Annotated in this window: 91 protein-coding genes, 10 tRNA genes, 3 pseudogenes and 2 riboswitches (1 of these 106 running past the window's edge); of the genes and pseudogenes, 52 read left to right on the forward strand and 52 right to left on the reverse strand. The window is 60.0% G+C overall.

The genetic code is table 11. The features are described from left to right. The coding region (locus tag P353_RS29840; protein WP_232776317.1) for a hypothetical protein at nt 1-236 on the forward strand (236 nt) is incomplete at its 5' end. 26 nt (nt 237-262) lie between these two features. On the opposite strand, the gene P353_RS06750 is transcribed toward P353_RS29840, so the two are convergent. Continuing rightward, a complete protein-coding gene (locus tag P353_RS06750) occupies nt 263-739 on the reverse strand; it encodes an Lrp/AsnC ligand binding domain-containing protein (protein WP_034367116.1) in 477 nt (158 codons plus the stop codon). 115 nt (nt 740-854) lie between these two features. Here P353_RS06750 and putA point away from each other — a divergent pair, with 115 nt between their 5' ends. Together putA and P353_RS29475 are read left to right on the forward strand one after the other, a co-directional pair. Next, nucleotides 855-4,703, forward strand: a complete 3,849-nt coding sequence (putA, locus tag P353_RS06755) for a trifunctional transcriptional regulator/proline dehydrogenase/L-glutamate gamma-semialdehyde dehydrogenase (protein ID WP_034367119.1) — start codon at nt 855-857, stop codon at nt 4,701-4,703. 21 nt (nt 4,704-4,724) lie between these two features. Further along, a complete protein-coding gene (locus P353_RS29475; RefSeq protein WP_034367121.1) occupies nt 4,725-4,934 on the forward strand; it encodes a hypothetical protein in 210 nt (69 codons plus the stop codon). A 3-nt stretch (nt 4,935-4,937) separates the two neighbouring features. On the opposite strand, the gene P353_RS06765 is transcribed toward P353_RS29475, so the two are convergent. The 9 genes from P353_RS06765 to P353_RS06805 form a co-directional block, all read right to left on the reverse strand. Next, a complete protein-coding gene (locus P353_RS06765) occupies nt 4,938-5,153 on the reverse strand; it encodes a TOBE domain-containing protein (protein WP_034367122.1) in 216 nt (71 codons plus the stop codon). A gap of 359 nt (nt 5,154-5,512) precedes the next feature. After that, entirely contained in the window at nt 5,513-6,445 is a 933-nt protein-coding gene (locus P353_RS06770; protein ID WP_034367125.1) for a CysB family HTH-type transcriptional regulator, read from the reverse strand. A gap of 69 nt (nt 6,446-6,514) precedes the next feature. Next, the gene (locus P353_RS06775; RefSeq protein WP_034367128.1) at nt 6,515-7,525 is read right to left on the reverse strand and encodes an ATP-binding cassette domain-containing protein; all 1,011 of its coding nucleotides are present in this window, start codon (nt 7,523-7,525) and stop codon (nt 6,515-6,517) included. A gap of 143 nt (nt 7,526-7,668) precedes the next feature. Continuing rightward, entirely contained in the window at nt 7,669-8,511 is an 843-nt protein-coding gene (gene ssuC / locus P353_RS06780; protein WP_034367131.1) for an aliphatic sulfonate ABC transporter permease SsuC, read from the reverse strand. A 10-nt stretch (nt 8,512-8,521) separates the two neighbouring features. Then, nucleotides 8,522-9,730, reverse strand: a complete 1,209-nt coding sequence (gene ssuD, locus P353_RS06785; protein ID WP_034367134.1) for an FMNH2-dependent alkanesulfonate monooxygenase — start codon at nt 9,728-9,730, stop codon at nt 8,522-8,524. 23 nt (nt 9,731-9,753) lie between these two features. Further along, entirely contained in the window at nt 9,754-10,836 is a 1,083-nt protein-coding gene (locus P353_RS06790) for a sulfonate ABC transporter substrate-binding protein (protein ID WP_034367137.1), read from the reverse strand. A 20-nt stretch (nt 10,837-10,856) separates the two neighbouring features. Continuing rightward, on the reverse strand, nt 10,857-11,879 hold the full coding sequence (locus tag P353_RS06795) for a sulfonate ABC transporter substrate-binding protein (RefSeq protein WP_052084760.1): 1,023 nt from the start codon (nt 11,877-11,879) through the stop codon (nt 10,857-10,859). A 221-nt stretch (nt 11,880-12,100) separates the two neighbouring features. Then, nucleotides 12,101-12,697 (reverse strand): NADPH-dependent FMN reductase, encoded by a 597-nt coding sequence (ssuE, locus tag P353_RS06800; protein WP_034367139.1) that lies wholly within the window; start codon nt 12,695-12,697, stop codon nt 12,101-12,103. A 68-nt stretch (nt 12,698-12,765) separates the two neighbouring features. Next, nucleotides 12,766-13,797 (reverse strand): sulfate ABC transporter substrate-binding protein, encoded by a 1,032-nt coding sequence (locus P353_RS06805; RefSeq protein ID WP_034367141.1) that lies wholly within the window; start codon nt 13,795-13,797, stop codon nt 12,766-12,768. Nucleotides 13,798-13,940: 143 nt separating this feature from the next. Between P353_RS06805 and P353_RS06810 the strand changes: the two genes are divergently transcribed. Next, nucleotides 13,941-14,216, forward strand: coding sequence for an oxidative damage protection protein (locus P353_RS06810; protein ID WP_003053502.1), 276 nt, complete (start codon nt 13,941-13,943; stop codon nt 14,214-14,216). A gap of 379 nt (nt 14,217-14,595) precedes the next feature. After that, nucleotides 14,596-15,759, forward strand: a complete 1,164-nt coding sequence (locus P353_RS06815) for a GGDEF domain-containing protein (protein ID WP_034367143.1) — start codon at nt 14,596-14,598, stop codon at nt 15,757-15,759. 175 nt (nt 15,760-15,934) lie between these two features. Here the strand turns inward: P353_RS06815 and P353_RS29060 are convergent, their stop codons facing one another. Then, nucleotides 15,935-16,492: a hypothetical protein gene (locus P353_RS29060; protein WP_157839532.1), complete on the reverse strand. Its 558-nt coding sequence runs from the start codon at nt 16,490-16,492 to the stop codon at nt 15,935-15,937. Between the two features lie 139 nt (nt 16,493-16,631). Further along, nucleotides 16,632-16,832, reverse strand: a complete 201-nt coding sequence (locus P353_RS06820) for a hypothetical protein (protein ID WP_034367145.1) — start codon at nt 16,830-16,832, stop codon at nt 16,632-16,634. Between the two features lie 174 nt (nt 16,833-17,006). On the opposite strand from P353_RS06820, the gene P353_RS06825 reads away from it, so the two are divergent. Next, nucleotides 17,007-17,441, forward strand: coding sequence for a hypothetical protein (locus P353_RS06825; protein WP_034367148.1), 435 nt, complete (start codon nt 17,007-17,009; stop codon nt 17,439-17,441). Nucleotides 17,442-17,570: 129 nt separating this feature from the next. On the opposite strand, the gene P353_RS29065 is transcribed toward P353_RS06825, so the two are convergent. Together P353_RS29065 and P353_RS06830 are read right to left on the reverse strand one after the other, a co-directional pair. After that, nucleotides 17,571-17,978, reverse strand: a complete 408-nt coding sequence (locus P353_RS29065) for a hypothetical protein (RefSeq protein WP_157839533.1) — start codon at nt 17,976-17,978, stop codon at nt 17,571-17,573. 397 nt (nt 17,979-18,375) lie between these two features. Continuing rightward, nucleotides 18,376-18,765, reverse strand: coding sequence for a MerR family transcriptional regulator (locus tag P353_RS06830; protein ID WP_012839044.1), 390 nt, complete (start codon nt 18,763-18,765; stop codon nt 18,376-18,378). Between the two features lie 73 nt (nt 18,766-18,838). Here P353_RS06830 and P353_RS06835 point away from each other — a divergent pair, with 73 nt between their 5' ends. Beyond that, nucleotides 18,839-19,918 (forward strand): SDR family oxidoreductase, encoded by a 1,080-nt coding sequence (locus P353_RS06835; protein WP_034367151.1) that lies wholly within the window; start codon nt 18,839-18,841, stop codon nt 19,916-19,918. A gap of 274 nt (nt 19,919-20,192) precedes the next feature. On the opposite strand, the gene P353_RS06840 is transcribed toward P353_RS06835, so the two are convergent. Continuing rightward, entirely contained in the window at nt 20,193-20,585 is a 393-nt protein-coding gene (locus P353_RS06840; RefSeq protein WP_034367154.1) for a Fur family transcriptional regulator, read from the reverse strand. 68 nt (nt 20,586-20,653) lie between these two features. Beyond that, nucleotides 20,654-21,823, reverse strand: a complete 1,170-nt coding sequence (locus P353_RS06845) for a DUF1624 domain-containing protein (protein ID WP_080750461.1) — start codon at nt 21,821-21,823, stop codon at nt 20,654-20,656. 118 nt (nt 21,824-21,941) lie between these two features. Between P353_RS06845 and P353_RS06850 the strand changes: the two genes are divergently transcribed. Next, complete coding sequence (locus P353_RS06850; RefSeq protein ID WP_052084761.1) at nt 21,942-23,306, forward strand: OprD family outer membrane porin; 1,365 nt, start codon at nt 21,942-21,944, stop codon at nt 23,304-23,306. A 251-nt stretch (nt 23,307-23,557) separates the two neighbouring features. Here P353_RS06850 and P353_RS06855 read toward each other — a convergent pair whose 3' ends face one another. Beyond that, nucleotides 23,558-24,055, reverse strand: a complete 498-nt coding sequence (locus P353_RS06855; protein WP_034367160.1) for a hypothetical protein — start codon at nt 24,053-24,055, stop codon at nt 23,558-23,560. An 86-nt stretch (nt 24,056-24,141) separates the two neighbouring features. Here P353_RS06855 and P353_RS29480 point away from each other — a divergent pair, with 86 nt between their 5' ends. Continuing rightward, nucleotides 24,142-24,552 carry a hypothetical protein gene (locus tag P353_RS29480; RefSeq protein ID WP_198529033.1) on the forward strand — a complete coding sequence of 137 codons (411 nt, stop codon included), beginning with the start codon at nt 24,142-24,144 and terminating at the stop codon, nt 24,550-24,552. Nucleotides 24,553-24,888: 336 nt separating this feature from the next. On the opposite strand, the gene P353_RS06865 is transcribed toward P353_RS29480, so the two are convergent. The 7 genes from P353_RS06865 to P353_RS06895 form a co-directional block, all read right to left on the reverse strand. Further along, entirely contained in the window at nt 24,889-30,792 is a 5,904-nt protein-coding gene (locus P353_RS06865) for a pilus assembly protein (RefSeq protein WP_034367166.1), read from the reverse strand. Nucleotides 30,793-30,915: 123 nt separating this feature from the next. Further along, a complete protein-coding gene (locus tag P353_RS06870) occupies nt 30,916-31,482 on the reverse strand; it encodes a pilus assembly PilX family protein (RefSeq protein WP_157839534.1) in 567 nt (188 codons plus the stop codon). Nucleotides 31,483-31,487: 5 nt separating this feature from the next. After that, nucleotides 31,488-32,630 (reverse strand): PilW family protein, encoded by a 1,143-nt coding sequence (locus P353_RS06875; protein WP_080750463.1) that lies wholly within the window; start codon nt 32,628-32,630, stop codon nt 31,488-31,490. A 3-nt stretch (nt 32,631-32,633) separates the two neighbouring features. Further along, complete coding sequence (locus P353_RS06880; protein ID WP_034367175.1) at nt 32,634-33,149, reverse strand: hypothetical protein; 516 nt, start codon at nt 33,147-33,149, stop codon at nt 32,634-32,636. Beyond that, nucleotides 33,143-33,709 carry a GspH/FimT family pseudopilin gene (locus tag P353_RS06885; RefSeq protein WP_034367178.1) on the reverse strand — a complete coding sequence of 189 codons (567 nt, stop codon included), beginning with the start codon at nt 33,707-33,709 and terminating at the stop codon, nt 33,143-33,145. The genes P353_RS06880 and P353_RS06885 overlap by 7 nt, the downstream gene beginning before the upstream one ends. Beyond that, nucleotides 33,709-34,125 (reverse strand): type IV pilin protein, encoded by a 417-nt coding sequence (locus P353_RS06890; RefSeq protein WP_052084762.1) that lies wholly within the window; start codon nt 34,123-34,125, stop codon nt 33,709-33,711. The genes P353_RS06885 and P353_RS06890 overlap by 1 nt, the downstream gene beginning before the upstream one ends. Before the next feature lie 247 nt (nt 34,126-34,372). After that, entirely contained in the window at nt 34,373-34,627 is a 255-nt protein-coding gene (locus P353_RS06895) for a hypothetical protein (RefSeq protein WP_157839535.1), read from the reverse strand. 592 nt (nt 34,628-35,219) lie between these two features. Here P353_RS06895 and P353_RS27460 point away from each other — a divergent pair. After that, the gene (locus P353_RS27460) at nt 35,220-36,200 is read left to right on the forward strand and encodes a helix-turn-helix domain-containing protein (protein WP_080750464.1); all 981 of its coding nucleotides are present in this window, start codon (nt 35,220-35,222) and stop codon (nt 36,198-36,200) included. Nucleotides 36,201-36,629: 429 nt separating this feature from the next. On the opposite strand, the gene P353_RS06910 is transcribed toward P353_RS27460, so the two are convergent. Next, on the reverse strand, nt 36,630-37,112 hold the full coding sequence (locus tag P353_RS06910; protein WP_034367187.1) for a GreA/GreB family elongation factor: 483 nt from the start codon (nt 37,110-37,112) through the stop codon (nt 36,630-36,632). A 285-nt stretch (nt 37,113-37,397) separates the two neighbouring features. Here P353_RS06910 and P353_RS06915 point away from each other — a divergent pair, with 285 nt between their 5' ends. Beyond that, entirely contained in the window at nt 37,398-38,372 is a 975-nt protein-coding gene (locus tag P353_RS06915) for a Bug family tripartite tricarboxylate transporter substrate binding protein (protein ID WP_034367190.1), read from the forward strand. Here the strand turns inward: P353_RS06915 and P353_RS06920 are convergent. From P353_RS06920 to P353_RS06930, 3 genes are all read right to left on the reverse strand, one after another. Continuing rightward, on the reverse strand, nt 38,365-38,844 hold the full coding sequence (locus P353_RS06920; protein ID WP_034367193.1) for a TonB-dependent receptor plug domain-containing protein: 480 nt from the start codon (nt 38,842-38,844) through the stop codon (nt 38,365-38,367). The genes P353_RS06915 and P353_RS06920 overlap by 8 nt on opposite strands. Before the next feature lie 310 nt (nt 38,845-39,154). After that, on the reverse strand, nt 39,155-43,189 hold the full coding sequence (locus P353_RS06925; RefSeq protein ID WP_034367196.1) for a helix-turn-helix domain-containing protein: 4,035 nt from the start codon (nt 43,187-43,189) through the stop codon (nt 39,155-39,157). A 445-nt stretch (nt 43,190-43,634) separates the two neighbouring features. Next, a complete protein-coding gene (locus P353_RS06930) occupies nt 43,635-45,035 on the reverse strand; it encodes a PLP-dependent aminotransferase family protein (RefSeq protein ID WP_034367198.1) in 1,401 nt (466 codons plus the stop codon). Nucleotides 45,036-45,206: 171 nt separating this feature from the next. Here P353_RS06930 and P353_RS06935 point away from each other — a divergent pair, with 171 nt between their 5' ends. The 4 genes from P353_RS06935 (at nt 45,207) to P353_RS06950 (ending at nt 49,330) form a co-directional block, all read left to right on the forward strand. Then, nucleotides 45,207-46,496: a hydroxymethylglutaryl-CoA reductase, degradative gene (locus P353_RS06935; protein ID WP_034367199.1), complete on the forward strand. Its 1,290-nt coding sequence runs from the start codon at nt 45,207-45,209 to the stop codon at nt 46,494-46,496. 82 nt (nt 46,497-46,578) lie between these two features. Further along, nucleotides 46,579-47,022 carry a hypothetical protein gene (locus P353_RS06940; protein WP_003066592.1) on the forward strand — a complete coding sequence of 148 codons (444 nt, stop codon included), beginning with the start codon at nt 46,579-46,581 and terminating at the stop codon, nt 47,020-47,022. A 17-nt stretch (nt 47,023-47,039) separates the two neighbouring features. Next, entirely contained in the window at nt 47,040-48,422 is a 1,383-nt protein-coding gene (locus P353_RS06945) for a tripartite tricarboxylate transporter permease (protein WP_034367201.1), read from the forward strand. 14 nt (nt 48,423-48,436) lie between these two features. Then, on the forward strand, nt 48,437-49,330 hold the full coding sequence (locus tag P353_RS06950; RefSeq protein ID WP_034367204.1) for a hydroxymethylglutaryl-CoA lyase: 894 nt from the start codon (nt 48,437-48,439) through the stop codon (nt 49,328-49,330). Between the two features lie 255 nt (nt 49,331-49,585). Here P353_RS06950 and P353_RS06955 read toward each other — a convergent pair whose 3' ends face one another. The 6 genes from P353_RS06955 to P353_RS06980 all read right to left on the reverse strand — a co-directional run bounded on the left by P353_RS06955 (nt 49,586) and on the right by P353_RS06980 (nt 56,483). Continuing rightward, nucleotides 49,586-50,035 (reverse strand): GNAT family N-acetyltransferase, encoded by a 450-nt coding sequence (locus P353_RS06955; RefSeq protein WP_034367207.1) that lies wholly within the window; start codon nt 50,033-50,035, stop codon nt 49,586-49,588. A 188-nt stretch (nt 50,036-50,223) separates the two neighbouring features. After that, the gene (locus P353_RS06960) at nt 50,224-50,727 is read right to left on the reverse strand and encodes a DUF4198 domain-containing protein (protein WP_232776322.1); all 504 of its coding nucleotides are present in this window, start codon (nt 50,725-50,727) and stop codon (nt 50,224-50,226) included. A gap of 379 nt (nt 50,728-51,106) precedes the next feature. Further along, entirely contained in the window at nt 51,107-53,521 is a 2,415-nt protein-coding gene (locus P353_RS06965; RefSeq protein ID WP_034367213.1) for a TonB-dependent siderophore receptor, read from the reverse strand. Between the two features lie 129 nt (nt 53,522-53,650). Beyond that, entirely contained in the window at nt 53,651-54,811 is a 1,161-nt protein-coding gene (locus tag P353_RS06970) for a FecR family protein (RefSeq protein ID WP_034367216.1), read from the reverse strand. An 81-nt stretch (nt 54,812-54,892) separates the two neighbouring features. Continuing rightward, the gene (locus P353_RS06975) at nt 54,893-55,390 is read right to left on the reverse strand and encodes an RNA polymerase sigma factor (RefSeq protein ID WP_034367389.1); all 498 of its coding nucleotides are present in this window, start codon (nt 55,388-55,390) and stop codon (nt 54,893-54,895) included. 322 nt (nt 55,391-55,712) lie between these two features. Then, entirely contained in the window at nt 55,713-56,483 is a 771-nt protein-coding gene (locus P353_RS06980; RefSeq protein WP_034367219.1) for an AraC family transcriptional regulator, read from the reverse strand. A 20-nt stretch (nt 56,484-56,503) separates the two neighbouring features. Here P353_RS06980 and P353_RS06985 point away from each other — a divergent pair, with 20 nt between their 5' ends. Then, complete coding sequence (locus tag P353_RS06985; protein ID WP_034367222.1) at nt 56,504-57,412, forward strand: sulfite exporter TauE/SafE family protein; 909 nt, start codon at nt 56,504-56,506, stop codon at nt 57,410-57,412. Nucleotides 57,413-57,636: 224 nt separating this feature from the next. Here P353_RS06985 and fabF read toward each other — a convergent pair whose 3' ends face one another. Next, nucleotides 57,637-58,905 (reverse strand): beta-ketoacyl-ACP synthase II, encoded by a 1,269-nt coding sequence (fabF, locus tag P353_RS06990; protein ID WP_080750466.1) that lies wholly within the window; start codon nt 58,903-58,905, stop codon nt 57,637-57,639. A 97-nt stretch (nt 58,906-59,002) separates the two neighbouring features. Here fabF and P353_RS06995 point away from each other — a divergent pair, with 97 nt between their 5' ends. Next, nucleotides 59,003-59,584 (forward strand): TetR/AcrR family transcriptional regulator, encoded by a 582-nt coding sequence (locus P353_RS06995; RefSeq protein WP_034367228.1) that lies wholly within the window; start codon nt 59,003-59,005, stop codon nt 59,582-59,584. Between the two features lie 88 nt (nt 59,585-59,672). Next, nucleotides 59,673-59,833 (forward strand): annotated as a pseudogene (locus P353_RS29485) (IS5/IS1182 family transposase); the annotation flags it as partial. A 25-nt stretch (nt 59,834-59,858) separates the two neighbouring features. Here the strand turns inward: P353_RS29485 and P353_RS29850 are convergent. The 4 genes and pseudogenes from P353_RS29850 to P353_RS07010 form a co-directional block, all read right to left on the reverse strand. Further along, a pseudogene (locus P353_RS29850) lies at nt 59,859-59,984 on the reverse strand (IS3 family transposase); the annotation flags it as partial. 35 nt (nt 59,985-60,019) lie between these two features. After that, nucleotides 60,020-61,600, reverse strand: coding sequence for an esterase-like activity of phytase family protein (locus P353_RS07000; RefSeq protein ID WP_034367231.1), 1,581 nt, complete (start codon nt 61,598-61,600; stop codon nt 60,020-60,022). Nucleotides 61,601-61,708: 108 nt separating this feature from the next. Beyond that, entirely contained in the window at nt 61,709-62,809 is a 1,101-nt protein-coding gene (locus P353_RS07005) for a porin (RefSeq protein WP_034367392.1), read from the reverse strand. A 439-nt stretch (nt 62,810-63,248) separates the two neighbouring features. Beyond that, complete coding sequence (locus tag P353_RS07010; RefSeq protein ID WP_034367395.1) at nt 63,249-64,475, reverse strand: FAD-dependent monooxygenase; 1,227 nt, start codon at nt 64,473-64,475, stop codon at nt 63,249-63,251. 140 nt (nt 64,476-64,615) lie between these two features. Between P353_RS07010 and P353_RS07015 the strand changes: the two genes are divergently transcribed. After that, nucleotides 64,616-65,557 (forward strand): LysR family transcriptional regulator, encoded by a 942-nt coding sequence (locus tag P353_RS07015; protein ID WP_034367234.1) that lies wholly within the window; start codon nt 64,616-64,618, stop codon nt 65,555-65,557. Nucleotides 65,558-65,828: 271 nt separating this feature from the next. Here P353_RS07015 and P353_RS07020 read toward each other — a convergent pair whose 3' ends face one another. From P353_RS07020 to P353_RS07030, 3 genes are all read right to left on the reverse strand, one after another. Continuing rightward, nucleotides 65,829-66,239 carry a VOC family protein gene (locus P353_RS07020; protein ID WP_034367237.1) on the reverse strand — a complete coding sequence of 137 codons (411 nt, stop codon included), beginning with the start codon at nt 66,237-66,239 and terminating at the stop codon, nt 65,829-65,831. An 883-nt stretch (nt 66,240-67,122) separates the two neighbouring features. After that, a complete protein-coding gene (locus tag P353_RS07025) occupies nt 67,123-67,470 on the reverse strand; it encodes a PRC-barrel domain-containing protein (protein WP_034367239.1) in 348 nt (115 codons plus the stop codon). Nucleotides 67,471-67,528: 58 nt separating this feature from the next. Continuing rightward, the gene (locus P353_RS07030) at nt 67,529-67,825 is read right to left on the reverse strand and encodes a DUF883 family protein (RefSeq protein ID WP_034367398.1); all 297 of its coding nucleotides are present in this window, start codon (nt 67,823-67,825) and stop codon (nt 67,529-67,531) included. A gap of 354 nt (nt 67,826-68,179) precedes the next feature. On the opposite strand from P353_RS07030, the gene P353_RS07035 reads away from it, so the two are divergent. The 3 genes from P353_RS07035 (at nt 68,180) to P353_RS30305 (ending at nt 69,680) form a co-directional block, all read left to right on the forward strand. After that, on the forward strand, nt 68,180-68,431 hold the full coding sequence (locus P353_RS07035; RefSeq protein WP_034367242.1) for a hypothetical protein: 252 nt from the start codon (nt 68,180-68,182) through the stop codon (nt 68,429-68,431). Between the two features lie 42 nt (nt 68,432-68,473). After that, nucleotides 68,474-69,313: an alpha/beta fold hydrolase gene (locus P353_RS07040; RefSeq protein ID WP_034367245.1), complete on the forward strand. Its 840-nt coding sequence runs from the start codon at nt 68,474-68,476 to the stop codon at nt 69,311-69,313. 223 nt (nt 69,314-69,536) lie between these two features. Then, entirely contained in the window at nt 69,537-69,680 is a 144-nt protein-coding gene (locus tag P353_RS30305) for a four-helix bundle copper-binding protein (RefSeq protein ID WP_420093377.1), read from the forward strand. Between the two features lie 169 nt (nt 69,681-69,849). Here P353_RS30305 and P353_RS07045 read toward each other — a convergent pair whose 3' ends face one another. The 3 genes from P353_RS07045 to P353_RS07055 form a co-directional block, all read right to left on the reverse strand. Then, the gene (locus tag P353_RS07045) at nt 69,850-70,041 is read right to left on the reverse strand and encodes a hypothetical protein (RefSeq protein WP_034367249.1); all 192 of its coding nucleotides are present in this window, start codon (nt 70,039-70,041) and stop codon (nt 69,850-69,852) included. A gap of 316 nt (nt 70,042-70,357) precedes the next feature. Then, nucleotides 70,358-70,606, reverse strand: a complete 249-nt coding sequence (locus tag P353_RS29070) for a hypothetical protein (protein ID WP_157839537.1) — start codon at nt 70,604-70,606, stop codon at nt 70,358-70,360. 523 nt (nt 70,607-71,129) lie between these two features. Continuing rightward, nucleotides 71,130-71,696, reverse strand: a complete 567-nt coding sequence (locus P353_RS07055; RefSeq protein WP_034367252.1) for a hypothetical protein — start codon at nt 71,694-71,696, stop codon at nt 71,130-71,132. 434 nt (nt 71,697-72,130) lie between these two features. Between P353_RS07055 and P353_RS07060 the strand changes: the two genes are divergently transcribed. Then, nucleotides 72,131-72,682: a ferritin-like domain-containing protein gene (locus P353_RS07060; RefSeq protein ID WP_034367254.1), complete on the forward strand. Its 552-nt coding sequence runs from the start codon at nt 72,131-72,133 to the stop codon at nt 72,680-72,682. Nucleotides 72,683-72,995: 313 nt separating this feature from the next. Here P353_RS07060 and P353_RS07065 read toward each other — a convergent pair whose 3' ends face one another. Both P353_RS07065 and P353_RS27900 read right to left on the reverse strand, forming a co-directional pair. Continuing rightward, nucleotides 72,996-73,370, reverse strand: coding sequence for an Imm1 family immunity protein (locus tag P353_RS07065; protein WP_034367258.1), 375 nt, complete (start codon nt 73,368-73,370; stop codon nt 72,996-72,998). A gap of 222 nt (nt 73,371-73,592) precedes the next feature. Further along, nucleotides 73,593-74,071 (reverse strand): annotated as a pseudogene (locus P353_RS27900) (transposase); the annotation flags it as partial. Nucleotides 74,072-74,688: 617 nt separating this feature from the next. On the opposite strand from P353_RS27900, the gene P353_RS07075 reads away from it, so the two are divergent. The 7 genes from P353_RS07075 (at nt 74,689) to mnmC (ending at nt 94,937) form a co-directional block, all read left to right on the forward strand. Further along, nucleotides 74,689-85,833: a VCBS domain-containing protein gene (locus P353_RS07075; RefSeq protein WP_198529034.1), complete on the forward strand. Its 11,145-nt coding sequence runs from the start codon at nt 74,689-74,691 to the stop codon at nt 85,831-85,833. Between the two features lie 38 nt (nt 85,834-85,871). Further along, nucleotides 85,872-87,407, forward strand: a complete 1,536-nt coding sequence (locus tag P353_RS07080; RefSeq protein WP_034367261.1) for a TolC family protein — start codon at nt 85,872-85,874, stop codon at nt 87,405-87,407. Then, nucleotides 87,388-88,149, forward strand: coding sequence for an efflux RND transporter periplasmic adaptor subunit (locus tag P353_RS07085; protein WP_034367263.1), 762 nt, complete (start codon nt 87,388-87,390; stop codon nt 88,147-88,149). Before P353_RS07080 ends, P353_RS07085 begins: the two co-directional genes overlap by 20 nt. Next, nucleotides 88,136-89,482 carry an efflux RND transporter periplasmic adaptor subunit gene (locus P353_RS07090; protein ID WP_034367265.1) on the forward strand — a complete coding sequence of 449 codons (1,347 nt, stop codon included), beginning with the start codon at nt 88,136-88,138 and terminating at the stop codon, nt 89,480-89,482. Before P353_RS07085 ends, P353_RS07090 begins: the two co-directional genes overlap by 14 nt. Continuing rightward, the gene (locus tag P353_RS07095; protein WP_034367404.1) at nt 89,482-91,575 is read left to right on the forward strand and encodes an HlyD family efflux transporter periplasmic adaptor subunit; all 2,094 of its coding nucleotides are present in this window, start codon (nt 89,482-89,484) and stop codon (nt 91,573-91,575) included. The genes P353_RS07090 and P353_RS07095 overlap by 1 nt, the downstream gene beginning before the upstream one ends. A 305-nt stretch (nt 91,576-91,880) precedes the next feature. Beyond that, nucleotides 91,881-91,973: riboswitch (glycine riboswitch) on the forward strand. A gap of 13 nt (nt 91,974-91,986) precedes the next feature. Next, a riboswitch (glycine riboswitch) is annotated at nt 91,987-92,106 on the forward strand. A 52-nt stretch (nt 92,107-92,158) separates the two neighbouring features. Continuing rightward, nucleotides 92,159-92,824 carry a trimeric intracellular cation channel family protein gene (locus P353_RS07100; RefSeq protein WP_003069687.1) on the forward strand — a complete coding sequence of 222 codons (666 nt, stop codon included), beginning with the start codon at nt 92,159-92,161 and terminating at the stop codon, nt 92,822-92,824. A gap of 163 nt (nt 92,825-92,987) precedes the next feature. Beyond that, nucleotides 92,988-94,937, forward strand: a complete 1,950-nt coding sequence (gene mnmC, locus P353_RS07105; RefSeq protein ID WP_080750467.1) for an FAD-dependent 5-carboxymethylaminomethyl-2-thiouridine(34) oxidoreductase MnmC — start codon at nt 92,988-92,990, stop codon at nt 94,935-94,937. Between the two features lie 77 nt (nt 94,938-95,014). Here the strand turns inward: mnmC and P353_RS07110 are convergent, their stop codons facing one another. Further along, nucleotides 95,015-96,334: a hemolysin family protein gene (locus P353_RS07110; RefSeq protein WP_034367269.1), complete on the reverse strand. Its 1,320-nt coding sequence runs from the start codon at nt 96,332-96,334 to the stop codon at nt 95,015-95,017. Nucleotides 96,335-96,619: 285 nt separating this feature from the next. Here P353_RS07110 and P353_RS07115 point away from each other — a divergent pair, with 285 nt between their 5' ends. The 7 genes from P353_RS07115 to P353_RS07145 all read left to right on the forward strand — a co-directional run bounded on the left by P353_RS07115 (nt 96,620) and on the right by P353_RS07145 (nt 103,666). Next, the gene (locus P353_RS07115; RefSeq protein WP_034367271.1) at nt 96,620-98,404 is read left to right on the forward strand and encodes a nitrite/sulfite reductase; all 1,785 of its coding nucleotides are present in this window, start codon (nt 96,620-96,622) and stop codon (nt 98,402-98,404) included. Between the two features lie 24 nt (nt 98,405-98,428). Beyond that, nucleotides 98,429-98,815 (forward strand): DUF934 domain-containing protein, encoded by a 387-nt coding sequence (locus P353_RS07120; RefSeq protein WP_034367273.1) that lies wholly within the window; start codon nt 98,429-98,431, stop codon nt 98,813-98,815. Continuing rightward, nucleotides 98,812-99,459 (forward strand): phosphoadenosine phosphosulfate reductase family protein, encoded by a 648-nt coding sequence (locus tag P353_RS07125; protein WP_034367276.1) that lies wholly within the window; start codon nt 98,812-98,814, stop codon nt 99,457-99,459. Before P353_RS07120 ends, P353_RS07125 begins: the two co-directional genes overlap by 4 nt. Before the next feature lie 188 nt (nt 99,460-99,647). Next, a complete protein-coding gene (gene cysD / locus P353_RS07130) occupies nt 99,648-100,580 on the forward strand; it encodes a sulfate adenylyltransferase subunit CysD (RefSeq protein ID WP_003080167.1) in 933 nt (310 codons plus the stop codon). Nucleotides 100,581-100,713: 133 nt separating this feature from the next. Next, nucleotides 100,714-102,087, forward strand: coding sequence for a sulfate adenylyltransferase subunit 1 (locus P353_RS07135; RefSeq protein ID WP_034367278.1), 1,374 nt, complete (start codon nt 100,714-100,716; stop codon nt 102,085-102,087). Nucleotides 102,088-102,232: 145 nt separating this feature from the next. Beyond that, nucleotides 102,233-102,562, forward strand: coding sequence for a ferredoxin FdxA (fdxA, locus tag P353_RS07140; RefSeq protein ID WP_003053491.1), 330 nt, complete (start codon nt 102,233-102,235; stop codon nt 102,560-102,562). A gap of 36 nt (nt 102,563-102,598) precedes the next feature. Beyond that, nucleotides 102,599-103,666, forward strand: a complete 1,068-nt coding sequence (locus P353_RS07145; protein ID WP_052084767.1) for an NAD(P)/FAD-dependent oxidoreductase — start codon at nt 102,599-102,601, stop codon at nt 103,664-103,666. A gap of 136 nt (nt 103,667-103,802) precedes the next feature. On the opposite strand, the gene P353_RS07150 is transcribed toward P353_RS07145, so the two are convergent. Together P353_RS07150 and def are read right to left on the reverse strand one after the other, a co-directional pair. Further along, nucleotides 103,803-105,293 (reverse strand): nucleobase:cation symporter-2 family protein, encoded by a 1,491-nt coding sequence (locus P353_RS07150; protein WP_003069706.1) that lies wholly within the window; start codon nt 105,291-105,293, stop codon nt 103,803-103,805. Nucleotides 105,294-105,823: 530 nt separating this feature from the next. Then, entirely contained in the window at nt 105,824-106,363 is a 540-nt protein-coding gene (gene def / locus P353_RS07155; RefSeq protein WP_034367283.1) for a peptide deformylase, read from the reverse strand. Between the two features lie 181 nt (nt 106,364-106,544). Here def and P353_RS07160 point away from each other — a divergent pair. The 10 genes from P353_RS07160 (at nt 106,545) to P353_RS07205 (ending at nt 107,719) form a co-directional block, all read left to right on the forward strand. Continuing rightward, nucleotides 106,545-106,620 (forward strand) — tRNA-Asn (locus tag P353_RS07160). A gap of 45 nt (nt 106,621-106,665) precedes the next feature. Beyond that, nucleotides 106,666-106,741: transfer RNA gene (locus tag P353_RS07165), tRNA-Asn, on the forward strand. 47 nt (nt 106,742-106,788) lie between these two features. Beyond that, nucleotides 106,789-106,864, forward strand: a tRNA-Asn gene (locus tag P353_RS07170). A gap of 45 nt (nt 106,865-106,909) precedes the next feature. Continuing rightward, nucleotides 106,910-106,985: transfer RNA gene (locus tag P353_RS07175), tRNA-Asn, on the forward strand. 45 nt (nt 106,986-107,030) lie between these two features. Beyond that, a tRNA-Asn gene (locus tag P353_RS07180) sits at nt 107,031-107,106 on the forward strand. A gap of 45 nt (nt 107,107-107,151) precedes the next feature. Further along, nucleotides 107,152-107,227 (forward strand) — tRNA-Asn (locus P353_RS07185). Between the two features lie 47 nt (nt 107,228-107,274). After that, a tRNA-Asn gene (locus tag P353_RS07190) sits at nt 107,275-107,350 on the forward strand. 47 nt (nt 107,351-107,397) lie between these two features. Further along, nucleotides 107,398-107,473: transfer RNA gene (locus tag P353_RS07195), tRNA-Asn, on the forward strand. Nucleotides 107,474-107,520: 47 nt separating this feature from the next. Further along, nucleotides 107,521-107,596: transfer RNA gene (locus P353_RS07200), tRNA-Asn, on the forward strand. 47 nt (nt 107,597-107,643) lie between these two features. Continuing rightward, nucleotides 107,644-107,719, forward strand: a tRNA-Asn gene (locus P353_RS07205). 45 nt (nt 107,720-107,764) lie between these two features. Here P353_RS07205 and P353_RS07210 read toward each other — a convergent pair. Both P353_RS07210 and P353_RS07215 read right to left on the reverse strand, forming a co-directional pair. Further along, nucleotides 107,765-108,079, reverse strand: coding sequence for a hypothetical protein (locus tag P353_RS07210; RefSeq protein ID WP_003080190.1), 315 nt, complete (start codon nt 108,077-108,079; stop codon nt 107,765-107,767). A 573-nt stretch (nt 108,080-108,652) separates the two neighbouring features. Further along, nucleotides 108,653-109,939, reverse strand: a complete 1,287-nt coding sequence (locus P353_RS07215; RefSeq protein ID WP_034367287.1) for a TIGR03862 family flavoprotein — start codon at nt 109,937-109,939, stop codon at nt 108,653-108,655. Between the two features lie 213 nt (nt 109,940-110,152). Here P353_RS07215 and trxA point away from each other — a divergent pair, with 213 nt between their 5' ends. The 5 genes from trxA to rbbA form a co-directional block, all read left to right on the forward strand. After that, complete coding sequence (gene trxA / locus P353_RS07220) at nt 110,153-110,482, forward strand: thioredoxin TrxA (protein WP_003053480.1); 330 nt, start codon at nt 110,153-110,155, stop codon at nt 110,480-110,482. Between the two features lie 284 nt (nt 110,483-110,766). Then, a complete protein-coding gene (gene rho, locus P353_RS07225) occupies nt 110,767-112,029 on the forward strand; it encodes a transcription termination factor Rho (protein WP_003053478.1) in 1,263 nt (420 codons plus the stop codon). Nucleotides 112,030-112,259: 230 nt separating this feature from the next. Next, nucleotides 112,260-113,702: an efflux transporter outer membrane subunit gene (locus P353_RS07230; protein WP_034367407.1), complete on the forward strand. Its 1,443-nt coding sequence runs from the start codon at nt 112,260-112,262 to the stop codon at nt 113,700-113,702. 11 nt (nt 113,703-113,713) lie between these two features. Then, nucleotides 113,714-114,793: an HlyD family secretion protein gene (locus tag P353_RS07235; RefSeq protein WP_034362613.1), complete on the forward strand. Its 1,080-nt coding sequence runs from the start codon at nt 113,714-113,716 to the stop codon at nt 114,791-114,793. A 20-nt stretch (nt 114,794-114,813) separates the two neighbouring features. Beyond that, a protein-coding gene (gene rbbA / locus P353_RS07240) for a ribosome-associated ATPase/putative transporter RbbA (RefSeq protein ID WP_034367410.1) crosses the window boundary here: on the forward strand, nt 114,814-115,343 show its start. Its footprint extends 2,260 nt past the window's final position; the window shows 530 of its 2,790 coding nt (coding positions 1-530); the start codon lies at nt 114,814-114,816; its stop codon lies off the right edge, out of view.

Genomic DNA, 115,343 nt, shown 5'->3' on the forward strand with positions numbered 1-115,343 from the left:
TCGCGTGCTCATCAAAGCTGTACTCCCGCTGGGTCACTGGTGCATTGACTCTCATAGATGCCGCTTTTTGGTCATTAATCGAGAAAAACTGCACAGCTTGTGCCGCAGCCTGCGTCGCGCTTGCGCTGCGGCAACCACCTCTGTGTGTATCAATTATTTACATATTTTTTGCGACCCACCCATTCCAGAAAAAGCAGTTGTTGCTAGCCCGCGTCAACGCAGATACAGAGTCCTGATCCCTTCATTCAGACGCGCTTTTCTCCTACAAAGGCAGCCGCGCATCGTCCTTGATCTCTTCCATCACCGCATAGGTTCTGGTCTCGCGTACGCCCGGAAGCTGCCAAAGCACACGGCCCGCGAAGTCACGGTAGGCCGCCATATCGGCCATACGGGTCTTGAGCAGATAGTCAAACCCTCCTGCCACCATATGGCACTCCATGATGGCCGGGTAAGCCAGCACAGCGGCCTTGAATTCGTCAAACACATGGGGCGTGGTGCGGTCCAGCAGCACCTCGACGAACACCGTCATGCCCACACCCAGCTTCTGCGGGTTCAGCCGCGCTTCGTAGCCCAGGATGTAGCCATCGCGCGTAAGCCGGGCCACGCGGGCCTGTACGGCTGTGGGCGACAGCGCCACCTGCTCTGCCAGGCGCAGATTGGAGATGCGCCCATCGGTTTGCAGAATTGCCAGTATTTTTCGATCAATCCTGTCGATATCCACTTCCGAAGCATCCATCATTGGTGAATTCCTCTTTTTAATTCACCAAATATAGTGATTCATTTTTCGACAAACCAGCAATGATTTTCCCTATGTAGACAGCTGCGCCCGGGCCGCATGCAATGCAGCTGTGAACATGGTGAAGGCCGCGCACCCGCTCGCGTCCAGGCTCTACGACACCTGCACAGACATGCCGACTTTCACTGCGCTGCCAGATTCCAGCCGCCCTGCCGATGAACTGCGTCAAGCCATCAGTTGCGCCACCCGCATGGCCGAGCCCGATGCCGTGGCCCGGCTGCTGCCTGCAGCCACACTGCCGCCCGCCCAGGCTGCCCAGGTCGCTGCCCATGCGCAAAAGCTGGTCGAGCAACTGCGCGCCCAACCCGCCAGCGCTGGGCGCCAGGGGCTGGTGCAAGGTCTGTTGCAGGAGTTTTCGCTGTCCTCGCAGGAAGGCGTGGCGCTGATGTGCCTGGCCGAAGCCTTGCTGCGCATACCCGATGCCGCCACGCGCGACGCGCTGATCCGCGACAAGCTGCGCGGCGGCGACTGGCAGGCGCATCTGGGCAAGAGCCCCTCGCTCTTTGTCAATGCTGCCGCCTGGGGATTGGTGGTCACAGGAAAGCTGGTCGATACGCATAGCGAGTCAGGCCTGCTCGCGGCGCTCAAACGCATCACAGCCAGGGGCGGCGAGCCGCTGGTGCGCAAGGGCGTGGACATGGCCATGCGCCTGATGGGTGAGCAGTTTGTGATGGGCGAGACCATTTCCCTGGCTCTGGAGCGCGCTCGCGAGTTGCAGGCCAGAGGCTTTCGCTATTCCTACGACATGCTCGGCGAGGCCGCCCTCACCGCCGAGGACGCACAGCGCTACATGCAGTCCTATGTGAATGCGATTCATGCGATCGGCAAGCCCGCTGGCGGCAAGGGCGTCTATGAACGGCCGGGCATTTCCATCAAGCTCAGTGCCCTTCACCCGCGCTACAGCCGCGCGCAATGGCAGCGCGTGATGACCGAGCTGCTGCCGCGCGTGCTGCAACTGTGCGAGCTGGCACGCAGCTACGACATAGGGCTCAATATCGACGCCGAAGAAGCCGACCGCCTGGAGCTGTCGCTGGACCTGCTGGAACAATTGGCCCACGCCCCTGGCCTGGCCGGCTGGAACGGCCTGGGCTTTGTAATTCAGGCATACCAAAAACGCTGTCCCTATGTGATCGACTATCTGATCGACCTGGCCCGTCGCAGCGAGCGCCGTCTGATGGTGCGCCTGGTCAAAGGCGCCTACTGGGACAGCGAAATCAAGCGCGCCCAGATCGACGGTCTGAGCGACTACCCGGTCTACACCCGCAAGCACCACACCGATGTGGCCTACATTGCCTGCGCTCGCAAGCTGCTGGCCGCCCCCAGCGCCATCTATCCGCAATTCGCCACGCATAACGCCCAGACCGTGGCCAGCATCGAATCATTGGCCGGTGCCCAGCCCTACAGCGCTGGACGTTATGAGTTTCAATGCCTGCACGGCATGGGCGAGCAGCTCTACATGCATGTGGTCGAGGCCGAGGACAAGGCCGCGCGCCGCCCCTGCCGCATCTATGCTCCCGTGGGTACGCACGAGACACTGCTGGCCTATCTGGTGCGCCGCCTGCTGGAAAACGGAGCCAACAGCTCATTCGTGCACCGCATCGCCAACCCCGACTGGCCCATCTCTGATTTGATAGCAGCCCCTGCAGACCAAACCTGGGCTGAGGGCCAATCGTATCCCCAAACCCGAGCCGGGGTGGAGACACTTCTTGCGGCCGATGACATAGGCCTGCCCCACCCGCGCATAGTGCTGCCGCGCGAGCTGCTGGGTGAACAGCGCCGCAACTCCTCAGGTCTGGACCTGAGCGATGACGGTGTGCTGAGCACTCTGTCTCAAGCGCTTGCACAAAGCCGGCCCGCACAACTTCGCCAGGGTATCCATGCCGTGCATGCCGCCGGCGCCATCGGCACAGCCATAACCAACCCGGCCAGCCATCAGGAGCTGCTGGGCTATGTCAGCGATGCCGGGCCCGTGCAGATTCAGCAGGCGCTGCAGGCGGCCGCACAGGCCCAGCCCGCCTGGCAGGCGAGCCCGGCCGAGCTGCGTGCCAATCTGCTGCAGACCGCTGCCGAGCTCTTTGAAACGCAGATGCAGCCGCTGATGAGCCTGCTGATGCGCGAAGCCGGCAAGACAGCGTCCAATGCCGTGTCCGAAGTCCGCGAGGCCGTGGACTTTCTGCACTATTACGCGGCTCAGATTCGGCGGCAGGCCGATGCGGATCTGCTCGCCCCCGGCATAGGCCCTGTGGTCTGCATCAGCCCCTGGAATTTCCCACTGGCCATCTTCACCGGCCAGGTCGCAGCCGCCCTGGGCGCCGGCAATGTGGTGCTGGCCAAGCCCGCCGAGCAGACCCCGCTGATCGCTCTTGAAGCCGTGCGCCTGCTGCATCAGGCCGGCATTGCGCCAGACGTTCTGCAATTGCTGCCCGGCCGGGGCGAGACCGTGGGTGCCGCGCTGGTGGCCGATGCGCGCGTGGCAGGCGTGCTGTTCACCGGCTCCACCGAGGTGGCGCGACTGCTGGCGCTGCAGACCGCCGCCAGGCTGCGCCCCGACGGCCAGCCCGTGGTGCTGGTGGCCGAGACCGGCGGTCAGAACGCCATGCTGGTGGACTCATCCGCCCTGGTCGAGCAAGCCGTGCAGGACATTGCTGCATCCGCCTTTGACAGCGCGGGCCAGCGCTGCTCGGCTCTGCGCCTGCTGTGCGTGCAAAGCGACTGCGCCGACCGGCTGCTGGCCATGCTGCGCGGTGCCATGCAAGAGCTGCATTGCGGCAACCCGGCCGAGCTGGCCACCGATGTGGGGCCCGTGATCGATGCCGATGCCAAGGCTGGTATCGAGCGGCATATCGCCAGGCTCAGGGCTCTGGGTCTGCGCATCCATCAATCGCCGCTAAGCCCGGAAACTGCCGCACAGGGGCATTTTGTGGCTCCCACGCTGATCGAGCTGCCCGACCTGCATCAGCTCAAGCGCGAAGTCTTCGGCCCCGTACTCCATGTACTGCGCTATCAAAGGCGCGAGTTGCCGCAGTTGCTGGAGCGCATCAACGCGCTGGGCTACGGCCTGACCATGGGATTGCACACGCGCATCGACGAAACCGTTCAGCAGGTCGCCCAGGCGGCACATGTAGGCAATCTGTATGTGAATCGCAATATGGTGGGGGCCGTTGTCGGTGTTCAGCCCTTTGGCGGCGAGGGGCTGTCGGGCACCGGCCCCAAGGCCGGCGGCCCCCTGTATCTGCCGCGCCTGCAGCAGACACCCGGCTCGCCCCTGCGCTTGCTCAGTCTGCTGCTGCATCAATCCGGAGAGGCACAGGCCAATGCCACGCCTGTCACGGCAGCAGCGGCGACCGCCTTGCGGCAGCTGGGCCACTGGGCCAGGCAGCACGGTGAGGCCATCGTCAGCCACGATTGCGAGCGCCTGCAATCGGCCCTGCCCGATCTGCATGCCGTGCGCCTGCTGCCCGGACCCACAGGCGAGCGCAACCTCTACCAGTTGCTTGGCAAGCCGCTCACACTGTGCCTGGCGCAGGAAAGAACCATGCTGCTGCAGCAACTGGCTGCCGTACTGGCCTGCGGCTCGCGAGCACTGTTGGCACCCGGACCGCTAGGCACCGAAGTTCACGGCAAGCTGCCAGAGCCACTGCGCCGCCATGTGCTGCTGTTGCCTGCCGGGCTGAGCATCGAGGAAATTGCGGAAACCGAGGCCATGGATTCAGCACTGCTGGAATGCGACGACCCTCAATTTCTACGCTGGGCGCAGGCCTTGGCAAGGCGCCCCGGCCCGTTGATACTGCCCACACGCTGTGTGGCAGGCCAGCCCGTTCGACTGGAGCGGCTCTGGCATGAGCGAGCTCTGTCGTACAACACGGCAGCAGCGGGCGGCAATGCGGCATTGATGACGCTGGAATAGCCAAACATCCCCTGAGGCGCTATGCGCCCGATACTCGCCACGCCCCTCAGAACCGCCAACACTACCCGGCAAACTGCAGGTTTGCTATTGAGACTAGGCGCGAAGCCGCAGACAGTACAAAAGTACGGCAAAGCAAAGCAACAACGTATCAAGGGGGGTATCAGCGCGTCCCAAAAAGAAAGCACCCAGCGCAAGCAGTACCTGCGCTGGGTGCTCTTTGAAAGTAAATGAGATTTACAGCTTGGCGATGGACACCTCTGTGGACTTGACCAGAGCTACAACCTCCGAGCCCACCGCCAAACCCAGATCATTGACCGAGCGCGTGGTGATCACCGAAGTGACGATGCCCCAAGGCGTTTCCACATCCACTTCTGAGACCACATCACCGCGGATGATTTCCTTGATCTTGCCCTTGAACTGATTGCGTACGTTGATGGCTTGAATGGACATACAAATTTCTCCTGAGAAGTCATGAAAGGTTCTGAAAAACAGTGTTTGCTGCACTGCATGAAAACGATTCTGAAACCTTCTCCAAAAAACTCAAAAGAATAAAAACAAAAATTTTTATGCCAAAAACATCTTATGAAAACCAGCATCCATACAGCGGCAGCAGCCTGCGCGGCCAGACATCGAGCAGCAGCCCAATAGCAGCCCGATCGTGCGGATGACAAAGACGCCCATCACCACGATATGGCTGCGCAAAAAAGCGCGAGACATTGAGCAACACCTGTGCCGGCCCCTGCTGCATATTCGCCCCGTGCAGCGCAATACCAGGGGCTTGAAGCTCTTTCAGAAAGTCGCGTTGAAACTCAGTCTTCAACAGATTGCAGTGCCGCACGCACCACCTCGGGCGTCAGCGTAGGCACAAAGCTCTCAATGAAGGCATAGGCATAGCCACGCAGCCAGGCATCGCGGCGCAGGGCCAGGCGCGTGAGATTGACCTCAAACAGGTGGCGAGCATCGATAGCACGCAGATGGCGGTCGCGCTCGGCATCGAAGGCGATGGAGGCAATGATGCCCACGCCCATGCCCAACTCCGCATAGGTCTTGATTACATCGGCATCCATGGCGGTAAGCACCACATCAGGCACCAGCCCGGTCGCCGCAAACGCCTTGTCGATATGGGCACGCCCCGTGTAACCCTGCTCGTAGGTAATGATGGGGTGGCGCGCCAGCGCTTGCAGCGTCAGTGCTCCTTCTGTATCGAGCAGTTCATGGCCGGGCGGCACGACCACGCTGTGCGACCAGCGGTAGCAAGGCAGAGTCACCAGATTCTCATAACTGCCCAGCGCCTCGGTGGCCACGCCGATATCGGCCTCGCCCGAGAGCAGCATCTCGGCCACCTGGCGTGGCGAGCCCTGATGCAGATGCAGCGAAACCTGGGGGTAGAGCCTGCGGAAATCACGCACCACCTGGGGCAAGGCATAGCGTGCCTGGGAATGCGTGGCAGCAATCGACAGACCGCCGCGCTCGCTGGCGTGAAAGTCCTCGCCCGCGCGACGCAGATTGTCGGCTTCGAGCAGCATGCGCTCGACAATAGGCAGCAAGGCCGTGCCGGGCGGCGTCAGCCCCGTCAGGCGCTTGCCGGCGCGCACGAATATATCGATGCCCAACTCCTCCTCGAGCTCGCGAATCTGCCGGCTCACGCCGGGCTGCGAGGTGTGGAGCATGGCCGCCACTTCGGTCAGATTGAAGCCACGCCTTGCGGTTTCACGAACCGAACGCAGTTGCTGAAAATTCATATCTTGATGGCAGGCGGCACAGCTTGTGGCTGCGCCAGCCGCCTGTTTCTCTTTGTTGTCGTTGGATGCTCAGATCGCCCAGCGCAGGCCCGTAGCCGGCACGCCAGGCCAACTCGGCAACCCGGTTGCCTGTTCTGACTCGGGCTTTTGCAGCACGCGATCCAGAATGCGTGTCTCCAGCGCAGCAAAGCGGGCATCGCCATGCACACGCGGGCGCGGCAAATCGATGCGCTCGTCGAGCGCAATGCGCCCATCCTCGATCAGCACCACGCGATCGGCCAGAGCCACGGCTTCCTGCACATCGTGAGTGACCAGCAAGGCCGTGAAGCCGTGGCTGAGCCACAGCCCTTCGATGAGGCGGTGCATCTCAATGCGCGTGAGCGCATCGAGAGCGCCCAGAGGTTCGTCGAGCAGCAGCAGCCGCGGCTGGTGAACCAGGGCACGGGCCAGGGCTACGCGCTGGCGCTGGCCGCCAGACAGCCGCGCCGGCCATTCATTTTCGCGGTCAGCCAGCCCGACCTGCGCCAGCACCTTGCGGCCGCGCTCGCGTGCCGAATCGGGCAGACCCAGAATCACGTTGTCCAGCACCCGCTTCCAGGGCAGCAGACGCGCGTCCTGGAACATGATGCGCGTATCCCTGCTCTGGCGGCGCTGCTCGCGCGCATCGCCCCCATCGATCAGCAGTTGCCCCGCACTGGCCTCTTCCAGCCCTGCCACAAGGCGCAGCAAGGTGGACTTGCCGCAGCCGCTGCGCCCAACGATGGCGATGAACTCGCCGGGCTGAACATCGAGCTGCACCTGTTTGAGCACTTCACGCCCGCCATAGCGCTTGGTCAGCTGCCGCGTCTGCAGATTCACCCCCTGCGCGCCCTCGGCCTGCTCCTTCTGCTGCGCGTCCGGGCGCTGGTCGCTGCCCTTTTTTTCCTCTTTCGCATCCTCGGCCCTGTGCCACAGCTGGCCGCTAGCCTGCAAGGCCTCGGCCTCGTCCCAGGATGCCTCCCATGCCACCAGCGGCTGACGCGCATTCAAGGCACCGGCACTCACCAGCGACTGCGTCAAACGATTCCACAAACTGCTCATCGCAAGCTCCTCTCATTCTTTCCACCAAGCCCCAAAAAGCGCACTACCCAGGCCAGAGACATCCAGCAAGAGCCGTCTCGCAGCGAGGATGTCGTCCCCCTCCCGAAGAGAGAGGGGGAAGCCGAGCAGCGGCTCAGGGGGAGTCACCCCTGATACCCCGGATGCCAGCGCAACCACCAGCGCTCGAGCGAACGGGCAAACACATCGGCCAGCTTGCCCAGGATTGCGTAGAGCAAGATGCCCACCAGCACCACATCGGTCTGCAGGAATTCACGCGCATTCATGGTCAGGTAGCCGATGCCTGCCTGGGCCGAGATGGTCTCGGCCACGATCAAAATCACCCACATCAGCCCCAGCGAAAAACGCAAGCCCACCAGGATGGAAGACAACGCTCCCGGCAAGACGATGTCGCGATACAGCTGCCAGCGCGTGAGGCCATAGCTGCGGCCCATCTCGATCAGACCTGGGTCCACGTTGCGAATGCCGTGAAAGGTGTTCAGATAGATGGGAAAGAACACCGAGACGCTGATCAGAAACAGCTTGGCCGATTCGTCGATACCGAACCACAGAATGACCAGCGGAATCAGCGCCAGCGCAGGGATGTTGCGCACCATCTGGATCGTGGAATCGAGCAGCGTCTCGGCCCAGCGCAGCGAGCCTGTGAGCAGACCCAGCAGCAAGCCCAGGCTGCCGCCAATGGCCAGCCCCGCCAGCGCACGCCCGGCACTGACCTTGACATGGGTCCATAGCTCGCCCGACTCTGCCAAAGCCCAGGCTGCACGCAACACATCCAGCGGTGCGGGCAGCACCCGTGTGGACAGCCAGCCATAGGCCGATGCGGCCTGCCAGACTGCGATCAGTGCGAGCGGCAACAGCCAGGGAAGCAGCCGCAAAGCGAACTGACGCGCCAGCAACTCCAGGCGCGGCACCGGCGGGCTTGCAGGCTGAGCAGCAGATTGCAACGTCAGCGTTTGAACATCACTCATACACTCTCCTTCAGCTTTGCGACACTCGGACCTGCTCACGCTCTGGAGCAGCGGCTGCCGAAGCAGCGGCTCGCGGCGAGTACAGATTGGCCACGGTTTCTCCAAACGGGCCGCCGGGATTGCCGCCACCCAGCTTTTCCTGCACGTTGACCGGCAACAGCGGGAAGACCAGTTCGGCAAAGCGATAGGCTTCCTCGAGATGCGGGTAGCCCGAGAGCACAAAGGTGTCGATGCCCAGATCGGCATATTCCTTGATGCGATCGGCCACGGTCTGGGCGCTGCCCACCAGGGCCGTGCCCGCACCGCCACGCACCAGACCCACGCCGGCCCATAGATTGGGGCTTATCTCCAGGTCCTTGCGGCTGCGCTTGGTGCCGCCCGCATGCAGCTGGGCCATGCGGCGCTGGCCTTCGGAGTCCATGCGCGCAAACGCAGCCTGTGCCTGTACCACGGTCTCGTCCTTGAGGCGGCTGATCAATCGCTCGGCGTCGGCCCAGGCTTCTTCATCGGTCTCGCGCACAATCACATGCAGGCGGATACCGAACTTGACCTTGCGGCCACGGCGCTCGGCCTTCTCGCGCACATCGGCAATCTTTTTGGCGACTTCGGCCGGTGGTTCACCCCAGGTCAGATAGGCATCGACCTGCTCTGCCGCCAGCTCATGGGCGGCAGGCGAAGAGCCGCCGAAATACACGGGTGGATAAGGTTTTTGCAGTGGCGGGAACAGCAGCTTGGCACCCTTGACCTGCAGATGCCGACCTTCGAAATCCAGCGACTTTCCCTCATGACTGCGCGCCAGAATCTCGCGCCAGATCTCGATGAACTCGGCCGATTGTTCATAGCGTGTCGCATGATCGAGAAACACGCCATCGCCCTCCAGCTCGGCCTGATCGCCGCCGGTGACCAGATTGATCAGCAGCCGCCCGCCGGAAAGCCGGTCAAAGCTGGCTGCCATGCGCGCAGCCAGGCTGGGCTGATGCAGACCGGGGCGCACGGCCACCAGGAACTTCAGGCGCTTGGTGACGGGCAACAGGCTGGACGCCACTACCCAGGGGTCTTCGCAGGAGCGGCCCGTGGGAATCAGCACGCCTTCATAACCCAGGCTGTCGGCCGCCACGGCCACCTGCTTGACATAGTCATGGCTCAGCTGGCGTGCGCCTTCGCTGCTGCCCAGGTAGCGGGCATCACCATGGGTGGGAATGAACCAGAACACTTGCATGACGCAATCTCCTTGAGCCTGACTTAGAACCTGGATGCCACGGCGGGCGTGATGGATGATGCGGCAGGGCTTGCCTGGCCATGGCCGGCGTATTCCGCCGCTGTGGGCTGCCAGACGATGTCGGCCACCTTCACCTGGCGTGGAATCACGCCCAGACGAAAAAAGGTATCGGCCACGCGCTGCTGCTCGAGCACGATGGCGGGATTGAGCAGCGTGGTCGGCGAGCTGGGCCTGCGGCCGATAAAGCGGCTGACCACATTCGCATCCAGCCCGCTGAAAGCGGCCAGCAGTTGCACGGCCTCCTTGCGCGAGGTCTGCACCAGCTGATCGGCGCGCGTGAGCTCGTCGAACAAGGCCTTGATGAGCTGGGGATGGTGCTCGACCAGGCCGCGCGAGGCCAGATAGAAAGAGTTGTTGCCCGACAGCCCTTCACCGCTGGCCAGCACGCGCGCTCGGATGCTCAGCTCGGTGGCGGCATAGAACGGGTCCCAGATGGCCCAGGCATCGACGCTTGCGCGCTCGAAAGCGGCACGCGCATCGGCCGGGGCCAGATACACAGGCTGAATGTCGGCCCAGGCGACACCTGCCTTGTCCAGCGCACGCACCAGCAGGTAATGGGCGCTTGAGCCTTTTTGCAGCGCCACGCGCCTGCCTTTGAGGTCGGCCAGGCTCTTCAGCGGAGAATCGGCGAGTACCAGAATGGCCGAGCTTTCAGGCTTGGGCGGCTCAGCCCCTACATAGCGCAGATCCTTGCCCGCAGCCTGGGCAAACACAGGGGGCGAATCGCCGGTCAGGCCAAAGTCCAGGCTTCCGGCCGCCAGCGCCTCCAGCAGCTGCGGCCCGGCTGGAAACTCCAGCCAGCTGATCTTGGTGCCCGGAAAGCGCTTTTCCAGAACGCCATGCTGCTTGAGCACGACCAGATTGACGGCCGACTTCTGATAGCCGATGCGCAACTGGGCCGGAGCTGCAACAGCCGGCACAGGCTGGGCCAGTGCATCGTTGGCGTAATGCGCGGCAAGGGTCCAGCTGAAGGCCGTAGTGCCCAGCAGTTGCAGAGCCTGGCGACGTCCGCGATGGAAACGGGGTGGAGGGGATGCAGAACTCATGGCAATGACCTTTTCATGAATCAGCGGCTGGCCAGCAAGTCCACGGGCGCGGCATGCAGCAAATTGAGCTTCTTGGGGATCAGCTTGAGATCGAAGAAGGTGTCGGCAATTTTTTGCTGCTCACCCAGGATTTCGGCATTCACGGCCTTGGTGCCGAACTCGGCGCGGCTCAGGTACAGCTCGGTCACGGCGGTGTCCAGGCCCAGGATCTGCGACAGCTCTGCCGCTGCTGCGCTCTTGTTCTTGCTGGCCCAGGCATCGATGGCGGCGATTTCCTCGATCGCGATGCGCAGCACATCGGCATTGCGGCTCGCATAGTCACGCGAGGTGAAGTAGTAGGCGCGGTTGTTGACCACGCCCTTGGCATCGGCCAGCAGGCGTGCATCCAGAGCCTTCTGGGCCGAGGCCAGGAACGGGTCCCAGATCACCCAGGCATCGACCGAGCCCTTCTCGAACGCGGCACGCGCATCGGCAGGAGCCAGAAAGACCGACTGCACATCGCCGTACTTGAGGCCATGCTTTTCCAGCAGCTTGACCAGGAAGTAATGGACGTTGGAGCCCTTGTTGTAGGCAATGCGCTTGCCCTTGAGATCGGCCACACTGCGGATAGCCGAGCCCTTGGGCACGATCACCGCTTCCAGACCGGGGCGCGCCACCGTGGCACCCGCATAGACCAGGGGCGCACCGGCGGCCTGGGCAAAGATGGGCGGAGCCTCGCCCACATCGCCAAAGTCAATCGAGCCGACATTGAGCGCCTCCAGCTGCACAGGGCCGGCATTGAACTCGACCCAGCGCACTGCCACGCCCAGCGGGGTCAGGCGCTTTTCCAGCGTGCCGCGATTCTTGAGAATCGACAGCCAGCCTTTTTGATGGCCCACACGCAGCACTCGCTGCCCGCCTGCCGTGCCATTGCCCTGCTGCGCATGCAGTCCACCCGAGGCCAGGGCCAGCGCCGAGGCGGCCGTACCCGCCAGCCACTGACGGCGTGTGGTGTTCAGCAATTGCGACGAAATGACGGCAGAAGTGTTGTTGCGATCGGTCATGAGAAATCAATCCTCGGAGCTTGCAGTCCACACACTTCAGGCGCACCTTCGGCCTGATTTCAGGCGCAACTCGGCCTTTGCAGTGCGGGGACTGCTATCAAAAACAGAGACATGGAGAAATGGGCGCCGCCCCATCAGAGAGGCAGAAAGCAAGGGCCGCCCCGCAGCGATGCTGCCGTCCCCTCGGGGGTAGCTGCGTCGCGGCTCAGGGGGGCGTTAGTTCAAACGCTACATCGCACGTCGGCAAACGCAATGCTTTCAAAGTCATTGGCTGCGGCCCATTGGGCACTGCGGCGCAGATCGGTGGCCAGCAGCTGGGCTGCATCCTCGACGCGCTCGGCGATCTCGGGGGCCAGGCCATAGCCGCCTTCAGGCAGCAGAGGCACACCCTGGTCGGTGGCATAAATGCCCGGCAGTATGTGGCGTGCGCCAAGCGACTGCAGCACGGGGCGTAGCGCATAGTCCAGCGCCAGCATATGGTGAGGGCTACCGCCAGTGGCCAGGGGCAGTACCAGCTTTCCCTTGAGCGCCGTCTGCGGCAGCACATCGAGAAAGACCTTGAGCAGGCCGCTATAGGCCGCCTTGTAAACGGGTGTGGCCACCACCACCGCGTCGGCCTGGGCCACTCTATCGGTCACGGCACGAATCTCGGGGTGATCGAAGCGGGCATGCAACAGGGCCGTGGGTTCCAGCTGGTTGAGCTGCAGCACGGGCTCGGTGCTCAGGCCCTGTGCCTGCAGGCGAGCGGCCACGGCATTGAGCAGGGCACTGGAGCGCGAGGGCTGCGAGGGACTACCGGCAATCAGCAAAATCGACATGGCTTGGCTCTATCTTTTAGTTATTGCAAAGACAGGAGCACTCATCGTGCCCCCGTCTTGCGTTTCACTTATTTCTTGGTATAGATCTGATCGAAGCTGCCGCCGTCGGCAAAGTGAGCCTTGTCTGCTGCTGCCCAGCCGCCAAAGGCCTTGTCGATGGTGAACAGCTCCAGCTTGGGGAACTGGCCGGCAAACTCGGCTGCCACCTTGGTATCGGTCGGACGGTAGAAGTTCTTGCCAGCAATGCGCTGGGCCTCCTCGGAGTACAGATACTTCAGATAGGCCTCGGCCACGGTACGCGTACCCTTTTTATCGACCACCTTGTCGACCACGGCCACCGAAGGCTCGGCCAGGATGGACAGCGAAGGCGCGACGATCTGGAACTTCTCGGGGCCGAACTCCTTGAGTGCCAGATAGGCTTCGTTCTCCCAGGCCAGCAACACATCGCCCAGGCCGCGCTGCACAAAGGTCACGGTGGAGCCGCGCGCGCCGGTGTCCAGCACGGGCACGTTCTTGTAGAGCCTGGTGATGAAATCCTTGGCCTGTGCATCGCCGCCGTACTTGCGCTTGGCAAATTCCCAGGCTGCCAGATAGTTCCAGCGTGCACCGCCCGAGGTCTTGGGGTTGGGCGTGATCACCTGGATGCCGGGCTTGACCAGATCGTCCCAATCCTTGATGCCCTTGGGGTTGCCCTTCTTGACCAGGAACACGATGGTGGAGCTGTAGGGCGCGCTGTTGTGCGGCAGGCGCTTTTGCCAGTCGGCCTTGACATTGCCGTTCTTGACCAGGGCGTCGATATCGCCTGCAAGGGCCAGCGTGGCCACGTCGGCCTCAATGCCGTCGATGATGGAGCGCGCCTGCTTGCCCGAGCCACCATGCGACTGCTTGATGGTCACATCCTGGTTCTGCGTCGCCTTCCAGTGCTTGGCAAACGCCTGGTTGTAGTTCACATACAGCTCGCGTGTGGGGTCGTAGGAAACGTTGAGCAGCTGCACACCGGTTTGTGCAAAAGCGGGCAATGTGGGCAGAGCCGAGAGGGTCAAGCCAGCAATCAGACCGGCAGCCAGAGGAAACTTGATAAAGTTGCGACGATTTTTCATTGGACTGTGTTCTTGGAGTGAATGGTTAACGGGCTTCTGCCCCGTTGCTGTGCATTCTTGAGCCGCATTCTTAAAACTCAAACTACTAAGATTTCAGTTTGTTATTACCCAAACATCTGAAATCAACCAAGAGGACCCTACACATGGCACGTACCGTTCACTGCATCAAGCTTGGTCAAGACGCTGAAGGCCTGGATTTCCCTCCTGCCCCGGGCGAACTGGGCAAGCGTATCTATGAAAGCGTGAGCAAGCAGGCCTGGGCCGACTGGCTCAAGCACCAGACCATGCTGATCAATGAAAACCGTCTGAACCTGGCCGACGCCCGCGCCCGCCAGTATCTGGCTCGCCAGATGGAAAACCATTTCTTTGGCGGCGGTGCCGATGCTGCAGCCGGCTATGTGCCCCCCAGCGCCGAGTAAGTTCTTCTGACTCGCACACCAAGCCCCGTGGCCCTGCCCCGGGGCTTTTTTATGTGTGAATTCGCAGCAGTAACAACGAGATTGCACGACTGGTCAGCATGCGGCCGGTCAACGAAGACGGCCCGCTGATCGCGGCGGAAACGGCGTCGGACATCCCCTCCTTATGCCCGGCTTCATCCGTTAATTCCTCCCGGCGACCCAGCCCACAAGAGATGCTTGAAAATCCGCATCCTGAGACAATTCGCCTCGCGTGTGGCCCGTTCCATTTCAATGCCACGGCCCCGACCGTCGCCACCGAGCGGCTGATTGGCTCCCGCGCTTTGCCCCTGGCCGGACGGCTCTCGCGCGGAGCCCACCCGCGCTGACACATCCATCGTCCATGGTTCTCGATCCCTTCACCCTGCTCGTCCTCTCCGCGGCCATGGCCGCCGCCTCGGCGCTGTACCTGGCTGCAGAATGGAGCAGCGTGCGCGAACGCTCGCTGCTGCTCTGGAGCGCGGGGTTCACGATCATCGCCATGGGCAGCGGGCTGGCCCTGCTGCGCTCCAGCGGCTATGTACTGTTCGGCATCTGGTTCCCGAACGGCTTGCTGATCGCCGCCCACTGGCTGTTCCTGGCAGGCGTTGCCGGATTCACGCGCACCCGGCTGCCGCGCGCCTGGTGGCTGCTGGCCGCCGTCTGGCTGGCGATGCTGTTTCTGCCCGACGGGCCCTTGTGGTCCAAGACGATGCTGGGCATCCAGTCGCTGATGATTGCCGTCATCACCTTGCGCGCCGGCCTGCTGCTGCGCCCGCATGGCGCAGCGCTGAGTGTGGGCGCGGCGCAGCTGCGCTTCGTTCTGCTGGCACACGGCCTGTTCTACCTGGCCAAGGCCGGTTCGGCCGTGGCACCGGACGCCTTCGTCAACCTGGCCAGTTTCCGAGGCGCGGTGATCCTGGTCTCGCTGGTGGAAGGCGTGATGGCGATCATGCTGCTCGCGATGTCCATGACCGGCACCGAGCGCCATCGCCGTGAAGAGCGTATCGCGCAGATCGCCGCCCGCGACCCACTGACCGCCCTGGACAACCGCCGAGCGCTCTATCTGCGCGCACCTGAGCTGCTGCGGCAGGCCTCGCCGACCAGCCCTGGTGCCCTGCTGCTGATCGACATTGACCACTTCAAGCAGGTCAACGACCTGCACGGCCACGATGCAGGCGACCGCCTGCTGGTGACCCTGAGCGACCTCATCCGCGGCTCGCTGCCCCACGGCGCGCTGGCAGCACGACTGGGCGGGGACGAATTCGTGATTCTGCTGCGCAGTGTCTCCGCCGCCGCCGCGCAGGCGCTGGGGCAAAACCTGCGCGAGTCGTTCGCGCAGCAAGCGCGCGCCATGTTCGCAACGCCGGAGCCAGTGTCCCTGAGCATCGGTGCGACCTTGTTCGACCAGCCCGAGACCGAGCTGTCACATTGGCTCAAGCGGGCCGACGAAGCCCTCTACGCATCGAAGCGCAAGGGACGGGACCGGATGGAACTCGCCCCGCTTCCGCCAGGGCGGACGCAATGATGATCCTCTAGCCTCGACTGGAGCCAGTGCGGCAGCCCGGATGTACTTCACCTTCGGCGGTGCCCTGACCCCATGGTCGTTACCGTGATGCGCCCGAAGCGGATGCCCCTCAGAGGCTCAGGTATGTCTGCTTCTGGCAGGTTGCGGCTGTCGCCATTCGACCCAAAGCGGTCTGTCAGTTGGCGGGCCGAAGATCAATAAATTGAAATCCGAGGGGGTTTGAAGCTACGACTGCCGTGGCGATCTCCCCCTGCTTAGCAATTCGCCAAATTTTTTCTGAAACACAAGGGCTTATTTCCACTTGCGGGGTAGAAGCGATTAGCTTTAGTCGATAGCGGCAACCTTTACCTTCGTGCGGTGGGTACACGAATTGCACAGTTGTTTGAGTCTCATGCGAAGCAACAACGAACTGAAGGATTGCTGCAGCGATGCCGAAGGTGGCCATCCATCCTGCGATGAAAGTCACCATTGCACCCAGAAGCACAAAAAAGGTCCGTCGAGTTGGGCCAAAACGATTGAATGGAGCATCTGGGTTTGCATCACGAAAGAGTGCATAGGCACTCACAAAGGACACAAAAATCCCAGCGATCACTGCGGCTTGATGCGTAGAGTCACTTGGCAGGAAATTTCGGCGGTTAAGCCCAGCCCATATTCCAATACAAATGATTGCCAGTAGGAAGGCCGTGAACTGTTTTGCTCGTCGTGAATCCCCGCTTCGGAGTATCAAACCCATTCTGTCCCGCCCATAAAGTGATGACCAGATCACATTAGTCGTTCAGCAAATGATGCAGCATAACTTGCATCTTGCCTTTTCAAGCGGCTGCTCTTGGCCGATCTGCGACTGTCGCCGACCGCCCCTTAGGAGACAGTCGTTAGCGTGAAAAATAACGATAAAGTTTTGGTCCAACAAATAATGAGGCGGGACCGAAGACGATGAGCGAGAAAGCTAAAGAACCCGCGATGTTATGAAAATACTGATAGACGATGAAGATGATGATCAATTCAAGCGCTACGCAAAGTCCGAGCGTTAAGACCCCCTCCATTGTCAATAGCGCGGCAAAGAAGGATTTCATTTCTTCTCCTGTATGTCAGTCGGAACGACCATCAATTTTTGGTGCGAGTCGATCAGTGTGAACGACTACCATGTTTGGTTCACTTTTGAGCTTGGAGCTCAATCCCAACGAACACTTTTGACCGAAAGCACCGGCAGGACACGGCCCTGAGCAATCATTGAGGTTGGGTTCCGAATGGAGATAATTCTCAAATATGGAAGGACGCCGATCACTCAGACCTTAAAAATGAAAACATTTCTTCTTGCAATATCAACGGTTGCCTTCTTTGACGTTGCGCAAGCGATGTCTTTTTCAGTAGCAGTGCAAAAAATTCAGGTTTTTGAGCTTGCTAGGCATAGCTCGGCGTATTGCGAGAAGCAAGGTATGCCTACCAACCAATCCTATGTCAACTGGCTGACAAAAAGTGGAACTCATTTTTCGGAAGCGCTTTCAGCGGTTGAGAAGGAGGTGGGTAAGCAGGCCGTGTCAAAAGATGATCAGATCGTGGCCAGAGCGATCATCGTTAAAGAGATATCCAAGAGCGCGCAAGAGTACCTGTCAAAGAAAGGGGTTGACTGTGCGATGTTTGATTCAATCCTGCTGACGTATTCGCGCTTCCTGAAGCAATGAGCCTGTCAGATCAATAGCGGATTCAGCTTAGCTTCTAAAGCGATGCTTGGAAGTCTGCATCTGGCCGGGAGCACAGGCTCTGGACGACCCCGAGCCGACCTGCGCAGAGTTTGGACTCGCTGAACTCGTTCAGAGACCACTGAAGCCAACGACCCCCTTTGTCCAAACGACTTTCCCGTCAGCGTCTACTTCCCAGAAAACTTGGGCATGAGTGCGGTGCGCTAGAGAACCTTTTCCCTTTTGGTTGAAGGAGGCATAGCGGACGAGCGGGTCGGTATCACAGGCACCATGAAAGCTAAAGCCTTGCTTCAAAAGAAAGTTTGTCAGTGCTTCTTCGGTCGCCCCTGGAGGAAACGCTTCGAGCAGGCGCTGATTGAGTTCTGGTGAAATGGCCAGTTTGCGAATGCTTGAAACTTCTTCTGCCTTACGTGCAGGGCAAGCGGAAGAGTAACCACTGCCGGCACTAACCCCATGAAGAATGGCGGGAAGTTCCTCGTTTGCATTGGAACAGGCAGACACAATAAAGGCACCGGCCAAGAGTACAGCAGACTGAAGGCTCCTGGATGACGTCACGGTTAGGAAGCTAGAAGCCAGTTTGCACGTATCCATTAGATTGCATGCCTGTTTGACGCTGAATTTTCGGAGAACCTAATACTGCGGGCTAGAAGAAATTTCAGCAACACAAGATAGAAAGGATCCCGCTAACCCAACTCCGAAAGACTGCGAATGGCCGGACTGCGACAGTCACAGATCCCCCCATCGCAGCGCTTCGCGTGCTGTCGCCTCAGGTCTGCTTTGCAGACATTGCAGACCGAGAGGACTCACTAGCCGGCACTGAACCAGACAGGGTCTGGCCGCTACGCTCCAGAAAATACTTGAGCGGGGGCTTGAAACCGCAAGCCTGCGGCAGCTTCCATTCCTGGATACCGACAGCTCAGCTCGAAGCCTTGGCCAGTTGCTGCAGCTCAAGTTGCCTGGCAGCGCTGGCTTCGAGGTTTGCACGCTCTTCATCCAGATAGCGATAAATGCTTTTGAGGTCGGCGATTTTCTGCCTGATCTCCGCCATCTTCTTTTCAATGAGCTTGGCGCCGTCAGCACAATCGATCGTCTTGTTCCGCTGCGCATCCAGAATCTGCCCTATTTCCCCCAGCGAAAAACCCATGCTTTGCGCGCGCTGGATAAAGGTCAGATCCTGCAGAGTTTGCGCAGTGTAGACGCGATAGTTGTTGGTTCGTCGCGTCGGCGAGATCAGGCCGATTTGCTCGTAGTAACGCAAAGTATGGCGGCTGGCGCCGCTACGGGTCTCAAGTTCGCCGATTCTCATGAAAATACCGCTTGACTATAGAGTTAGGTCGACACTCTACATTTGATTTCTCACCCAACCAAGGAGCAGGAGAATGAGCGTGGAGTGCTTTGTCACGGGAGGGACCGGCTTCATCGGTCAACATTTGCTGGCGAACCTGAGTGCCAAAGGTCACACCGTCCGGGTGTTGATGCGCCACCCAGAGCGGCTGGCTGCACTGCGAGAGCAAGTCGACAATCTGGGAGGAATTGCCACCCGGGTATTTTCCGTTGCTGGCGACCTGGAGCGCGACAACCTCGGGCTGAGCCCTTCCGACCAAGCAGTGCTGAGGCAGGCCCGAGTCGTATTCCACCTGGGTGCCCATTTCGCTTGGGGGCTTTCATCGGAGCATTGTCGTGCGGTCAATGTAGAAGGGGCAAAGCGCGTGGCGCTGCTGGCGGCTGAGCAAAAGAGCCGCTTGGTGATGATCGGCGGCTACATGCTGAAAAATCATGAACATCTGCTGCGCATCGGAATTGACCCTCGTCATCCGGAGCGGACCAACTGGCCTGCCGTCTACCGGCACGTCGGTGCTTACGAGGCGAGCAAGCTGGAGGCGCACTTTGCGACTTTGCAGGTCATGTCCGCCAAGGGCGGGGAAGTTACCGTTGTCCACCCCGCGACGGTCTGTGGCCACAGCCGCACGGGGCATATCCTTGACGGTCAGCCTCTGGTGGCGCTGATACGCAACCTTGCGCAGGGAAAGCTGGCTGCAGTGCCCGGTACCGCCGAGCATTGGCTGCCACTGGTCACCGTGGATTACCTGGTTGAGTTGGTGGCAGCTTGTGCTTTTGATCCTGCCATGGCGGGCCAGGAACTGCTGGCGCTTGATGACCAAAGTCCCAACTTGCGGGAGCTCCTGGGACAGGTGGCACACCCCATGGGCCTGAAGCCTCCCAGGCATCACATTTCACTGCGATTGCTGAAGCTGCTGCTGAGTATTCCGCCCGTCGCACGGTTCTTGAATACAAGCGCTGAAGCCTTGGACTTTATCCAGACCACTCGCTTTGATACGGCAGCAGTCGAGCAATTTGCCAACAGGCATGGAATAGCCAAACCGGATATACGCCAGTCTTTGCAGCACACTGCAATGTTCGTCAACTCACATTGGGTAGCCAAGCACAGGGCTGCCTGACTTGCTCCTTGGGGCACCAAACAACATCAAGATCCGAGGTGGTCGTACAAAGCAGGACAGCGCGGTCTCGGACATGCCGCAGATGTGCGCTTGCCAATGTCCGCCAGTGTCTGCTGCACCGTTTCGACACACGCGAAAGCAGTCATCCAGATGATGTCGGACATGGCAGCAGATCGCATGGCTGGTCTGGGATGGAATCCGTATTCAGGGCTGACTGATCAACAAGTCGGCTAACGGCAATAGAGGTCATCCCCGCGACAAATTGGACGCGCACTCACGACAAGGTGGATGCGCACTCACGACAGCGGCCATAAAGCGTAATTTCATGGCTATCGACCACAAAACCAGATGGCGCCAAGCCCGCCAGGTTGCCGGGACAGGCATGTACATCGAAAACCCGCTGGCAGACGGTGCACTGGAAATGGTGATGGTGTCCGTGGTGAGCCACCTCATACATGGGCGTGCGCTCAGGCAAGTGGACCTCATGAAGAAAACCCTCTTCAGCCATCGCTTTGAGCGCCCGGTACACGGTCGCAATCCCCAGCCCAGGTAGCGCTGCCTGCGCCAGCTCCAGCACCTCCTGTGGCGCAAGCGGCCTGTCGGCCTTCGTCATGGCCTGCTCAATAGCCGCGCGCTGCTTCGTGGATCGTTGCTTGGAGGGGGTCATTGTGGCGAGGCTATGTCATGGAAGCGGGGGAGGCAATATTGTGCCCTGGCTCTCCCCTTGACCGCCCCCTACAGGTACTTGAGCCAGGTGATGTCGCGTCGACGCTGCTTGAGTGCAGCAAACCAGCGAACGACGGGATACAAGGTCACGGCCAGCAGCGCCGAAATCACCCATAGCCAAAGCAAACTGCTCAGCCCGAACAATTGCCCCTGGTTGGCCCCCCAGACCGCCATTGCGCTCAGGTACATGAACTTGAGCACGTACAGATGCAGCACATAAAAGAACATAGGCGCGGCCCCCAGCGTGGCCAGAAGCTGCAGCCAGCGGCTGCCTGCTGCTTTCTCGAACGCTCCCAGCAGCAGCAATCCGATGCCGAGCGTCAACAGCAGGAACAACAGTGAGGGCGGATACTTGGTGACATTGAACCAGGACATGACCGTCCGCAGCGTATCCGCACCGGCCAGCCAAGGTGCATCGCCATACAGGTTCAGCGTGCGCAGCAGCGCAAAGCCCAGCAGGCAGCTAACGCCTGCAACGAGCAAATGGTGCCGGCGCTGTGCCGGGTCACAGGCTTTGCCAAACCACGGTCCGATGCCGTAGCCCAGGGCGATCACACCAATCCAGGGAAGCAGGGGATAAGACGTGCGCAGTTGCAAACCCGCCAGCTCCAGCCAGCCACGGTCATGCAAGATTGCCCAGGGGATATGCATCACGTGATCCGCCGGGAAATGCACGCTATCGAACAGGTTGTGGCCTGCTACCAGCACCAGGCCCAATAGCAGCAAGGCCTTGCGTGGCAGCCACACCAGCACCGACAGGGCCAGCATGGAAAGACCAATGGCCCAGATCACTTGCAGGAAGATCTTGGTGGGGGGAAATTGGAAAGTCCAGGCGAAGTTGACTACCGTCACCTCCAGCAGCACCAAGAACAGGCCGCGCCGCCACAGGAAGCCTGACGCAGCACTCGCCTGACCCGCCTCGGCATGGCGGCTGGCATACAGATACGCCCCCAAGCCTGTCAGAAACACAAACACAGGCGCACACAAATGGGCCAGCATGCGCGGAAAGAACAGGCCGGGCGCAGTGTCTGCCACCACCATCGGGTCCGGTACTTGCAGATGCAGGTAAAAGGTTTCACGGACATGGTCGAGCAGCATGAACAGCATGACGAGACCACGCAGCGCATCGATCGATTGCAGACGGCCAGCACTCGCTAGCGAAGACGAAGAAGGTGACAAGCTGCTTGCTCTATTGATATTGAATTATCACTATCATATCAACTCTATGTTTACCCGCACATGTCTCCAGCTCTTGCCTTCCGGCAAGCAACCCATGGGTCCAAGAACGCAGGAGCACATGCACGCTGTCTTCCCTGAAAAACCTATCGAGACCTCCCGCCCCACCCTCTGCTCCCCTGCAATCGTCGCGGCCTTGTTCCTGGCCAGCGGTAAGGCCTTCGCCATTGGACAGGACGAAGCCAAAGGCTTTGCCGAGGGCAGTTCTCTCATCATGCGCAACCGCATGCTTTCAGAGCAGCTCGACTATCAAAATGGCAGCAGCTTTCGCGCCGCAAGTGGGCAAAGAGGCCAAACCCTTGCTCGCGAATCGGCCTACGGGCTAATGCTCAATTACGAATCAGGCTACACACGTGGCCTCGTTGGAGTGGGGCTTGATGCGCATGCCTATGGGGCCCTCAATCTAGGTACCGAAGCGAACCATGCACGCGCAACACCTCGCTACGTGGCCAGGAATGGACAAGAGATTGCCGATCGTTTTGGGCGCGCCGGCGCAGCGCTGAAAATCCGAATCTCAGCCACCGAACTGAAGGTGGGCGAGATGCGGAGCAGGTCCCCGCTCTTCAGTTCGTCCGATACTCGATTGCTGCCTGAAAGCAATCGAGGCTGGCAAGTCATCAGCACAGACATCCCTGCGCTCACACTGCAAGCCGGACGCTTTACCGGCTGGGCTGACCGCAACGCCCGCAAGAACGGTGCCGACCTGCTGGCCAACTACTCGGGCGTGACCAGCAGCTCCTTCAGCTTTATAGGCGGTACATGGCTCACACCCATCACCAACCTGACGCTCAGCAGCTACTACGGGCAATACGCGGACAACTGGAACACCGCTTATTTGGGAAGTTTCTACAAACTCCCCCTGCCAGATAAGCGTTCACTGTCGTTCAATCTGAATATCTATCGCAGCACCGATACCGGCAGGGCAAAGTCCGGCGTCATCGACACCACCACCTGGAGCTTGATGAGCAGCTACGCCATAGGTGCTCACAAATTCGGACTCGGCTACCAGAAGGTCCGCGGGAACAACCCGTTTGACTATGTGAATCGCGGCTCCATCTGGCTGGAAAATGCGATGCAGCTGTCCGACTTCAACGGTCCGCGCGAAGCCTCATGGCAACTCAGGTACGACGTGGACCTGAGCTCCATTGCAACCCCTGGATTGAGCGCGGGCGTGGCCTACACCAGAGGCTCCGGTATAGACAACAGCCGTCTCAACGCAGTGTATGCCAGCCGCCTCAGCTATTCGGCAGCCAACGGCAAACACTGGGAGCGAGACATTCAGGTTCGATACACGGTGCAACATGGGGCGGCAAAGAATCTGAGTTTGCAGTTGCGCTACGGAGTGCATCGAACGAATAAAGCGCAAGGTGAAGCCAATATGAATCAGCTTCGACTACAAGCGGAGCTTCCATTCAAGCTCCTGTAAACCTGAACGAACTGCCTGATTGGCAGCAATCAGTGATTCAATGCGGCCCCGTTCTCTTCCGATACCTGGCATGAAGCGGTCGACGGGGAAAGTTCACGGCCGACCGCTTTCAAGGGCAGGATTGAAATGGAGGTCCCGGCCACGAGCCGTCGCTGGAGGCAGGCGAAACTGACGCTCGGCGCAGGCATCGGATATCGGATATCGGATGGCGATGAGGAAGTACATGCAACCAAAGGGCGCGCAAGCGATCTTCATCCGAAATGAGAGAAGATGACCCACCCACGCTTGGGAATGACGATCAAGCCAGACTCATGCCCAGTTGCATAGAAGGAGCCTGGTTCTCTCAACGCCTCATTGATGCCGCGCTGCATTTCGGAGGGAATATCCGAGCACCCCTCGTTCATACCGGTCAGCCAGCCGTTTCGAACTATTTCGTCCTTCGGCTCAACGTAGGGTGTTTCCTTCCAGTCACTGTATTCACGCGCTTTATGCCGCCTGGCCTGCTTGGCATCTCTTAAGGCATCGAGCCCATTCGTGCGAATGCGTTCAAGCGAAAGCCCATCCATTTTGTAGATAGCTGCTCCGCAACCTTCTCTCAAGCCGCCGCTGTCCTCAATAAAAAGTAGTTCTTCAATCTCGATCGCCTCAGGCAGATAGCCTTCGTACCAGTAGCTGTTGAGGCCTGCGCAGCCTCGGGTTGCAAGGAGGAACGTAGCCACAATTGAAAGTGCCATCAAACTGAGCTTCATTGCGCCTCTCATATCGCCTTGGGGTAACCCTTCAGTCCAGCCGCCCCCCATTCTGCGGTCGGCTTACCCAGTCCGTCAGCCACTCTATGTCCGTATCCTTGTACTTGGCCGATCAGGCCAACCTCCAGACGCCTTGCCGCGAGATATCGCCGGTCACCTTCAATGACGACGGCTACTACTGGTTCCTTTACCGCTACTTTGAATCAGCAAACCTCGAACGCCACAAAGGCGAGCTGATTGATCTTTACGGTGGCGGTGTCATCGAAGGCTATCAACTGCATCGCCTTCGCACCGAGCTAGAGCAAGCAATGCAGGATGTCGCGCATAAGCCAGACTCCTGGCTGGTTCTCGTTGGCTGGCAGGGCGAGTGCGTTTCCGCCGAGACGGAGGACTGGCGCAAAGTCGAAAAGCTCGAAGTGCTTGACCTCATCACTTCGCTCCTCGCACTCATCTCGTCAAGCTCCCCTACGCGAAAGCTTGTCTGCGATGGCGACTGAAGCACCGAGCCTTCGCCCATCATGCCGTTGACGAACAGGCCCACGAGCGCTCCGGCCCGAAGCATGGCCACAGAATCCGACAGCTGAGAGTAGAGCACCGCCATGATGCCCGAGCCCATCAGGAAGATCGGGACGATCAGGCAGCTTGCGGCCTGTGCGGCCCACATCGAAGCCTTGCTCAGGCTCAGTCATCGGTGCGCATTTCGTGGATCGGTGGTGTTAGCCCCTCCAAGGAGGGCCTGCCCTCCCTGCTTTCATGCACCAATCCATCACAACCCATTGATTGGATTGGATTGAATTTCCAGAAAACGAGGTTTTGCAGAGGCCCCCTCATGCTTACTTCACCAGTTCACGCCAGCTAATGCGTCTACCCAGCGGCTTGGGTGCGCCATAGGGAATGTCAATGTCCAAAGGCTTGTCCCTGTTGCCCGTCGTCGATATGTGATCGGTTGCCTTGCCATCGCCTGTGATGGTGGTGGCATGTCCCGAGATCGTTGAGCCATCCACCATGGTCGAAACATCGCCCTTGCCATCCGGCCCTTGGGTCACGGCCTGACCAGTGTTGAAGTCCAGATAATTGATCCAGCCATAGCCCCCTGCCAGGCATACATCGGGTGAAGGCACGTTGCTGGCGATGACCAGGGTGGAGTTGGCCAGGCGCATGTCGAAATTCACGCGCTCGCCTGAGTCGGGCAAATCTACGTACCAGCCCTTGGCATCATCCTTGCAGTCAGTCGAATTGCCCAAGCACTTTATCGTGCGCGTGCGCTGGCCGCCCGCTCCAGTACTGGGCTCCAGCAGCATCTGATTGAGCCGGCTGCGCAGCGACTCCCCCGAAGTGCTATCCATGTTGTCATCGAAGCCATAGACGCTTTGCGTACTCTTGTCTGCAAGATCGGATGAACCATACAGCCTGCCGGTGCCCACCAGGATGCGCGGCCTCTCGGTTGCCGCAGAAGTGGGTACCAGTTCAATGCGCGTGGTAATGGGCTGGGGATTGCTGCTCTCGTCCACGAGTTGCACCACCTTCTTCGCGCCAATGGCTGAGCCGTCCTTTTTGAACTCGAAGCGCCAGATATTGCCTTCCAGATCGCCGCCGTACAGCAGCTGCGTAGTGTTGTCGATGGTTGGGTTGCGCACGTAGTTGTTGATCTCCCTCAGGCCGCTGCCTGCCGTGCCAATCGTGTGGATGATGCTGCCGTCGTTGGCATCAAGCACATAGAGATACCCCTTGTTGTCAATGTTGTTGTAACCCGAGGTCAGGAACACTGCCCAGCGGCCGTCTGGCAACTTGGACACCAGTGGCCGGCCAAAGCTATGGCCCATGGTGGAGATGGTCGTGCTGTTGACCTCCCACAGCGGCTTGGGGTCCTGCGGGTGGGTGATATCCAGCGCATAGTAGCCCTTGCCGCCCTTGTTGAATCCGCCCACCAGGATGGTTTTCCAGGTGCCGCCGGCCTGGATGTCGGCCATCACCGCAGAGCCGTCCACGAAGTAGCGATGACCGCCCTCATAACTGGTGCTGGCCAGCCTGGGCAGCTCTGGCATCACGGTCGTCGGCACAAAGGCCCAGGCCTCGCGTGCAGCGGTCTGCACCAGCTTGCGGCCTTCGGTGCCAGAAGCCGTCGGGTCCACCTCTGCATAGAAGGCATGCAGCATGCCATCGTTGCCGCCCACATACACCATCGGCGTGCGGCCGCGCTGGGCCAGCCGAAAGGCGCTATGGCCTGCATCCCGGTACTTGCGCAGTGGCTCCCCCACATACAGCGGCTGGGAGCCGATGATGTCCCCCAGCCTACTCTCGCGCGTACGATACAGCTTGCTATTGTGGTCCTTGGTGAAGCCTTCCTTGCTCTGGTCGCCACGGATGAAGTTCACCAGATTCTGGCCCAGAGCCTCCTGCTGTTGCGCTTGCGACATCTGGTCGTACTGTGCCAAGCGGCTCGAGGCATTGGTGCCACTGAAGTGGCTTTGCAGGCTGTCCAGCCCGCTCCATGTGAAAGGCTTTCGCGTCTTGCCGTCCATGAAATAAATGGTACGGGGGTCGTTGGCCTGATCACGGGCATCGAGCCTGGCACGTGCCGACCAACCATCAATCTGTGTGCGCTGGCCCGATTGCGGATCGATCCTGTAGGCCAGCAGATCGCCAGACCATCGGCCGGTCTTGTAAGTGGCGCCGTAGGCGTAGTTGCTGTCGGCATCGACCAGTGCAGAGGACACCGCCACGCCGGCGCCCGACCCCATGACGGCGCGGATGTCTGTAAACACCTCGCTCAGGCCGGCCTCAATGGCTTTGGGATCATTGGCACTGAAGTACAGGCCCCGGCCATTCACGGCGGTATGCCAGAAATCATCGATGGATTGCCGTTGCTCGTAGTTCGACGTGCCCTCAGTGGGCCAGATCGGCCAGGTCTTCTTGCCCGTGCGCAGGTCGGCGAAATCGCCCGCACCATTCTTGTAGTTCTTGTCGTACTTGAGCGTCCCCGAAACGCCCATGCCAATGACATAGGTGCTCATGTGCTGCCATGTAGCCTTGTCATCCTCCGCTCCGCTACCTGCGGGCTTCACCACATTGTCGCTGTCAGGGCGAAGGTCGGTTGCATAGTAGTACTGGGCCACGTCGGCCAGCGAGTTGGTGCTTCCTCCTTGGGCGTCTTGCATATTCAATTCTTCGCAGGGCAGCTTGCCACAGCCCGTGTGGGTTGCGGGAAGCTGTGTCCATGGCGGCGTTCCTGGCTGCGGCCGCCCGTTCGGGGGTTGCTCAAGCGGCTCCAGTGCAACCCATTCCTCAGGTGCATAGCATCTTGCAGGGGACTCCAGGTCACCGCTGAAGTCAATTCGCCTACCCGTCGACACTGTCCCCGTCTCGATCGTGCCGGTCATCGCCTTCTTGTCGGACCAATACCTGCCCTCGTAGATCTTCTTCCTGCCAAAAACTTTCTCGCAGGTCGCCGCAGGGCAATTGGCGGGTTTGTCGGCCACGATTTCGCTAGTGGGCTGGCCCACGCCTGCGCAGTCCGTCACCTTTTTCGTGCTCGCGTTGTAGCCTGGGACGCAGCCTTCACCTTGGAGCACTGCGACGGTGTGGGGGCCATCCTTGACACACTGGATTTCGACACCATTGCCAGCCGTACCCTTGCCGGCCTCGCAAGCCGCAAAGTCCGCTTCGGACTGCAAGTAGCTCAGTCCGCCCGCCCCTTCATCGACCTTGCTACAACTGCTGGTGGTCCAGCCATTGGCTTGCGTTGGATTCCCGCCCCCATCCAGCCCAAGCAGCGAAGATTCGCAGGAGCCGAAGGCCATGTCCGTGGTCTCGGAATTGCCTCTACAGCCTGAAACGCTCTTGAAACCTATCATTGATTCCGAGCAGGAAGGCACGGATCTGCCTGGCTCGGAGACACTGGTGCATATGGTCTGCGTCCAGTTATTGGTCGCCGAAGCCGCGCTGGAAGTGCACTGATTCGCTGCAACGTCAATCGGATCGGAGGCATCAACAGTGCACCAGCTGACAATACAGCCATTTTCTGCCGTGGCAGCCTGCGGCGTGCAGGTGCCTGGAGCCCTGGGGCCACCTGCCGGGGGCACAATGCCCTCCTTGCCTGGCGCTGGCTTGCACGATGGCGGGTCTGGGACTTCGCCTTTGTTTTTGCACTCGCGGCCGATCCAGCCATTGCTTGCCGAGGGAGCCTCAGCCCGACAGGTCTGCGCAGGCCGCCATTCACTGGCTCTTTGCTCGCAGCTCAGGCCCCCCGAAGCATCTGTCCGGCAGGAGTAGTAGCCCGGCGCAACCGGACCGCTCCAAGTGCTCGGCAAGGGCGTGCATTCATAGAAATATCCGTCCGCGTTGGCGCCGGGTTTGCAAGAGTTCGGAGGGACAGTCGCGACCGAAACAGGGTCCCCACGGCTGCCGCACTGGGTATTCATGCGCACCGATGTGTCAGCAATGGGACCCGGGGTACAGAATGCGGTCCACTGCTGGCCAGAAGACTTTGTGCATTCCGAATACAGGTTGTTGCTGGATGCATCCAGCACAGGGGTCGTCGTAATCTGGCAGCTATTGTCCGTGGCCGATCCGGCCGACACTTTCACGCAACTGGTCGTCCTGAATCCGTTGTCCTTGCTGGGCGACACCTGTTTGCATTCGTCGGCTGTGACGAATTTTTCTTCCTTGTGCCCCCTGTTGCAGTTGGAGAACTGCACCATTGAAAGAGGATTGCCGCCATGGCCTTGCGATGCAGCCAGGATTTCGCGCTGCAGGTCCGGGTGAATGGCCCCGCAAGAGGCAACAGGCCCGGAATAAGGTGCGACCCAGGTACCGTCACATTTGATGAGCCCCAGTCCCTGCACATACTGGCCATTTCTGCCACAAAAATCCTTTGCGCTGACTTGTATGGGCACGGTCTCGCACTCGACCTTGAAGAATCCGTCTGCGCCGGCTGAGCAAGACTGCACCACGCTCCACTGGTCGCTGCCCTCCAGCCTGCAGCCGCCCGCAAATTGATTGCACACGTTTTTGTCGGTGGTCTTGAGGTCCTGTTCGCCCACGGCAGGGTTCTTGTACCAGTAAAAATAGCGCTTTTGCCGGGTCTGAATGGCCAGGGCCGAAGCCCATGGCGTCTGTGTTTCCGTACTCCAGGTGGTTGTCGACCTGAAGCGGTATTGCGTCTTGGTGACATAGTCCCAGGTAAGCAATTGTCGGTAGAGCTTGCGGGTGACCGTGTCTTTCCTTTGCGAATTCCAGTAGGAACGGACGCGCTTGGGCCATAGCAGCTCCTCCTCTTTGTTGCTGATTTTTCCGAAGTGCTCTCGCAGCGTATTCGTGCTTTTCTTCGCCCATTGAAGAGTGGCGGTGCTCCACTGCTTCTTGAGAACGTCCTTCTTGACGATCTTTTTGTAGGTGGTCTCGGTCTTGGTGCCGCCCCCTGGCGTCGTGACCTTCCAGCCCAGTTCGCACTGTGCCAACTTATAGCTGACGCTGGCATCGTGTACGTCTTTGGTACCGCCGACCGAGCCATCGAAAATAGGCCGCGGCCGCAGTCCATCCGCATCGGTCAGCGATGCCGGCGGGCCGTCCTGCTGGCCTACCAGGGTTTGGCCATCAAGCTTCACAGGCCCTGCGCTCTCTTGGCCGATGTTCCAGTACCCATCAGTGGTAACAATGGCGTAATGGCGCTGGCAGGCCGACACCACGGGGTCGACGAAGGGCGTCATGCTGGCATTGATGCTGTCGCTTTGGCCTGCATAGTAGCGGCCCACGCGAGCCAGCGCCTCGCGGGCGGGCGAGGTGCCGCCGGTCTTGACCGTCTGTATGGCCTCGAGCCACTGCTGCTTGCCCTCTGTATTGAAGTCAGCTACCGGTAGAAACTTGCTGTGGGGCCCGACACCGGGATTGGCCACGGTCAGAAAGCCGATGCGAAAATTGTCGTTCAGTGTGGAAAAAGCCAAGCTGACCGACGACTTGGCCATATTGATGCGCGTGCGGTAATAGCTATACCAGTTGGCGAAATTTTGCCTCTGGGCGGCTGGTATGGCTCGGCGTGTCCACCATCCGTCCGGACCGCCGCCTCCATAGATGTTGGGACTGCGCTGGTCGACGCGCAGTGTGCCGTCGTCCACACGCGCTGAGTTAAAGTTCCAATTACTGCTGCTGATTTTGTTGCAAACACCGATATTTTCGGACGGCTCCTCAAAGTGAGGCTCTGGCATTCTGCCGGCAGCGTAGTAATTAAGCCATTCAAAGAAATAGGCTGGCTGGGCGGGATCTTCATAAAGCGCCCTGCGGCGGGTGTCGTTGTCGTAGGCCTGGAATTTCTCGGACAGGTCTACCATCCCCAGAGACTGGTCATAGCCGTCCTTCCAGGCGTTCTCAAACGCAGGCGTGTCCATGTCCCGGCCATCGGGCCTCTTGGGCAGCACATAAGTAGTTTGCGGGTTGTAGTACAGCGTATTGCATAGCGCGCTTTTGTAGCCGACGGGAAAGTAGGTGGTGGCGTCCTGCTCCCAGTCATCGGGCATGTGGGTCCACTTCATGGAGTCAGAGGTGTCCAGAAGCAGCATCACGTTCGGCTTGTTCTGGTCGGCCATGATGCCCAGCGGCGTATCCGATATCTGCACGACATCCTGGGCCGGAGCGTCGGCCACGGCCATGCGGCCAGCGATGACCAGCATGCCCAAACCGATGAACCCTGCCAGCGATGCCGCCACGAATGGCCGCAGCCTATACGTCAGTTTCTGGTGCATCTCGAACCTTCCTTTTCCGATCTCGGGTAGCCCGAGTGCCTGTCTGCCTGTCGGCCTGTTGGTCTGCATTCATGCCGAGCTGTCCACGGCCTGCGTTCTGCCGCCATCCATGACCCCCCACGGTCAATACACAGTCATCTGCACACTGCTCAGGGTGCTGCGCGGGCCCGTGGCGCGTGCGGTGATGCGGTACATGGGGCGGGCGTTGCAAGAGGAAACACTGCCTGCCGTCTCTGAGGGGCCTGGGCATTCCAGCTCCTGCGGCAGCACGCAGCTTTGGCCGGGCGCATCCCAGCGGCCGGCATCCCTGCACAGCCGGTGAATGAGAAATTCCACCTTGTTGCCCAGGCCATCGTCTTCGGTGACCAGCTTGGCCTGGCTCCAGTCCAGCGGCGCCCTAGGGTCATGGCTGGCGAAGTAGCCACCGTCAGCGTCGGCCTCCAGCGTCGTACTGCCAGCGGAATACAGCGCATCGAGCTGGGCCATGCCTCTTTCCAGCCCCAAGTCGGCACCCGATGTGGCCCCTTGCTTGAGCGCAAGGCTGCCTGCCATGCTGGCGCCCTGAGTGGAGGTGCGCACCACGGCCAGGCCGGTGAGCGTCATCACCAGCAGCACGATCAATGCGACCAGAAGGATGACGCCGCGTTGCGGGGCCTGCTGGGGCTTGGGGCGATGTGTGGGTGAATGCACGGCTTTCATAACTGCTGCCCCCACAGCGTGTTGCGCAGCGGAACAATGCTTTCGTATACCCGGTAGCGGTAGTGCATCCATTCATCCCCGCCTCCCATGCTGAATTGCTTGGTGCCGTTGGCCCAGCGGGGTGCGGAGTTGGTGACTTTGTCTTTTTCGTAGTGCGGAATACGCATCAATACGGCGATACGCACGGCAAGAACCTGCTCCCACCTGGTTGCATTGGGGGAAAGCGAGGCGGTCCATTCGACTTCTTCATCGATCGCGCCATTGGCGTTGGCGTCATAGCCGTATTCGGCCTGAAGTTGAAATATGTCATGGGCCACGGCGACCTTGTCCGTCTCGGTCTCGTCGAGATGGTTGTAGCGGGTCAGTTGCTTCTTGTCGTCCACGCTCCAGACGGTGAGGGTGGGCTCCGGCCCCAGGCTGTAGAGCATGCCTTCGCCCAGACTGCTTTTGCTCGAATCCAGGAGGCTGATGTGAGCGCCATCATTGCGCGTGGCGTCGACCTCCTTGCCTTGGTAAAAATCCTGGTAGGAGCCGGTCTTTCGATGGACCTTGTTTTTGTTGGCGGCTGCCGTTGCGGATGTCGGGTCGGCGCCGGCGGTCACTTCCATCAGCAGGCAGCTGTCGGTGAAGCTGTCGCTGGTGCCCAGGATCACATCGCCGGCCTGAAAGCCCGCATTGGACCTCTCCATCTTGAATTCACCGCCACTGCTGCCCACATAGCGGGCGCCGGCAAACATATTGCTGGACGAGCCAGTCAGCACCCAGATTCTCCCGTCTGCTATGCGCACGGGTAGCAGCGGGAAGTCGAAAGCGGCCGTGCTGCGTCCGCTGTTGTAGGCTTTCACTGAGCAGTTGAGATAGCGCGCGTCGATGCTTGCAAACCCCAGCCCTGCCGAGCGGATGTCGCGTTCAATGGCGAACAATGCCATGGAGCCTGCCGTCTGCGCTTCACTGATCGAGACGATGGTGCGCCGTCGCCCTTCGGACGTTGCATACAGCTGGTAGATGGCCAGCATGCTGGCCAGACCTATGGCCAACCCCACCATGATTTCGATCAGGGAAAAACCGGGGGACCGCCCCATCGCCAGCGGCGTTCCGCATGGGATTTCGTATGGGAGCTTGCGTTTGTGCATCGGCATGCCCTAGTGCACAAAAGCCTGGATCTGGTAGTTGCGCACGGCCGGGTCATTGGGCCCTTGCCAGCACAGCGTGACCGTGATCCGATTGTCGTTCGCTGCATCCACCCTGACTTGCTGCATGGCAGCCGTGGCGCCAGGCAGGCCATGTACGTTGGCCTGTTCACCCCGTGCGGCTTTGAGCACGCCTTTGAACGAGGCGTCTCCTGCGCTACTGCCGCTGAAGTCGCACATCTCGCCATCGGGCTGGTGCTGGAACGCTGCGAGCGAGTTCGCCAGATTGTCTGGCGAGCTGCGGCTCACTTTGAGCTCGATCAGCCGCACGATCTGCGAAGCGAACATGCCCGCCTCCGTGCGGTACTGAGCATGGCCGGCCCAGGTCGCGGACTTCATGGTCAGCCCGGCAATTCCGAGGATGCCGGTCATGACGATGATGATGGACACAAGTGACTCGATCAGCGCAATGCCGTGCTGGTGACGGCCCTGTCTTGCGCCTGTACTCACGGGGCGCGAGGTCAGCATTTGCGGTTATCTCCGTTGTTTGAAATGCCTGGATCGCACAAACGAACCTGCCCGCCAAGCGATATGACGACATGCAGGCAGCGGGGACCCTGCGGATAGCAGGTGTCCGCTACGGGACCCAGGAATTTGACGATCTGGTTGACGGAGGCCGCACCCTGGCCATCGAACTGCACGACGGCCTTGTTGGCCGCCACGTGCAGTCCCGTTGTACGTGCTTCCTCAGGATCTTTGCTGGCAACCCAATCCACTCCCTCGAGCGTGCTCCAGTCGACTTCCTGCGGACCACCTGCCAGCATTACCCAGCCGAGGCCATTCACTCTGGCAGTGGGCTGTGAAGCGCGGGGATCATCGGTCAGCAAAAGCCGTACCTCGGCATTGCGACGTACGGCCTCGGCGCGCGCAAGTTGTGCGCCGCTGTAATAGCTCTGTGCCGCTGCGCGGATGCGAGCGTCGGTCAGGTAGGCGCTGGCGCTGGGCAGCGTCATCAGCATGAAGAAGACTGTGAGACCCAGGCCCACGAGCATCTCGACAAGGGTGAAGCCCTGTACGGCGCGGCGCATCAGCAACTTCCATCCTTGCGTGAAGACCAGCAATTGGCTTCAGGCTTCGTCCAGCCAGTAGGCGTTGCGGCAGTCTTGCGCACGCCCTGGGTGTCAAGGGTGAAGACAAAACCACCCATGCTGCCCTTGCCTGTGGCGGTGACCTTCGGGGGTGTTTCGTCCAGGGCGCAGGTGTACTTGAAATGGCTGGTTTCCGCAGGCAAAGGCGCGATCGAGTCCGCCGAGCAGGCACCGGTGTACGTGCGGTAATCCTGGAAATACTGCTCCAGCTTGGCCCCCATGTCCGCAAGAGGCACCAGGCCATCAACGATGCGCCCGCGCTTGAGGTAGTCGCTATAGCTAGGTACGGCGATTGCCGTCAGGATGCCGATCATGGCTATGACGATCAGAAGCTCGATCAGTGTGAAGCCTCTCACACACTCACTCTTATGCATTGATACTCAGTTTTTATTAAATCCAGGGCTCAATTCAGGGCGCAATCCAGGGCGCGAATTCAAGCAAAAACCCGGAAAAACCCCACAGCAAAAAGCTCAAAATAAGACAATTCTTATAGGAACCAAGGAGTTCTGCGCGTAAAGTAAATTTTTCAATCCGAGTTCCATGGATTAATCATAGGAAATATTGTTGGCGCCGGAATTAACAACTCCATCATTAGCATGATTTTCATTTTCTATTCCTTTCCCACTCATGAATATCCGCCCAAACTGCAACTTCCGGTTCCTCCGGAGGTTCTGAGTTGATATCGTTTTCGTTCTCTTTATTTTTTTCCCGAGTTCTGCGAACAGTCACCAAAACCAACCATAACAACAAAAACAAGAACGTCATACTTAATGAGTACCATGACCAATCCACAACTGGCTCAACCCCCATTAACTTCAATACCGAAACAACTGCACCCAATAGAATCAATAAATACATACCATTTCCCCTGCCGAACATGTGAAATATGCAGATTTCAATCGAAAGATATTGACTTCAATGCAAGTTTTTGATCGGCGGCAAGCTATTACGTTAGATGCGCATGCAAGTCAATGAAAAAAGAGAACAGCAATTCCCAAAGCCAAGAAGATCATTACCATTCGGTTCTCACAAGCACCCAATAAATCGCCTCTCTTGCAAGGATGAATGACCATAGAAATCAATGTCCTAGCAGTGATATGCAGCATCTGAAAAACCAGGCAGGAGTGCCTGTTTTGTACTGAAATGGCAAATCTTGCCACTCATGAATAATAGTGCCCCGACTTTTCCCATCAATCACCTGCTTAGCACCTGCACTACAGCTCAGATCTCCACCAAGAATTATCAATAATTAATTTCAGAAAAAAAGAATATCCGTCCTGATTATTGATTTATCGTACATGTTTTTGGCGACCTTCTTGAAAATGGAACCGATGAGCTCTATTGGACAGATCACTCCTGAGCAATAGAAAATTTCCTCAGCGCCCTATATATCCACGAGATCCACGCAACAGCCTCTCTGGGAAATCAACAAGCAATCATCGAAAAAATCATGGAAAAATGCAGTAAGAAAAACAGTTATTCAGGCGTTTGGGATCCTCCGCAGCAATTGACTCCTGCCTCACGCCTGCGTAAGCAGTCATGGTCCGCGCTTGAATATAGACTGGAGGAAACTTCACTTCCGCTGATTGATAGCATCAAGATCCTTCATTCCAGTGAAGGGTGCGGATGGGGCGATTTAGCGGCAGCGATCACTCAGGAGTCTCCGCACACTATTGAGCACCGACCTATCTCCAGCATATGGATTGCGATGGCGCTGACTCCAGCAGACATTCAGCGGAATGCACACGGGGAAAATTTTGCAGGCTTGCTTGAACCTCAGGCGCTTGTCATAACTCCGCCCGGTGAGGTCGTTGTAGATACGATAGACAACAATCCCCGCACGTTGCATTTCTTCCTGAGGGATAGTGTGCTTAGAGAAGTCGCTGAAGACATATTCGACTTAGGGAAGGTGAAATTTCACTACAAGGCTTCGTTCGGCGCCACCGACCCCATATTGTCGCAACTGATGCGCGCAACCAAACAGATGCTTTTGGAGGGGCTATATCAGGACTGGCGCAGCGAGTACCTCGCACGCGCAATTAGCAGCCACATCCTCCAGCGGCATTGTGTACTTGACGGCAAGGAGTCCCCTCATGCCGACGTAAGGCTGTCAGAGTCCCAACTCAGAAAAGTGGACGAATATATGCGTTCACACCTGGAGCGGCCTTTCACATTCGGAGAATTGGCCGCATATGTTGGCTTGAGCCGTACCGTACTTTTCCAGCGATTCACCCGAACCTTGCATCTGACGCCCCACCAATATCGACAGAATCTGCGGGTTGCACAGGCCAAGGAGCTCATTAAAAATGGCGAAATGACGCTCTCCGAGATTGCTAGCGCTTGTGGGTTTTCTGACCAAACCCACATGAATCGCACCTTCCGACAGCAACTGGGGGTGACACCTGGTCAGTATCGCAGGGACATTGAATAGAGCTCCTCGACAGTAAAGAGTCTGCCATGAACAATCCAGTTTTCAGACTCGGCTCGGTGGTTTTCTCCCAGCCTGAGTGGAACCATCAGCGAGAGCACATGAGAGTCTTGTGCCCGGTAATGAAGGTTGTATTTGGCGGGGAGCAGGACATGGGACGCCTGGGGGAAGGTCAACGCCGAGCAGAAGAATGCCGGGATGGCATTGACCCTGCGGTCGCCGAATGACCGCCACCATGCTCGATTTGGCCATAGACAGCTGCTCTTTCGTCCATTCACTTGCGACCCCGAAATCAGGCGCAGGACGATTTGGAGCTCACATCGAATGTCTGCTCCAGGCATTCATGACGCCCGCAGCCTACCGGTCATGAGCTCGCCTGATGGGTTTGAAACGAATAATTGCCGATCCATCCAGTGTGAACCTGCTCGCGGCTTAATGAACCCACAGCACCTCAAACTGCTGTCGGAGCGGAGCGACCTGTACCGACACCTCATCACCTTCAAACTTACCCAGCATAGCCCTGCCCAAGGGAGCTTTGCTGCTGATGACCTGGATGAGTTCAGAGCCGTTGAGCAACTTCATGTTCCCCCCATCCGGGCCGAGAAAGATCTGTTGTTGCCTGTCGTCTGAATCCACCAGGCAGATCAGTGCGCCGAGCTGTATACCTTGGCTGGCGTTGTAGGACTGCGGGCGGAACTGGCGCCAATTGGCCATCGCTTGGCGGATGGCTTCTGCACGACGAGCTTGGCCAGCAGCCAGGTAGGAAGCCTCCAGACCCAAAGTGTCGTATTTGTTTTCGGCAATATTTTCCTCATGGGTCGCCGCTTCATGGGCAACCCTCGCTGCCTGCTCGACTTGCACAAGGTCCTCGGCGAGCCGTTTCAGCACCTGCTGCTGCAACAACAATTTATCCATAACGAAAGGTAGGCATCTCGAACAAGTTGGAGGTCTTGATTATGAAGGCCCCCTCCTCCTTTCAACGCGTGTACTGACTACAGGTCAATGGGTTGCCAGCACCTGTCCCACATCTGTATTTGGCACCTGGCCAGCAGCTGCCAGACTGAGCCCCCACGGACTGCATTGAACAAATACACTGCTTGTCACCCTGCTTCGGGCGACAACGGCCTCCAAGGCATTGCCTCAAGCAGATTCCGGATATCGACTTCAACTGCTACCCAATAGAACTACCAAGGAGACCCCGTGAACCGTCGACAGATACTTGCTTCCATCGCCGCCGTAAGTGCGCTCACCACCATGGCAACCGTCCACGCGGAATCTGCTTTTCCTCAAAAGCCCATTACCTTTGTCGTTCCCTATCTGGCTGGAGGAACAACCGATCTCGTGGCACGAGTCGTGGGCGAGCACATGGCTCGCACGCTGGGTCAACCGGTGGTGATTGAGAACAAGCCTGGCGCCGGAGGCAATATCGGCATGGATGTGGTGGCAAAGTCCAAGCCCGACGGCTACACGATCGGGTTCGGAGCCATCTCCACCAATGCGCTCAACCCGCACATCTACAAATCGATGGCGTTTGATCCCCGCAAGGACTTCACCGCAGTTTCCATGCTGGGCTACTCCACCATCGTGCTGGAAGTGGGCAAGAGCTTCCCGGCAAACAATGTGCAGGAGTTCATCGCCTACATCAAAGCGAACCCAGGCTTTCAGTACGGTACTGCCGGCGCCGGAACCAGCATGCACCTGGCTGGCGTGATGTTTGCGCAAATGACAGGCCTGGATACTGTCCATGTGCCCTATAAAGGTAGCGTGCCGGGTATTACCGACATGCTTGGCGGCCACCTGCCAGCCATGTTTGATAACCTGCCCGCTTCCCTGCCACACATTCAGGCAGGCAAGCTCAAAGCACTGGCCGTGGCAGGTACCGAGCGCAGTCCATCGTTACCCAATGTGCCGACAATCGCGGAGAGCGGCCTCAAAGGCTACGCAGTCGATCCATGGTTCGGCGTATATGGCCCAGCCAAGCTCGACCCCGCTATCACAGCCAAACTCAATACCGCTATCAACCAGACGCTGAGCGATCCGGCCGTCAAGGACAAGCTGGTGCAGGCCGGATTCACCCCCAAGGGGTCTACGGCCCAAGGCTTCGAAGCGCTGACACAGTCGGAATACAAACGACTGGGCGACGTGGCACGCAAGGCCCAGATGCAGGTCAACTGACGGCGCAGCCTCCAGACGCCTGGCAACAGAGAACCGGAGCCGGGCCTCTCAGCACCTCGACACGCTTCAAAGCCAAAGGTTTTTCCGCGAAGTCTCCGAAATAACCATCCGGGCGAATGCGCAGACCATCCAGGCAGGTTTGCCTTGCGCGAGGAAAGCACGCAAGAACAAGTTGTTGGCACTGGTCTGCCCCCTCTTCCGCGCGCACACCCGAGGTGCAGCGCAAGGCTTCAGAGAAGGTCGGAATGCCTTGCCCGTCCATTTGGTCGCGAGTGACCACGAATACCGCCTGCGGTGCCTCGCGCAGGCCGATGTCGATCTTGGTGCCGGTAGGCGTCCGCCTGGCAGTCCTGCACACTACGGGACTGGTGGCGGCTTCATGCTCGGCTTCACGTTCAGCTTTCACCGTCGCCCGCGCCTCACCCAAGGTGGCATCGTGCCCTGCTGCAGCGCCTGGTATCACTACGGGCATGAACCTGTCATTGCAGGCAGAAGCGATTGCCAGAAAGGGTACGCGTCGAGCCAAGCAGCCGGCCCCGAGGACGAAGTTGCCGCTCAAGACAGGCGACGCCCCAAAAACTGGTGTGGCCGGCGAAAGCCGCTCAAGCAGTGGACCGTGATCGGCTGCGTATTCCGGTCAAACTGACCGCGTGTGCCGGTTGTGGCTGACTAGGCTGCTGGTCGTGACCGGCTGAGTTCGGCCAGTGCTGCCAGTGAGATGCTCGGTGTGATGGGTCTGCTATGTGACCGAAACCAGCACAGCGCACACAAGCATGGCCTTATTACTCCTCGAACAACTCCCGCTCCTTTAGCGATTCGGCGATGTTCTTCTCCGCGTCCTGCTTGATGAGGTCGTAGAGCCTATAAGCGGGGGAGAAACGAGGAAGCGAATCGAGAATGGACTTCGCTTTTTCCAAGGCATCCACGTCACGGGGAAACGGTTCGCCCGGCGTCCCCTGTTTTCCTCCGCTCACGGCCGCGGAATACAGTGCGCTGGTGGCGGATTCGAGACACTTACTGCCGTGCGACTTGGCCGCCGTGAGATAGCCGACGACGAAGGTCGGATTGTCCAAAGAGAATGCGTGGTCGGCCTCGCGGAGGATTTCCCCAATGAGTGAGATATCGAGGCTGTCGCCGGAGCACTTATTCCGCATGAAAGACAGAGTCCTGTCGTCCGTTGCGGAAAATACAGCGCCGAAAAGGTGCGAGGCGAAGTATTGGAGCTTGTGGTCGCCGCCATCGCCACCTCTCATCCAAGACCATACGTCCTTGCACAAGTCTTCGAATGCCGCCGACTCGGCGAACCGCAAAGGCTCGTGCACGTACGGGCCGAAGTTGCAGGGACGGAATGCGTAATCCTCCGTCGAAGCCGCGTACGCGACGCGCTTCTTGAAGAAATCCAGCGTTTCCACCGGGTACCTCACCGAAGTGGACGCGAGAAATTTCTGGATCCAATACTTTTCCAGAACCGGTATGGGGAACAGTTTGTCCAGTAGGGCGCTTACCGTGCGGGAATCGAGCAGGTCGGGCGGAATCGGTCCAGGGGATTCAAAGATGGAGAAGACCTCGTCGGCAACATGCTCGGAACCACAGAAATTCGTGGCTCCTATGAGCTCCAACGCTTTCGCGGCGTCCAACGCCCCGACATGGCATAACTCGCCCGCCGCAGCCGCAACTTCGTATTCGTCGTCTGAAGAGAGAAATCCCTTCAGGGTGTCGAATTCGTATTCGCCCAGGGATGAGTTCCCAAGGACTTGGCCGAGACAGCGGACCAGCGATGCTCTCAGTTCCGGACTCCCGGAAGCTAAGATTCTGGACGTAAACGCCCTTCCACTTGCGACGTCTTCCGAATAGATCCTCGGCAAGGCCATGGGGACGTATCGGGCGATGGCGGATTTCGGCTTTCCAAGCGCGTACTCCATGACGTATTGCGCCAAGGAGTTTGTGCCGGCGAGCAGTTCGTGGAGCAGGACGTGGGGCGAAGCATTCCTATTCAGTTTTATTTCTTCGACCCTCGCCAGCGTCGACGCTACGAAGTGCACAATCGCCTCCGGGTTCTGGAAGGCGTCGGCTATCTCTGCTGCGGTGTGCCGGATGGTCGCCTGCCATTCCTTTTGCCTGGTTTCGAAATTCGAATCTTCGACCAGGTGCCCATACCCGTCGACGAACGCGCGTATCGTCCGGAATTCGAGGCTGTCCGGAGTAAGGGCGAATATCTCGTTTGCTACGTAGCTTGTCCTGCCGCTGGCGAATTTCGCGTGCCAAGAGATCGAAGAAAGCAGTTCGAGCCAGACGAACGGATCCAGTATCGACGACAGCACCTTGCCCTTAATTGATTCCAAAGTGCCAACGAATTCGTCGGTCCAACGCTCCCGGTCCGTCTCCGGAACGGCAGCCCCGAATAGACCCATCGGATACCTGAGCGCATCGGAAAGCGCCCTCGCGGATAGGATCGCGACGTCCAACCGCTCGGAATCGAGTCGGGCGATTGCAGCGGAAATCACATCTTTTCGCAGCGAAGCAACGGCTTCCTGCCTCACCAAGTACGGGCTGAACGAAAACGCACGGCCATTCGAAGACGTGGTGTGGCCTTCGGTTTGGAGGATTCCGCTCAGGAAGTCATATGGCGTGTACGCACCGTTCCACGAGTCGGGGTAATCCAAGAGCGACAGTCCGAATCCGACGACCTCGGCGTTGTACTCGACCGGCTTATTGGGCTCCACCGCGCAGAGTTCCTTCAGTATGCGGATGGCGTGGCCGGGGTGTTGGTGCAACTGCCTTTCGTCCGATTTCCCCAATTCCCACAGGCAACCGCAGGCTCGTTGCAAGTGCTCGAAATTGTAGGCGGCGTACTTGACGAGTTCCGGCAGGTCCTTGGGAGTCCTGCCTTCGGCGATGCTTTGTTCGGCGAACTGAAGCGCCCTCGCGGGCTGGTAGTACGCGACGGACGTCATTGCCTTGAAATGCTTGTCGCCGTATTCCCCCGTGGGCCGCAATTGCTGCCACAGCCCATCGAGCAATCGGCTGCTGGCGGTGTTTCCACTCGACAGCCGCCAATCTAGCTTCCCGAGGTTTAGCAGGACGTGCTCGACGAGTGATTGCGGCGACGCGGCGAAGATCTTTTCTGCATAGCCGGACGACGCGCCGTTCTCGGTTACACAGTTCTGCTCAATGATGTAGTCGGCGAGGAGATCCGGAGCGAGCCTGTACGTCAGGCCCCGCTTGAACGCTACGCCGCCCGTTACCAGGGTCTTGACGAGGCGATTGCTGTCCGCGACCGAGATTCCTTCGGCATTCTCCAGCAGTTTCAGGAGCCCGGCGTCGTCCGGGCTGAACGGTTGGACCAATGCAAGGACTCTCAGGATGGAGAGGATGGCCTCCCTGTCCTTGCCTTGGGCTAGGTCTCCCGCGATCACCTGCTGGAAGCGGGCCAGAAGGGTCGTTCGGAACGCGCCTTCGGTGCTCAGGAGTTCCGGATGCAACTTCTCCTTCGCCACGATCTGGGCCGCGACGACCGTGGCCAACGGGCAGTCGAGGGTGTAGCGGCTCACCGCTTCGGCCGCCGATTCTGGGCCGCCGTACTCCTTCAGAACTTGGGCCGCGAGTTCGACCGACTGCTTCTGGGACAGCGGTTCGAGGCTGATTTGGAAAGTGTAGGGAGGCTGGAGAAGGACGGCGGCAGCCTGCAACCTGATCCGCTCGAGGCCGTACGTCCGGAGGGAAAGGACCGCTCGCGCCGAATTCTTAGGATTAGCGACGTAGGCGAAAAGCATGGGGAGATCGTCTCGGTCGTGAGCGTCGTCGACGACCAAGAGTTTTTCGGCTTGCCCGAGACTCTCTAGATGCTTCGTAGAAAGCTCCTCCGTAGCGGAAAGGACTTTGACTAGTATTCCAGGCTTCGCGTCTTGGTAATCGGCAAGTGCTTGGTACAGTAAACGGGATTTCCCTGACCCACCGGAGCCGGTCAGCAGGGTGACGAGTCGATCCTTGTCGCGGATGCTGTCGAATAGGTTTGCGAGTTCCTCGCTCCGTCCCACCAGTTGCCACAGGTGGTTGAAGGCGCGCTCCTTGCGCAGGAACGCAGAGAAGAAGTCCTCGACGGACATCCAAGGGCCGGCTTCGACTTCGCCGAGCAACGCGAGTCGCTGCCCGGGGAAAAAGATGTCCACCAAGCGAATTTGCTCCGACTTCGAGATCTGGCGAATCCGTTTTGCGACGTCCTCTTTGTCCCACAGTTCCCAATCGGGATGGACGGCAATCGCGTCCCTCGCCTGCGGGCTGGCGATTCTCGTGAGCAGCAGGACTTTCTTGTCGGCGTGACGGACGTGTGCTTTGACGGCCGCTTCGACCTTCGCTGCGCCGAACTCCTTATGCCTCTTGCATTGATAGGTGCGTATCGTCCCATCTTGCAAAACGGCCTCGATATCCAGGCCGTCCTGCTTGTGGCCGGTCCCACCGAACCGATGCACGTCGGCGGTCGGGTTGAGTGCGGAGATGAAGAAGTCGCAAAACCGTTCGAAACCTTCCGCGCTCAGGGAGTCGATTGGAAACGGTTGGTCGAAACTGACCGTCGTCGTTTGCGGATCCGGCCCACGCTCACTCACGTTCTCTAGATCCTCGGGGCTTACGGATAGCACGTGCGCGAGCCGAAGCATGTCTTTCGCCCTGGGGCGAGATGTGCCGGCCTCCCATCGGCTAACTGTCTGCTGCCGGACGCCCATCGCTATGGCCAATTCTTTTTGCGTCTCAATTCCCGCTTGGATTCGGAATTGTTGGAGGCGATGGCCAAAGTAGGTCACCCTAGCATCGTTAGTCATACTCACATCATGTGTGCAAAATATTTTGAACACATGATGTGAGTACAAGAATGCCGAGTCAAGTGCGGGCGCTTATGAATTCCAAGTGTCTATGCCGCCTCAGTCTGCAATCAGCTACATGGCCGACATTGCTAGAGTGGCACGCCGACGGCAGCCTTGGTCGGGTAGTTCGCATGCGACCAACGCTCTAAACGTCGGCAGTAATCAGAAACCTGCCGCCCAGACTGCCTGCCGGTGAACGTCTCTTGAGGGTCGTTTGCTGCCGGTGGTTAGTACAAGCAGGCCGGTCCTCGCGATCGGAACAATGGTCAATTAAGGCCAGCGACCGCAATCGGCTGCCATAAGTCCGTAGCGTTGATCAATCCAGGGAAGGCGGCTCCCAACCAAGGCCACTTCTCTTCTTTTGACTCCAAGCAATGAGTTGCACAAAGCTATGCGAAAGCGATCAGCGCACCTCCTGCATTGCTCGATAGGCAACCTCAAAGCGGGGGTCCAGCATGGCACCTACATTGCAGCGCGACCAAGGCGATGTCTGGCTCGGATCGAGGTTGAAAACATGGCCCGGGGCCATGGTGACTTTGTGGGCGAGCAAGCGCTCGGCCAGGCGCACGGCATCGGGATTGCCGGGGAACGTGGCCCAGAGGTAAAGCGACTGAGGGTTACGCGCAAACACCTCGCAGTTATGCATCTCCAACCAATCCAGCGCCTGCTGCGTTGCCTTGCCCAAACGCTGGCGCAAGCGCACGAGATGCCGCTCGTAATGGCCTTCGCGGAGCATCACATCGACCATGCGCTCGCAGTATTCGGACCCGCTCACATGGATCAGTGACCGCAAATCTGCCAAGTCGCTGGCTAAAGCATCGCTGCAGGCGATGAATCCCACGCGAAGGGCTGCAGAAAACGACTTGGAAAAACTGCCTATATAAATCGTGCGCTCCAGCTGATCCAGCGTGGACAAACGCACTGACGAGGTCGGTTTGAAATCGGCCAATGGGTCGTTCTCTACCAGCAAGAGGTTATGCCGTTCTGCAAGCTGCAAGACGCGGTAGGCCTTGGCAGCGCTGATGTCTGAGCCAGTGGGGTTGTGCGCCAGAGACTGGGTAAAGAACAAGCGCGGGCGCTCAGTCAACAGCAACTGCTCCAAAGCCTGGACATCGGGTCCATCGGCTTGCCTGGGAACTCCCAACACGCGCGCCCCTGCCAGCTTGAGCTTGCCAAACAGCAAATAGTAGCCAGGATCGTCTACCAGCACCGTCGCGCCAGGCGGGACGAAGTAGCGAATTACCAGATCCATGGCTTCATTCGCACCTTGGGTCAGGACCAGTTGCTGAGGTGTGACTCCAAGGCCGAACACGCCCAGCTTGCGCACCAGGCTATCGCGCAGCGGCGCATAGCCAAAGCGGCTGCCATAGCGAAACAAGGACCCTAGTCCGGTTCGTACCACTTTCTGGTGATAGCGATCCATGCGCATATCGGCCAGCCACTCTATGGGCGGAAATCCATCGCCAACCGCCACAGCATCCGGCTGGGTCTTGAGTTGCTCGCGCATCAACCAGACCACATCCATCGCACGATTGAGCTGCCCTGCGTCCTCGTCCTGAGGTGCATGGCGTGCCTGCGGCTGAACATAAAAGCCAGCGCCGCGCCGCGACTCCACCAAGCCGCGTGAGACCAAAAGATCAAAGGCTGCCACCACGGTGTTTTTGGCGTAGCTGTGCAAATGCGCCAGCTCACGCAAGGACGGCAGCTTGTCCCCTGCGCGATACACGCCATCGGTAATTTGCTGCCCTATCAAATCAGCTAAACGCTCTGCAATAGGGGCCTGACGCTTGCTACCACCCGCCATTCAAGTCTCCTGGATCATGAGCCGCCAGTATGTATGCAGATGGGTCCAATGTTGCATTGCGGCAGTACTGTTCTTGCAAACTGTACCTGTATTAAAAGGTACAGTTTGAATAAATTCTCGGCCAACCGTCCCCTTGTATTGATATCCAGATTTGGATCTGTAGGAGTTTTCATGGCCGTCGATTCGCGTCTTCCCAATTTCCGAGCTCTCACCCCCGCACAGCGCTGGGAGCATGTCGCCACCGCGTGCAATCTCAGCGCCGAAGAGCGCAATCTACTGACCCAGGCAGGCGCCCTGCCCGTCACCTTGGCTGACGGCATGATCGAAAATGTGGTGGGCACGTTCGAGCTCCCCATGGGCGTTGCAGGCAACTTCCGCATCAACGGCCGCGATGTGCTGATTCCGCTCGCAGTGGAAGAGCCTTCCATCATTGCAGCTGCATCGTATATGGCCAAGCTGGCCCGTGAAGACGGAGGCTTTGAAACATCGAGCACCTTGCCGCTGATGCGTGCGCAGGTGCAAATCGTCGGCATCAGCGACCCCTATGGCGCAAGACTGGCGTTGTTCAAGGCCCGCGATGAGATCCTCGCGCAAGCCAATAGCCGAGACAAGGTGCTGATCAGCCTGGGCGGCGGCTGCAAGGACATCGAAGTCCATGTCTTCCCCGATTCCCCACGCGGCCCTATGGTCGTGATGCACTTGATCGTGGACGTGCGCGATGCCATGGGTGCCAACACCGTGAACACCATGGCCGAATCAGTCTCGCCACTGGTGGAGAAAATCACCGGTGGTTCGGTGCGCCTGCGCATTCTCTCGAACCTGGCAGACCTGCGCCTGGCCCGTGCTCGTGTACGCCTGACACCGCAAACCTTGGCCACCAAAGAGCGCAGCGGCGAAGCAATTATTGAAGGCGTGCTCGACGCCTACACTTTCGCCGCCATTGACCCCTACCGCGCCGCTACCCACAACAAGGGCATCATGAACGGTATCGACCCCGTCATCGTCGCTACAGGCAACGATTGGCGCGCGGTGGAAGCCGGTGCCCATGCCTATGCCAGCCGCAACGGCCAATACACCTCGCTGACGCACTGGGAAAAAGACAATGCCGGCGCCCTGGTGGGAACGATCGAGCTGCCCATGCCCGTGGGCTTGGTGGGCGGAGCCACCAAGACCCATCCGCTGGCGCGCCTGGCGCTCAAGATCATGGAGGTGAAATCTGCCCAGGAACTGGGCGAGATTGCCGCCGCCGTGGGTCTGGCCCAGAACCTGGGCGCTTTGCGCGCGCTGGCCACCGAAGGCATTCAGCGCGGCCATATGGCACTTCACGCTCGCAATATTGCGCTGGTCGCAGGTGCCGTGGGCGAAGAAGTAGAGATCGTCGCCAAGCGCCTGGCTGCCGAGCATGACGTGCGCACCGATCGCGCACTGGAAGTGCTGCAAGAAATTCGCGCCCAGCGCTAAGCATCCTCAGCCTCGCCAGGCACATCCGGGCGAGGCTTTTCCTACCCGAAACGGGAACAACAACAAGCAAGGAGACAAGGCTATGAGTTCCGACAAGCAAGCCTCGCACTGGCAACTCGCTGAGGTCTGGGGCGATACCGTTGACCTGAAGCACCTGAGCTGGTCCATCCTGATCGGCATCGGCATCAGCGTGCTCGGCTTTTTTGCAGCCAGCCGTTGGCTGAGCTCGGTGGTCGAATCCAAACAGCTGGCTCATGCCTACGCCATGCTCGCCGGCCTGGCCGGCTGTGTTCTGGCTGGCGTTATTTGCGCCCGCATCTTCCCTCCCAAACGTGTGGTGACCGAAGAAGACATCTCCAGCAACCCCGAGTGGCGCGCCGAGGTGCTGCGTGAATTGGAGCAGCAGCCCGGTGGTCTGGGTTCGGTGTCTGACCTACCCCCAGTCGTGGTGCAGGAGCTCAAGGAACTCAAGCTCTATGAGCTTTTCGTCACGCCCGGCACATCCAGAAGCCGTGATGGCCAGTAACCCAAGGAGTACACGGCATGGATCCTCAACTCATTGAACAAATCGGCGTCGCTGCGGGCATGGGCCTGATCGGCGCCATCGTCTTTGCTGCAATCGGACTGGTTTCCGGCACCGACGAAACCACGACACTCGCACCACTGACCCTGCTTGTCGTTTTGCTCGGCGTTCCGCCTGAAGGCGTCTTTACCTTCTTTCTGGCTGGTGCCGTTGCCAAGCACATGACCCATGCCGTTCCGACAGCACTGCTGGGCATCCCCGGAGATACACTCGCCACGCCTTTGCTGCAGGATGCAGACTTGCTGCGCAAGCTTGGCGTGCCGCATATTGCATTACGCAAAATGGTCTCGGGCGCCATCGTCGCGGCCTTTGTCGCCGTGCCGCTGGCGGTGCTGTTTGCCGTGATGTTGGCGCCGTTCGGCTCAACCATTACCAAGACTGCACCCTGGATTTTTCTGGCAGCAGCCGTGCTGATTGCTTATTTCTCCAAAGGCCGCTGGGGGGCAATTGCTTTGCTCGTGCCTTTTGTGGTGGTGATTCTGGCTCTGCAGGCACTGACTGCCAAGTACGACACCAAGCTCAGCATCAGCTACTTCCTGGGTATCGCCATTGGACCTCTGGTCGCTGATCTTTTTACCGTCATGGCGCCCGCAGGCCGCAAGAGCATGCTGCGCGACAAGGTTCGCCAGTTCAACCTGGCTCCTGATGTCAAAGGTTGGTCGGGCTATTTCCCCAACCCGCTCAAAGTGCTGGATCGAACCCAGACCCGTTGGACATTGACGACTGCCGCCATTTCCAGCGCAACCTTTGTATTCAGCCCTGTGGCCATGACCGTGGTGCTGGGCGAGTTGGTGGGCTCTCGCATCAAACACGCCTATCACCGCCTGACCACCGTGCTGAGCGCTCGTAACGGCGTGACTGAAGCCACCTATATTGCTGAAGCGCTGATTCCGCTGATCGCCTTTGGTTTGCCCTTGAGTCCTGTGGCTGCCGGCCCTGCTGCACCGTTGTTCAATGCACCTCCACGCTTTACGGTGGATGCTGCTACGGGCCAGACCCACAATCTGCACAACCTGCTGAGCCACTGGGAGTTTCTGGGCTACGGCATGTTGTCGGTGTTGCTTGCCGCAGTGGTGTCCTATCCGTTTGCAATGAACTACGCGCGCCGTGCTGCAATGTTTGTCTCGCGCAAAGTCAGCCACGAAGCCATCATTGCCACCTTTGTCGGCCTGATCATCGTGATCAGCGTCTGGGAAGGCGGTCTGCTGGGTCTGTTGGTGATCTTGACCATGGGCCTCATGGGCGGCCTGCTCTCACGCACTTTCGGCTTTAACACTGGCGTGCAGTTCATGGGCTATTACACAGCCGTGCTCAGCGTTCCTGCGCTGCTCAAGCTGTTCTGAAAGCGAGGGCAGCAATGTCGAATGCATCAGAGCGCCGGGTCAAGATCGTGGAAGTCGGGCCACGCGACGGCCTGCAAAACGAAAAGCTGCCTGTGCCATTGAATGCCAAGGTCGAGCTGATCAATCAGCTCAGCCGCGCAGGCCTGCGTTTTATCGAAGCGGCTTCGTTTGTGTCGCCCAAATGGGTGCCGCAAATGGCCGGCAGCGCCGAAGTCATGGCCTTGATCGACCGCAGCCCTGGAGTTCGCTACAGCGCACTGACGCCCAACCTGCAAGGACTGGAGGCTGCTCTGACTTCTCGCTGTGACGAGGTGGCGGTCTTTGGTGCGGCTTCGGAAACCTTCTCGCAACGCAATATCAATTGCAGCATTGCGCAGAGTCTGGATCGCTTCAGGCCTGTGGTGCAGAAGGCGCTGGAGGCCGGAGTCCCTGTGCGTGGCTATGTGTCCTGCGTGTTGGGTTGTCCCTATGAAGGCGATGTGGCTGCAGAGGCAGTCTTGCAGGTTGCGCAGGAGCTTTTGGCCATGGGGTGCCATGAGATTTCTCTGGGCGATACGATTGGCCGCGGCTCGCCCGAGTCCACACGCAAGCTGCTGGAAGTCTGCCTCAGGGACCTCCCCAGCGCGCGCCTGGCGGGCCATTTTCACGATACCTATGGTATGGCGGAAGCCAATGTCTGCGCTTCTCTGGAGATGGGACTTCGCATTTTCGATAGCTCTGTGGCGGGCCTGGGCGGCTGCCCCTATGCCCAGGGAGCTTCGGGCAATCTGGCCACCGAAAAGCTGATCCATGCCTTGCATGCCATGGGCTATGAGACCGGCGTAGATATGTCCGAGGTTCAAACCGCAGGTCGCTATATCCGACAAGTGCTGAGCGATTTGCATGACCAGCAAGTGCTGCAGCACTGAAACCTGCGCTTCTACATAAGCGCCAGCGCAAAAGGCCTTGAGATCTCAGATCTCAAGGCCTTTTTCTTTGAAGGCGTCAACGCCCGCTGTCAGAGCAAGTCCCGACTTCTACACGCAAGTCTGCCATGCGCTGCAGCAGTCGCTGGTGTCTCTGAGATGAACTGCCTCGACCAGCCAGAAGCACCCACCAGAGAGAGGGCCTTAAAGGACTGCTCCTGGCCGATAGGCGATCGACTCAGAACACCCCCGAAACAGTCAATCACCGACAAGCAGTGGCTTGCTTAATGTGACCAAAGATCGTGGCGCATAGCCCAACTTTTCATAGAAGTTTCGTGCTGGCATTTGCATGCCGGTCTGAAGATTCATGCCCACGAAGCCGTCTTCACTGAGCCGCTTTTCAAATTCATGCATGAGTTTTTGACCTATTCCTTGTCGCTGATAGTCAGCATGCACGCACACTTCCTTGAGGTGGAAAAGCCAGCCGTTCACCCAGCGCTCGCCCCACCCTAAAACCATTCCAATTGCCTTGTCATCCCTGAAAATGCTCAAGCCTCTAAAAGTCGGCATAGCAGCAAAACTTTCAAGTCGCTCAATGGCCGCAAGCATCGACCATCCATCGTTCCATGGGGAGGCATTGAAAACATTTCGGTAAAGGGCAGCAAATTGCTGGGAATTTTCTGCCGACATTGGAATGAATCGATCCATTGATGTACTGGTTTCAAGTGGGAAAAGTCTGGAAGCTCATGCCAGCACTCCTTGCACCAGAGGCGGTCATTGTGTTGCATTGACCAGTTGAATCCATAAACAGAAGCTGTCTTTCACCTCAGTTATTGCGATGACTGGCTCATACTCGTCAACAGCGTCGATGTGGTGCGCTTCCAGCGCCAGACAACTCACCTGCCCTCTTGCTGAGGGACAGTAAAACTAAGCGTCGCGGTATAGCGTACATCGTTATATTTTTTACCACCCACAGTAACCACTGCATCATTGACACGAGCCGATACCTCCAACACATACAGGCCAGGAAAAGACGGCGTAAAGCTCACCGTACCGTCCTTTGACGGGGTCAGTGAACGGCGCCACCCTTCCCCCGTTTCGATATTCACCTGGCTGGCTGCAACAGCTCGTCCTTTGAATATCAATCGAAAGGTGTTTCCATCAGGGTGGGTAGGAACCAGCTCCAAGTCGTTCCTGGCCTGAATGTCCTGGCGACCGTAGCGAGCTTGATAGTAGGTAAGAACTCCATCATCGAGCCCGGTTGCAGAGAAGCGCAGATCGCTGATGGGCCTGGGAACAGCAATATGGTTGATCGCAGTCTGAATTGGCAATGATTTGCCATCAGCTTGCATTGCCTTGGGCTCCAGCAATGCAGGCAACTTGTCTAAAGGTTTGTGCAACTCTCCTACATAGGCTCGGACCTCCGCCCCGTCGGGCTGCACCCAGAGATACTCCGCTTGTGCCTGTGCTGGGCACCATAGGCCACTGACTAGCAGGCACAAGGCCATTCGATGAAATACAGGGAGCAATTGCACTCAGCGATCCTCATCTTGAAGGTTGTATTCAATCCGCTCGGCGTCGTGGCGCCTTTGGGATTTCTTCCTGCTCGACAATGGCCTGCAGTCCAGGCCCTGCGTCGAACAGCACATAACAAAGACTGGGCAGGTTGATTGCCGGTCAGCGCGGAGTTTCTATCCGCCTTGCCCAGAATCAGTGGAGGTCCATCATGGCGAGCTCCACGGCAGCGAAGTACCGACGTTCAACTTTGAACATCGGCATTCAGAAGTCATAACGCATTCCGACATTTACGCTGCGCGGAGCACCCCAGGTGTAGAACAGGCCTGCCGCGGTAAAGTTGGTGAGACCGGCCATGTACTTCTTGTCCAGTGCATTGTTCACGTTCAGGCTGAACGACAGATGCTTATCGATCTGATAGCGCGCCATCAGGTCCAGCACCGCATAACCCCTCTGCGACAAAGTGGCAGCGCTATTGCTCATCGAGGTCTTGCCCTGCCAGCGTGTGGCCGCTCCCACAGTCAGTCCCCGCAACGAGCCTTGGTCAAAGCGATAGGTCGTGCCGAGCTTGAACTGGTACTTGGGATATTGACTGGCGCTGGTGAGCGAGCTGCTTTGCTGCACCAGACTGCCCTGCGCTTGCCAGCCGCGCGCGAGTTCGCCCGCCAACTCCAACTCCCAGCCACGCCGCGTTGCAGACGAGACCGCACGGTAGGCCGTAGTGCCCGCAGGCGTGAGATCACCACTTTCCTCTGCGGTGTTTTCCGTCTTCATCCAGAAGTGAGCGATGCTGGCGTTCAAGCGCTTGTCGAAAAATTCGGCCTTGGCGCCGACCTCATAAGTGTTGCCCTCCTCCGGTGCCAGCGTTGCGCCCCGCGCATCCTGAGCCGTCTGCGGCTGGAAAATATTGGCATAGCTTGCGTACAACGACACGTTCGGCTGCACCTCGTAGACCAACCCAGCGTACGGGGTGATCACACCGTTCTCCTTCATGTCATAGTTCCACCAGTATGGTGTGATGTCACGCTCTTCAAACCGTGTAACGCGTAACCCCGTGATCAACTGCAGAGGATCGGCCACCCGGAAGCGTCCCGCAGCATAGGCATAACGCTGCTTCTGACTGAATTTGTTGTTGCCGTAGTTCAAGACACTGAAATCAGGCTGAGGCAGCACCGCCCCACCCTGTGCCATGTTGATACCGAGATTGCCGAGCGGCACCAGGTTCAACGCATTCAGCGGCAATTGCACATTGCTATGAAAGCGCGATACGCCTGCGCCGGCCAGAATTTCATGCGAGCGGCCCAACAGCTCGAATGACCCCTTCACATCCAGATTGACGCTCCAGTTATCGGTCTCCATGTTGCGCCACCGGCCGAAGCTTGCGCGGTCCTGGTCGTAGAAGTAGCCAGCCTTCATATCGTCCATGGATACGTCCTGATGTGAAAACTTGAGCGTGGCTGTCCAGTCATCCGCCAGACGTTGCTCCAGACTGCCGAAGAGATTGAGACCTTTTTGGGAATACCCGCCCCAGGGGGCACCAGTGTTGAAAGAGCGCGGCATCCACGCCACCTCACCACCTGTTCGCGTGTAGCGCTGGATCGGCTGCGTAGTGCCGATACCTTGTGCATCGCGTTCGCGATAAGTCATGCCGAGGTTGAGGAGTGTGCTGGGAGTGATGTCCGCTTCGAGTGCCCCGAAAAGCATCTTGCTGCTGCTCTTTTCATGATCGCGGAATCCCCCTGCGTCCATGGCGGAAGCGACCAAACGTCCCCGTACCGTGCCCGCCTCGTTCAGTGGACCGCTCACATCGGCCTGTGTTCGATAAGTGTCCCAGCTCCCCGCATTGGCACGCACGCTGGCCTGAAATTCGCGGGTCGGGCGCTTACGGATCATGTTCACTGTGGCGCCATAGTCGCCCTTGCCGACAACCAGACCGGATGAACCCTTGAGGACCTCGATCCGGTCGATCTCGGCCATATCGTCGAGCGAAAACATGGTGCTGGTAAGGTAGTACCAGCCGCTGCTCAGCTGTGCCATCCCATCGGTCTGCAGGTTTACCTTTGCCCCACGCGCCTGAAAGTCAGTGGCATTGTTCTGCCTGTAGACGGCGATGCCGGGTGTCTGCTCCATCACATCGGTCAGCGTCTCCAGCTTGAAGTCATCCATGCGCTGACGCGTCATGACGGTCACGGATTGAGGTGTCTCGCGTAGCGAGAGATTCAGGCCCGTTGCCGTCCGGCTGGGACCCGTCTGGGTGTAGCTTCCCGTGCCCTCGGTAACGCCGTCCCTCTCAAGCTGTGCAGTCACCGTGACTGTGGCCAGCGATGCGGAATCATCGTTTGACGCGATGGCCTTGATGATCAGGCCTCCCCCTTGAGTCACGGCGACCAAACCGCTTCCAGCCAGCATCTGCTCCACGGCCTGCTTCAGCGTGAGAGCTCCATGGACGGGGCGCGCTGTCTTGCCAGCAACCAACGCGGGAGCAAACCCGATCGAGGTGCCAGAGGCTGCTGCCAGCTCGTTAAGTGCGCTCCCCAGTGGCTGGGAAGTGATCGAGAAACTGATGCTTTTTGCACTATCAGCAGCGGATTGCGCCTGCGCAATCATCGGGGAGAGGACTGCCAGGGCTGCGGCCAAAGCAAGAGGAGCGGGCTGGAAACGAGGCTGCGTGAAGCGCATGGAGAGGGATTCCGAACGTCGAGTAATGAATGAAAATGAAACTCACTACTCTTTAAGACGCATCAGATCACCAGAAATACACCCCTAGTCCGAAAAAAATTCGAAATGGCCGCATTGAGCATGAAGTGCTCAATGCGCACTGACGATTTCAGTCTTCCCCGATGACATGCCGACCAGCTTCACGGGCAGGATCTGGCTCAGCATGCGCGCAAACTCCCCTGGTCTATCAATCTGGTAGCTGCCGCCGATGGTCAGAGCGGCAACCGCAGGGTCGCGGATCTCCAGTCCCGTAGGCCCGTAGCGCTCGAGCTCTAGCAATGCATCAGCCAGTGAGGTGTTATCAAAACGCACCAAGCCCTTGCGCCAAAGGGCGACACTGCCGGGAGAAACACTGGCCACCTGGCCTAACACCCCATTGGATGACACCCTCAGGCCTTGTCCTGCCAGCAATTCGACAGGCAGATCAGCCTTCGCGCTGGCTGTGCTGTAGGAACTGGCGACCCGTACATGACCCTTCTCCACCGAAACATTGACAGCCCCGGCATCGGCCCCCTGGTTGCGATAGCGAACGGAAAACCGTGTCCCAAGTACCGTGACACGCGCAGGCCCAGCGAGAACATGGAATGGCTTCTTGGGATCGGCCGCAACCGAGAACATGATTTGTCCATCAGCAATCCGCACTTCCCGGCGGTCGCGGTACATGGTGACCTGAGCCTGGGTGTCGGTGTCCATGGCGAGCTCGGTGCCATCTGGCAAGGTGACAAGCCTTTGCTGCCCCTTCTGCGCAACATAGCTGCTCTCGAATGTCGGCTGCAGCATCCATTGATGCCATCCAATCCCTGCCGCAAAAACCGCAGCACAACAGGCAGCGACCAAGGCAGAGCGCGGCTGCATCCAGCTCAACAAAGTGCCTGTGCGCGCCCATCCCTCCAGCGCCTTCTCCTTGGCAGGCTCCCCGCCAGGCTGCGCAGAAGATCCACCACTGGCGACGGCTTCGCGCTTGAACGAGGAACGCGCTTTTGCAACCATGTCGGAAGGAGCAGATCGCAGCACCGCCATGTCTTGCGTCAGACGACGAAATGCCGCGTCATGTGCCGCATCCTCAGCCAACCACTGACGCAGGGCTTCATGCTCGCTCTCGCTCAAGCCTTGCTCCCAACGCGAGTGCCATTCGACGGCCGCCACATCCACCGGATTCTGTCGACTGAAAAAATCCGCAAGCTCGCGCGCTTCCGCAGCCTCGTCAAAGGAGGCCGGCACATTGCGCTGGGATGCAAAAGAGTGACTCATCTTAGGAATATGGATGCGCGGGACGGGGGCAAAAACTCACCCTCTGCGAAGCAGCTACGCAGAACGCACGCGAATTTGCGATCACTCGACATTATCAAGTTCCATTCTGCGCGCAGCACAAGCAAGTTTTCCGCGGCTGATGTACTGATTCACCATGCTCAGCGACACCCCCATCCGCTGCGCAATTTCCTTGTTGGGCAACTCATCGAAGATGTACATGCAGAAGGCATCACGACACCGAGGCGGCAGTCCCTCGATAGTGTCAAGATACGCTTGAATGCTCTGAGACGATGCATAGGCATGCTCGGGCTGCAGATGCAGAGGACTCGCAGGCTGATCCCGCTCCTCCAAAGAATCGATATTTTGATGCTGGCGCACCTCAGCCCGTCTATCCATATCGATTTTGGCGCGCAAGGCCACCTGCCTCAGCAATGCACCTGGCTCAAGAATGACCTGCCCCTTTTGCTGCATGGTAAGCACACGGGCATAGCTTTCCTGCGCCAAGTCAGCCGCAGTATCGCGGTCTCTCACTTTGCGCATGCAGAAATTCAACAGGTCTCTGTAGTAGCGGGTCAGCACGATCCAAAAAGCCAGTAGCAATGAGTGAGGTCGAACGTGCGCGGCGGTAAGACAGCCTTGGATCCCTGGCGCAAAGAGTTGCGATCAACTACACGGCAAAATTATAGATTGTTAATGCGACTTATTCTCAACAAAGTATCCGGTGTGATGCGAACTACAGGTACTGGTCGGTCGCGCGCCCTATCCAAACAGAGCGCAGCGGTTTGATGGCAGTGCCTCCAAAGGGGACGAAGCACGAAGTTGGACTGATCTGAAAAACTGGCCCCTGAAGGCAGACGTTCACGAGCCTGTAATGAATCAACAACGTGGCCGTCGGCTCGGATTACCGCTCTGCCGCCATGAAGTTTGACGGCTTGCTCCCGAGCCTCTTGCGAAACATCGTGGAGAAGGCACCCGGACTGTCATAGCCCAATTGAAGCGCTACCGTTGTCACCGAATCACCGGTCCCCAGTTTGGACATTGCAAAAAGAAGACACGCCTGGCTTCTCCACTCTGAAAACGATAGTCCGGTTTGCGAGCGAAAGAACCGGCTGAAGGTGCGCTCACTCTGGTGTAGCTGCCGTGCCCAGGCCAGCGGCGACAAGCGCACGTCGGGTTGGTGAAGGAAAGCAATGCATAGAGTCGCCAGTCGTTCATCCCGCGGTAGCGGCGCAAAGAACGGCAGTGCTTCTGCGCGGCCGACCTCCAGCAGCAAAAGCGACATCAGCACGCCATCGCGACCGCGCTCGTCGTACAGCGCTGGCAAGTCGATGGATTCGATGAGCAGATTCCGTAGCAGCGGAGATACAGCCAGCACCTCGCAATGCGATTGGCTCCGTGGTACCTCGTCAGGCTCAACGTACAGGCTTCGAGTGTTGACTCCCACCATCTTCACCCTGTGCGGCTTGCCTGCTGGAATCCACACACCACAGTGGGGAGGTATCACCCAGGCGCCATCGTCAGTACCGACCTCCATCAATCCGGTCGCGCCATAGAGGAACTGTGCTCGGCGATGGCTATGAGTATCCAGAACGGTGCCAGGCGCGTAGTCGGTGCCAATGGCGACAACGGCGCGAGGCGTGGCATCGAGGGAGTTCAGTGATTGATTGCGCACAGCAAGACTGCAAAGAGCGAATGGCCGAAATGCAAATATTGTTGACCAAACATCGAAAGCGCGCCACTCCAGAGCAATCTACTGTGACGGCTCCTGCATCAATGGAGTTTTTCGTGTCGTTGTATTTGCTGTTGGCGGTCTGCGGATGTGTGACGGGCGTCACTACTGTTCTCTTTGGTTTTGGTGGCGGATTCGTGGTGGTTCCACTGCTGTACCGCTTGTTGTCTACACCGAACGCCCCAAGCAGCGCAGTGGGGCAGTCGGCCATGCAGATTGCCGTCGCAACTTCCACCTGCGTGATGGTCTTCGGTGCGCTGCTCGCTACTTGGCGTCACCAACGGGCAGGAACAGTGGATTGGACGAATGTCAGGCCTTTAGTGGGTCCCATTGGCGCGGGGGCCGTACTTGGCGCACTTGCGGCAACCGTTGTTCAAAGCGAATGGCTGCGTTGGGCCTTTGCGGCCTATCTGGTGCTGACCATTCTGGACTGTTGGTTGAGGCCTGGATTTCTTGCTCAGCCCGCTGCAAAGCAGCACCGCCCTGGGCCGCTGGCGAATGCACTGTCCGGACTGGTTATCGGCTGGGTTGCTGCACTGCTGGGGGTCGGCGGCAGCGTGATGACCGTTCCCCTGATGCGCCGCCGTGGAATCGAAATGACACGAGCTACCGCCATGGCGAATCCGCTATCACTGCCGGTCGCGCTGGCAGGCACAGGGACTTACATCGTCCTGTCCACTCAATCTCCTTTACCTCTTGGAGAGTGGCACCTCGGCTATATCGACATACGAGCTGCTGCTGTGCTCGTGGCCGGTTCCTGGATCGGTATCCGTGCAGCATCGCTGTGGATCGGGCGTATTCCAGACCGAGTTCACGCAAAGGTTTATTTAGGGCTGTTGATCGTCGTCTTCCTGGCTATGGTGACAACATGAATGCGAGCTACTCTGCCTACATCCCGAACATCGGCTCATGGCCGAAAGCTCTACTACGCCAGAGCCTCCTAAGGCAGCCGTCAGCGACTTGCTGCTTGGCATCTAACGCCTGCTATCGGGACATTTATTGAACCCGCCCTGCCGGCCATTGGCATTCGTTCGGGTCAGAAGCCTGAACGCTCTACCAAGAGCCGGCCTGATGAAGCCTGTGATAGCGGTATGGCTCAGGCAGTAAATCGCTTCAGAACCAGCGACGCATTTACACCGCCGAAACCGAATCCGTTGAGCATGGCGTGCTCTATGGCATGAGCACGCGCCCTCCCGGCGATCAGGTCCAGGCCTTCCGCCAAAGGGTCTGGATGCTCCAGGTTGAGCACGGGTGGCGCGATCTGGTCGCGCATGGCCAATACGGTGAAGATCGCAGCAGCTCCGCCAGCAGCACCCAGCATGTGGCCCACGGCTGATTTGGTGGCAGTGATGGAGGGGCCAGGGCCTGCTCCAAACACTTGACGAATGGCTGCCAGCTCACCTTGGTCACCGACGGGAGTGGAGGTTGCGTGAGCATTCAGGTGTTGAATATCACGAGCTTGCAACTGCGCCTGTCGCAACGCGGCGCGCATCGATCGCGCGGCGCCTGATCCATCCTCGGGCCCGGAGGTGACATGGTATGCATCGGCAGAGGTGCCATAGCCCACGACCTCGGCCAGCGGCTTGGCGCCACGCGCCAATGCATGATCCAGTGCCTCCAGCACCAGCAGGCCCGCACCTTCGGCCATGACAAAACCGTCCCGCGCCTGATCGAAAGGTCGGGAAGCCTTCGCGGGATCGCCGCTGAAGGTGGTCACTGCTTTTGCCGCAGCAAAGCTGCCAAGCGCAACTCGGTCAATCGTGGCTTCGCTACCGCCGCAGAGCGCCATGTCCGCTTCGTCATTGCGAATCAGACGTGCCGCATCGCCAATGGCCTGGATGCTGGCTGCACAAGCTGTCACCGGAGCACCCAACGGGCCCTTGAGCTGGTGCCTGATCGACACCTGCCCCGAAGCCAGATTGGCCAGGAACGCCGGTACGGTGAAAGGCGACAAGCGCTGCGGCCCTTTGCCGTCCGTGGTTCGCACCGCTTCAACAATGGTACTGAAGCCGCCCACACCGGAGCCGATGATGGTCGCCGCGCGCTCCTGTTGTTCAACGCTTGGATGAACCCATTGCGCGTGTGCCAGCGCCTGGTCTGCTGCCCCCAGTGCAAATGCAATGAAGCGATCCATGCGGCGTAGCTCCTTGGCCGAGATCATGGCTTCGGGGCTCCAGCCGGCTTGCGGATCCTCCTCCAGGCCTGGCACCCGCCCGGCGATGGAGACACCTGTGCCTTCACCCACACCGGCGCTCAAGGCGCGTACCCCGGACTGGCCAGCCAGCAGGCGTTGCCAGGCCAGTTCCACATTGCACCCTAGAGGAGAGACCAAGCCCAAACCGGTGATGACTACCCGACGACCCATGCTGCACCTTCCGCTATTGAGCCCAGGAGCTGAGCCCAACTATATTGATGATGATCGCAATCATAAATGAGTTTTGATGATGGGTATCATCTAACGTATGAAAGTGAGCAAAGCACAGGCCGCCGAGAACCGCGAAGGAATCGTGGATGCCGCTGCGCGCCTATATCGAGAAAAGGGCCTGGATGGCGTGGGCGTGGCAGAGATCACACGCGATGCGGGCTTGACACATGGCGGGCTGTACCGGCACTTCGAGTCCAAGGATGCTCTCGCACGCGAGGCCTGCCTGCGTGCATTTGAGTGGACGATCACGCCGCTAGACGGATTGAAGTCCTCGGAGGCGGATGGCGCGCCTGCAACCAGGCTCCGCGCGCTGGTGCATGGCTATCTTTCTGCCACGCATCGCGATCACCCTGGAGAGGGCTGCCCCGCTGCGGCATTGGCAGCAGATGCCGCAAGAGCGGGGCCTGAGATGTCGGAGGTTTTTGCTCAGGGGGTGGAACGCAATATCCAGCGCTTTATGAGCGTGCTCCAAGGTGATGACGTGGCCAAACGTACTCAGACTATCGTGACCCTCAGCAGCATGGTTGGTGCCTTGGTTCTCGCTCGTGCCACGGCAGCGGGAAACCCTGCGCTTTCTGAAGAAATATTGGCAACCTTGCGGGAGCAGTTAGCCCCGTAGTCGCCCGAATCAGGCATGCGCTTGCACATTTGATGCGCATCTCAATTTAGAGTGTGGCTCCACCAGCAGGCATCGGGGGCACTTGAGAGATTGGCAGAGCAAGCATTGCCGTGTGGTGGAGCGGACGCACGGATGTTTGCTGGCTTTGGCAAGCTGCGAATCCGCTTTGCACGGCGGCTGGATATCCACGAAGCGCCGCTGACATCGGCCGCGGCGATTATCTGTGTACGCGCCGGGGATCGGTGGTGTTCGCCACTCTTGGTGAAGGTGGCTCTGTCACGGTCTGGTCCGGGTCGCACTGGATATCCAGACCGTTGGAGCACCAGCGCAGATCGCTGTGTGCCAAGTCAACACGGCCTTCGTGCGAGCGGGCCGACTGGCGCCGGTACGGCGCCCTGGGCTATAGCACAGAACGGCTTGTGCAGCCGCTGTGACTCAGAGAGCGCCGTATTCGCTCAACTTCTTGCTGAACCTGAAGGTCCACAGTCGCTGCGCGCGATCGTTGATGTCATTGGTGGTAAAGCGCAGGCTCGCCGCGCCCTTGGCGCACTTGCCATCGTTCACGATCTTGCCGTCGGCATCCACCATGCATTTGGTGACGTCCGAGCCTTCAATCTCCTTGCCGCTGGCGTCCAGCACGGCCAGCGAGACACCGAAATCGGTGTCGTTGGTCAGCGCCAGCGTGTAGTCATCGACCAGTGCCAGCCCCTCGGCCTTCTCGGCCACCCAGCCGGTGGCGTTCAAGTTGAAGAGCCGGGTCTTCTTGAGCGCCACTACCTTGGAATAGTCCGAGCCATTGACCGGCTTGCCGCTCAGGCTGCTCTTTTCCAGGTCGGAGCCCAGCGCGGTGATGTCGGTAGCGTTGGCCGGAAACTCGATCAGCACCAGGTCGTTAAAGACTTTTTTGTCTTTGCCCGTGCCTTGCTCGATGGCGATGAACTTCCCATTGCCCAGCGAGACCACATCACCTAGCTTGGCGTTGCCGGTCTTGCCCTGGCTGTACCAGTTGCTGTCCACGGGCAATGCAAAGAGGCGGGTTTTCTCGGTAGTCGGGTCAAACTCCACCCAGCGCACAAAGCGGGCGTAGTCGCGCACGTTTTCCGACTTGCCGGTCGCATCAGGAACGGCAGCAGTGGTGTAGTCGGCCTTGCCGTCGTTCAGCGGGCTTTGCAGGAAACCGTGCAGCTTGCCGCTGGCCGCATCGATGCTCAGCCCTTCCATGCCACGGTTGGCGCGGCGTTTGGCGAGGATGGCAGGCAGATCGGCCGCACCAGTACCGGGCTTGTATTTCTTCAAGATGATGCCGGTAGCCGGGTCGATCTTCACGATGAAAGGGCCGTATTCGTCGGAAACCCACAGCACATTGCGAGCGGCATCCACAACCACGGATTCGGTGTCCAGTCCGAATTCACTGTAGCCCTTGGCCTTACCGGGATAGGTGAAGGAGTCGTCCAGGACTTGCTCGCCGGTGTTGCCTGTGATGCCCCGTGGCTGCACACGACCATTGGCGTTCTGCGCGGCGCTGAACTTGAGCGGCAGGGTCGAGACGAGCCTGGCTCCGTCCTTGCCAAGGGTGATCACGCCGATGGATGGCGTGAAGTTGGGCGAAGGAAACACCGTGGAACTGGCAAAGCCCGTGGGGTTGGAGCCGTCGGTGATCTGCGTGACCGGGCCGGTAGTGGCGTTCGGGCCGCGATCGGTGATGGCGTAGAACTCCAGCGTGCCGTCGGCGCGCCTGCCCTTCAAGGCCAGGCCTGAGCCGTAGGCCGGCAGAAAGCCCTTGGGGAAATCAGCCTTGGTGCCGGGATGCTGGCCTTCGTAGGGGAAATAGAACTTGTCGTCGAACTGGACGTCCTGACGCGTGACGACGGCGCTGATGCTGCCGACGCCGGTGGTCTGCATGACCGTCTCTGGGCTGGCGACCTGGAGCGGGCGGCTGTCAGCGCAGGCGCTCAGCAATGCAACCGCAGCGGCGGTCGCAGCCATCAGGCAGGATGAAGAAGTGAAGTGGCGCATGGCAAGTATGACTTGAGAGGAAGATGGAAGTCCCCAAAAAGCAAGCCCGGCGGGGCAAAGGCCTGCTCGACCTTGGAGACTTCTTTGCTCAAAGAGGCATTGCGCCGCTCAGAACGAGTGGCTGATGCCAATATCCACACCAGTCGAGCCAGTGTTGGCTACACCTGCAGGTCCGCCGATCAGGCCAATGCTGGCGCCATTCTTGTTGTTGACACGCGCAATCCCGGCGTACACAGAGGTGCGCTTGGAGAAGTCGTAGACATATCCGATCGAATACTTGTCGCTCTTGCCGCCGCTGCGCGTGAGGGCTGTCGCGTTACCGCTGAACTTGGCGCTGGCGTACTTGACGCGGAAGCTGCCTGGCCCCACGGGGATGGTTGCGCCCAGGTAGAAGCCGTCCACCTTCCCGGAGGTTGCGCCGCTGACGGGCTTCCACTTCAGGCTGTTGTATCCGCCATTGAGAAGGACACTACCGAAGTTGTATGAAGCGCCCAGCGCCAAGTCTTCCAGATCGCTGGTTGCGGCGATGGCGCTGGGCGAAGTCACGGCTGCAGTGCCGTCGATCTTGCCGTAGCCGATACCGACGTTCAGCGGTCCAGAGCGATAGCCCAGGTTGCCGCCTATGTATCTGCGGGCCTTGCTTGCGCCCGATCCGGAGGCGTTTTCATCGCCAAAGGAAACCGAGAACTGGCCGTAGACACCGCCCAGGTTGCGCGGCAGGAAGTAGCCCACGGAGTTGCTGATGCGCGTGCGGTCCACCGTGCCGCTTTGGCTGGCGGCGTTATAGGCGGTCTGGCGGATCGTCTGGAACAGATTGGCCTGCACGCCGGTGGTAGTGTCGGGACCGCCAAAAGCGGTGAAGATGTTGTAGCTGGGGGTGTAGTCGCGACCCAGACGGATTTCACCCCAGGAATTGTTGGCCAGTCCGATTGTGGAACGGCGTTCGAAACCCAGAGAGCCACTGCTGCCGCCAGTGCCGACGTCGGGGTTGAGACCACCTTCGAGCCAGAACTCAGCCCGGTTGCCGCCGCCAAGGTCTTCCGCGCCGCGAAAGCCAATCAGGCTGGTCTTGCCTTGGCTGGAGTTCAAAGCATTGAGCCTGTTGCTGCCGGACTTGGCACTGGTGATGCCGACGTCCACTACGCCAAAAATGGTGATGGAGGACTGTGCCAGGGCCAGGCTGGAAGAAGAGGCGACAAATGTGCCAATCACGATTGCCAGAGTGCGCGTGCACGTTTTATGATTTTTCATCGGCGAGATACGAACGGTACTTATCGGAGGGAATGGCGGTGGCTTTGCTGCAACCGCTGCCGGAACTCTAAGCAACACGCAAGTACGTTTTGTGACATTTGTGCTGTGTGACATGAAAGTAACAGCAGCGGTGCATGCAGAGCGTTAGCCTGCGGCAGCTCCTGGCCGGACTGCGACAGTCTCAGATCAACCCGTGGCGGTCGTTCAAGTGTCAATGACTATGCCTGCTATGCAGCGCTTGCCGGCTGGTGCCCACATGCACGCTAGCCGGATGCATAGAAAGAGGCGCTTGAATAAAAATCGACGAAGCACACCCTGCATCTAGAAAAGGTCAGCCAGCCGCGCGACTATCGTCACTGGAGACATGGCTTTCTATCCGCGTGGAATCCAGCGCACGTCATTCAATGCGGTACAGGCTGCCGAAGCTACCCCCTTGCGCCGCCATGCCGTCGGTGCAAGCAGGCATTGGCAGGCCCTGCCTCCATCCGGCAGCCAAGACCTGCACGTCACTCACAGGATCGGATGCCTTGGCCCGCTCATTGCGGATGCGGCAGGTTTCAGGATCGGTGGCGAACAGCCCGCGCGCGAAGACCCGGCCCTGTTCCGCCAGCCTTGCGGTCTTGGGGGCACGGATTCTCGCAAATACCTGAAAGACGTCGTCCAAGCCGCCGCTTGCGCCATCCAGGCAGCGGGCCAAATGCCACGCATCTTCGAGCGCCTGGCACGCACCTTGCCCCGAAGTCGGTAGCGGCGCATGCGCGGCATCGCCAACCAGCAGGACATTCGCCCTGCTCCATGTATGCAGCGGCTCCAGGTCATGCACCGCAATCAGCCGAATGGCATTGGCGGGCGTGGATCGGATGAGATGTGCGACCGGTTCAGGCCATTTTGCAAACAGGGCCTCGACCTCCTTGCGCATGTCTGCGCTGGGCGTGGCCTCATTGAGCAGCCGTACCTGCGCCGCGGCCCAATACACCAGGTCGGGTCGAATCGGCACGCAACCAAAGCGCTCGCCCGCCCCCCAGAAGTCCTGAATCGCCATCTCGTCCACCAGCGCATGCGGCGCCTGCGCCACGCCGATCCAGTTCACGAAACCCTGGTAGACAGGTGTGTTGTCACCTGCGACAAACTTGCGCGCCACTGACCCCATGCGGCCGTCGGCACCGATTAGCAGATCCGGGCGGATGCTCGCGCCGTTCTCGAAATGGGCCACGGCCTTGCCATTGGCATCCAGCTCGATGGCCACCGCCCGGTATCCGAACTGCACCGGTATCCCGGCCCGGGCTGCGTGATCTAGTAGCACCTCCTGCAAGTGTCTGCGCAGCACCGTGTAGGTTGGGTATCCCATCGTCCGGTCCAGCAAGCCAATATCGAGGCCTCCCAATGCATTTCCCGCAGCATCCTGGCGACGCATTGTCAGCGGCCGACCGCCAATGGCCGCTATGTCTTGCAGCAGCCCCAGTTCTTCCAGCACAAAGCTGGCATTGGGCCACAGCGTCACGCCGGCCCCCATGGTTGCCGGCACCGCACGACGCTCATAGACCCGAGGGTTGTAACCCTGCTTGCGCAGTGCCAGTGCCACGCTCAGGCCCGCAATGCCACCACCAAGTATTCCAATTTCCACGCTGAAGCTCTCCTTGTTCATACGGTGCCCAGTGCACGGTCCACCGCGTCACATCGGGCAAAAGGGCATCTTAAATTTCGCCACTACAGAGAACTAGCATGCAAAATTGGGACGTTTTCATACCTCAAACGGGATAATCAATGCGCAATGCACTCGATCTGAATACCGTACGCGTCTATACGGCGGTTGTTGATGAGCAAAGCTTTGCTGGCGCATCGCGTCTTTTAGCCATTCCCTCATCCAACGTCAGCCGCCACGTCGCGTCACTGGAGCGCAGACTTGGTACACGCCTGCTGGAGCGAAGCACCCGCCACCTGCGCATGACGGAAGCAGGTCGGCTGCTCTACGAACGCGCCAAGCCCTTGCTCGACACCCTGCTCTCTACGCAGGAGGAGCTTGGCGCGGTACAGCGTGAACTGCGTGGCCCTTTGAAAATGTGCATGCCTGGCGAGGCACCAAGGCTGCTGGCCCCCATCCTTGCCGAATTCTGCAGCCTCCATCCAGGCATCGAGCTCGAATGCGATACCCGGATGACCGGACTCGAAGTGCTTCGAGAAGACGTAGACCTTTCCATCGTCTTCCACCGGGGCCATCAGGAGGACAGTGCTTTCATCACCCGTGAACTCGCCACACTGCCAAGCATCGTGGTTGCCGCCCCTTCCTTGCTGGCCAGGACCGGCATGCCACGCCATGTGCGTGAGCTGAAATCCCTGCCCTGCATCACCACCCTCAGTGCGCTGAAGGGCCAGCCCTGGCAGTTTCAGGACGCCGCGGGGGAAATCATCAAGGTGCCGGTCCGCAGCCGCTACCGCGTCAACAGCGGAGAGCTGGCCGTAGCTGGCGCACGGCAAGGCATCGGCTTCGCGATTGTGGCGGCCTATCCCTGCCAGGAAGACCTTGCTACGGGTCGATTGCAGGAAGTGTCACTGGACCTTCGCCCTGCCCCTCTGAAATTGCTGGGGGCCTACAGTCATCGCCATTCAGTGACTGCTCGTGTCCGGGCGCTGCTGGAATTGATACAAGTGCGGTTGGCTGACGCGATTCGCCCTCCCATGGACCCCGGGCCTTGCGGGAAGGTCTAGGATCGAAGTGGGCACAGGGCTCAAAATGGAGTCCTTCGAAGCGCAAGCAGTCGCTTGGTATGACTTTCTCAATGCGCGCTTCTGGCCGATAGTGTGAGCGCTCGGATCTGCCAGGAAGCGGACACCCCGATATGCGGTCCCAGCCGGAGAAGTCGGCTGCCTGCGAAGTCTACAAACTGGTGCTACCGACCTGAGCTAGCGGCCGGCACATTGCCGCGCAGGCAGCGCTATAGGACGTCATAAGCAAGCGTTGCCGATGGCCGAGGTTGCGTCAGCCTTGAGGCATCTGGCTCATGTCCATGAACATGATTTCCCAGATGTGGCCGTCTACGTCCTCGAAGCTGCGGCCATACATGAAGCCGTGGTCTTGAGGAGGGTTCACGTCCGCCTTGCCGCCGTGAGCGGAAGCGGCCTCAACCATGCTGTCGACGGCCTCGCGGTCGTCGGCGCTCAGGCACAACATGACTTCGCTGGCAGCATGGGCGTCGACGATAGGCTTTTGGGTGAACATGGCCCACTTCGGGTGGGTGAGCAGCATCACGTAGATGCTGTCGGAGACGACCATGCAGGCGGCGGTGTCGTCGCTGAACTGCGGGTTGTTGACGGCGCCGATTGCTTCATAGAAGGACTTGGCCTTCGGCAGGTCAGCGACGGGCAGGTTGACGAAGATTTTCTTGGGCATTCGAGACTTTCAAGGTCCGTGTTGAGAGGGAATCTTCAGGCGTTGCCGAGCGACGCCAACAGTTCGTCCACGAGCTGCATGCTGGATGTGAAGCCGTCTTCCAGCCCAGAGTGGCGATAGCATGGTAACCACCGCTTCCCAGTTTCGGAGCGGGTGAACAACCTATTGATACATCCTATCTGGCTGCCTCAGTGTCAGCTAACTGCGTTAGCCGTCGTTCAGGTTTCAAGCTGACAATGGCCACCACCGAAAACCGCCATTGATCTAAGCCAGCTATCGACCCGTTGCGGTCTTTCGCGCCTCGGCTGTGAGTGTCTGCTGTACAGCGATTGCTGCTGCCCAGATGGGCGCTGGACCTGTTGTTAATTATTCAGTAGCGGTCATCTGAACACCGATACTGGTTAATCCAGATCCACTCTTGCTGAGCAAAGCTGCTCGGGTACAAATGCGTCCTCAGCAAAGTCAAAAGTTACTCATTGGGTGGCTGCCGCCTTGCTGGCTCTGCGGGGAACAGTGCTTCTCGTCCACCTTCAATCGGATTCGGGCTGTTGGGATCCGAAGGGTCCATCGGATCAGCTGGGTGTTGCGGTTGCTGTGATGGTCGTGGATTAGCAGGCTGTTCAGGTGACGCTGGCGGCGCGCTGGCAGCAGTGGAGTTCGCAGGGATGACCTTTGGACCTGCGGGTGCCTGCTTATGTTGTTCAGCAATGATTGTCGGCTCAGAGGCCTTGTTCTCTGAGGGCTTGTCGTTAGCGTAATGTTCCGGCTTATTGGATGCGGAATGCTGATTGCCAGTCATAAAAAACTCCTTGAAAGAGCCGCGTCGACAGAGGCGGCTGTTGCAAAGCGCTCACGGCAAGAGCGCTAGAGTACGCGGATCAAATCAGATCCATGGCACGCCGTAATAGTCGTGGACACGCCTTCCGTATTCGTCTGTGTATTCGGGCACAGAGTCCGCTGGATATTTAGGTCCTTGACGCAGTTGGTCCTTGGTTAGAGAAACAACATAGCCCTCCTGATTCGTGTCGTACTTCAACGTGCTCCATGGCAAAGGGTGGCGATCGGCGCCCATACCGAGGAAACCGCCAAACTCCATCACTGCGTAGCGAACCTGGCCTGTTATTTTGTCGATCATCAAGGATTCAATCGAGCCGAGCTTTTCGCCGGTCGGGTTGTATACCTTGGTACCGTCCACCCTGGACGATGAGATGAGACCGGATGTGGTGATCATGGGAACTCCTTAAACGGACCACTGCGAGGCTCAGTGGTTGATGAGAATTTCGACCGGGTTAGCGACGGCTGAGCACCAAGCCAATCAGTGCTCCAACGGCCAGTGCACCGCCAACTGCGCGCCAAGGTGAGTCGTGTATGTAGGCGTCAGCAGCCTCCGCAGCAGCCTTGGAGTCGGAAATCGCATTTGACGACGCGGCTTTCACTTTCTCCAGCGTTGATGCTGCTTTGCTCAATAGCAGTGATGCCGCCGGATCTGTATCACGGCCTTTGGTAGTTAGGACTTCTTTCAAGTCATCTAGCAGTTGACTCAGATCGTTAGAGAGGTCAGCGGCATTCGCTTTTCGAAATCTCATGTGAACTCCTTTCGTGAACATGTGAGGTTCAGAGTAAGCACATGGAATTGGGTTTGCTGTAGGCCGAGCCCGGACCTGGCAATTTGAAATGTGACCTGAGGCAACGACCTCTTCCTCGCTCAAAGTGAGGATAGAAAGCCCTCTTCTTGAACAGGTCGGCACAGCATATGCCCGCCCTGTGGTGGTATCCGATGTTTTGTACAAGCAAACGATTTCAGGCATATCAGTCTTGAATTCGGGAGCCGGACAACATCATCTCGACACTTCATTAACAGCTCCAAACATGTCTTGTCGTATGGACTACACGGCAGTTTTTGTCAGTACACCAGACTGAGCTTTCGAAAGGAGGCGCTTATGAAGCCAAAAGACCGTTTTACGGTGGCCAGCCCCGACGAAGCCAAGGTGAATCTCGCAAAGAAGAGTGATGCGAGGGCACCTGGCAACGAGTCCCAGTTGCCACACGAGCGGGATCAGTCATTGCACGCAACCAGAGTCAATGCCCACCCAGAGATGAAGCAAGCCCACAAGGACCTCAAGAAAGGTCTGGTTGATACAGATGCCAGGGCCAGTGATGGCCGCCCCTTGGCTAGCCGAAGAACGACCTAGCCCGCAGCGTTCTTGTATCGCCGTAACTACACAGGAGATCTCATGCCATATATTGAACTTTCCCAATCCAAATCCAAGCCAGTGCAACTGCACTATCAAGACTTTGGTGATGGTCCGCCCGTTGTGCTCATTCATGGCTGGCCGCTGAGTGGGCGTACCTGGGAGCCTCAGGTTGCCGATCTGGTGGATGCAGGATTCAGAGTCATCGCCTATGACCGGCGCGGCTTTGGCGGCTCTTCTCAGCCTTGGGATGGTTATGACTACGACTCGCTGGCCAGCGACCTCAATGCGCTAATCACGGAACTCACACTAAAGAATGTCTGCTTGGTGGGCTTCTCCATGGGAGGCGGTGAAGTTGCTCGCTACATCGGTACCTACGGCACAGCCTCTATCAGGTGTGCGGTGTTCGCAGCTGCTGTGCCTCCGTTTCTGCTCAAGTGCGAATCGAATCCGCAGGGTGCTGTCTCTGAAGAAGACGTTGTGAAGAAGGAGAAGGCAGTCCTCAAAGACCGTCTGAATTTTCTCGACGAGTTCACACAAAAGTTCTTCTCGAAGTCGGACGGAACCTTGCTAGTCAGTGAAGCACAGCGCGAGTATGCCAAGACGATTGCGGCATTTGCCTCGCCGAAGGGAACCCATGACTGCATTGCGTCTTTCTCGCGCACTGACTTTCGGGATGACCTGAAGAAAATTGATGTGCCCACTCTCATCATTCATGGTGACAGTGACCGCATTGTTCCTCTGGAGGTCAGCGGGGCGAGAACCCATGATGCAGTGAAAGGCAGTGAAATACACATCATCAAGAATGGTCCGCACGGCTGCAACCTCTCGCATGCCGAGGAGTTCAACCGGGCACTGATTGATTTCATAGCGGCTCACTGAGTCTCTTTCCTTGATGCCTTGAAAGGAGTCCGCTTTGATCTCAACCAACCCCTATCGATCCTGCATGGATGAATGCAACGCTTGTGCTGTCGCTTGCGACTCATGCTTGGCCGCTTGTCTCAAAGAAAGTGATGTGCAGATGATGACTCGCTGCATCATGCTTGATACTGACTGCGCAGCGATCTGCCGTCTTGCAGCGTCGTCCATGGCTCGCAACAGTGAGATGGCCAAGCAGATCTGTCGTCTTTGCGCCGAGATTTGTCTGGCATGTGCCAATGAATGTGAGCGGCACGCTCATCAGCACTGTCAAACTTGCGCGCTTGCTTGCAGAAAGTGTGCGGCAGCTTGCGTAGCCTTGATCCATTGATCCGGAGCCAGTAACCACGAAAAAATTGTGCAAGGCTCACAGACTGCGGGCCATCCACAACACTCTGTTTGATGAGCGCCGTGCTGAGCCGGAGTTGCTATCGCTATTGCTATTGCTATTGCTATTGCTATTGCTATTGCTATTGCTATTGCTATTGCTATTGCTATTGCTATTGCTTGGGCTTGGCATTGGCTCTGCCTGAGCCGGATTTTTTCCCGCCGCCAGATTCCTTGTTGACCGTAGCCCAGGCAATCTCTTGGGCCTTTTTTTCACTCGTTCCACGCTTCTCATAACTCTCTTCGATATGCGCAGCTTGGCGTTTTTGCTTGTCCGTGTACTTGGATTTGTCTCCTGTTGGCATGTGTGGCCTCCTTCAAGGCTGAGGCGCCGGCTCTGGGGGAAGCTCGACGGGAGGGACCTCCTGAGGTGGATCGATGGGCTTGGGCTTCGATGGCAGGCCTGGAGGCTGATTCGGATCATTCAGTGGGGGAAGATTGGGGGCATCAGGGCCGGTCGCATTCAAACATTTCATGACCTGTCTCCTTCGATTTCATCCTGACCTTACTGTCACTGCTGGCGTAAGTAAATGGCAGATCATGGTCGGTGACTATCAACGTTACAAAAGACAGGTTTGGTCAGCGACTTCCTACAAAGTGGTTTTTCGTGAGGGTTCATGCTTAAAGCACAGCAAGCAACTGCTTGTTGTTCACTACAACTGAAGGACTAGCGTTATGCAACAGCAAAACAGCCAGCGGAACAACGTGAACCAACAAGACCAAAACACCGCAGATCAGCAAAAGAAGCAGCATGAGCAGCAAGCCCCAAAGCAGCAACAGCCGGGGCAGCCGCAAGATCAGAAGAAGCAGCAACAAGTCAAATAGAGCATGACAACGCGACCAGTGGACATCAAGATGCTTGCCGTTCATGGATGAACAAGCAATATCGGAGTCTTTACTGGCCGCTGCAGATGGGGCAACCTATCAAGAGTCCAAACTTCTATCAGCAACAGTGCAAATGCAATAAGCGGCAACTGGGTGAGGAAACCAAACCATCGCCAAGTACTCAAATGCATTGACTGCAAACGCTGCAAGACTGCTTGATATGACCCCAGGAATTCGCCCGCTACTGCGGGCTTTTTGTTAGGTGCTTTTTCGCTCCTGAAGTCCTCAGGTGCTCTTGCAGGGCTGCAGGCAGAGCATTCCAAGCCTGGCGTTTGAATGAGGTACGCCATCGATAGGCGGATGAACTCTTACTGAAAGATTCGCTTCAACACCGACAAATGTGACATCCGAGTCTAGGCTTCGTCAGCCATGTTCCGTGCACAGTTTTTTCTGCGCAAAGACTGGATAGCCTCTTCAAAAGCTCCTCCTTCTAGATTGGTGTGAACCCACAAACTCATAAGAAAAAGGCGGAGCAGCAAGCTCCGCCTTACGCACTCATCGCGTTAGCTTATTGACCGAATCGCCTCTTGGCATCCGCTACACAAGCATCTTTGGCATCACCGGACAACGGGTCGCAGCGCTCCTTGGCAGCCTTGTAGTCCGCCTCCCTGGTTTTTTCGCTAGCGTCCTTTCTTGCGTTTGCGATGTCACCTGGCTTTGCAGACGGATCTTTGCGAACTTCAGAGACTTTCGCGGACTCAAGTGCCTTCACATGGGCTGCCTTTGCATCCTTTTGACACACATCTTTTGAGTTGCCAGAGAAGTCGTCGCATTTTTCCTTGGCTACTCCGTAGTCAGCATCAGCCTTTGCTTTGGCGACCGCATACTGATTCTTTTCATTAGGTTCGACTTTGTATTTCAGCTCTGCTGTCGATACCTTTTCGACGCCTTTGGCCTGCTCTTCACAGATATCTTTGGCATTGCTCTTCAGGGTTTTGCATTGCTCTTTGGCTGCCTTGTAGTCCGCACTGATCCGGTCCTTTTCTGCCGAGTGTTCGGCGGGAGTCAGTGCGAAAGCTGATGTGGCTAACGCGGTTGCCGCGTAAACAATGGCCAGCTTATGGGTGAACTTCATGACACTTTCCTTTTCAGGTTGTTATCACGATGCCTTCAGACATACGCAATAGATCGTTATCCCACGCAACGGCGGCGATGCCAGGGCGTGCTCCTCTGTTGTGCAGGGCGAACGTTGACTCTAGAACTTGTGAGCCGGTGGCAGCGTCAGGCATACCTAAAAATGAGGGTGGGTTTGCACCTACGCAGGCAATCCGAAAGTCTTGCCGGTTCGAGCACGCGAAGTCATCTGTTGTGTAGAAGGAATGATTCCAACCTCTGTCGAGCAAGGCGAGGAGCGCCTTAAACATTGAATTGCACTTCACCGAGACATATGCGAACTTGTCTCACAGACATGTGTGGCGATGCAATCTACTTTGAACTTACGCGGCTGGCCACCCACTAGCTGGATCTGGCAGTCTTTTTCTGTTTGCCGCATAACTTAGAGGCCCACGTATGACCCAAATTACACAAAGGACGCATGCTCACGCGCAGCTGAAGATTGATACCGAAGCACTAAAAAGAGCCAAGCGCAGCTTAGATGATGGAGCTGTCGTTGAAGAAAAAAGCCCCTGGCGCGAGGACATCATCCGGCTGCTAAATGACTCGCTGGCTACCGAGCTGGTCTGCGTTCTCCGCTACAAGCGTCACCACTTCACGGCAACCGGACTGTCCTCACCAGCTATTGCAGATGAATTTCTCGTGCACGCTAACGAGGAGCAGACCCATGCCGATCGAATAGCTGCGCGCATTGTTCAGCTAGGTGGCGAGCCTGACTTTAATCCCGCTTCCCTTGTTGACCGTAGTCACGCTGACTACGATGAGCAGCTCGATCTGCACTCAATGATTCGGGCGAACCTCGTTGCTGAACGTGTCGCTATCGAGGTCTACACACAGATGATTGCCTTGATCGGAGATAAAGATCACACCACCCGCCGTCTGATTGAGCAGATCCTTGAACAGGAGCAGGAACATGCTGATGAGCTATCCGATTGGATGCACAAATAGCAGATCGAGATATTCGCGCATCATGCTGGACTGACTTTCCTGGCCTCAAAGGCAATCAGCAGCTAGCCAGCACGGTGACTGAGGTTTGCGTTGCATCGAATCCTTTTCATCGAATGACTGCTGCTGATATCAGAAGTCATCAAGCCATTAGAGCTTGATGAATGGTTTCAGCTAAATGCCGTCGCTCGGGAGTCAGCGCCGGCCGACCGATCCTGGCCGATCTGCGACTGTCGCAGACCGCCAAGGACTAAATCTAGCCGATGGCCTTCAGTGATGCTGTCATTGACTGCGCACAACGGAAGCGACTTCACAATCAGTCTTCTTTCCATGAAATCGATTCGAGTTTTGCACCAGCATTCTCAAAGAAAAATGCGAATGCCTCATAGCACTGCTTGACGTCAATACACCACGCGAGAGGATACTCATCGCGTTGCCCGTTCGCGAGACGGTACTCCACTGTGGTCTCGCAATCGGCACCTGACCGGGAAGAGAACCCACTATCTCCTTCTTGCCGCAGATACATAAGCAACGCATGGCCGCCATTTCGAAGCATGCAGAGTGAAGGACCATAGGAAAATATGGCCCACAGCTCAAATTCCGGCGTTTCGTCGTATCGACTAAGCAGCCGACGCATGCTCTCGGTCGATGTCACCAGTTGGGATTCGCCATTGAAATCAAAGGTAATCATCTAGTCGCCATTAGGTGCTATGCATCAAATATTAATGAATTCAACTCTACGTGTGAACGACGCCTTCTGGCCGGTAGCGTGAGTGCACAGAGGAGCCAAGAAGCAGACATCCCAGTCCCGGTACGCGAGTCCCGCAAATAAGTCAGCCGTATGCGAGGTCCACGAACTGGCTCCACTGGCCAGGAGGCGACAGTCGACTTCAAAAAGGACTTCTGCGCAGAAATAAGCACCGTCACCTAGGATGGTCGGCCAAGGTCCAGCTGCCGGCAGTTGCCCCAACAATTGAGGCATCGCCGCCACCGCATCGCTGGCGTTGTTGGAGGTGACACAGATGGCTCGCACCTGCAATGCCTGGGCATCGATCCCTATATGCAGCTTGCGCCATTGACGCCGACGTTCCGCGCCATGCTTTTGCACTTCCATTCTCCTTCGCTCAGGAACTTGATGACAGTGGAGTCGAGCAGCCAGTTCAGTCCACCCGAACTGGAGTGATACACCACTTGTACATTCAGACAGCGTTGTTTGCGACATGGCGCACTCAAGTCTGAAACAAGCCATGGCAGACCAGACAAAGCCAACAGCGATTGCACAAAGCCGGCCAAGCTCAGCAGTTTCTTGATGGGCAGGCAGCCGCGCGCCTTGAGCGCAGCGTTGTACGATTTCCAGCTGTTTGTGCGGCAGCAGGGCTTGAATGCAGGGACTGATTAATCGTCCAAGGCTGCCGACGGCAAATAGCAATTTATGCAACAACGCCACACGAAGCCAAACAGATTCTCGATAGTCAGAGAAAGCGTCTGCCACCTGTGAGTACGCGCTGCATGGCTTTCAGCGCAGCGCTTGCGATGCCACAACAGTCTCAGCTGTACATGGACCCATGAAGCCAAGTGACGATTTACACGAGACACTAGGCCTGCAGAAATATTCAAGTGACAAATAAAAAGTTGTCAATTAATTCCAGCGAGGTCGATGGAGTATTCCCAATTCAATGTCAAATTAAAGAAAATTGATAGCACTTTCTCAGGTAGCCAGAATCGCGCGCAGAGTCAAATCTCAAGTCTTCTGAAGTGAATTAAGCCGAGCTGAGTTCAGAGTGGATAGTTCTTGCACCGAAATGTATTTCACAGGTTTGGAGATTCCGCCTATGTCATTTCCCTCTCGCTCGCTGACTTCACACTTTCGGCCGCAACGCCACGCACTGGCGTTGGAGCCACGCATCCTATTCGACGGTGCAGTTGCGACTGCAGCCACCGAACCCCAACACCCCCATCCTGACCAGGCAGATGATGCCTCTTCTCACTCAACGCAGGTTGAAGCTCGCGTGGTCGACGATCGTGCAGCGTCGAGCGCACGCAGCCTGCTGGTGCTGGATGCTCGCCTGGAAAACAAGGAACAACTGCTGAATCAACTTCCGGGCAATGTCACTGCGATTGTGGTCAACAGCGGCGAAGACGGGCTGGCGGCGATTTCCGCAGCGCTGGCACAACTGGGTCAGGTGGACTCGATCCAGGTGCTCTCTCATGGTGCAGCCGGACAATTCACCTTGGGAAACCGCACAGTCAGCGCCGAAAACATTGGCCAGCTCGGCCAAAACCTGCAGCAATGGAGAGAACATCTGAGCGCCGGGGCCGACATCCAGCTCTACGGCTGCAGCGTCGGCGCGGGCGAGGCCGGCAAGATCCTGGTTAGCGAGCTTGCGCGCTGGACCGGGGCGGATGTGGCGGCCTCGAACAACGACACGGGCAACAGCGCCGCTGGTGGGGACTGGAACCTGGAAACCCGGGTCGGCGACATCGACAAGAGCATCGCCCTGAGTGCTGCAGCCCTCGCCAACTTCGACGGACTGCTGGCCGATGCCGCGCCCACTGTCAGCCTGGGCAGTGGCGGCAGCGACGTGCTGCTGGGCGACAACTTCACGTTCACGGTGAACTTCAGCAACAGCTCCGGTCAGATCGGCTACGCACCGTTCATCAATTTGTTCATGCCCAGCACTGGCAAGGACGGCGACGACGGCGTGCAGTTCATCTCCGCCAGCTACCTGGGTCAGAATCTGGTGACCCACGTGGTCACCTTCGACGCTTCCGGCAACGCCACCCACCCGCTGGCCAAGGACGCCACCGGCAACGCCCTGCGCATCAACGCCACCAGCTTCGGCCTGCGTGCCGGCGACCAACTGGTCGTGGTGGAGCTGCCGTTCGCCAGCGTCTCCACCAACCAGCCGGTGATACCGGTGCAGATCACCGCCAGTCTGAGCAACCTGGCCGACACCAACTTCTCCAACGGCAGCCCCGACCTGACCATCCGCGCCAGCGGTGGCTTCCAGTTCGGCAACGACGCCCTGGACAATCCGATCAACGACCCGAGCCTGATCGGCAGCGCTTCGTCGGCCTTCGTCGTGCATCCCACGGTCATCACCATGGATCAGACGCTGACCACACCGGAGGGGGAAACGGCAACGGGACCCAACTACGGCCGCACACTGACCGTCACCGTGACCCCGGCGCCGGGCCAGACCCTGACCCACGTGGTAGTCACCCAGCCGCTGCCGGACAACGTCCAGGTCACCGCCATCACCCCCGGTGCCGGCGGACGCCTGACCTCCATCACGCTGCACGACGGCACTGTGGTCACCGACCCCACCGCCATCGCCGCGCTGATCGCCGCCGACGACATCTTCATCAGCAGCTTCAGCGTCGAGTACGACAGCCTCGCTGCCGCCACCGATACGGTGGTCAATTTCTACGTACCCGAGACCGACGCCAACGGCGCCCAGGTCCTCGATCCGGTCACCGGCGCGCCGCGCACCATCACCGTCGGCGCGCCCACCGCGGCCGGCGAATGGGTACCGCTTGATCCACGCGACGTGACCACGCCCGGCGACGTCATCGACTTCACCGGCACCGGGCGGCCCACCGACTTCATCGCCAAGTCCATCACCCTGCTCAAAGAGGTGAGCCTGCAGACCGATATCGGCCAGACCGGCATCAGCCCCGGCGACACCCTGCGCTACAACCTGACCCTGGCGATTTCCGACTACTTCGCCTTTGGCCGCGACTTCTTCAACGAAGGCCAGTTGATCGTCCGCGACCTGCTCAGCGACGGCCAGAGGCTCAGCGGCACCCCTACCATTACCGTGACCCTGGCTGGCGTGCCGCAGACCATCGCGTTGGTCACCAGCGTGGTGACCAACGCCGACGGCAGCACCTCGATGGCCTTCGATATCGCCCAGTCGATGCGCGATGCCTTCGCCGACCTGCGCGGCTGGCTCAATGGCGACCTGGCCTTCGACGACCGCCGTGAAGGCGCGGTGCTGGCGGTGCTCAGCTATTCCGCCGTGGTCGGCCAGGCCTACACGCCACCGGCCGGCTCGCCGCACAACGAGATCAACGAAGGCGACGAACTGGGCAACAGCGCCATCGTCGAAGGCACGCTGCTGCACGACATCTTCAACCTCACCGGGCAAAGCCAGACCGACGACTCCACCAGCACCAGCGTGATCCCGACCAGCACCGTCGATATCGAACTGGTGGAAGTGAACAACGGCACGCCGCCGGCCAACGGCGAGCTGCGTCCGGGCGATGAAGTCACTTTCGAAATGAGCTACGACCTGGTCACCGGCGACTACGAGCAGTTCAAGCTGACGGCATATCTGCCGCTGCCATTGTTCAACGTGTCCGGGGTCAACTGGAGCGTCGGCGACAACGCCGGACAATGGCAGATCGGAGCCGGCAACACCAACGCCGGCAACGTGGTCAGCGTCACCAGCGGCATCGGCAACTCCATCGTCTTCGACTTCGGCAGCCACGTGACCCCCGACACCACCGGCAGCCGCATCGTCGTGCGCTTCACCCTGACCGTGGGCGACCAGCCGTTCGCCGACCACCGCTCACTGGACGTGCTGGCCCAGTCCAGCCAGCAGACCACCCTCACCGACCGCACCCTGATTTCTTCCGACGTGGCGGTGATCGCGTCCATCGCCGAGCCCGTGCTGGCGATCAAGCACGGCGTGGTGTCGTCTTCCAACGGCAGCGTGACCAACACCACCGGCAGCTGGAACGCGCCGGGCAGCAGCGGCCGGCCGTTCAACGGCAGCGTCACCGACCTTGCTGCCGTGGACGGCAATGTCAGCGGCATCGATGGAGGAGATCGTCTGCGCCTGGTGACCGCAATCGAGAACAGCGGCGGCGGCGGTGCCTGGGATGTCACCACCAGCATCAGCCTGCCCAGCGGGCTGAGCTTTGTCGGCGGCAGTCTGGCTGCCGCCAACCTGCAGATCTACCGCGGCGATGGCACTCTTCTGGTAGCAGGCACGGACTACCGCGTCTTGGGCCAGCAGATCACCTTTCTTGACGCGGGCGGCCAAGCCACCCTGCTTGCAGGGCGCGCAGGCACTGCTGCCGACGCCAGCGGCGCCAATCTGGTGGTGATCAGCTACGACGTCGTGGTCAGCGACAGCATCACGGCCGGGCGCAGCCTGCAAAGCAGCGCGACCCTGAGCAACTACGCCAGCGTCAACAACGGCAGCGACTTCACCCCGGTGGACCTCACGGACGTGGCCGACCAGCAGATCGCAGCGCCAGTGATCAGCAAGACCTTCGCCGATGGCAGCCTCGACAACGGCGACTCCAGCGCCAGCCACACCACGGGCAGCGACCTGGTGGTGGGCGAGAGCATGCGCTACGACATCCTCATCACCCTGCCCGAAGGCACCACCCAGACCCTGCGCATCGAAGACCTGATTCCGCCCGGCCTGCGCCTGGACACCAGCTTCAACAATGGCCTGGGCTACCAGCTCATCACCACCCGTACCGGTAGCGGCGCCCTGGTGGCGGACTTTGCCGGCAGTGTCAGCGTCAGCGCCTTCGCGGGCCAGGGCGGCGCCCTCGGTGCCGACGGCGCCGACGCCCGCTGGACCTTCAGCGCCGCCGGAGCCACCGCCGACAACCGCACCGACAACAACAGCTTCGTGATCCGCGTGCAGTTGGTGGCCAGCAACGTCATCGGCAACCAGGCCAACAAATCGCTTCAAAACAGCGCTCAGCTGTTCTACAGCGACCCCGACGGCAACACGCCCAACGGCAACACCGCCGAAGACCGCACCGTTGCCCTGAGCGGCGGCCAGCCCACCGTGACCCTGCGCGAGCCGACGCTCCAGATCAGCCAGGTGCTTACCTCCTCCGCCGGACAAGGCGGCTACGACCAGGGCGACGTGGTGACCTTCACCATCACCCTGCGCAATGGCAGCGGCAGTACCGATTTCGACGCCTTCGACATCAGCCTGCTGGATAACCTGCCCAGCCAGTTGAACAACGTCACCCTCACCGGCGTGCTCTACCAGAACGGTGCCACCAACAATGGCGGGGTGGATTTCGAGATTGTCGGCGGTCAGCTGCGCACCGCCAGCGGCGCCAATATCGACATCGCCAAGGGCGGCAGCATCGTTCTCAGCCTGAGCGGCGTGGTCAACGCCACGGCGGCCTCGCAAGCCTCGTTCAGCAACCTCGCCGAGGTGCAGTGGACCAGCCTCAACGGCAGCAACAGCGGCGAGCGCACCGGCGTCGACGGCCAGCTCAACAGCGGCCTGCTCAACGACTACCGCAACCTGTCGCTGCTGACCATTCCGGTGGCCCAGGCCATCCAGATCTCCCGTGTGGGCGGGCTCTCCGACACGCCTGCGCCCTCGCCCACCACCGCGCCGCAGGAGTCGGTGACCATCGGCGAGGTGATCCGCTACCGCGTGGTGGTGGTGGTACCCGAGGGCAACAACCCCAACTACTCGGTGCAGGTGACCCTCGCCAACGGCCTGCAGTTCATCAGCCCGGACGCCCTGAGCAACGCCCTGCGCATCGCCTTTATCTCCAACGGAGGGCTGAGCAGCGACGCCAACCTGATCGTCGGCGGCACCCTCGATATCGACGGCAACGAACACAGCCCCGAGGCCCTGCCGATCACGCCGGGCCTCACCGGTCTTTCGCCCCGGGGCGTACTCGACCCGACCCGGGTCAGCGTGGTGACCAACGCCGACGGCAGCCAGGTGGTGACCTTCAACCTCGGCAATGTGGTCAACGGCAACGGCTTCGACGAAGACCTCGAAAGCGTGGTGCTGGAGTTCAACGTGCGGGTAGCCAACCAGGCCAGCAATGCGGTCGGCGTCGCTCTGGGCGTGCAGGCCACCGAGCATGTCAACGGCATCACCCGGGCGGTCAGCGATACCGTGCTGGAACGCATCGTCGAGCCGTACTTCACCGATTTCGACAAACAGATCGTCAACTTCGACCCCAACCCCGGCGGCAGCACCGGCACCGCCACGGTACAGATCAGTTTCACCCAGAGCGGTGGCCTGCCGGCCTACGACGCGCAACTGCGCGACAGCTTTGCCGGCGCCACCGACTACCGCCTGTTCAGCCTGAGCATCAACGGCGTCAGCTACGGTCCCGGCAACCTGCCGGCTGGCGTGAGCTTCAGCAACAGTGGCGGCATCAGTGTCGATTTCACCCAGCTCAATGTCGGCGACAAGGTCAGCGTGCAGTACCAGGTCACCCTGACCAACGCGGCAGTCACCGCCAGCAGCGACGCCACCCTGACCTGGACCAGCTTGCCGCAAAGCTTTACCGGCTGGGGCGGCTCGGCCGTGGGTGTCGACGGCACGGTCACTGGCGAGCGCACCGGCAGCGGCGTCGGGCCGAACCAGTACATACTGCGTGACCGCGCGGGCCTGGGCATCATCAGCGGCACTCTGTGGAACGACACGGCCTCGGCCACGGGCAGCACCACCCCCGACGGCCCGGGCCTGGCCGGCCAGACCGTGACCCTGACCTGGGCCGGCATCGACGGCCGCCTCGACACCACGGCCGACAACCTGCAATTCACCACCGTCACCGATGCCAACGGCCGCTACCACTTCGGCATCTTGCCGCTTGGCGTATACCGCATTGATGCACCGGCCGGCCTGGTCAGCTATCCCCAGCCCATAGGCGATCTGCGCGTACGCATAGACAGCGATGGAGGCACTCTCGGGCAAATCATCATCAGCCTGCAGGATGCCGACAGCCAAAGCGCCGACGCCGGCTATGTCGAGCAGAACGACGCGCCGGTCAACAGCCTGCCGGGCACTCAGAACGGCTTCGAGGATGTGCCGCTGGCGATCGGCGGCATCAGCGTCTCCGACATCGACGCCAACCGCAATCCGGAGGTGGCCGGGCGCGCCATCAGCGTCACCCTCAGCGTGCTGCATGGCACCCTGTCGGTGGCCAGCAGCCTGCCCGGCGTCACGGTCAGCGGTGCCAACAGCGCCAGCCTGACCCTCACCGGCAACCTCGCCGACCTCAACAGCGTGCTCGCCAGCCTGCACTACCTGGGCAACGCCAACTTCAACGGCACCGACACCCTCACCGTGGTCAGCAACGACCGCGGCAACTGGGGCGATGCCAATGGTGACGGCATCCCCGGCACCTCAGCCGACGCTCTCACCGATACCGACAGCCTGCAGATCATCCTCGCCCCGGTGAACGATGCGCCGATCGCAGTGGACGACAGCATCACCGCCGTGGAAGCCGGCGGCACCTTCAACAGCATTGACGGCGTCGACCCGCGCGGCAACCTGCTGAGCAACGACACCGACGTCGATATCGCCACCAACGCCGACCGCCTGCGGGTGATCTCCGTCGGCCCGGTCAACGGCGCGACCAGTACCTTGCCGGACATCGGCGTGGTGGTGATCACCGGCCAGTACGGCGACCTGATCGTCGGCAGCAACGGCTCCTACCAGTACCGGGTGGACAACAACAACCCGGCAGTGCAGGCCCTGCGCCTGGCCGGGCAGACCCTCACCGACCGCTTCGACTACGTGGTCAGCGACCTGGCCGGCGCCACCGACGGCGCCACCCTCACCGTGACCATCCAGGGCGCCAACGACACCCCGGTGGCGGTGGACGACGAAGGAATCGCTGTCGAGGCCGGCGGTGTGAACAACGGCACGCCGGGCAGCGATGCCACGGGCAACGTGCTGGACAACGACACCGACGTCGACAGCGTTGCCAATGGCGAGACCAAGAGCGTCAGCGGCATCCGCCATGCCCCCGAGGTCAATCCCGGCGCCTTCACCACGGTGACCGGCACCACCAGCATCGACGGCCTCTACGGCAGCCTGACCATCAACCCCGATGGCAGCTACCGCTACATGGTCAACAACGGCAACCTCACGGTGCAGCGCCTGAGCGCCGGCCAGCAACTGAGCGAAGTGTTCAGCTACCGGGTGACCGATGCCGGCGGCCTCGACGATGTGGCGCAACTGCGCATCACCATCCAGGGCGCCAACGACAACCCGGTGGCCAGCAACGACTACGCCAGCGCCCAGGCCGCCACCTCAAACGGCAATGCCGCCGAGAGCAACCCGGCCGGCAACGTCATCCTGTTCCCCAGCCGCCCCGGCAGCATCAACCAGCCCGGAGGCAACGGCGTCGATACCGACGTCGATGAAGTCGACCGCCCCGGCAACAAGCTGCACGTCGACGGTGTGATCAACAAAAGCGAGGCCACCTACGACCCGCAAACCGACGTATTGATCGCCGTGCCTCCGGGCAGCAGCCTGGTCGGCGGCGTGGTGGTGACGGGCCTTTACGGCCAGTTGGTGCTGGGTGCCGACGGCTCCTACACCTACGACGTCGACAGCACCAACGCCATCGTCCGGAGCCTGGCCGCCGGCCAGACCGTCACCGAATACTTCACCTACCGCGTGGTGGACACCGCCGGGCTCACCGACACCGCGCAACTGGTGATCACCGTGCACGGCGTCAACGATCCGCCCGTGGCGCAAAACACCATCGTCGTCGCTGTCGAGGCCGGTGGCGTGGACAACCTGACCCCGGGCCTTAACCCCAGCGGCGATGTCACCGCCGTGACCCATGACCCCGAGGGCGATCTGCTCAGCGTGGTGCAGATCAAGTCCGGCGGGATCAACGAGCCGGGCACGGCCATCGGCGTGGCACCGGGCGGTACCACGGTGTCCGGCAGCTACGGCAGCCTGACCATCCGCCCTGACGGCACCTACACCTACGTGCTGAACAACGATCACCCGGACGTGCAGGCCCTGCGGATTGCCAGCGACCTGCTGCTGGAGCGCTTCACCTACACCCAGGCCGACGACGGCTCGCCATCGCAGTTCGACTCAGGCGAAATCATCGTGATCATCAGCGGGCGCAATGACGCCCCGGTGGCCAACGACGACAGCGCCACCGCCATCGAGGCCGGCGGCCTGAACAACGGCGTTGCGGGGGTCGATCCGCGCGGCAACGTGCTGGACAACGACACCGACGTGGACGGCGGCGAAGTGCCGGGTGACCTGCCCCACTACGACTACGGCGAAACCCGCGCCGTGTCCTCGGTGCGCACCGGCAGCGAAAGCGACACGGGCACCGCCGGCACCCTCGGCCAGGAACTGCGCGGCAACTACGGCTGGCTGACCCTCAACGCCGACGGCAGCTACAGCTACCGCCTGGACAACGCCATGGCCGCCGTCCAGGCCATGCGCGACGGCGACACCCTGCGCGACGACTTCAGCTACACCGTGATCGACGCCGCCGGCGCCGAAGACCGTGCCACCCTGACCATCAACATCCAGGGACGCAACGACACCCCGGTGGCGCACAACGACACCGCCATCGCCGTCGAGGCCGGCGGCCTGAACAACGGCACCCTCGGCACCAACCCCACCGGCAACGTGCTGGCCAACGATATCGACGTCGATGGCAACGATGTGCTGCAAGTCACCGGCGTGCGCCAGAGCGGCAACATCGGCAGCGTCGGCACGCCGTTCAAAGGCCTCTACGGCACCCTGACCCTGGATATCAACGGCAACTACAGCTACGTGGTCGACAACGACAACCCGCTGGTGCAGTCGCTGCGCACCAATGCCGAGATCCTGCGCGAGGTCTTCACCTACCAGATCCGCGACATAGCAGGCGCCACCAGCTCGGCGACCCTGACCGTGGTCATCCGCGGGGCCAACGACAACCCGGTTGCGGTGGACGACACCGCCGTCGCCGTCGAGGCCGGCGGCAGCTTCAACGGCACGACGGGCGTCAACCCCACCGGCAACGTGCTGAACAACGACCGCGATGTGGATGCCAACGACAGCAAGACCGTCACCGACATCCGCACCGGCACCGAAGCGGCCGGCGGCGCCTTCATCAGCCTTGGCGGCGCGCAGAGCCTCACCGGCCTGTACGGCACCCTGACCCTCAATGCCAACGGCAGCTACAGCTACGTCATCAACAACGACCTGGCGGCGGTTCAGGCGCTCAAGGCCGGCGACAGCCTGGTGGAAACCTTCACCTACCGCATGCGCGACACTGCGGGCGCCGCCGACGTCGCACAGCTGAGCATCCGCATCGATGGTGCCTGGGACGCCCCCGTGGCCCGTGACGATGCGGCCGTGGCAGTGGCCGACAACGGCGGCAACAACGGCGTCAACCCGACCCGTAACGCCCTGGAAAACGACAGCGATGTGGACCAGGGCGATGTGCTGCAGATCACCGGCATCCGTTTCGGCACAGAAGATGCCGGCGGCAGCCTAGCCGACGTCAACTCCGGCACGGACAGCAGCAACGGCACTTTGATTGACGGTCTTTATGGCCAGCTCATCATCGGCGCCGACGGCAGCTACACCTATATTGTCGATTCGGACAATCCACAGGTACGCGCCCTCGGCCCGCAGGACTTCCTCAACGAACGCTTCACCTACCGGGTCACCGACCGTGGCGGCCTCAGCGACCTGGCGGAGATCCACATCATTGTCAGAGGCCGCAACGATGCGCCAACCGGCGTCAACGACCATGCCACCGCCATCGAGGCCGGCGGGGTCAACAACGGCACGCCGGGCCTGAACCCGAGTGGCAACGTGCTGACCAACGACACCGATCCGGAATCCGATCCGCTGCACGTGATCGGCGTGCGCACCGGTGCACTGAACGAGAGCGGCACCGTCGGCAGCCTAGGCACTGTGTTGCGCGGGCAGTACGGCGACCTGCTGCTCAACGCCGACGGCACCTGGGTCTACACCCTCGACAACAGCCTGCCCGAAGTGCAGGCCCTGCGGGTAAGCGGCCAGACCCTGAGCGAGGTGTTCAGCTACACCCTGGCCGACCGCTGGGACGACACCAGCCAGGCCGAGCTGCACATCACCATTGACGGGCGCAACGACACCCCGGTGGCCCGCGACGACAGCGGCACTGCCGTCGAGGCTGGCGGGGTCGACAACGGCACGCTGGGCAGCGATGCCACCGGCAACGTGCTGGACAACGACACCGACGTCGACAGCATCGCCAACGGCGAGACCAAACAGGTCGTCAGCGTGCGCAACGAAGACGGCCAGTCGGCGAACACCGGGCAAGTGCTGATCGGCCGCTACGGCCAACTGCTGCTCAACGCCGACGGCAGCTACACCTACACCGTCGACAACGGCAACCCGCTGGTCCAGGCCCTGCGCACGCCAGCCGAGACCTTGCGCGAAACCTTCACCTACCGGATGCGCGATACCGCCGGCGCCACTGCCGATGCCCGTCTGACCATCATCATCCAGGGAGCCAATGACGCCCCTGTGGCACGCGACGACAGCAATGTCGCCAGTGACCAGGTCCAGGCGCCACAGACCAAGGGAAATGTGCTTCCCAACGACAGCGACGTCGATGGCGGCGATTCCCTGCAGGTATCGGCGATCCGCACGGGGCCGGAATCGGGCAGCGGCAGGCCTGGCGTGGTCGGTCAGCCAATCAAGGGCCAGTACGGCACCCTGGTCCTCAATGCCGATGGCAGCTATAGCTACAGCATTGATCTGAGCAATCCCGAGGTTCTCGCGGCAGCGGGGCTTGGCCGGATACTGCACGACAGCTTCACCTACACGGTGCAGGATCTGGCGGGCGCCACAGATCAGGCCGAGCTGGTGATCACCCTGGATATCTCTTCGCCCTTCATCCCTGCCCCCGGAGAGGAACACTATCCCTATCAACCCAGCCATCGCGACCCCAACCCGCAGCTGTTCGACCGCGATCCCGCAATCTTCATCACTCCAGTGGTGCAGCGCGATTCGGAAGAGCAAAAGCTCTCGCAATGGGCCTCGGGAGGCAGTCGGATGGCACTGGCTGCGGTCATGATGCAGCAAAGCGGCTCCGTGGGCGCCGGCCTGGGTCTGATTCCTGGCCAGTTCGTCGCTCAATCGGTGCGCGAGAGCCGCGTCGCCAGCGACCAGGATCTGGCCTGGATCCTGGGCCGCGAAGGTCGAACCGGACTCAATGCCGATGGCCTGCTGCGCGATCCGTCGGTCTTTGTTGCCGATGCCCGCGACATGACTCAGAACCCATCCCATGCAGCGCCCCAGCCCGAACAACGCGCAGCATCACACCCTGCTCGCGGCTTCAGTGCGCAGTTGCGCAATGCCGCCGAGCGCCTGCACAAGGGACGCCGCCCATGATCTTGAACCCCGCTTTTGGTGACCGAAAAGGATTGAAAATGCCCCAACCCGCAGCTCGTCATGTTGCGACGGTACTTGCTTCGGTACTGCTGCTCAGTGCCTGCTCATCGCTGGAACCCAAGATCTCCACCGAGGATGAGAATCGCGAACGCCTGGTTTCAGATCAGGCACGCATGTACGCGGGGCAGGAGCCGGTCACGGCCCCCATCACCTTCTACGAGGCGGCTGCACGCGCGCTGAAGTACAACCTCGACTACCGCCTCAAGCTCATGGAGAGCGCTCTGGCGACCGATCTGCGCGATGTCTCGCGCCACGAGATGCTGCCGCGGCTGGTCGCCTCGGCCGGCTATGCGGGTCGCAGCAACGATTCCGGCGGCACCTCCATCGGCATCGAAGATCGTCAGGTCAGCCTGCGCCCCTCGACCTCCGAAGAGCGCTATCGCGAGCTCTACGGCCTGGGCCTGAGCTGGAGCCTGCTGGACTTCGGCGTTGCCTACTACCGCACGCAGCAGAAGTCGGACCAGATCCTCATGGCAGAGGAGCGCAGGCGCAAGGTCGCGCAAAACGTGCTGCAGGATGTGCGCAACGCCTATTGGCGCGCCCTCGGCGCCCAGCGCCTGATGCCGGAGGTGGACAAGCTGCTTGAGCGCACCCAGCGCGCACTGACGTCGGCCCGCGAAGCGGAGAGCAAGGGTCTTTTGCCGCGCCAGGAAATACTGGCCTACCAGCGCGCCTTGCTGGACTCCATCTACCTGCTCACGGTGCGCCGTCAGGACCTCGAGTTCGCCACTGCAGAGCTTGCGGCACTGATGTCGCTGCCGCCTGGCTCGAAAATGGTGCTGGCTGACACCGCCGAAGCACCGTTGCCGGAGCTGCAGCAAAGCGTGGCACAGCTTGAGCAGCTGTCGCTGCAGAACCGCCCGGAAATCATGGAAGAGTGGTATCGCAAGCGGGTCAACCAGAAAGATCTGGATATCGCCAAGGCGCAGCTGTGGCCCAATGTCAGCGTGGACCTCGGCTACAAGTACGACTCCAACAAATACCTCTACAACAGCAACTGGATGGGAACCGGTCTTCAGGTTTCGCTGAACCTGCTGCGACTGCTGCAGCTGCCGGCTATCAAGAATGCTGCTAAATCCCAGGCGGAGACCGACGATGCGCGTCGGATTGCCCTGTCCATGGCCATTCTCACCCAGGTCAGGGTCGGAGCCTTGCGCTACCAGCTGGCTCGCCAGGAAGTCGCCTTTACCGATGAAAGCCTGCGCGTTGACCGCAGCCTGCTGGACTATGCCACGGCAGCGCGATCCGGCGCGCTGGGATCCGAGCTCGAAGTGATACGCGCCGAAGGGCGCTACCTGCTTGCCCGCTATCAACGCGAAGCCGCCTTCTCGAGCGCCCAGGCGGCCTGGGGCCGGCTGTACAACTCTGTCGGCCTGGAAGTCCTGCCGGCAGAGATCGACAAGCACGATATCCAGACCCTGGCCCGGGAAATCCAGAACACCCTCAACTCCCAGGAACACCAACGCCTGCTCGTTTCCCAGCAAGGAATGCCGAATGCCCAAGTTGGCCGCTGATTACCGTTTGCTCTCCATGCTGCTGGTCCTGGCCGGCACCAGCGGAGCCTTTGCCCAGAAAGCTCCTGCCAATGACGCCTCGACCATCCGCGTGCTGCTGGCGGCCGAGCTGGAAACCACGCTTTCCAGCCAGATGAGCGGCACCCTGGGCGAACTCGGCGCGAGCTTTGGCAAGCGCGTGGCCAAGTCCAGCGTGCTGGCTCGCTTCAACTGCAACGAGGCCCATGCCCGCAGCAAGGTGGCAGCCGCCGAGCTGGCCATGGCCAAGCAGAATCTGGAAGCGAAAAAGCAGCTGCGCAAGCTGGATGCCGTCGGCGACATCGAGGTGTCCATGGCCAATACCGAGGTGCTGAAAGCAGACGGTGCCCGCGCCATGGGCGAGGCCCAAAGCAGCTACTGCCTGGTCACAGCACCGTTTTCCGGGCATGTGGCCAAGGTTCATGTCAAACCGTTCCAGACCGTAAGCGCAGGCACACCGCTTTTCGATCTGGTGAGCGACGGCGCGCTCAAGGTGCGCCTCAACGTGCCCTCCAGCCAGCTCAAGGAACTCAAGCCGGGTCTGCCTCTGGAAGTGAGCATTCATGAAACGGGCAAGACCTACCCCGCCAAAGTCAGCATGGTCAACTCCCGCGTCGATGCCGTGGCGCAGACTGTGGAGCTGGAGGCCAGGCTGGACAACAGATTCCCCGAGCTGATGGCGGGCATGAGCGGCACGGCACGATTCAATCATGACCGTCGGTGAGCCCCTGCCCCACCCCCACCTGCTGCTGCAACTCGATGTTCTGCGCGACAAGGCCCTGGCCGCCGATTCCCTGAATGCCCTGGCATTCAGCATGGCGAACGATCCCTACCAACTGCTGCCCTATCACCAGGCCCTGGTCTTCGCCAGCCATGACAAGTCGCAGGAACTGCTCGCCGTCTCGGGTCTGGCCCGCCCCACCGAAGATTCGCCCTATCTGGTGTGGCTCAAACGCGCCAGCCGCTGGGTCGCCGAGCAGGTGCCGGCAGAAGAGCCTGTCTGGCTCAGTCTGGAGTCTTCGACCCCGCCCGAAGACATAGACCAGGGCTGGCGCGAATGGTGGCCCGCAGGACTGTGGTGCATTCCGATTCAGGATGGCCAGACGCAGCGCCTGGGCCTGCTGCTGCTGTTGATGGACGAGCCGCCGCCGGCCATGCTGCGCCAGCAGATCGGCGGACTTGCACGCACCTGGGCCTATTGCTGGCGCACGCTGACCCGGCGCAAACGCCTAGGTCACAAACATCTCAACCGCCGCAATCTGCTGCTGGGAGCCATGATCGCGCTGGGAATCCTGCTCATTCCCGTGCGGCAAACCGCACTGGCTCCGGCCCAGATCGTTTCACGCCAGGCGCAGATCATCAGCTCGCCCATCGATGGCGTCATCGCCCAGATCCATGTGCGGCCCAACCAGCCCATTGCCGCAGGTACTCTGCTGCTCAGCCTGGACGAAACCACCTTGCGCAGCCGCTCTGAAGTACTGAGCAAGGAAGTGGCCGTGGCCGATGCCGAACTGCTTGCCGCCAGCCAGCGCGCCTTCGACAATCCGCAAAGCAAGAACGAGCTGACCTTGCTCGAGGGTCGTGCCCAGCAGCGCCGTGCCGAGCTCGCCGCAGTACAGGCACAGCTGCGACGCACCCAGGTGCTGGCTCCCCGCTCAGGAGTCGCCGTCTTCAGCGACCCCAACGACTGGTTGGGCAAGCCGGTGGTCACGGGTGAGCGCATCATGCAGGTCGCAGATCCGGCACAGCCAGCCATGCAGATCCAGCTGGCCGTAGCCGATGCCATCGCCCTGGAACCCGGCGCCGAAGTCACACTGTTTCTCACCGCATACCCGCTGAGTCCGCTGAAAGGCAAGATCCTGGAGACCAGCTATCAAGCCCGTCCCAGCGAGGAAGGCGTGGTTGCCTACCGCCTGCTGGCCAGCGTCGAGGATCAGCCCGAGCACGCCCGCCTCGGTCTGCACGGCACAGCCAAGCTCTACAGCGGCAGGGTGATGCTGGGCTACTACCTGCTGCGCCGTCCTCTTGCCACCTTGCGCGCATGGAGCGGTTGGTGATGCAGGACCCTGCTGACCAGCCCCTGCCGCCGCTGCGCGAAGACCTGCGCCTCGACGAGGCTGCCAAGAGCAGCAGCGGCGAGCCGGCCTGGATGATTCAGGACACGGTGCTCAACCGCTTCTATCGCATAGGCTGGCTGGAGTTCGAATGCCTGCTTCGCTGGGGTCAGACGCCGCGCCGCATCAGTGAGGAAATTGCCAAGGACACGGCGCTCAAGCCCGATGTGGAGCAGATCCTCGACTTTCGCCAGTTTCTCGAACAGCATCAGCTGCTGCGCCCCGGCCCAGCACAGCTGGCGCGCCTGCAGGACAAGAGCCAGGAGCGCACCTGGTCCAGCTGGCGCTGGTGGCTACACCACTATCTGTTCTTCCGCATCCCGCTGCTGCATCCCCAGGCACGCCTGCAGCGGCTGGCCCAGGCCTTGGACTGGCTGTTCCATCCGCTGACCGCCGCACTGGTGATGGCGCTGAGCCTGCTAGGCGTGATCCTGGTCATGAAGCAATGGGACAGCTTCACCCATGCCGTGGTCGAGTCCTTTTCCACCGAAGGCCTGTTCAGTTTTGCCCTGGCCCTGATCGTCGCCAAGACCCTGCATGAGCTCGGTCACGCCCTAGTCGCCACCCGCCTCGGCCTGCGGGTCGGTCATATGGGCATAGCCTTTGTCGTGCTGTGGCCCATGCTCTACACAGATACCGGCGAGAGCTGGAGGCTCAAGCGCTCGCGCCAGCGCCTGGCCATCGCCTCAGCGGGCATAGTCACCGAACTCTCGCTTGCCGGCCTCTGCACTTTGGGCTGGGCCCTGTGTGACCCCGGCGCGCTGCGCAACGCGCTGCTCTATCTCGCAACCACCAGCTGGATACTGTCGCTGACCCTGAATGCCAGTCCGTTCATGCGCTTTGACGGCTATTTCATTCTCAGCGACCTGCTGGACTTTCCCAATCTGCACGAACGTGCCTCGGCCCTGGCAAGAGTTGCCTTGCGACGCCAACTGCTGGGCCTCGCAGAAGACTGGCCCGAGCCCTTCCCGCACGGCCAGCGACTGGCACTGATCACTTTTGCCATCGTTACCTGGCTATACCGTCTGGTGCTGTTCCTCGGCATCGCGGTGGCGGTGTATCTGTTCTTCTTCAAACTACTGGGAATTCTTCTGTTCATGGTCGAGCTGTCCTGGTTCATCGCCCTGCCCGTGATGCGCGAGCTGAGCCACTGGTGGCAGCAGCGCGCACGCATTCCACGCTTGCGAAAAATGCTGTTCAAAGGACTTTTGCTGCTGGGCCTGATCGGCCTCCTCATTCCCTGGCACAGCCAGATCGATGCCGCAGGGGTGGCCCGTGCCGAGCACCAACTGCGCATCTACGCCCCTTATCCGGCACGATTGCAGTCCGTGCATCACAGCGCTGCGGTCGAAGCCGGCCAGGTGCTGGTCACGCTTGATGAACCTGATCTGGACTTTCGCCTGCGCGGCAGCGAAGCCAATGCCCGCAGCTACGAGGCCAGGCTGTCCGGTCTTCTGGCCGACCCGGCGGGACTGGCCGAAGATGCCGCGACGCGCCAGCGGCTCAATGTGCAACTCGAGGAAACGCGGGCCACGCGCAATGAGATCGCCCGCCTGAACCTGCAGGCCCCGTTTGCTGGCAGCTGGCTGGACCTCAATCCTGACTGGCAGCCCGGACAATGGATCGGCCGCCAGGAGCCTCTGGGCATTCTTGTCGATCCCCGGAGCTGGCAGGTCGATGCCTATGTGGCCCAAGGCCAGATTCACCATATCGCGGTCAACGACCCCGTGCGCTTCTACCCAGAGGGCCAGACAGCGCCGCTCAGCGGCCGGGTCCTGGCGATCGGCAGCACCCGCACAGGACAGCTGGCTCACCGCATGCTCTCCTCTCATTTCGGCGGACCGGTACAGGTGACGGCGCAAGACCCGATGGTGCCGGGCGCTGCGCTGTTTCAGGTGCTGGTGGAACTGGACCAGCCCTTGAACCAGCTGCGTGAGACGCGCGGCCATTTGAAGATCGAGGGAGAACGGCGCAGCGTGCTCGGAGAGCTGGGCCGATGGGTTTTGGGTGTAGGTTTGAAAGAAAGTGGCTTTTAGTGTCACAAAAACCACTCTTTCAACGGCTGAATCCGGTTCTCACAACCCAACCTGGCTTGATCAAGCCCGGAGTCATCGCAAACCACCCGTGCATGGTGCATGCGTTGATCGAGCCAGGCCAGCTGCCTGCCAGGCTCTGCGCTGACTCAGGCGAAGCTCAGTCATCAGCGCATGCACGATAGATTGATGCTTGTGCGAGCCATGACGGATTCAGACCGGCCTTGCGCACCCCGAGCTGGCAGCCGCAGAAACACACCAATACAGGTATTAACCCGAATAAAGTCGCTGAAACTGGCTAGAATCGCGCCCATCCCGCGGGAGAGCGGAGCCTTTCGAGGGTTCCCGCCGAAGGCGCAAACTCCCATAATCGCTCAGGCAATAAGTACCGCAGGTGGGTCTGACAGGGCCCGAATATCGCCAACTGGAGAGCAGCCCGCAACCACAAGTCTGCAGGGCTCACCGAAGGGGCAAGCATGTCCACCGCGAAGGTGCTCATGCGCAACTCTCAGGTAAAAGGACAGCGGGAGAGGCAAGCCGGACACTCCCGCCGATGTGAGTGGCTGGTCTATTTTCAAGTGCCTTCATGCTTCCTTCCGTCTCTTTGCTGGACTCGTTCCAGGCCTCCAACTTCACCGTCATGCTGGTCATCTATCTGGTGGCCATTACCGCCGAAGCCATGTCCGGCGCACTCGCCGCAGGCCGGCGCAATATGGATATCTTCGGCGTAGTCGTCATCGCCTTTGTCACTGCCCTGGGCGGCGGCACCATCCGCGACATGGTGCTGGGCCACTACCCCATCGGCTGGACCCAGCACCCTGAATATGTGTATCTGGTCATCAGCTTCGGTCTGCTGACCACCGTGATTGCACGCCATATGCACAGGCTCAAGCAGGTGTTTTTGCTGCTGGACGCCATGGGACTGATCGCCTTTTCGCTGATCGGCTGCAATACCGCGCTGGAGCTGGGCTACCCCACCATCGTCATCATCATGGCCGGCATGATTACCGGCATCAGCGGCGGCATCTTGCGCGATGTGCTCTGCAACCAGGTCCCCGTGGTGTTCCGCCGCGAGCTGTATGCCAGCGTGTCGCTGTCCGTATGCCTGATGTTCCTGGGCCTGCGCTATCTGGATGTGAGCCCCAATATCAGCACCATCGTGTGTTTTGCCGGCGGTCTGGCCTTCCGTCTGGCCGCCATTCGTTTCAAATGGCGCCTGCCGGTTTTTTCGTACCAGCAGCGCTGGGAGTGATCGAGACGCCCCCTGTGGCGCTGCGCGCCTTCCCCCTCTCTTGCTACGCAGGAGGGGGACGCAGCCATCGCTGCGGGGCGGCCCTTGCTTGGCTGCTCTGAACTAGACTGCGCCATGCATTACCCATGTAGTTTCACTTTCCATGTCTGAACCGATCACATGGATGCCGGATGGCACCCCCTATAGCTCCAGATTCGGCGATCGCTATCACAGCGAGTTCGGCGGCCTCGACCAGGCACGCCAGGTTTTTCTAGGTGGCTGCGATCTGCCAGCTGCCTGGGCTGATGCAGCGCAGTGGCGCATTCTGGAAACCGGCTTTGGCTTCGGCCTGAATTTCCTGGTCACCTGGGCGGCATGGAAAGCCGACCCCAAGCGCCCGCGCATTCTGCATTTTGTCTCGGTGGAGGTCTACCCCGTCTCGCGCGAGGATCTGCTCGCGTTTTTGCCAGCCGATGAGGAGCTGCGCCCACTTGGCGAACAACTGGCCGAGCAATGGTGGGGGCTGCTGCCCGGCGTGCATCGCCTCTCGTTTGACAACGGCCAGGTGCTGCTGACGCTCTATATAGGCGATGCCAGGTCCATGCTGCGCAAGCAGCAGATGACGGCGGACAGCGTATATCTGGATGGCTTCTCTCCCCAGCTCAACCCCGAGATGTGGGATGAAGATGCCATGAAGAACATTGCCCGTCATTGCCGCCGGGGCACGCAGCTTGCCACCTGGTGCGTGGCCGGCCATGTGCGCCTGGCGCTCAAGGCTCAGGGTTTCGAAGTCAAGAAGCGCGCTGGCGTGCCGCCCAAGCGCCATAACCTGCATGCAGCCTACAACCCGGCATGGGAGCCGCGCCATCGCCCTGACGGCTTGCCTGCACCCGTGGGCCAGGCTGGCTGCTGCCTGGTGCTGGGTGCGGGCCTGGCTGGTGCCGCCGCTGCCGCCAGCCTGGCCAGACGCGGCTGGGAAGTGACGGTGCTGGATGCTGCGGCCGAGCCTGCGGCAGGAGCATCAGGCCTGCCAGCCGGCTTGTTTTGCCCGCATATTTCGCCCGATGACAGTGTTCTATCGCGCCTATCCAGAAGCGGCGTGCGCACAACGCTACAAAATCTGCAGCAACTAAGCCGAGCGCAAAAGTTGCATCCAGCCCAGGATTGGGCCCATGGCGGCGTGCTGGAGCATGACCTGAACGAGCCCTCTCATCTACCCAGGTCATGGCTGCAGCCCGGCAGCGAGACCTGCCCCTGGGGCCTGCACTGGAGTGCGCCTGCGCTGCCGGCTCAGCTGGCTGCGGCAAAGCTGCCTGCAGACAGCCACGCCGTCTGGCATGAGCAGGCTGGCTGGGTACGCCCCGCACAACTGGTGCGCGCGCTGCTGCAAGCCCCCGGGATTCATTGGCAGGGCCATGCCCGAGCTTCACGGCTGGTGCGCGATGAAGTGCGCAACATCTGGCAGGTGCTGGATGCCCAGGGCCAGCCCCTGGCCGAGGCCCCCATGCTGGTGCTGGCCCTGGGTCCGGACACCAAGCCCTTGTTGCAAGCAAGCGGCCTGGCAGCAGGGGAATGGGAGCTGCAAGCCATACGCGGCCAGGTCAGCGTGGCCGAGCATGATGCCGGGACGCTGGCGGCCATGCCGCCCTTCCCCGTCAACGGTCATGGAAATCTGGTGCCGGACTTTCCCTCGGCCAACCAGGTCGGCGCGCACCATTGGATCATGGGATCGACCTTCGAGCGCGATGTGACCGAGCTGCCACCCACCGCCGCCGACCAGCAGGCCGCCCATGCCAGCAATGGCGAAAAGCTGGGCGCTTTGCTGCCCGGGTGCAGGCAGGCGCTGCGCTCCTTCTTCGACGCTGACCAGCGGCCCGCCACCTGGGCGCGCCTGCGTTGCGCGGCCTATGACCGTCTGCCGCTGGCAGGCCCCGCCGGGCAGTCGGCAGCCGATCTACCGGGCCTGTGGGTGCTGACGGGGCTGGGCTCACGTGGGCTGACGCTGTCCATGCTTTGCGGCGAGCTGCTGGCGGCACGCCTGCATGGCGAGCCGCTGCCGCTGGATGCCAAGCTGGCTCAGGCACTGGGTACGCAGCGCCTGTGGAGCCGCGCCCAGCAGCAGCCCAGCAGGTAAGGCTCCCGCAAAAAAAAGCACGCAGCGCTTACGAAGAAATGCTGCGTGCCGTTTCGGGCCTGATTCTAAAGCCGGGTTTATTCGCTGCTTAACGATGCCACGGTGACCAGAGGCTCCAATCTGGTCGCCAGCACCTTGTCCAGCGTCTTGCCGTCCATGTCCACGACTTCAAAGCTCCAGTCTTCCCACTCCACCACGTCGGCTTCGGTGGGCACGCGGCCCAGCAGCAGCATGATCATGCCGCTCAGGGTGTGATAGCGACCGCGCTCTTCCTCGGGCACGGCATGCAGGCTCAGGCGGTCCTTGAGTTCGGGCACGGGAATATGGCCATCCAGCAACCAGCTGCCGTCCTCGCGCTGCACGGCCCAGCTGGTTTCGGGGTCACGCGGCTGGAATTCGCCGGTAATCGCCTCGATCAGGTCCTGCAGCGTGACAATGCCCTGCACCTCGCCGTACTCGTCGATCACAAAGGCCATATGCAGATCGGAGGTGCGGAAGTTGTCCAGCAACTCCATGCCGGTAATGGTCTCGGGCACATAGAGGGCAGCCTGCAGAGGCTGGTCCTTGAGCGCCTGCTTGCCCTTGTTGAGCAAGGCCTGCGTCAGCCACTGGCGGGCATTGAGCACGCCCACGATATTGTTCATATCGCCGCGCACGACCGGGAAGCGCGCATGGTCGGCCTGTTCGACACGGGCCAGAGTCTCTTCCAGGCTCTCGTCGACATCAAGGCAGATGACATCGCTGCGCGGCACCATCAGCGAGCCGATCTGGCGATCATCCAGACGGAACACATTGCGCACCATGGTGTGCTCCTGCGACTCGATCACGCCGGCCGTGTGGCCTTCCACCAAAATGGCCTGGATTTCCTCTTCGGTCACCACGCTGCCATTGCTCTCCTTGACGCCCAGGACCTTGAGCAGGCCACGCGTCGATGCCGACAGCAGCCAGACAAAGGGTTTGGTGGCCAGGGCCAGGAAGTTGATGGGACGCGAGATCAGGCGCGCCAGGGCCTCGGGATGGGTCTGGCCCAGGCGCTTGGGAACCAGCTCGCCCACGACGATGGAGAAGTAGGTGATCAGCACCACCACCAGGCCGGTGGAGAGGTAGTCGGCATATTTCTGGGTCATGCCCAGGGTGATCAGCCAGTTCTCCAGCGGGCCGGCCAGAGCCGCCTCGCCGACGATGCCGTTGAGCACGCCGATGGAGGTGATACCGATCTGGATGGTGGAGAGGAAACGCGTCGGATCCTCTCCCAATTTGATAGCAGCTGCCGCGCCGCTGTCGCCCTCATCCACCAGTTTCTGCATGCGGGTCTTGCGGGCGGTGACCAGCGCAATTTCCGACATGGCGAAGACGCCGTTCAGACAGATGAGAGCGAAAAGTATGGCTATTTCCATAGTCAGGCACCCGCTTTCAATCCAGGCGCCTCAATCATTGAACAAGCCTTGATTCTAGAAGAATGCCCGGCGCAGGGGCGCTCACAAAATGCAAGCGCGTAGAAAGGAAATTGGTTCAAGTGCTCCGTACGAGCGTTCTGGCAGCCCTTCACATATTCATTCAGATATATATGAAGCACTAAATAATCGTTTGTTTTTATATAAAGCCTCTCTACAGTTCTGACCAACGATCAAAGTGCAATGCCACCCGAGGCAAGGCATCCGCTCCACGGAAGAACTGAAGACATGTATCAATACACCGATTTCGACAAAGCGTTCGTCAAGCAACGCGCCGACCAGTTCCGTGACCAGCTCCAACGCTGGCAGGCAGGCAAGCTCACGGAAGACGACTTCCGCCCGCTGCGCCTGCAAAACGGCTGGTATGTGCAGCGCTATGCCCCCATGCTGCGCGTGGCCGTGCCCTACGGTGAAATCAACTCGGCCCAGATCCGCGTGCTGGCCAAGGTAGCCCGTGAGTACGACGAGCCCGAGGCCGAGGTCTTCAAACAGGCTCTGGAAGGCCAGGGCAAGCTGGGCACGACCTATCTGCCCAAGAACTGCGCCCACTTCACCACCCGCACCAATGTGCAGTTCAACTGGATTCCGCTGAGCAAGTCCGCCGACGTGATGGATCTGCTGGCATCCGTGAACCTGCACGGCATCCAGACCAGCGGCAACTGCATCCGCAACACAACCACCGATGCGCTGGCCGGTATCGCACCTGACGAGATCATCGACCCCCGTCCCTACGCAGAAATCCTGCGCCAGTGGACCACGCTGCACCCCGAGTTCGCGTTTCTGCCACGCAAGTTCAAGATCGCCATCACCGGCGCCAGCGAGGACCGCGCCGCCACGGGCTGGCATGACGTGGGCCTGCACATGGTCAAGAACGAAGCCGGCGAGATCGGCTTCAAGGTCTTCGTGGGCGGCGGCATGGGCCGCACGCCCGTGATCGGCACCGTGATCCGCGAGTTCCTGCCCTGGAACCAGATCATGAATTACATCGAGGCCATCGTTCGCGTCTACAACGAGCTGGGCCGCCGCGACAACAAGTACAAGGCCCGTATCAAGATTCTGGTCAAGGCCGAAGGCCAGGCCTATATCGATGCCGTGGAAGAGGAGTTCCGCCAGATCGTCGAAGTGGACGGCGGCCCTCACACCGTGCCCCAGTCCGAGTTCGATCGCGTGGCCGCTATGTTCACCACGCCCGCTCTGCCCGTGGTGGCCGATGCCGCAGGCGATGAGCAGGCCCTGATTGCCCAGACCGCCAAGGAACCCGCATTTGCACGCTGGATTGCCCGCAACGTCCACGCCCACCGCGTGGCCGGTCTGCGCGCCGTGACCCTGTCCTTCAAGCGTGTGGGCCAGGCCCCCGGCGATGCACAAAGCGAACAGCTTGACGCACTGGCTCATCTGGTGGACAAGTTCTCCGCTGGCGAAGCCCGCGTGACACATGACCAGAACGTGATGCTGCCCTGGGTGCAGGTCGGACAGCTGCATGCACTGTGGACCGAGGCCAAGGCCCTGGGTCTGGCCAGCACCAATGTGGCGCTGCTCACCGACATGATCGCCTGCCCCGGCGGCGATTTCTGCGCGCTGGCCAATGCCCGCAGCCTGCCGATTGCCGACGCCATCACGGCCCGCTACCAGGATCTGGACGAGCTGGACGACATCGGCGAGATCGATCTGCACATCAGCGGTTGCATCAACAGCTGCGGCCACCACCACAGCGGCCATATCGGCATTCTGGGCGTGGATAAGGACGGCAAGGAGTGGTACCAGGTCACGCTGGGCGGCTCCGACGGCTCGACCCTGTCCGGCCAGGCCGTGGCCGGCAAGGTCATCGGTCCCTCGTTCAGCGCAGCCGAAGTGCCCGATGTGATCGAAGCCGTGCTCAGCACCTATCGCGACCTGCGCCAGCCCGGCGAGCACTTCATCGACGCCGTGCGCCGCATCGGCCTGGACCCCTTCAAGGAAGCCGGCAAGGCCGCTCGCCACCCTGCGGAAGCCGAAGAAGAAGCGCTGGCCTGAAGCCATAAGAACAAGGATCGAGTCATGAAAATTCTGGCAAGCAACGAATACCAGGCCCCCAGCGAGAGCACAGCCAACGTGCTGGTCTTGGCCAATGATGTGAACGCTCTCGAAGCCAATCTCGACGGCATCACGCAGGTGGATCTGTACTTCCCCAACTTCACCGACGGCCGCGCCTTTAGTCAGGCCTATCTGCTGCGCCGCCGCCTGAAGTTTGAGGGCGACATCCGTGCCACCGGCGATGTGCTGATCGACCAGCTGGTTCAGATGGAGCGCACGGGCTTCAGCAGCGCCGTGCTGCGCGAAGGCGTGGACGCCACCGATGCCCAGCGTCAGTTCGAGCGCTTTGGCGGTTTCTACCAGGCCGATGCCGTGCACACACAGCCCCATTTCGTAGAGGTGCAAGCATGAGCCAGCTCGCCCCCGCAAGCACCCTCGGCCTGGATCTGGCACAAATCAATGCCGAACTGGGCCGTGACGCTCAGGCGCTGGTGAACTGGGCCGTGGGCCTGGGTCAGCCCACCATAGTCACCACCAACTTCCGCCCCTTCGAGGCTGTGATCCTGCACATGGTCACGCGCGCCAACCCCGACGTGCCCGTGGTCTGGATGGACAACGGCTACAACACCGAAGCCACCTATCGGTTTGCCGATGCGGTGACCAAGCAGCTTGGGCTCAACCTCAAGATCTACCTGCCGCTGCGCTCACGTGCCCACCGCGAGGCCGTGGAAGGCGCCACGCCGGCGCTGGACGATCCGCGCCATGCGGCCTTCACAGAAGAAGTGAAGCTGGAGCCCTTTGCCCGCGCCCTGCGCGAAACCGCACCCAAGGTCTGGTTCACCGCCCTGCGCGCCACCGACACCGCCGTGCGAGCACAGATGGAGCCCGTTAGCATCAATCCCGACGGTCTGATCAAGGTTGCGCCGCTGCTGCACTGGTCGTCCAAGGAGCTGTACGAATACTGCGAAAAGCACGGCCTGCCCAACAACTTTGACTATGTGGACCCGACCAAGGGTGAAGACAACCGCGAATGCGGCCTGCATATATCTCACTAACCCCCTGAGCCGCTTTGTGGCTTGCCCCTTTCTCGCTGTATGCAAGGGGGACGACAGCATTGCGGCGGGGCGGCCCTTGCTCGCTGCCTCTTGTTCAGGTTGCGCCAGCTTTTAGGTCTTGCTTAATAAAAAGATAGCTGCTAGCCAAATATCCATAAGCGCTACAGCATTATTTGATTGGATAAAAAATGAACGCTCGTGTGGACACTTCCGTGTTGAGCCATCTCAGCAACCGCCACCTGGATGCACTGGAAGAAGAAACCATTTTCATCCTGCGCGAAGTGGCCGCCACCTTTGAACGCCCCACCCTGCTGTTTTCGGGCGGCAAGGATTCGCTGGTCATGCTGCGCTGCGCCGAAAAGGCCTTTGGCGCGGGCCGCATTCCCTATCCCTTGCTGATGATCGACACCGGCCACAACTTCCCCGAAGTGACCGATTTCCGCGACCAGCGAGCCAAGGAACTGGGCGCCGAGCTGATCGTGCGCAGCGTGGAAGACTCCATGGCGCGCGGCACCGTGCGTCTGGCACACCCTGGCGAATCGCGCAATGTGCATCAGTCGGTGACGCTGCTGGAGGCGATTGACGAGTTCCGCTTCGACGCCCTGATCGGCGGCGCGCGCCGCGACGAGGAAAAGGCCCGCGCCAAGGAACGCATCTTCAGCCACCGCGACAGCTTCGGCCAGTGGCAGCCCAAGGCTCAGCGCCCCGAACTGTGGACGCTGTTCAACACCCGCATTGCACAGGGCGAGCATTTCCGCGTCTTCCCCATCAGCAACTGGACCGAGCTGGACGTGTGGCAGTACATCGCCCGTGAAAACATCGCCCTGCCATCGATCTACTACACCCACAAGCGCGATGTGGTGGAACGCAAGGGCCTGCTGGTGCCCGTGACCGAACTGACCCCGCCGCGTGACGGCGAGGAAGTCGTGCAGCGCGATGTGCGTTTCCGTACCGTGGGCGACATCACCTGCACCTGCCCCGTGGAAAGCACGGCAGCAACGGCCGAAGACATCGTGATCGAAACCCTGGCCGCCGAGGTCAGCGAACGTGGCGCGACGCGCATGGACGACAAGACCAGCGAAGCATCCATGGAAAAGCGCAAAAAAGACGGTTACTTCTAAGGCATCCCCTGAGGCGCTACGCGCCTTCCCCTTCTCTGGAGCTTCGCTCCGGAAGGGGACGACACCCTCGGTGCGCGGCGGCGCTTCCTCGGTGTCTCTGAGTTGGGACATGGCGGTTTTTAGAAAGAATTCGATGACTGAAACTATTAATTCCGTAGCTGCTAGCGCAAACCAATCAAGCGCTTCAGGCCAATTTGATGCACATAACAGCAGCGCGCTGCGCTTTATCACCTGCGGCTCGGTCGATGACGGCAAGAGCACGCTGATCGGTCGCCTGCTGGTGGACACCCGCGCCGTACTGCAGGATCAGCTGGCCGGCGTCACCAAGTCCGGCGAGACGGATCTGGCCCTGCTGACCGACGGCCTGGCCGCCGAGCGCGAGCAAGGCATCACGATCGATGTAGCCTACCGCTACTTCGCCACCGAGTCGCGCAAGTTCATCATCGGCGACGCTCCCGGTCACGAGCAGTACACACGCAATATGGTGACGGCCGCATCGAGCGCCGATGCCGCCGTGGTGCTGGTCGATGCCACCAAGCTGGACTGGAAGAATGCCGATCTGGAGCTGCTGCCCCAGACCCGCCGCCACAGCCTGCTGGCCCATCTGCTGCGCGTGAATTCGCTGGTGTTTGCCGTCAACAAGCTCGACGCCGTTCAGGACCCGGCCCTGGCCTTTGCCCATATCAGCGCGGCGCTGCAGAAGTTCACTGCCTCCGCAGACATCAAGATCACGGCCACCGTGCCTGTGTCCGCGCTCAAGGGCTACAACGTGGTCAACAGCACTGACGGCTGGGCCGGCTACCACGGCCCCAGCCTGCTGCAACTGCTGGAACAACTGCCCAACACGCCCACCGACAGCGATCTGGCACTGGCCTTCCCCGTGCAGTGGGTGGAGAAGTTCTCTTCTTCGTCCGACACCAGCCAGGGCCGCCGCGTTTTCTGGGGCCGTGTCGCCACGGGCGTTGCCCGGGTTGGTGCCCAGGTGCAGATTCTGCCCAGCGGCCAAGTCGCGACCGTGGCCCAGGTCATAGACCATGCCCGCGCGTCCAAGGAAGTGGCTGCCGGCCTGTCCGCAGGCATCACGCTGGACCGCGAGGTCGATGTCTCGCGCGGCGACTGGATCATTGCCGCCCCCGTGCAAGCCGAAGTTGCCGAGGATGACTTTGATGCCCCTGCTGCCGCAAGCCCCTGGCCCAGCAGCCGCGAGATCACCGTCACCGTGGCCTGGGTGGACACCGAACCCCTGGTGCCCGGCCGCGTTTACTGGGCGCTGCATGGCCATCGCTGGGTCAAGGCCAAGGCGCGCCGCTTGGTGCACCGCCTCAATATCAATACACTGGACAAGGAAGACGCCCAGCAGCTCGAGGCCAATGCCATCGGCCAGGTGGAGCTGGTGCTGCAGGAAGCCATTCCTGCCGCCCCCTTCACCCAAGCCCGCCAGCTGGGCTCGCTGATTCTGGTGGACACTGCCAGCAATGCAACAGCCGGTGCCGCACTGGTGAACTGAAGCCAATGAAGACAAGGCCGCAACCGCGATCTGGCCGCCAAACCAGACCTCCATACGGCCTTATCCAGCCAGGCACTGGCGCTGCGCGGGAAAAAACCTAAAATCACGGGGTTTTACCAATCCCCACCCAAGAAGAAGATTCTCAATGACTCACGTCGTTACCGAAAACTGCATCAAGTGCAAGTACACCGATTGCGTGGACGTTTGCCCCGTGGACTGCTTCCGTGAAGGCCCCAACTTTCTGGTGATCGATCCCGATGAATGCATTGACTGCGCCGTCTGCATTCCCGAGTGCCCGGCCAATGCCATCTTTGCCGAAGAAGATGTGCCTGCCGATCAGCTGGCCTTCATCAAGCTGAACGTGGATCTGTCCCAACTCAAGAGCTGGAAGAGCATCACCAAGCGCAAGGCTTCGCTGCCCGACGCCGACGAGTGGAATGGCAAGCCGAACAAAGTGGATTTGCTGGAGCGCTAAGCCAGTCTGGGCGCGGACTGCGCTACGCTTGCCTGCATGAGCCTGTCCAACGCAACGACCAACGCTTCCCTCTCACTACAACCCGCCGTGGAAACCGACGCCATCATCATTGGCGCAGGTCCGGCGGGTTTGTTTCAGGCCTTCCAGCTTGGCCTGCAGGGCATTCAAGCCCATTTGATCGATGCCCTGCCCCATGTGGGCGGCCAGTGCAGCCAGCTCTACGCGCACAAGCCCATCTACGATATTCCCGGCATTCCCGTCTGCACGGGCCTGGAGCTGGTGCAACTGCTGGAAAAGCAGATCGCGCCCATGCAGGTGATCCCCCATCTGTCCCAGCAAGTACAGACTCTGCAAGCCCTTGACGACGGACGCTGGCAGGTCGGCACCACGGCAGGAGCGCTGTTCAACACCCGTACCGTCTTCATCGCCGCAGGCGTCGGCGCGTTCGTGCCCAAGGCCCTCAAAGCACCGGGTGTGGATGAACTCGGCACGGGCCAGTTGCACTATCACCCGCAGCAGCTGGATATGGCCGCAGGCCGCAAGGTGCTGGTCTATGGCGGCGATGAGGAAGCCGTAGCAGCTGCCATTGCCTGCAGTTCAAGCGCGGCCAGAACCGTTCTCATGCATCGCCGTGACAGTTTCAATGCCGAGCCTGCGCAACTGACCCAGCTGCAGCAACTGCGCGAATCTGGCACCGTCGAGGTGCTGATCGGCCAGATCACCGAAGTGCGGCACGGCGACCGCCGACTACAGGCCGTGCAATGGATGGACGGTGAAGGCGAGGAACATATGCTGCCCGTCGAGCAATTGCTGGTTTATCAGGGCATCTCGCCCAAGCTGGGTCCTTTGACGGACTGGGGCCTGGCACTGGAGCGCAAGCAACTGGCGGTGGATCCGGCAACGCTTGCCACCAGCGCACCGGGGATTTATGCCATTGGCGACATCGTCAGCTACAGCGGCAAGAAACGGCTGATCCTCTGCGCCTTCCACGAAGCCACCATGGCCGCGTTTGCAGCCGCCGAATACCTACAAGGCAGCAAGCCTTTGCTGGAATACACGACGACCAGCGCGCGCCTGCATGCCATCTTGGGCGTGTCTCACTGAAGGGCCGCCGGTGTCCTGCCTCGGGCTCCTTGAGGTCAGCAGCTTTTGAGCCCGGCATAAAAAAACCGCTATCCCTCGGGATAGCGGTGTAAATCACGACGGGGTCAGACCCCACCGCGCGCACTTTGATCTCGGCTCAATGGCCATGTGCAGGCTTGACCGGGATGATGGGCACTTCCTTGCCTTCCTTGTCGTAGACCTTGCCACCTTCGACGCGGTCGCCATCGGCCAGGGCTTCCAGCACATGCTGGCTCAGGGCGCGGCCATAACCTGCTTCAAAGACGGAAGGCTGATCGGAATTGCCTTGCTTGAAGTGGTTGTAGAGCAGGTTCAGGGTCACGGCAACCAGGGCCGTTGCGCTGATGCCCGAGTGAAAGATCGTGGCAAACCATGCAGGGAATTGGTCATAGAACTTGGGAGCCACCACCGGCAGCAGACCCGCGCTCACCGAGGTGGCAACAATGATCAGATTCATATTGTTGTTGTACTCCACCTTGGCCAGGGTACGGATGCCGCTGGCAGCCACGGTACCGAACAGCACCAGGCCGGCACCGCCCAGCACGGAGGGAGGCACGCAGGCCACGATGCGGCCCATCACCGGCAGCACGCCAAACACGATCAGGATCAGGCCGGAGAAAGCCACCACGAAGCGGCTCTTGATGCCGGTCACGGCCACCAGACCCACGTTCTGTGCAAAAGCGCTTTGCGTGAAGCCACCGAAGATGGGAGCCACGATGCTGGAGAGCATGTCAGCGCGCAGACCATCACCCAGACGGCGACCGTCCACGGGGCTGTCCACGATTTCGCCCACGGCCAGCACGTCGGCCGAGGTCTCCACCAGGATCACCAGAATCACGATGAACATGGAGATGGTGGCCGCCATGTCGAAAGTGGGCCAGCCGAAGTGCAAAGGTGTGGGCACCGCAAAAATGGGGCCGTTGAACACCTGCGAGAAATCGGCCTTGCCGATGAAGACGGCCGTGATGGTGCCCACCACGATCGCCACCAGAATAGACAGGCGCGACAGCATGGCATTGCCCAGCTTGCTGAACAGCAGCACCATGAACAGCGACAGACCGGCCAGACCGATATTGCCCATGCTGCCGTAATCAGCAGACTTGGCATTGCCGCCCATGGCCCAATGCGCAGCCACTGGCATCAGCGACATGCCGATCACCGTGATCACGCAGCCATTGACCAACGGCGGGAAAAATTTGGTGATGCGCGAAAAAACCGGCGCAATGATCAGACCCAGTACCGAGGCGTACATGACAGCCCCCAGCACGCCCTGCATGCCACCACCGGTGTGCAGGATGCTGACCATGGTGGCCACGCCTGCGAACGAAACGCCTTGAACCAGAGGCAGACGGCAGCCGAAGAAAGGGATGCCCAGCGTCTGCAGCAAGGTTGCCACACCACCCATGAACAGGCAGGCGGTCACCAGCAGACCGGCATCAGCAGCGGACATACCAGCCGCTTCAGCCACGATCAGAGGCACCGCCACGATACCGCCGTACATGGTCAACACATGTTGCAAGCCATACATGAGGTTGGCGGTGACGCCAAGATTCTCATCTTCGGGGCGCTTGACGGCCGCATCCCTGGATGCTCCGGTCTGATCGTTCATTTTTGTCTCCTAAATTACCTACTCACCAAGGCTCTAGAGGCCTTTCGCTCTGTCCGGTCGACTTGCAGCAACTCTTTCGGCAGCGATCTTTTCCGATCGCCCCAGCGAGGCCTTGCGCTGCAGCCAGTCGCTCTTCTGCGAGAGCGATCCGACCTATGGAAAAGAGCAAACCACTCTTTCATTCACCCAAGTCAGTCTTTCAATCTCCTTTGATTGCATGACATCCGCCGGACGGACTATTCCATTACGCAATCAAAGCCATACCCAGAAGGGCATGAGTCGAGACTGTACGTTGCCAGGAGACCAAAATTGTCTACAGTTTTGTATACAAAGTGCTGACCAGAACCTTTCCAAAGCAAAAAGGCACGCTCATTGGCTGAGATCGGGCACTGGAAATTGACACAGATCACGCCCATCGATGCTTCCATGCCCTCTATAAAGAACAAAAGGATGCAAGACACATTCCCAGTTGTGTCTTGCATCCAGTAGAGAAGAGAAAAGAGAAATCTGGAGCGCTTGTCAGTGGCCGATCAGTCTTCCTCGGCCTGAGCGATGCCGGGAAACAGCACATCTGTAAAGCCGAAACGACTGAAATCGCGCACCCTCATCGGATAGAGCTTGCCCCAGAGGTGGTCGCACTCATGCTGCACCACGCGCGCGTGAAAGCCCTCGACCGTGCGGTCGATCGGGTCGCCGTAGATATCAAAGCCGGTGTAGCGCACCTTGCTCCAGCGTGGCACCATGGCTCGCAGACCGGGAACAGACAGGCAACCTTCCCAATCCAGCTGCTCCTCTTCACCGATGGGTGTGATGACCGGATTGATCAGCACGGTACGGGGCACTATGGGGGCATCCGGATAACGAGGGTTGGGCTCACCCGAGCCAAACACCACCATCTGCAAATCCTCGCCGATCTGCGGCGCCGCCAGGCCGGCACCGTTGGCAGCATGCATGGTGTCCAGCAAATCCTTGAGAAGCAGATGCAGTGCATCCGTATCAAATTCAGTCACCGGCTTGGCAAGCTTCAGCAGACGGGGATCACCCATCTTCAAAATGGTACGTACAGTCATATATCAATACGGCGTGCAGCAACCACCGAGCCACCACACTGTTCAATCATCAAAAGCATAGCGTCGCCACCAATCCACGTGAACGGTGCGGCCTGTTCGGGGTATCAGACATAGAGAATTTGATGAAATTGTGATGAACTTCCTGCGAGCTCTTTTTTACACCCTATAATCTAGGTCTTCTTCCTCAATAGCTCAGTCGGTAGAGCGCCGGACTGTTAATCCGTAGGTCCCTGGTTCGAGCCCAGGTTGAGGAGCCAAGAATTTCGATGCTTTGCGGATATCAAAGCATCACACCGACATATTCCTCAATAGCTCAGTCGGTAGAGCGCCGGACTGTTAATCCGTAGGTCCCTGGTTCGAGCCCAGGTTGAGGAGCCAAAATTCAGTAGCCTTGCAATCGCTCAAGGCATGTCACACCGACATATTCCTCAATAGCTCAGTCGGTAGAGCGCCGGACTGTTAATCCGTAGGTCCCTGGTTCGAGCCCAGGTTGAGGAGCCAAGAATTTCGATGCTTTGCGGATATCAAAGCATCACACCGACATATTCCTCAATAGCTCAGTCGGTAGAGCGCCGGACTGTTAATCCGTAGGTCCCTGGTTCGAGCCCAGGTTGAGGAGCCAAGAATTTCGATGCTTTGCGGATATCAAAGCATCACACCGACATATTCCTCAATAGCTCAGTCGGTAGAGCGCCGGACTGTTAATCCGTAGGTCCCTGGTTCGAGCCCAGGTTGAGGAGCCAAGAATTTCGATGCTTTGCGGATATCAAAGCATCACACCGACATATTCCTCAATAGCTCAGTCGGTAGAGCGCCGGACTGTTAATCCGTAGGTCCCTGGTTCGAGCCCAGGTTGAGGAGCCAAAATTTAGTTGCCTTGCAATCGTTCAAGGCATGTCACACCGACATATTCCTCAATAGCTCAGTCGGTAGAGCGCCGGACTGTTAATCCGTAGGTCCCTGGTTCGAGCCCAGGTTGAGGAGCCAAAATTTAGTTGCCTTGCAATCGTTCAAGGCATGTCACACCGACATATTCCTCAATAGCTCAGTCGGTAGAGCGCCGGACTGTTAATCCGTAGGTCCCTGGTTCGAGCCCAGGTTGAGGAGCCAAAATTTAGTTGCCTTGCAATCGTTCAAGGCATGTCACACCGACATATTCCTCAATAGCTCAGTCGGTAGAGCGCCGGACTGTTAATCCGTAGGTCCCTGGTTCGAGCCCAGGTTGAGGAGCCAAAATTTAGTTGCCTTGCAATCGTTCAAGGCATGTCACACCGACACATTCCTCAATAGCTCAGTCGGTAGAGCGCCGGACTGTTAATCCGTAGGTCCCTGGTTCGAGCCCAGGTTGAGGAGCCATTCAAAAGCCTGTATGCCTTCATACAGGCTTTTTCTTTTATCTGCTCAGGCAGCTCTCACCACGCCCACCGAAGCACCCACGGGCGGCGCATCTACGGCGACGGCCTTGTGTGCAGAGTGAGGGACATAGGGATAGTGATGCGGCACCACGGGAACATGCTGCTCGCCCTGCTCCCAGGCTCGCAATTCATCTTCCAGTCGAGCAGCACGTTCGGCATACATCTGAGCGGAGGACTGGTAGTACTCCGCCGCGATAGTGTGCTCCAGAACAGCCATGCGCGCCTCTTGCAGATAGGCACGCGTACGGCGGATATAGCGCGGTTCGGAACGTCCAAAACCGAAGATCTTGCCGAAAAACATGACCAACCTCCTTTTCCGGTAACAACGCAAATCCGTCAAAACTCCTAGACCGATGGAGCAATGTTGCCAGCGTAATGTCTCCGGTTCAAGACATCTGTCCCACAGCAAGAGTTCGCCTCGTAGGAGGGGCACCCGCCACTTGCGGCCGCCCACCCCAAGCCGGCTCCAGACAGGGCTTGAGATACGGCCTTCCTGTCACAAAGACCAACTCCAGAATCAATCAGACACATTGTTCGAGGATTTCCTTTGGGGATTTCCTTCGGGGATTTCCACCCCACATCGCCCGGCGAGCAAGGGCTTGTCTCTCGGATTGAGAATCTTCACTGCAGCCATGCTCCAGGACCCAGCCCGAGCCGACCAGCCACCCCCATCCCGGGGCTTGCTCGGCGATTCAAGCGGGAGCAAGCACGCAGGACTTCATCGCCGCGAGCCACGAACCTCGAGCTGCCACCAACCCCAGCCTGCCTATGCGCTGTGCAGCAGGCAAGAGCACCCGCCGTCAAGACGGGGCACTCCAGAATTCAATGCAGCATCTCCGCCGCACAAGCACAAGCACAAGCACAAGCTCGCGAGTCAGCTGCCCTGCAGGAAGCTCAGCACCCCTTCGGCCACATGAACACCAGAGGACATACAGGCCGTGAGCAGATAACCGCCCGTGGGGGCCTCCCAGTCCAGCATTTCTCCCGCACAGAAGACACCAGACAGAGCGGCACACATCCCCCGCGCATCCAGAGCCTCCAGGCGAACTCCGCCTGCAGTGCTGATAGCCTCATCGATGGGGCGCGGTGCGATCACCGTCAAAGGCACCGCCTTGATCGTGGATGCCAGGCGCTTCATGTCCGCCATGCCATCCTTGCCGAGCACCTCATAAAGCAAACCCGCCTTGATGCCATCAAGCCCCAGGCGCCCTTTGAGATGACTGCTGAGGCTGCGCGAGCCGCGCGGCCGCATCACCTCCTGCTGCACACGCTCCGCGCTCCACTGCGGCAACAGATCCAGCTCGAAGTGCGCAGCGCCCTGGCGGGCAATGCAGTCCCGCAACAGGGAGGAGACAGCATAGATCAGGCTGCCCTCCACCCCGGTCTGCGTCGCAACAAATTCACCTTGACGCTCAAAACCGGCACCTTGCTCGTCCACAAACTTCAAAACCACCGACTTGAAGGGCTGCCCGGCAAAGCGCTGGGCAAAGACCTCGCTCCAGCCGGCTTCACGCCCTTGCTGCCAGCCCACATCAAAGCCGCAGTTGGCCGCCTGCAACGGGGCAATGCCCACGCCCTTGCCCTGCAGCAACGAAACCCAAGCACCGTCCGAGCCCAGACGCGCCCAGCTGCCTCCGCCTGTCGCCAGCACCAGAGCCTTGCAGCCAATCTTGACTCTGGCATCGCCTGTCTGGAGAACCGGCTTGCCATCTTCTGCCCAGCCGATCCAGCGATGACGCATGTGAAACTGCACACCCTGCGACTTCATACGCACCAGCCAGGCACGCAACAGCGGCGCGGCCTTCATATCCGCAGGAAACACTCTTCCGGATGACCCCACAAAGGTATCAAAGCCCAGCTCTTTGACCCAGGCCTGAAGCTCGCGCGCACCCCACTTCTCGAGCCAGGGAGTCACATCTGCAGAGCGGCAGCCATAGCGAGTCACAAAGCTCGAAAACTCCTCGGAGTGCGTAAGATTGAGACCGCCTTTGCCGGCCATGAGGAATTTGCGAGCCGCCGAGGCTTTCGCCTCGAACACTCTGACCGACAAGCCGGCCTTTGCCAGTTGCTCGGCCGCCATCAGGCCTGCAGGCCCAGCACCGATCACAGCCACATCACAGACCCATTCGGAATCGGCCATCAAGGGCTCCGAGACACTCATACTTCTATCACCTCAATCTGCCGGCAGCCACCGGCCGCCAAAGGGTGCGCAGAATACCACCGACGGCATTTCTGCAATATTGCGGGCACTATTAGCGCGATAGCTGCAAACAACCAGCCACACACCATGGCGGGAGATGAGTTTCTGTCACAATCAACTCACTAGGCGATTAGACCGCCTACCTTTTTGATTCAAGAAAATCCAGGACTACAAATGGCCAGCGAATTGATCAAGCACATCACGGATGCAAGCTTTGAGTCTGACGTACTGCAACCCGGCACGACCGTGCTGGTGGATTACTGGGCTGAATGGTGCGGCCCTTGCAAGATGATCGCCCCCATCTTGGACGATGTGGCCGAAGGCTACAAAGGCAAGGTGCAGATCGCCAAGATGAATGTGGACGAAAACCGTGAGATCCCTGCCAAGTTCGGCATTCGCGGCATTCCCACGCTGATGTTGTTCAAGGACGGCCAGCTGGCCGCCACCAAGGTTGGCGCGCTGAACAAGACGCAACTGTCCGCCTTCCTCGACCAGCATATCTAATGCATTCAACAAACAGGGCTCCCGATGGAGCTCTGTTTGTTTCTGGGCACCCGCTACCTCGCCCATTTGCATCTGCTACAGACCCGGCACAGGCTGCAGATGACAAGTCCTCGATAAATTGCTTGCAAGCTGCGCCAGTTTTCCTGTCATAATGTCTGAACCGCCGGCCACCGCATGGGACCGCGCTGGATTTTCTTCAGGCAAGCCTGCCCACTTTCACAGTGTTTCGTTAGGCTCTACGCCTCCCCCCCTGGTTATTCTCACTCCACGCTTGGAGTCATTTCATGCACCTTAATGAACTCAAGGCACTGCACGTGTCTGAAGTCTTGAAGCAGGCCGAAGCGCTTGAGATCGAAAACGTCGGTCGCATGCGCAAGCAGGAACTGATGTTCGCCATCATCAAAAAGCGCGCCAAGGCCGGTGAACAGGTCTTCGCCGACGGCGTGCTGGAAATCCTGCCCGATGGCTTCGGCTTCCTGCGTAGCCCCGATACCAGCTACACCGCCAGCACCGACGATATCTACATCTCGCCCAGCCAGGTGCGCCGCTTCAACCTGCACACCGGCGACATGATCGAAGGTGAAGTGCGCATCCCCAAGGACGGCGAGCGCTACTTCGCACTGACCAAGCTCGACAAGGTCAACGGCGGGCCACCCGAGCAAAACAAGCACAAGGTGCTGTTTGAGAATCTGACCCCTCTGTTCCCCAAGGAGCAGATGCGCCTTGAGCGCGACATCAAGGGCGAAGAAAACATCACCGGCCGCATCATCGACATCATCGCCCCCATTGGCCGCGGCCAGCGCGCGCTGATCGTGGCACCGCCCAAGAGCGGCAAGACCATGATGATGCAAAGCATTGCGCACGCCATCACCGCCAACCACCCCGATGTGCACCTGATGGTGCTGCTGGTGGACGAGCGCCCTGAAGAAGTGACGGAAATGCAGCGCTCGGTCAAGGGCGAGATCATTGCCTCCACCTTCGACGAGCCAGCTACCCGTCACGTGCACGTGGCCGAAATGGTGATCGAGCGCGCCAAGCGCCTGGTGGAGCTGGGCAAGGATGTGGTCATCCTGCTGGACTCCATCACCCGCCTGGCCCGCGCCTACAACAACGTCGTGCCCTCGTCGGGCAAGGTGCTGTCGGGCGGTGTGGACTCCAACGCACTGCAGCGCCCCAAGCGCTTCTTCGGCGCGGCCCGCAATGTGGAAGAAGGTGGCTCTCTGACCATCATCGCCACTGCACTGGTCGACACCGGCAGCCGCATGGACGAAGTGATCTTTGAAGAATTCAAGGGCACCGGCAACAGCGAACTGCACCTGAACCGTCGTCTGTACGAAAAGCGCGTGTTCCCAGCCATCGAACTCACCAAGAGCGGTACACGCCGTGAAGAGTTGCTGCTGGCTCCCGAGATTCTGCAAAAGACTCGCATCCTGCGCCAGTTCATGTACAACATGGACGAGATCGAGTCCATGGAACTCATGATCAAGAACATGAAGGCCACCAAGAACAATGTGGAGTTCTTCGACATGATGCGTCGCGGCGGCTAAGGCCTTCGTGCACCGAAACAACAAAGCCCCGCCTTGCGGGGCTTTGTTGTTTCTGGCGCTTGACTCCATTAATTGACATAGCTCAAACTGAATTGCAAGCCGCCCCTCAATACTAGGGATATACATCTATACAAATCTGGCGATAACCGGAAGCCAAAAGCTTTCAAGTCGCAGGTTCTGCATTCATGGCCCCTTCAGCAAATCGCACACCACCCTACAACACCACACCGATACGCCTGCTGGCAGCAGCCACATTGCTGACAGCGCTGGCAGCCTGCAGCCCGACGGTGCCGATTCTGCAGCCACAGGCCCAGGCCAAGCTACCGGACAAGTGGCCTCAGGAGTGGACAAAAAAACTAGAGAACGCTGCGCCAGCACATATGGCATCGGTTGCCTGGCAAGACTTCTACCTTGACCAGAACCTGCAGGAGCTGATTCGTGCAGCTCTTGCCCACAATCAGGACCAGCGCCTCGCGTTGCTGCGTGTGCAGGAAGCGCAGGCCGCCTACGACATACAAAGTGCTGCGCGACTGCCGACGATCGGCCTGGGCAGCAGTCATGGCAGAGCACGCGTTCCCGCCGACCTCAACGCCAGTGGCCGCTCCGTCGTCGCCGGCGATCAGCAAGTCTTTGTCGGCCTCAACAGCTGGGAACTCGATCTTTGGGGCCGTGTCAAAAGCCTCAGCGATGCCGCTTTAGGCAATTATCTGGCGCTGGATGCCACGCAGCATGCGACTCAATCCAGTCTCGTCAAGCAGGTGGCGCTGAATTATCTGGCTCTGCGCAGTCTGGATGAGCGCCTGGCCCTGACCCAGCGCACGATTGCCAGCCGCGAGGAATCGCTGCGCATCTTCAAGCGCCGCACCGAGGTGGGCTCCACTTCACGCTATGCGCTCACGCAGGTGCAAACCCTGGTTCACCAGGCCAAGGCCATAGGCACCCAGCTGGCACAGCAGCGCGCGCTGCAGGCCAATGCACTGCAGCAGCTCACGGGAATGGATGCAGACCGCTTGCCGCAAAGCAGCTCCACCGCCGTGATCCTGAAACCCATTCCCGAAGGCCTGCCGTCCGACCTGCTGACACAGCGCCCCGACATCATTGCCGCCGAGTACGGCCTGCAGGCAGCCAAGGCCAATGTATCTGCCGCGCGCGCTGCGTTTTTGCCTCGCATCGCCCTGACCGGCAGCTGGGGCACAGCCAGTGCGGAGCTCGACGGACTGTTCAGAAGCGGCAGCCGTGCCTGGCAGTTTGCTCCCACGATTTCGCTGCCGATCTTTGACGGCGGCCAGCGCCAGGCCAACCTGAATCTGCAGGCCGTGCGACAGAACATGGCGGTCGTCCAGTACGAAAAAACCATAGAGACAGCAATGCGCGAAGTGCTGGATGCACTGTCCAGCCGCACCATGCTCGAGCAGCAGCTCGTGGTGCTGACCGAGCAAAGCGCTGCACTCAGGGAACGCGCCCGGCTGGCGCGGCTGCGCTATGACCAGGGCGCCTCGCCCTATCTCGATGTGCTGGATGCCGAACGCGACCTGCTGAGCGCAGAACAACAACTGGTTCAGGGCCGCGAGGCCCTGCTGTCCACCCAGGTCGCTCTCTATGCCGCTTTGGGTGGAGGCTACTTGGCTCAAGGCCAGAGCAGCGCCCCCGCCCCTTCGGCCCTCCAACCTTGACCAGCGAATCCATGTCCATGAACAAGAAATTGACCATCGCCGCTCTCATCGTTGCCGCCGCCGCCCTGGGCGCTTATGGCTGGCAGCAATGGCGCAGCGCACAGGCATCCGAAGGCCTGGTCAGCGGCAACGGCCGCATCGAAGCCACCGAAATCGACGTCGCCACCAAATACGCCGGCCGCATCGCTGAAATCCTGGTGCAGGAGGGCGAGTTCGTGAAGGCCGGTCAGCCACTGGCGCGCATGCAGATCGAAAGCCTGCAGGCTCAGCAGCGTGAAGCCATAGCCGGTCGTGAGCGCGCCTCTCATGCGGTGACCTCGGCTCGCGCCGAAATCGCGCTGCGCGAAAGCCAGTATGCGGCCACCATGGCCACGGTGGCCCAGCGCGAAGCCGAGCTGGATGCGGCGCTGCGCCGCGTCAAGCGCTCCGAGACACTGGCGCGCGAAGGTGCTTCGTCGGAGCAGGAGCTGGACGACGACCGGGCGCGCGTGCGTGGCGCGCAGGCCGCACTCAAGGCCGCCCAGGCACAGGCCACGGCCGCCAAGGCAGCGATCGACGCGGCCAAGGCCCAGACCATTGGTGCGGAATCGGCGGTGACGGCCGCCGCCGCCACCGTCCAGCGCATCGATGCCGACGTCAAGGACAGCGAACTCACCGCCCCGCGCGATGGCCGCGTGCAATACCGGCTGGCCCAGCCCGGCGAGGTGATCGGCGCCGGCGGCAAGGTGCTGAACATGGTGGATGTCTCGGACGTCTACATCAGCTTCTTCCTGCCCGAGACCGTGGCGGGCCGGGTGGCCCTTGGCACCGAGGTGCGCATCGTGCTGGACGCGGCTCCGCAATATGTGATCCCGGCTCAGGTGTCCTTTGTCGCCAGCACCGCCCAGTTCACGCCCAAGACCGTGGAGACGGCCAGCGAAAGACAGAAGCTGATGTTCCGCGTCAAGGCACGTATTGCCCCGGACCTGCTGCAAAAGCACCTGACCCAAGTCAAGACAGGCCTGCCCGGCGTGGCCTGGATCAAGCTCGATAAAGAGCGCGAATGGCCGGCCAAGCTGGAGCTGCGCACCGGCGACGCTTCGGCCTCGTGAACGCCGGGGCCCTGTTTGCCATGAACAAGCATGTAGCCATATTGCGTGAGGTGACGCTCGCCTACGGCAAGACGCAGGCGCTGCGCGGACTGAGCCTGGAGATTCCCGCAGGCATCATGGTCGGCCTGATCGGCCCTGACGGCGTGGGCAAATCCAGCCTGCTGTCGCTGATTGCCGGCGCGCGCGCCCTGCAGGGCGGCGAGATACAGGCGCTGGGCGGCGATATGCGCAGCAAAAAGCACCGCGATGCCGTCTGCCCGCGCATTGCCTACATGCCTCAGGGCCTGGGCAAGAACCTCTACCCCACGCTGTCGGTGGAGGAGAATCTGCAGTTCTTCGGGCGCCTTTTCGGCCATGACGCAGCCGAGCGCCGGGCGCGCATCGACGATCTGACCCAGAGCACCGGACTGCAGAAATTCCTCTCCCGCCCTGCCGGCAAGCTCTCGGGCGGCATGAAGCAGAAGCTGGCGCTGTGCTGCGCCCTCATCCACGACCCCGACCTGCTGATTCTGGACGAGCCCACGACCGGCGTGGACCCGCTGGCGCGCGC

The sequence above is a fragment of the Comamonas testosteroni genome, from assembly GCF_000761245.1.
GTDB lineage: Bacteria > Pseudomonadota > Gammaproteobacteria > Burkholderiales > Burkholderiaceae_C > Comamonas > Comamonas testosteroni_C.

Excerpts from the sequence above, each read along its gene's own strand:
- P353_RS06930 (WP_034367198.1), bottom strand. The coding sequence starts at position 45,035 with ATGGCGGGTGGTAGCAAGCGTCAGGCCCCTATTGCAGAGCGTTTAGCT.
- P353_RS07065 (WP_034367258.1), bottom strand. The coding sequence starts at position 73,370 with ATGATTACCTTTGATTTCAATGGCGAATCCCAACTGGTGACATCGACC.
- P353_RS07115 (WP_034367271.1), top strand. The coding sequence starts at position 96,620 with ATGTATCAATACACCGATTTCGACAAAGCGTTCGTCAAGCAACGCGCC.
- P353_RS06945 (WP_034367201.1), top strand. The coding sequence starts at position 47,040 with ATGGATCCTCAACTCATTGAACAAATCGGCGTCGCTGCGGGCATGGGC.
- P353_RS07045 (WP_034367249.1), bottom strand. The coding sequence starts at position 70,041 with ATGCCAACAGGAGACAAATCCAAGTACACGGACAAGCAAAAACGCCAA.
- P353_RS06995 (WP_034367228.1), top strand. The coding sequence starts at position 59,003 with ATGAAAGTGAGCAAAGCACAGGCCGCCGAGAACCGCGAAGGAATCGTG.
- P353_RS06830 (WP_012839044.1), bottom strand. The coding sequence starts at position 18,765 with ATGAGAATCGGCGAACTTGAGACCCGTAGCGGCGCCAGCCGCCATACT.
- P353_RS07100 (WP_003069687.1), top strand. The coding sequence starts at position 92,159 with ATGCTTCCTTCCGTCTCTTTGCTGGACTCGTTCCAGGCCTCCAACTTC.
- P353_RS06765 (WP_034367122.1), bottom strand. The coding sequence starts at position 5,153 with ATGTCCATTCAAGCCATCAACGTACGCAATCAGTTCAAGGGCAAGATC.
- P353_RS07090 (WP_034367265.1), top strand. The coding sequence starts at position 88,136 with ATGACCGTCGGTGAGCCCCTGCCCCACCCCCACCTGCTGCTGCAACTC.
- P353_RS06835 (WP_034367151.1), top strand. The coding sequence starts at position 18,839 with ATGAGCGTGGAGTGCTTTGTCACGGGAGGGACCGGCTTCATCGGTCAA.
- P353_RS06775 (WP_034367128.1), bottom strand. The coding sequence starts at position 7,525 with ATGAGCAGTTTGTGGAATCGTTTGACGCAGTCGCTGGTGAGTGCCGGT.
- P353_RS07120 (WP_034367273.1), top strand. The coding sequence starts at position 98,429 with ATGAAAATTCTGGCAAGCAACGAATACCAGGCCCCCAGCGAGAGCACA.
- P353_RS07055 (WP_034367252.1), bottom strand. The coding sequence starts at position 71,696 with ATGAAGTTCACCCATAAGCTGGCCATTGTTTACGCGGCAACCGCGTTA.
- P353_RS30305 (WP_420093377.1), top strand. The coding sequence starts at position 69,537 with ATGGCCAAGCAGATCTGTCGTCTTTGCGCCGAGATTTGTCTGGCATGT.
- P353_RS06925 (WP_034367196.1), bottom strand. The coding sequence starts at position 43,189 with ATGACTAACGATGCTAGGGTGACCTACTTTGGCCATCGCCTCCAACAA.
- P353_RS29060 (WP_157839532.1), bottom strand. The coding sequence starts at position 16,492 with ATGGGTTTGATACTCCGAAGCGGGGATTCACGACGAGCAAAACAGTTC.
- P353_RS07085 (WP_034367263.1), top strand. The coding sequence starts at position 87,388 with ATGCCCAAGTTGGCCGCTGATTACCGTTTGCTCTCCATGCTGCTGGTC.
- P353_RS07150 (WP_003069706.1), bottom strand. The coding sequence starts at position 105,293 with ATGAACGATCAGACCGGAGCATCCAGGGATGCGGCCGTCAAGCGCCCC.
- ssuE (WP_034367139.1), bottom strand. The coding sequence starts at position 12,697 with ATGTCGATTTTGCTGATTGCCGGTAGTCCCTCGCAGCCCTCGCGCTCC.
- P353_RS06920 (WP_034367193.1), bottom strand. The coding sequence starts at position 38,844 with ATGCCCGTAGTGATACCAGGCGCTGCAGCAGGGCACGATGCCACCTTG.
- P353_RS06895 (WP_157839535.1), bottom strand. The coding sequence starts at position 34,627 with ATGTATTTATTGATTCTATTGGGTGCAGTTGTTTCGGTATTGAAGTTA.
- P353_RS06885 (WP_034367178.1), bottom strand. The coding sequence starts at position 33,709 with ATGCGCCGCGCCGTACAGGGCTTCACCCTTGTCGAGATGCTCGTGGGC.
- trxA (WP_003053480.1), top strand. The coding sequence starts at position 110,153 with ATGGCCAGCGAATTGATCAAGCACATCACGGATGCAAGCTTTGAGTCT.
- P353_RS07080 (WP_034367261.1), top strand. The coding sequence starts at position 85,872 with ATGCCCCAACCCGCAGCTCGTCATGTTGCGACGGTACTTGCTTCGGTA.
- P353_RS07095 (WP_034367404.1), top strand. The coding sequence starts at position 89,482 with ATGCAGGACCCTGCTGACCAGCCCCTGCCGCCGCTGCGCGAAGACCTG.
- P353_RS07040 (WP_034367245.1), top strand. The coding sequence starts at position 68,474 with ATGCCATATATTGAACTTTCCCAATCCAAATCCAAGCCAGTGCAACTG.
- P353_RS07110 (WP_034367269.1), bottom strand. The coding sequence starts at position 96,334 with ATGGAAATAGCCATACTTTTCGCTCTCATCTGTCTGAACGGCGTCTTC.
- P353_RS07015 (WP_034367234.1), top strand. The coding sequence starts at position 64,616 with ATGCGCAATGCACTCGATCTGAATACCGTACGCGTCTATACGGCGGTT.
- P353_RS29475 (WP_034367121.1), top strand. The coding sequence starts at position 4,725 with ATGCGCCCGATACTCGCCACGCCCCTCAGAACCGCCAACACTACCCGG.
- P353_RS07215 (WP_034367287.1), bottom strand. The coding sequence starts at position 109,939 with ATGAGTGTCTCGGAGCCCTTGATGGCCGATTCCGAATGGGTCTGTGAT.
- P353_RS07025 (WP_034367239.1), bottom strand. The coding sequence starts at position 67,470 with ATGATCACCACATCCGGTCTCATCTCATCGTCCAGGGTGGACGGTACC.
- P353_RS06820 (WP_034367145.1), bottom strand. The coding sequence starts at position 16,832 with ATGAAATCCTTCTTTGCCGCGCTATTGACAATGGAGGGGGTCTTAACG.
- P353_RS06795 (WP_052084760.1), bottom strand. The coding sequence starts at position 11,879 with ATGACCGATCGCAACAACACTTCTGCCGTCATTTCGTCGCAATTGCTG.
- P353_RS06815 (WP_034367143.1), top strand. The coding sequence starts at position 14,596 with ATGGTTCTCGATCCCTTCACCCTGCTCGTCCTCTCCGCGGCCATGGCC.
- P353_RS06880 (WP_034367175.1), bottom strand. The coding sequence starts at position 33,149 with ATGCTGACCTCGCGCCCCGTGAGTACAGGCGCAAGACAGGGCCGTCAC.
- P353_RS07030 (WP_034367398.1), bottom strand. The coding sequence starts at position 67,825 with ATGAGATTTCGAAAAGCGAATGCCGCTGACCTCTCTAACGATCTGAGT.
- P353_RS06985 (WP_034367222.1), top strand. The coding sequence starts at position 56,504 with ATGGCCGAAATGCAAATATTGTTGACCAAACATCGAAAGCGCGCCACT.
- P353_RS06790 (WP_034367137.1), bottom strand. The coding sequence starts at position 10,836 with ATGAGTTCTGCATCCCCTCCACCCCGTTTCCATCGCGGACGTCGCCAG.
- P353_RS06825 (WP_034367148.1), top strand. The coding sequence starts at position 17,007 with ATGGAGATAATTCTCAAATATGGAAGGACGCCGATCACTCAGACCTTA.
- P353_RS06940 (WP_003066592.1), top strand. The coding sequence starts at position 46,579 with ATGAGTTCCGACAAGCAAGCCTCGCACTGGCAACTCGCTGAGGTCTGG.
- P353_RS07235 (WP_034362613.1), top strand. The coding sequence starts at position 113,714 with ATGTCCATGAACAAGAAATTGACCATCGCCGCTCTCATCGTTGCCGCC.
- ssuD (WP_034367134.1), bottom strand. The coding sequence starts at position 9,730 with ATGCAAGTGTTCTGGTTCATTCCCACCCATGGTGATGCCCGCTACCTG.
- P353_RS06770 (WP_034367125.1), bottom strand. The coding sequence starts at position 6,445 with ATGAATTTTCAGCAACTGCGTTCGGTTCGTGAAACCGCAAGGCGTGGC.
- P353_RS29070 (WP_157839537.1), bottom strand. The coding sequence starts at position 70,606 with ATGAACGGCAAGCATCTTGATGTCCACTGGTCGCGTTGTCATGCTCTA.
- P353_RS29480 (WP_198529033.1), top strand. The coding sequence starts at position 24,142 with ATGTCCGTATCCTTGTACTTGGCCGATCAGGCCAACCTCCAGACGCCT.
- P353_RS06910 (WP_034367187.1), bottom strand. The coding sequence starts at position 37,112 with ATGGATAAATTGTTGTTGCAGCAGCAGGTGCTGAAACGGCTCGCCGAG.
- P353_RS06750 (WP_034367116.1), bottom strand. The coding sequence starts at position 739 with ATGATGGATGCTTCGGAAGTGGATATCGACAGGATTGATCGAAAAATA.
- P353_RS06805 (WP_034367141.1), bottom strand. The coding sequence starts at position 13,797 with ATGAAAAATCGTCGCAACTTTATCAAGTTTCCTCTGGCTGCCGGTCTG.
- rho (WP_003053478.1), top strand. The coding sequence starts at position 110,767 with ATGCACCTTAATGAACTCAAGGCACTGCACGTGTCTGAAGTCTTGAAG.
- P353_RS07125 (WP_034367276.1), top strand. The coding sequence starts at position 98,812 with ATGAGCCAGCTCGCCCCCGCAAGCACCCTCGGCCTGGATCTGGCACAA.
- putA (WP_034367119.1), top strand. The coding sequence starts at position 855 with ATGGTGAAGGCCGCGCACCCGCTCGCGTCCAGGCTCTACGACACCTGC.
- P353_RS07135 (WP_034367278.1), top strand. The coding sequence starts at position 100,714 with ATGACTGAAACTATTAATTCCGTAGCTGCTAGCGCAAACCAATCAAGC.
- P353_RS07035 (WP_034367242.1), top strand. The coding sequence starts at position 68,180 with ATGAAGCCAAAAGACCGTTTTACGGTGGCCAGCCCCGACGAAGCCAAG.
- P353_RS06935 (WP_034367199.1), top strand. The coding sequence starts at position 45,207 with ATGGCCGTCGATTCGCGTCTTCCCAATTTCCGAGCTCTCACCCCCGCA.
- P353_RS06970 (WP_034367216.1), bottom strand. The coding sequence starts at position 54,811 with ATGAGTCACTCTTTTGCATCCCAGCGCAATGTGCCGGCCTCCTTTGAC.
- P353_RS06810 (WP_003053502.1), top strand. The coding sequence starts at position 13,941 with ATGGCACGTACCGTTCACTGCATCAAGCTTGGTCAAGACGCTGAAGGC.
- P353_RS06865 (WP_034367166.1), bottom strand. The coding sequence starts at position 30,792 with ATGCACCAGAAACTGACGTATAGGCTGCGGCCATTCGTGGCGGCATCG.
- ssuC (WP_034367131.1), bottom strand. The coding sequence starts at position 8,511 with ATGAGTGATGTTCAAACGCTGACGTTGCAATCTGCTGCTCAGCCTGCA.
- fabF (WP_080750466.1), bottom strand. The coding sequence starts at position 58,905 with ATGGGTCGTCGGGTAGTCATCACCGGTTTGGGCTTGGTCTCTCCTCTA.
- P353_RS06840 (WP_034367154.1), bottom strand. The coding sequence starts at position 20,585 with ATGACCCCCTCCAAGCAACGATCCACGAAGCAGCGCGCGGCTATTGAG.
- P353_RS06855 (WP_034367160.1), bottom strand. The coding sequence starts at position 24,055 with ATGAAGCTCAGTTTGATGGCACTTTCAATTGTGGCTACGTTCCTCCTT.
- fdxA (WP_003053491.1), top strand. The coding sequence starts at position 102,233 with ATGACTCACGTCGTTACCGAAAACTGCATCAAGTGCAAGTACACCGAT.
- P353_RS07000 (WP_034367231.1), bottom strand. The coding sequence starts at position 61,600 with ATGCGCCACTTCACTTCTTCATCCTGCCTGATGGCTGCGACCGCCGCT.
- P353_RS07145 (WP_052084767.1), top strand. The coding sequence starts at position 102,599 with ATGAGCCTGTCCAACGCAACGACCAACGCTTCCCTCTCACTACAACCC.
- P353_RS07060 (WP_034367254.1), top strand. The coding sequence starts at position 72,131 with ATGACCCAAATTACACAAAGGACGCATGCTCACGCGCAGCTGAAGATT.
- P353_RS06875 (WP_080750463.1), bottom strand. The coding sequence starts at position 32,630 with ATGCCGATGCACAAACGCAAGCTCCCATACGAAATCCCATGCGGAACG.
- P353_RS06965 (WP_034367213.1), bottom strand. The coding sequence starts at position 53,521 with ATGCGCTTCACGCAGCCTCGTTTCCAGCCCGCTCCTCTTGCTTTGGCC.
- P353_RS07020 (WP_034367237.1), bottom strand. The coding sequence starts at position 66,239 with ATGCCCAAGAAAATCTTCGTCAACCTGCCCGTCGCTGACCTGCCGAAG.
- P353_RS06950 (WP_034367204.1), top strand. The coding sequence starts at position 48,437 with ATGTCGAATGCATCAGAGCGCCGGGTCAAGATCGTGGAAGTCGGGCCA.
- P353_RS06850 (WP_052084761.1), top strand. The coding sequence starts at position 21,942 with ATGCACGCTGTCTTCCCTGAAAAACCTATCGAGACCTCCCGCCCCACC.
- mnmC (WP_080750467.1), top strand. The coding sequence starts at position 92,988 with ATGCCGGATGGCACCCCCTATAGCTCCAGATTCGGCGATCGCTATCAC.
- P353_RS27460 (WP_080750464.1), top strand. The coding sequence starts at position 35,220 with ATGGAAAAATGCAGTAAGAAAAACAGTTATTCAGGCGTTTGGGATCCT.
- P353_RS06955 (WP_034367207.1), bottom strand. The coding sequence starts at position 50,035 with ATGGATCGATTCATTCCAATGTCGGCAGAAAATTCCCAGCAATTTGCT.
- cysD (WP_003080167.1), top strand. The coding sequence starts at position 99,648 with ATGAACGCTCGTGTGGACACTTCCGTGTTGAGCCATCTCAGCAACCGC.
- def (WP_034367283.1), bottom strand. The coding sequence starts at position 106,363 with ATGACTGTACGTACCATTTTGAAGATGGGTGATCCCCGTCTGCTGAAG.
- P353_RS07210 (WP_003080190.1), bottom strand. The coding sequence starts at position 108,079 with ATGTTTTTCGGCAAGATCTTCGGTTTTGGACGTTCCGAACCGCGCTAT.